This window comes from Nitrospinota bacterium (assembly GCA_027619975.1).
Taxonomy (GTDB): Bacteria; Nitrospinota; Nitrospinia; order Nitrospinales; family VA-1; genus JADFGI01.
The window spans coordinates 1-115,343 of the sequence record JAQCGX010000001.1; the positions used below are offsets into that span (position 1 = coordinate 1).

110 protein-coding genes, 3 tRNA genes and 2 pseudogenes (1 of these 115 running past the window's edge) are annotated in these 115,343 nt (G+C 46.6%); 69 read left to right on the forward strand and 46 right to left on the reverse strand.

Translation table 11 applies throughout. The features are described from left to right. Positions 1-551: 551 nt before the first annotated feature. Positions 552-1,613, forward strand: a complete 1,062-nt coding sequence (locus O3C58_00005; protein MDA0690248.1) for an SGNH/GDSL hydrolase family protein — start codon at positions 552-554, stop codon at positions 1,611-1,613. Between the two features lie 162 nt (positions 1,614-1,775). Beyond that, a complete protein-coding gene (locus O3C58_00010; protein ID MDA0690249.1) occupies positions 1,776-2,966 on the forward strand; it encodes an O-antigen ligase family protein in 1,191 nt (396 codons plus the stop codon). On the opposite strand, the gene O3C58_00015 is transcribed toward O3C58_00010, so the two are convergent. Then, entirely contained in the window at positions 2,963-3,196 is a 234-nt protein-coding gene (locus tag O3C58_00015; protein ID MDA0690250.1) for a hypothetical protein, read from the reverse strand. The genes O3C58_00010 and O3C58_00015 overlap by 4 nt on opposite strands. Before the next feature lie 277 nt (positions 3,197-3,473). Between O3C58_00015 and rfbC the strand changes: the two genes are divergently transcribed. Together rfbC and O3C58_00025 are read left to right on the forward strand one after the other, a co-directional pair. Further along, positions 3,474-4,001 carry a dTDP-4-dehydrorhamnose 3,5-epimerase gene (rfbC, locus tag O3C58_00020; GenBank protein MDA0690251.1) on the forward strand — a complete coding sequence of 176 codons (528 nt, stop codon included), beginning with the start codon at positions 3,474-3,476 and terminating at the stop codon, positions 3,999-4,001. Positions 4,002-4,223: 222 nt separating this feature from the next. Then, entirely contained in the window at positions 4,224-4,985 is a 762-nt protein-coding gene (locus O3C58_00025; GenBank protein MDA0690252.1) for a hypothetical protein, read from the forward strand. Positions 4,986-5,033: 48 nt separating this feature from the next. Here the strand turns inward: O3C58_00025 and O3C58_00030 are convergent, their stop codons facing one another. The 3 genes from O3C58_00030 to O3C58_00040 are packed head-to-tail and all read right to left on the reverse strand — an operon-like array spanning position 5,034 to position 7,381. After that, positions 5,034-5,792 (reverse strand): SDR family NAD(P)-dependent oxidoreductase, encoded by a 759-nt coding sequence (locus tag O3C58_00030; GenBank protein ID MDA0690253.1) that lies wholly within the window; start codon positions 5,790-5,792, stop codon positions 5,034-5,036. Positions 5,793-5,811: 19 nt separating this feature from the next. Continuing rightward, positions 5,812-6,693, reverse strand: coding sequence for a transglutaminase-like domain-containing protein (locus tag O3C58_00035; GenBank protein MDA0690254.1), 882 nt, complete (start codon positions 6,691-6,693; stop codon positions 5,812-5,814). Positions 6,694-6,745: 52 nt separating this feature from the next. Further along, positions 6,746-7,381, reverse strand: coding sequence for a peroxiredoxin (locus O3C58_00040; GenBank protein ID MDA0690255.1), 636 nt, complete (start codon positions 7,379-7,381; stop codon positions 6,746-6,748). Positions 7,382-7,785: 404 nt separating this feature from the next. Between O3C58_00040 and O3C58_00045 the strand changes: the two genes are divergently transcribed. From O3C58_00045 to O3C58_00095, 11 genes are all read left to right on the forward strand, one after another. Continuing rightward, complete coding sequence (locus O3C58_00045) at positions 7,786-8,118, forward strand: hypothetical protein (protein ID MDA0690256.1); 333 nt, start codon at positions 7,786-7,788, stop codon at positions 8,116-8,118. A gap of 111 nt (positions 8,119-8,229) precedes the next feature. Further along, positions 8,230-8,305: transfer RNA gene (locus tag O3C58_00050), tRNA-Lys, on the forward strand. A gap of 167 nt (positions 8,306-8,472) precedes the next feature. Next, a complete protein-coding gene (locus O3C58_00055; GenBank protein MDA0690257.1) occupies positions 8,473-8,928 on the forward strand; it encodes a hypothetical protein in 456 nt (151 codons plus the stop codon). A 266-nt stretch (positions 8,929-9,194) separates the two neighbouring features. Further along, on the forward strand, positions 9,195-11,330 hold the full coding sequence (locus O3C58_00060; GenBank protein ID MDA0690258.1) for a TonB-dependent receptor: 2,136 nt from the start codon (positions 9,195-9,197) through the stop codon (positions 11,328-11,330). Between the two features lie 27 nt (positions 11,331-11,357). Further along, positions 11,358-12,647, forward strand: coding sequence for a sialidase family protein (locus O3C58_00065; GenBank protein MDA0690259.1), 1,290 nt, complete (start codon positions 11,358-11,360; stop codon positions 12,645-12,647). A gap of 196 nt (positions 12,648-12,843) precedes the next feature. After that, the gene (locus tag O3C58_00070) at positions 12,844-13,521 is read left to right on the forward strand and encodes a MotA/TolQ/ExbB proton channel family protein (GenBank protein ID MDA0690260.1); all 678 of its coding nucleotides are present in this window, start codon (positions 12,844-12,846) and stop codon (positions 13,519-13,521) included. Between the two features lie 46 nt (positions 13,522-13,567). Continuing rightward, positions 13,568-13,945 (forward strand): biopolymer transporter ExbD, encoded by a 378-nt coding sequence (locus O3C58_00075; protein ID MDA0690261.1) that lies wholly within the window; start codon positions 13,568-13,570, stop codon positions 13,943-13,945. A 6-nt stretch (positions 13,946-13,951) separates the two neighbouring features. Beyond that, positions 13,952-14,362: a biopolymer transporter ExbD gene (locus O3C58_00080; GenBank protein MDA0690262.1), complete on the forward strand. Its 411-nt coding sequence runs from the start codon at positions 13,952-13,954 to the stop codon at positions 14,360-14,362. An 18-nt stretch (positions 14,363-14,380) separates the two neighbouring features. Continuing rightward, positions 14,381-15,640: an energy transducer TonB gene (locus tag O3C58_00085; protein MDA0690263.1), complete on the forward strand. Its 1,260-nt coding sequence runs from the start codon at positions 14,381-14,383 to the stop codon at positions 15,638-15,640. A 45-nt stretch (positions 15,641-15,685) separates the two neighbouring features. Continuing rightward, positions 15,686-16,441 carry a hypothetical protein gene (locus O3C58_00090; GenBank protein ID MDA0690264.1) on the forward strand — a complete coding sequence of 252 codons (756 nt, stop codon included), beginning with the start codon at positions 15,686-15,688 and terminating at the stop codon, positions 16,439-16,441. 87 nt (positions 16,442-16,528) lie between these two features. Next, on the forward strand, positions 16,529-16,696 hold the full coding sequence (locus tag O3C58_00095; protein ID MDA0690265.1) for a hypothetical protein: 168 nt from the start codon (positions 16,529-16,531) through the stop codon (positions 16,694-16,696). 15 nt (positions 16,697-16,711) lie between these two features. On the opposite strand, the gene O3C58_00100 is transcribed toward O3C58_00095, so the two are convergent. Beyond that, positions 16,712-16,990, reverse strand: coding sequence for a hypothetical protein (locus tag O3C58_00100; GenBank protein ID MDA0690266.1), 279 nt, complete (start codon positions 16,988-16,990; stop codon positions 16,712-16,714). Between the two features lie 289 nt (positions 16,991-17,279). Here O3C58_00100 and O3C58_00105 point away from each other — a divergent pair, with 289 nt between their 5' ends. After that, complete coding sequence (locus O3C58_00105; GenBank protein MDA0690267.1) at positions 17,280-18,395, forward strand: hypothetical protein; 1,116 nt, start codon at positions 17,280-17,282, stop codon at positions 18,393-18,395. A gap of 123 nt (positions 18,396-18,518) precedes the next feature. Here O3C58_00105 and O3C58_00110 read toward each other — a convergent pair whose 3' ends face one another. Beyond that, positions 18,519-18,806, reverse strand: coding sequence for a hypothetical protein (locus O3C58_00110; protein MDA0690268.1), 288 nt, complete (start codon positions 18,804-18,806; stop codon positions 18,519-18,521). Positions 18,807-19,625: 819 nt separating this feature from the next. Here O3C58_00110 and O3C58_00115 point away from each other — a divergent pair. The 9 genes from O3C58_00115 (at position 19,626) to tenA (ending at position 28,349) form a co-directional block, all read left to right on the forward strand. Next, the gene (locus tag O3C58_00115; GenBank protein MDA0690269.1) at positions 19,626-22,835 is read left to right on the forward strand and encodes a PAS domain S-box protein; all 3,210 of its coding nucleotides are present in this window, start codon (positions 19,626-19,628) and stop codon (positions 22,833-22,835) included. A 3-nt stretch (positions 22,836-22,838) separates the two neighbouring features. Next, a complete protein-coding gene (locus tag O3C58_00120; protein MDA0690270.1) occupies positions 22,839-23,165 on the forward strand; it encodes a hypothetical protein in 327 nt (108 codons plus the stop codon). Beyond that, positions 23,149-24,309: a hybrid sensor histidine kinase/response regulator gene (locus tag O3C58_00125; GenBank protein ID MDA0690271.1), complete on the forward strand. Its 1,161-nt coding sequence runs from the start codon at positions 23,149-23,151 to the stop codon at positions 24,307-24,309. The genes O3C58_00120 and O3C58_00125 overlap by 17 nt, the downstream gene beginning before the upstream one ends. Positions 24,310-24,311: 2 nt before the next feature. Continuing rightward, on the forward strand, positions 24,312-24,704 hold the full coding sequence (locus O3C58_00130) for a response regulator transcription factor (GenBank protein ID MDA0690272.1): 393 nt from the start codon (positions 24,312-24,314) through the stop codon (positions 24,702-24,704). Positions 24,705-24,708: 4 nt separating this feature from the next. Then, entirely contained in the window at positions 24,709-24,849 is a 141-nt protein-coding gene (locus O3C58_00135) for a hypothetical protein (GenBank protein ID MDA0690273.1), read from the forward strand. After that, on the forward strand, positions 24,850-26,169 hold the full coding sequence (locus O3C58_00140; GenBank protein MDA0690274.1) for a GspE/PulE family protein: 1,320 nt from the start codon (positions 24,850-24,852) through the stop codon (positions 26,167-26,169). 21 nt (positions 26,170-26,190) lie between these two features. After that, positions 26,191-26,589, forward strand: a complete 399-nt coding sequence (locus O3C58_00145; protein ID MDA0690275.1) for a hypothetical protein — start codon at positions 26,191-26,193, stop codon at positions 26,587-26,589. Positions 26,590-26,862: 273 nt separating this feature from the next. Next, a complete protein-coding gene (gene thiD / locus O3C58_00150; protein ID MDA0690276.1) occupies positions 26,863-27,687 on the forward strand; it encodes a bifunctional hydroxymethylpyrimidine kinase/phosphomethylpyrimidine kinase in 825 nt (274 codons plus the stop codon). Between the two features lie 11 nt (positions 27,688-27,698). Further along, positions 27,699-28,349, forward strand: coding sequence for a thiaminase II (gene tenA / locus O3C58_00155; GenBank protein MDA0690277.1), 651 nt, complete (start codon positions 27,699-27,701; stop codon positions 28,347-28,349). Positions 28,350-28,548: 199 nt separating this feature from the next. Here the strand turns inward: tenA and O3C58_00160 are convergent, their stop codons facing one another. Both O3C58_00160 and O3C58_00165 read right to left on the reverse strand, forming a co-directional pair. Further along, a complete protein-coding gene (locus O3C58_00160) occupies positions 28,549-28,722 on the reverse strand; it encodes a hypothetical protein (GenBank protein MDA0690278.1) in 174 nt (57 codons plus the stop codon). A 167-nt stretch (positions 28,723-28,889) separates the two neighbouring features. Beyond that, positions 28,890-30,506, reverse strand: a complete 1,617-nt coding sequence (locus O3C58_00165) for a SagB/ThcOx family dehydrogenase (GenBank protein MDA0690279.1) — start codon at positions 30,504-30,506, stop codon at positions 28,890-28,892. Between the two features lie 210 nt (positions 30,507-30,716). Here O3C58_00165 and O3C58_00170 point away from each other — a divergent pair, with 210 nt between their 5' ends. The 3 genes from O3C58_00170 (at position 30,717) to O3C58_00180 (ending at position 35,032) form a co-directional block, all read left to right on the forward strand. Further along, complete coding sequence (locus tag O3C58_00170) at positions 30,717-31,160, forward strand: YaiI/YqxD family protein (GenBank protein ID MDA0690280.1); 444 nt, start codon at positions 30,717-30,719, stop codon at positions 31,158-31,160. Positions 31,161-31,219: 59 nt separating this feature from the next. Further along, positions 31,220-32,182, forward strand: coding sequence for a DUF523 and DUF1722 domain-containing protein (locus O3C58_00175; protein ID MDA0690281.1), 963 nt, complete (start codon positions 31,220-31,222; stop codon positions 32,180-32,182). 360 nt (positions 32,183-32,542) lie between these two features. After that, positions 32,543-35,032 (forward strand): glycogen/starch/alpha-glucan phosphorylase, encoded by a 2,490-nt coding sequence (locus O3C58_00180; protein ID MDA0690282.1) that lies wholly within the window; start codon positions 32,543-32,545, stop codon positions 35,030-35,032. 33 nt (positions 35,033-35,065) lie between these two features. On the opposite strand, the pseudogene O3C58_00185 reads toward O3C58_00180, so the two are convergent. After that, positions 35,066-37,693, reverse strand: a pseudogene (locus O3C58_00185) (glucosidase). 292 nt (positions 37,694-37,985) lie between these two features. On the opposite strand from O3C58_00185, the gene O3C58_00190 reads away from it, so the two are divergent. The 3 genes from O3C58_00190 to O3C58_00200 all read left to right on the forward strand — a co-directional run bounded on the left by O3C58_00190 (position 37,986) and on the right by O3C58_00200 (position 39,738). After that, the gene (locus tag O3C58_00190) at positions 37,986-38,498 is read left to right on the forward strand and encodes a YchJ family metal-binding protein (GenBank protein ID MDA0690283.1); all 513 of its coding nucleotides are present in this window, start codon (positions 37,986-37,988) and stop codon (positions 38,496-38,498) included. Positions 38,499-38,528: 30 nt separating this feature from the next. After that, the gene (locus O3C58_00195; protein MDA0690284.1) at positions 38,529-38,684 is read left to right on the forward strand and encodes a hypothetical protein; all 156 of its coding nucleotides are present in this window, start codon (positions 38,529-38,531) and stop codon (positions 38,682-38,684) included. Between the two features lie 115 nt (positions 38,685-38,799). Further along, positions 38,800-39,738 (forward strand): hypothetical protein, encoded by a 939-nt coding sequence (locus O3C58_00200; protein MDA0690285.1) that lies wholly within the window; start codon positions 38,800-38,802, stop codon positions 39,736-39,738. 77 nt (positions 39,739-39,815) lie between these two features. On the opposite strand, the gene O3C58_00205 is transcribed toward O3C58_00200, so the two are convergent. Continuing rightward, positions 39,816-40,061 (reverse strand): helix-turn-helix transcriptional regulator, encoded by a 246-nt coding sequence (locus O3C58_00205; GenBank protein ID MDA0690286.1) that lies wholly within the window; start codon positions 40,059-40,061, stop codon positions 39,816-39,818. Between the two features lie 665 nt (positions 40,062-40,726). Between O3C58_00205 and O3C58_00210 the strand changes: the two genes are divergently transcribed. The 10 genes and pseudogenes from O3C58_00210 (at position 40,727) to O3C58_00255 (ending at position 50,248) form a co-directional block, all read left to right on the forward strand. Next, positions 40,727-41,884: a helix-turn-helix transcriptional regulator gene (locus O3C58_00210; GenBank protein ID MDA0690287.1), complete on the forward strand. Its 1,158-nt coding sequence runs from the start codon at positions 40,727-40,729 to the stop codon at positions 41,882-41,884. 86 nt (positions 41,885-41,970) lie between these two features. Continuing rightward, positions 41,971-44,817, forward strand: coding sequence for a tetratricopeptide repeat protein (locus O3C58_00215; GenBank protein ID MDA0690288.1), 2,847 nt, complete (start codon positions 41,971-41,973; stop codon positions 44,815-44,817). Between the two features lie 378 nt (positions 44,818-45,195). Then, entirely contained in the window at positions 45,196-45,678 is a 483-nt protein-coding gene (locus tag O3C58_00220; GenBank protein MDA0690289.1) for a tetratricopeptide repeat protein, read from the forward strand. Between the two features lie 46 nt (positions 45,679-45,724). Continuing rightward, positions 45,725-46,012, forward strand: a complete 288-nt coding sequence (locus O3C58_00225) for a hypothetical protein (GenBank protein ID MDA0690290.1) — start codon at positions 45,725-45,727, stop codon at positions 46,010-46,012. Positions 46,013-46,279: 267 nt separating this feature from the next. After that, positions 46,280-46,813, forward strand: coding sequence for an inorganic diphosphatase (locus O3C58_00230; GenBank protein MDA0690291.1), 534 nt, complete (start codon positions 46,280-46,282; stop codon positions 46,811-46,813). A gap of 202 nt (positions 46,814-47,015) precedes the next feature. Continuing rightward, positions 47,016-47,219 (forward strand): DUF3565 domain-containing protein, encoded by a 204-nt coding sequence (locus O3C58_00235; GenBank protein MDA0690292.1) that lies wholly within the window; start codon positions 47,016-47,018, stop codon positions 47,217-47,219. 53 nt (positions 47,220-47,272) lie between these two features. Beyond that, positions 47,273-47,536, forward strand: coding sequence for a hypothetical protein (locus tag O3C58_00240; GenBank protein ID MDA0690293.1), 264 nt, complete (start codon positions 47,273-47,275; stop codon positions 47,534-47,536). 347 nt (positions 47,537-47,883) lie between these two features. Beyond that, on the forward strand, positions 47,884-49,110 hold the full coding sequence (locus O3C58_00245) for a tetratricopeptide repeat protein (protein MDA0690294.1): 1,227 nt from the start codon (positions 47,884-47,886) through the stop codon (positions 49,108-49,110). Between the two features lie 593 nt (positions 49,111-49,703). Then, entirely contained in the window at positions 49,704-50,015 is a 312-nt protein-coding gene (locus O3C58_00250; protein ID MDA0690295.1) for a hypothetical protein, read from the forward strand. 26 nt (positions 50,016-50,041) lie between these two features. Beyond that, positions 50,042-50,248: pseudogene (locus O3C58_00255) on the forward strand (helix-turn-helix transcriptional regulator). A 306-nt stretch (positions 50,249-50,554) separates the two neighbouring features. On the opposite strand, the gene O3C58_00260 reads toward O3C58_00255, so the two are convergent. After that, positions 50,555-50,980, reverse strand: a complete 426-nt coding sequence (locus O3C58_00260) for a CBS domain-containing protein (GenBank protein ID MDA0690296.1) — start codon at positions 50,978-50,980, stop codon at positions 50,555-50,557. Positions 50,981-51,196: 216 nt separating this feature from the next. Here O3C58_00260 and O3C58_00265 point away from each other — a divergent pair, with 216 nt between their 5' ends. The 3 genes from O3C58_00265 to O3C58_00275 all read left to right on the forward strand — a co-directional run bounded on the left by O3C58_00265 (position 51,197) and on the right by O3C58_00275 (position 53,291). Then, on the forward strand, positions 51,197-51,655 hold the full coding sequence (locus O3C58_00265; protein MDA0690297.1) for a LemA family protein: 459 nt from the start codon (positions 51,197-51,199) through the stop codon (positions 51,653-51,655). 27 nt (positions 51,656-51,682) lie between these two features. Further along, positions 51,683-52,024, forward strand: coding sequence for a hypothetical protein (locus tag O3C58_00270; GenBank protein ID MDA0690298.1), 342 nt, complete (start codon positions 51,683-51,685; stop codon positions 52,022-52,024). A 418-nt stretch (positions 52,025-52,442) separates the two neighbouring features. Further along, entirely contained in the window at positions 52,443-53,291 is an 849-nt protein-coding gene (locus O3C58_00275) for an HDOD domain-containing protein (GenBank protein MDA0690299.1), read from the forward strand. Positions 53,292-53,296: 5 nt separating this feature from the next. On the opposite strand, the gene O3C58_00280 is transcribed toward O3C58_00275, so the two are convergent. The 3 genes from O3C58_00280 to O3C58_00290 form a co-directional block, all read right to left on the reverse strand. Next, a complete protein-coding gene (locus O3C58_00280) occupies positions 53,297-53,515 on the reverse strand; it encodes a hypothetical protein (protein ID MDA0690300.1) in 219 nt (72 codons plus the stop codon). A gap of 428 nt (positions 53,516-53,943) precedes the next feature. After that, positions 53,944-54,306 carry a hypothetical protein gene (locus O3C58_00285; GenBank protein MDA0690301.1) on the reverse strand — a complete coding sequence of 121 codons (363 nt, stop codon included), beginning with the start codon at positions 54,304-54,306 and terminating at the stop codon, positions 53,944-53,946. A gap of 173 nt (positions 54,307-54,479) precedes the next feature. Further along, on the reverse strand, positions 54,480-56,012 hold the full coding sequence (locus O3C58_00290) for a pentapeptide repeat-containing protein (protein ID MDA0690302.1): 1,533 nt from the start codon (positions 56,010-56,012) through the stop codon (positions 54,480-54,482). A 496-nt stretch (positions 56,013-56,508) separates the two neighbouring features. Here O3C58_00290 and O3C58_00295 point away from each other — a divergent pair, with 496 nt between their 5' ends. Beyond that, positions 56,509-56,877 carry a DCC1-like thiol-disulfide oxidoreductase family protein gene (locus O3C58_00295; GenBank protein MDA0690303.1) on the forward strand — a complete coding sequence of 123 codons (369 nt, stop codon included), beginning with the start codon at positions 56,509-56,511 and terminating at the stop codon, positions 56,875-56,877. Between the two features lie 172 nt (positions 56,878-57,049). Here the strand turns inward: O3C58_00295 and O3C58_00300 are convergent, their stop codons facing one another. Next, complete coding sequence (locus tag O3C58_00300; GenBank protein ID MDA0690304.1) at positions 57,050-57,340, reverse strand: hypothetical protein; 291 nt, start codon at positions 57,338-57,340, stop codon at positions 57,050-57,052. Positions 57,341-57,715: 375 nt separating this feature from the next. Here O3C58_00300 and O3C58_00305 point away from each other — a divergent pair, with 375 nt between their 5' ends. From O3C58_00305 to O3C58_00335, 7 genes are all read left to right on the forward strand, one after another. Then, positions 57,716-59,299, forward strand: a complete 1,584-nt coding sequence (locus tag O3C58_00305; protein MDA0690305.1) for a ferredoxin--nitrite reductase — start codon at positions 57,716-57,718, stop codon at positions 59,297-59,299. 30 nt (positions 59,300-59,329) lie between these two features. Beyond that, positions 59,330-60,157, forward strand: a complete 828-nt coding sequence (locus tag O3C58_00310; protein MDA0690306.1) for a formate/nitrite transporter family protein — start codon at positions 59,330-59,332, stop codon at positions 60,155-60,157. 67 nt (positions 60,158-60,224) lie between these two features. Further along, complete coding sequence (locus tag O3C58_00315) at positions 60,225-61,064, forward strand: MBL fold metallo-hydrolase (protein MDA0690307.1); 840 nt, start codon at positions 60,225-60,227, stop codon at positions 61,062-61,064. A gap of 26 nt (positions 61,065-61,090) precedes the next feature. Further along, complete coding sequence (locus O3C58_00320; GenBank protein MDA0690308.1) at positions 61,091-62,692, forward strand: SDR family oxidoreductase; 1,602 nt, start codon at positions 61,091-61,093, stop codon at positions 62,690-62,692. Between the two features lie 214 nt (positions 62,693-62,906). After that, positions 62,907-64,076: a VCBS repeat-containing protein gene (locus O3C58_00325; GenBank protein ID MDA0690309.1), complete on the forward strand. Its 1,170-nt coding sequence runs from the start codon at positions 62,907-62,909 to the stop codon at positions 64,074-64,076. Between the two features lie 164 nt (positions 64,077-64,240). Beyond that, complete coding sequence (locus O3C58_00330; GenBank protein ID MDA0690310.1) at positions 64,241-64,657, forward strand: DNA-binding protein; 417 nt, start codon at positions 64,241-64,243, stop codon at positions 64,655-64,657. After that, positions 64,651-65,040 (forward strand): hypothetical protein, encoded by a 390-nt coding sequence (locus tag O3C58_00335; GenBank protein ID MDA0690311.1) that lies wholly within the window; start codon positions 64,651-64,653, stop codon positions 65,038-65,040. The genes O3C58_00330 and O3C58_00335 overlap by 7 nt, the downstream gene beginning before the upstream one ends. 32 nt (positions 65,041-65,072) lie before the next feature. Here O3C58_00335 and O3C58_00340 read toward each other — a convergent pair whose 3' ends face one another. From O3C58_00340 to O3C58_00350, 3 genes are all read right to left on the reverse strand, one after another. Then, the gene (locus tag O3C58_00340) at positions 65,073-66,863 is read right to left on the reverse strand and encodes a radical SAM protein (protein MDA0690312.1); all 1,791 of its coding nucleotides are present in this window, start codon (positions 66,861-66,863) and stop codon (positions 65,073-65,075) included. 7 nt (positions 66,864-66,870) lie between these two features. Further along, positions 66,871-67,494, reverse strand: coding sequence for a hypothetical protein (locus tag O3C58_00345; protein MDA0690313.1), 624 nt, complete (start codon positions 67,492-67,494; stop codon positions 66,871-66,873). Between the two features lie 184 nt (positions 67,495-67,678). Then, on the reverse strand, positions 67,679-69,463 hold the full coding sequence (locus O3C58_00350) for a radical SAM protein (GenBank protein ID MDA0690314.1): 1,785 nt from the start codon (positions 69,461-69,463) through the stop codon (positions 67,679-67,681). A gap of 360 nt (positions 69,464-69,823) precedes the next feature. On the opposite strand from O3C58_00350, the gene ftsY reads away from it, so the two are divergent. Then, entirely contained in the window at positions 69,824-70,783 is a 960-nt protein-coding gene (ftsY, locus tag O3C58_00355) for a signal recognition particle-docking protein FtsY (protein MDA0690315.1), read from the forward strand. A 21-nt stretch (positions 70,784-70,804) separates the two neighbouring features. On the opposite strand, the gene O3C58_00360 is transcribed toward ftsY, so the two are convergent. From O3C58_00360 to bamD, 8 genes are all read right to left on the reverse strand, one after another. Next, entirely contained in the window at positions 70,805-71,305 is a 501-nt protein-coding gene (locus O3C58_00360) for a PilZ domain-containing protein (protein MDA0690316.1), read from the reverse strand. A 300-nt stretch (positions 71,306-71,605) separates the two neighbouring features. Then, entirely contained in the window at positions 71,606-71,767 is a 162-nt protein-coding gene (locus O3C58_00365; GenBank protein ID MDA0690317.1) for a hypothetical protein, read from the reverse strand. Beyond that, positions 71,768-71,974, reverse strand: a complete 207-nt coding sequence (locus O3C58_00370; GenBank protein MDA0690318.1) for a response regulator — start codon at positions 71,972-71,974, stop codon at positions 71,768-71,770. 243 nt (positions 71,975-72,217) lie between these two features. Then, positions 72,218-72,288, reverse strand: a tRNA-Cys gene (locus tag O3C58_00375). A 25-nt stretch (positions 72,289-72,313) separates the two neighbouring features. After that, positions 72,314-72,388, reverse strand: a tRNA-Gly gene (locus tag O3C58_00380). A 66-nt stretch (positions 72,389-72,454) separates the two neighbouring features. Further along, on the reverse strand, positions 72,455-73,039 hold the full coding sequence (gene plsY, locus O3C58_00385; GenBank protein ID MDA0690319.1) for a glycerol-3-phosphate 1-O-acyltransferase PlsY: 585 nt from the start codon (positions 73,037-73,039) through the stop codon (positions 72,455-72,457). A gap of 38 nt (positions 73,040-73,077) precedes the next feature. After that, positions 73,078-73,971: an RNA polymerase sigma factor RpoD/SigA gene (locus O3C58_00390; protein ID MDA0690320.1), complete on the reverse strand. Its 894-nt coding sequence runs from the start codon at positions 73,969-73,971 to the stop codon at positions 73,078-73,080. A 10-nt stretch (positions 73,972-73,981) separates the two neighbouring features. Beyond that, positions 73,982-74,746, reverse strand: a complete 765-nt coding sequence (gene bamD, locus O3C58_00395; protein MDA0690321.1) for an outer membrane protein assembly factor BamD — start codon at positions 74,744-74,746, stop codon at positions 73,982-73,984. Positions 74,747-75,094: 348 nt separating this feature from the next. On the opposite strand from bamD, the gene O3C58_00400 reads away from it, so the two are divergent. Both O3C58_00400 and O3C58_00405 read left to right on the forward strand, forming a co-directional pair. Then, positions 75,095-75,871, forward strand: coding sequence for a MotA/TolQ/ExbB proton channel family protein (locus tag O3C58_00400; GenBank protein ID MDA0690322.1), 777 nt, complete (start codon positions 75,095-75,097; stop codon positions 75,869-75,871). A gap of 82 nt (positions 75,872-75,953) precedes the next feature. Then, positions 75,954-76,361 (forward strand): biopolymer transporter ExbD, encoded by a 408-nt coding sequence (locus O3C58_00405; GenBank protein MDA0690323.1) that lies wholly within the window; start codon positions 75,954-75,956, stop codon positions 76,359-76,361. A gap of 45 nt (positions 76,362-76,406) precedes the next feature. Here the strand turns inward: O3C58_00405 and O3C58_00410 are convergent, their stop codons facing one another. From O3C58_00410 to O3C58_00460, 11 genes are all read right to left on the reverse strand, one after another. Further along, a complete protein-coding gene (locus O3C58_00410; GenBank protein ID MDA0690324.1) occupies positions 76,407-76,700 on the reverse strand; it encodes a hypothetical protein in 294 nt (97 codons plus the stop codon). A gap of 194 nt (positions 76,701-76,894) precedes the next feature. Then, positions 76,895-77,173, reverse strand: a complete 279-nt coding sequence (locus tag O3C58_00415; GenBank protein ID MDA0690325.1) for a NifU N-terminal domain-containing protein — start codon at positions 77,171-77,173, stop codon at positions 76,895-76,897. Between the two features lie 184 nt (positions 77,174-77,357). Beyond that, the gene (locus O3C58_00420) at positions 77,358-77,933 is read right to left on the reverse strand and encodes a tetratricopeptide repeat protein (protein MDA0690326.1); all 576 of its coding nucleotides are present in this window, start codon (positions 77,931-77,933) and stop codon (positions 77,358-77,360) included. A 184-nt stretch (positions 77,934-78,117) separates the two neighbouring features. Then, the gene (locus tag O3C58_00425) at positions 78,118-78,924 is read right to left on the reverse strand and encodes an ATP-binding cassette domain-containing protein (protein ID MDA0690327.1); all 807 of its coding nucleotides are present in this window, start codon (positions 78,922-78,924) and stop codon (positions 78,118-78,120) included. A gap of 16 nt (positions 78,925-78,940) precedes the next feature. Then, positions 78,941-79,600 (reverse strand): alpha-ribazole phosphatase, encoded by a 660-nt coding sequence (gene cobC / locus O3C58_00430; protein MDA0690328.1) that lies wholly within the window; start codon positions 79,598-79,600, stop codon positions 78,941-78,943. A gap of 127 nt (positions 79,601-79,727) precedes the next feature. Beyond that, positions 79,728-79,913 (reverse strand): hypothetical protein, encoded by a 186-nt coding sequence (locus O3C58_00435; protein MDA0690329.1) that lies wholly within the window; start codon positions 79,911-79,913, stop codon positions 79,728-79,730. A gap of 530 nt (positions 79,914-80,443) precedes the next feature. Next, positions 80,444-81,154 carry a DUF420 domain-containing protein gene (locus O3C58_00440; GenBank protein ID MDA0690330.1) on the reverse strand — a complete coding sequence of 237 codons (711 nt, stop codon included), beginning with the start codon at positions 81,152-81,154 and terminating at the stop codon, positions 80,444-80,446. A gap of 78 nt (positions 81,155-81,232) precedes the next feature. Further along, positions 81,233-81,412 (reverse strand): hypothetical protein, encoded by a 180-nt coding sequence (locus O3C58_00445; GenBank protein ID MDA0690331.1) that lies wholly within the window; start codon positions 81,410-81,412, stop codon positions 81,233-81,235. A 6-nt stretch (positions 81,413-81,418) separates the two neighbouring features. Then, a complete protein-coding gene (locus O3C58_00450) occupies positions 81,419-82,003 on the reverse strand; it encodes a hypothetical protein (protein MDA0690332.1) in 585 nt (194 codons plus the stop codon). A gap of 378 nt (positions 82,004-82,381) precedes the next feature. Next, a complete protein-coding gene (locus tag O3C58_00455; GenBank protein ID MDA0690333.1) occupies positions 82,382-83,167 on the reverse strand; it encodes an HmuY family protein in 786 nt (261 codons plus the stop codon). Between the two features lie 34 nt (positions 83,168-83,201). Beyond that, a complete protein-coding gene (locus tag O3C58_00460) occupies positions 83,202-84,116 on the reverse strand; it encodes a hypothetical protein (protein ID MDA0690334.1) in 915 nt (304 codons plus the stop codon). Between the two features lie 516 nt (positions 84,117-84,632). On the opposite strand from O3C58_00460, the gene O3C58_00465 reads away from it, so the two are divergent. From O3C58_00465 to O3C58_00495, 7 genes are all read left to right on the forward strand, one after another. Beyond that, on the forward strand, positions 84,633-86,636 hold the full coding sequence (locus O3C58_00465) for a (Fe-S)-binding protein (GenBank protein ID MDA0690335.1): 2,004 nt from the start codon (positions 84,633-84,635) through the stop codon (positions 86,634-86,636). 95 nt (positions 86,637-86,731) lie between these two features. Further along, on the forward strand, positions 86,732-87,037 hold the full coding sequence (locus O3C58_00470; protein ID MDA0690336.1) for a (2Fe-2S)-binding protein: 306 nt from the start codon (positions 86,732-86,734) through the stop codon (positions 87,035-87,037). Between the two features lie 128 nt (positions 87,038-87,165). Beyond that, the gene (locus tag O3C58_00475) at positions 87,166-87,714 is read left to right on the forward strand and encodes a hypothetical protein (protein ID MDA0690337.1); all 549 of its coding nucleotides are present in this window, start codon (positions 87,166-87,168) and stop codon (positions 87,712-87,714) included. A gap of 1 nt (position 87,715) precedes the next feature. Then, a complete protein-coding gene (larC, locus tag O3C58_00480; GenBank protein ID MDA0690338.1) occupies positions 87,716-88,915 on the forward strand; it encodes a nickel pincer cofactor biosynthesis protein LarC in 1,200 nt (399 codons plus the stop codon). Between the two features lie 375 nt (positions 88,916-89,290). After that, on the forward strand, positions 89,291-90,928 hold the full coding sequence (locus O3C58_00485; protein ID MDA0690339.1) for a glycosyltransferase: 1,638 nt from the start codon (positions 89,291-89,293) through the stop codon (positions 90,926-90,928). Between the two features lie 3 nt (positions 90,929-90,931). Next, positions 90,932-92,920: a polysaccharide deacetylase family protein gene (locus O3C58_00490; GenBank protein ID MDA0690340.1), complete on the forward strand. Its 1,989-nt coding sequence runs from the start codon at positions 90,932-90,934 to the stop codon at positions 92,918-92,920. After that, complete coding sequence (locus O3C58_00495; protein MDA0690341.1) at positions 92,917-97,110, forward strand: tetratricopeptide repeat protein; 4,194 nt, start codon at positions 92,917-92,919, stop codon at positions 97,108-97,110. The genes O3C58_00490 and O3C58_00495 overlap by 4 nt, the downstream gene beginning before the upstream one ends. On the opposite strand, the gene O3C58_00500 is transcribed toward O3C58_00495, so the two are convergent. After that, positions 97,091-98,170 (reverse strand): glycosyl hydrolase family 18 protein, encoded by a 1,080-nt coding sequence (locus tag O3C58_00500; GenBank protein ID MDA0690342.1) that lies wholly within the window; start codon positions 98,168-98,170, stop codon positions 97,091-97,093. The two genes, O3C58_00495 and O3C58_00500, sit on opposite strands and share 20 nt — an antisense overlap. Positions 98,171-98,305: 135 nt before the next feature. Between O3C58_00500 and O3C58_00505 the strand changes: the two genes are divergently transcribed. Both O3C58_00505 and O3C58_00510 read left to right on the forward strand, forming a co-directional pair. Then, positions 98,306-99,073, forward strand: coding sequence for an exodeoxyribonuclease III (locus O3C58_00505; protein ID MDA0690343.1), 768 nt, complete (start codon positions 98,306-98,308; stop codon positions 99,071-99,073). Between the two features lie 158 nt (positions 99,074-99,231). Next, positions 99,232-102,159, forward strand: coding sequence for an insulinase family protein (locus O3C58_00510; protein MDA0690344.1), 2,928 nt, complete (start codon positions 99,232-99,234; stop codon positions 102,157-102,159). 143 nt (positions 102,160-102,302) lie between these two features. Here the strand turns inward: O3C58_00510 and tpx are convergent, their stop codons facing one another. From tpx to O3C58_00525, 3 genes are all read right to left on the reverse strand, one after another. Further along, positions 102,303-102,881 carry a thiol peroxidase gene (gene tpx / locus O3C58_00515; GenBank protein MDA0690345.1) on the reverse strand — a complete coding sequence of 193 codons (579 nt, stop codon included), beginning with the start codon at positions 102,879-102,881 and terminating at the stop codon, positions 102,303-102,305. A 207-nt stretch (positions 102,882-103,088) separates the two neighbouring features. Continuing rightward, complete coding sequence (locus tag O3C58_00520; GenBank protein ID MDA0690346.1) at positions 103,089-105,470, reverse strand: endonuclease MutS2; 2,382 nt, start codon at positions 105,468-105,470, stop codon at positions 103,089-103,091. An 11-nt stretch (positions 105,471-105,481) separates the two neighbouring features. Continuing rightward, positions 105,482-106,762: a hypothetical protein gene (locus O3C58_00525; protein ID MDA0690347.1), complete on the reverse strand. Its 1,281-nt coding sequence runs from the start codon at positions 106,760-106,762 to the stop codon at positions 105,482-105,484. A 456-nt stretch (positions 106,763-107,218) separates the two neighbouring features. Here O3C58_00525 and O3C58_00530 point away from each other — a divergent pair, with 456 nt between their 5' ends. Further along, the gene (locus O3C58_00530) at positions 107,219-107,926 is read left to right on the forward strand and encodes a hypothetical protein (GenBank protein MDA0690348.1); all 708 of its coding nucleotides are present in this window, start codon (positions 107,219-107,221) and stop codon (positions 107,924-107,926) included. On the opposite strand, the gene O3C58_00535 is transcribed toward O3C58_00530, so the two are convergent. After that, positions 107,851-108,759 carry a PAS domain S-box protein gene (locus tag O3C58_00535; protein MDA0690349.1) on the reverse strand — a complete coding sequence of 303 codons (909 nt, stop codon included), beginning with the start codon at positions 108,757-108,759 and terminating at the stop codon, positions 107,851-107,853. The genes O3C58_00530 and O3C58_00535 overlap by 76 nt on opposite strands. Before the next feature lie 28 nt (positions 108,760-108,787). Next, positions 108,788-111,205, reverse strand: coding sequence for an ATP-binding protein (locus tag O3C58_00540; GenBank protein ID MDA0690350.1), 2,418 nt, complete (start codon positions 111,203-111,205; stop codon positions 108,788-108,790). 345 nt (positions 111,206-111,550) lie between these two features. Between O3C58_00540 and O3C58_00545 the strand changes: the two genes are divergently transcribed. The 4 genes from O3C58_00545 to proC all read left to right on the forward strand — a co-directional run bounded on the left by O3C58_00545 (position 111,551) and on the right by proC (position 114,101). Continuing rightward, entirely contained in the window at positions 111,551-111,946 is a 396-nt protein-coding gene (locus O3C58_00545) for a response regulator (protein MDA0690351.1), read from the forward strand. 126 nt (positions 111,947-112,072) lie between these two features. Next, complete coding sequence (locus tag O3C58_00550) at positions 112,073-112,411, forward strand: P-II family nitrogen regulator (protein MDA0690352.1); 339 nt, start codon at positions 112,073-112,075, stop codon at positions 112,409-112,411. Between the two features lie 81 nt (positions 112,412-112,492). Further along, positions 112,493-113,191, forward strand: a complete 699-nt coding sequence (locus O3C58_00555) for a YggS family pyridoxal phosphate-dependent enzyme (protein ID MDA0690353.1) — start codon at positions 112,493-112,495, stop codon at positions 113,189-113,191. Between the two features lie 46 nt (positions 113,192-113,237). Further along, positions 113,238-114,101 (forward strand): pyrroline-5-carboxylate reductase, encoded by an 864-nt coding sequence (gene proC / locus O3C58_00560; protein ID MDA0690354.1) that lies wholly within the window; start codon positions 113,238-113,240, stop codon positions 114,099-114,101. A gap of 30 nt (positions 114,102-114,131) precedes the next feature. Here the strand turns inward: proC and O3C58_00565 are convergent, their stop codons facing one another. From O3C58_00565 to moaA, 3 genes are all read right to left on the reverse strand, one after another. Continuing rightward, positions 114,132-114,365 carry a hypothetical protein gene (locus O3C58_00565; protein ID MDA0690355.1) on the reverse strand — a complete coding sequence of 78 codons (234 nt, stop codon included), beginning with the start codon at positions 114,363-114,365 and terminating at the stop codon, positions 114,132-114,134. Next, complete coding sequence (gene larE, locus O3C58_00570; GenBank protein ID MDA0690356.1) at positions 114,347-115,198, reverse strand: ATP-dependent sacrificial sulfur transferase LarE; 852 nt, start codon at positions 115,196-115,198, stop codon at positions 114,347-114,349. The genes O3C58_00565 and larE overlap by 19 nt, the downstream gene beginning before the upstream one ends. 124 nt (positions 115,199-115,322) lie before the next feature. Then, positions 115,323-115,343, reverse strand: partial view of a GTP 3',8-cyclase MoaA gene (gene moaA / locus O3C58_00575; protein ID MDA0690357.1) — the end only. The gene runs 993 nt beyond the window's last position; the window shows 21 of its 1,014 coding nt (coding positions 994-1,014); its start codon lies off the right edge, out of view — the gene reads right to left on this strand; the stop codon is at positions 115,323-115,325.

Here is a 115,343-nt window from a genome sequence, read left to right on the forward strand (position 1 = left end):
TTTTCTTTATCAAGTTATTTAAAATGGAGATGTATCTACATTTCTTCTTGTATCGCATGAATCTCCAAGGCTATCCGTGTGGCTTGCCGGAGAGGATGTAGAGGAGAAAAAAGCTGATATAAAGGGAGGGATTTTACCAGATTGCGTCGGGGATTTCATAAATAAGAGAATCTTTATATTTTATTAGTTAAATCAAAGACTGGATTGAATTTTTCGAGGCAACGTAATTTCTTTAGGTTTTGTCTACAAATAGGCTCTAATAATATGTGTTATTGTTATTAAGAAGGACAATTTGTACTGCAATAACTTGATGCTTTTCCACTAAGAGTATTAGTGCTAGCATCTAATTGATCCAATTGGATTTATCTCTTATTGAATCTTCGTCCAAGAAGCCAGGAAAAGTCTTGGCGAAATTGAATCGCATAATTTTCTCACCTTAATTGTTTGGACAAGTTAAGTAAAAAAAGAGGAACTTTAACTGCAAGATGGAAAATCTCGTTTGAAACCAAAAAAAGATCGGTTGGCACATGAATTTTTTGAAGAATATCCTTTTGGCTATTGTCACTTTCGTTCTATTTTTAATTTTTCTCGAATATGTCGCTTTAAAATACTTTATACCAACCACGGATGTCGCCCGAGTCGAGCATGATGACGGTATCACTCATTATAAGGCTCTTCAGAAAGGCACAATAAGGCTGGCGAATGAATATTCCGCACTTTTCTCAATCAATGAAGATGGATGGAATTCGCATCACGACAAATACTTCCAAGAAAGAAACAATAAAACCAGAATCGCAGTCATCGGTGATTCCTATATTGCGGCCCTGGAACCGGGTTATCTAAAAGCGATACCTAATCTTCTGGAACAACGGTTAGGGCCGGACCATTTCGAAGTGTATGGATTCGGCATCGGAGCGGCGCATCTTGCTCAATATCTGCATATATTTAGAAACGAAGTCTTGAAATATGATCCAGACATTGCTGTTTTCTTAATCATTCATAACGATTTTGCTCCCTCGTATAGAAAAGATCTCATGGCTTCCGGCAGGTATGGAGGGACATTTCTTACCCTTTCCCTTTCGGGTAACAGAATTAAAGAAATTCCTCCGAAACCCTATGATCCCTCCTGGGACAGCCTCCTAGACATACGTTTACTCCGGTTCATGTTTTATCAATACAAACTTAGAACCAAAATAAATTATATAAAAAGCTTGGTCCTCAACGAACAGTATCAAATGAATATGAGCGTCAAGGATTTGGAAGGGAGTTTCGACAACGATCTTCTGATTGCTGACTATGTTGTGAAAAATATCGCATCCTTTGCAAAAGAAAAAAATATAAAGCTCATCTTTGCTATGAATGGGGATACTTGGTCGATATACAATCAAGACACCAGCAATAAGCCTAACAATACATTAAAGTTTAATGTAGCTATGAGACAAATCGTGGAAAAACATGGTGGAAGATTCATTGATTTGCATAAAAACTTTCTCAGGGATTATCAAGAGAATCATGAAAGATTCGAGTTTAAAACCGATGGGCACTGGAACCCCTATGGGCATCAGGTGGCGACAAAACCTATTTACAAGGCGATACAAGAATTAATTCAATAATGATTTTTAATTAGTCTAAGGGTTTACTATAAATAGGGAAGCCCGTATAATTCTTCCCGGTTTGTTTCACCAAACCATTTTCTCCTTTTTCTTTGATGAAAACCTCCGTTTAATGACAAATATTTCCTTCTCACAGCCCAATGGTTATTTTCAACTGCCAGTATGTCTGCAATAGATACCACTCACCGTTGGCTTCCAGTACTGGACAAGATTTTGACTGCCAGTTTGATTCTGTTCGTGATGTTTTCGATGTTTTCCATCAGCATCACGCAAATCGCCTTTGCCGTGGGAACGGTGGCCTGGTTGACGAAAGTTTCCCTGACCAAATCCTGGAGCCGGGTCCGGTTTCCTTTGGGGATTCCTTTTTTACTTTTTATTCTCGCCAGTATTCTGGCGGTGGCTCTGGCGGTCGATCCCGGCTATAGTTATAAATCGCTAAAAAAGCTCCTGCAAATCCTCATCTTTTTCTGGGCGGTCAATAGTGTCAGGGATGAGAAGCAAAGGGATTTCCTGGTCCTGGTTTTGGTCGCGGCGGGCTGTATTTCGGCCCTGGTTGGAATTTCCCAGGGGTTGTTGACCCCGGTCACCACAGAAACCCGTGTAGAAGGAACCATGAGCGTCTATATGACGTTTGCGGGGATTCTGATGCTGGTGGGGCTGGTGGCTCTGGGACGTTTATTATTCCGTCAGCCCAGAGAAAACTGGCTGGGTGGTGCGGTATTTTTAATCGTCATTTGCCTGCTTCTCACCTTGACACGGCAAGCCTGGCTGGGATTCATGACAGGATTTGTATTTCTGGTGTTGGTCTGGAGGATACGGTTGCTTTGGGGCGTTCCGGTTTTGCTGGTTCTGGTTTTGCTGTTTTCCCCTGTGGGTGTGAAGGACCGGCTTCATTCAATGGTTAACTTGCAGGACTGGACCTTTCAGTCCCGTCTGGCGCTCTGGCAGGGTGGCTGGGAGGTGTTCAAGGATTATCCTGTGACGGGGTGTGGCTTTCGGTGTATGGATTTAGTACATACCAACTACCCGGACCCGACGGGATACATTAAAAAATACCGGGGGATGCATAACAATTTTGTCCAGCTGGCGGTGGACACGGGTATTCTGGGTTTGAGCGCGTGGATTTCTATATGGGTAGGGTTTTTTCTGTATTTTTTCAGGAAATCCCGCGATTCAGCAGAGAGGACTTACACTCGATGGGTCCTGCCGGGTTGTGCCGCCGCAGTTCTCGGTTTTTTGGCCGGGGGATTGTTTGAAGTAAATTTTTACGATTCGGAAGTTGCCATGCTGTTATATTTCATCATGGCATTGCCTTTTATGAATCAGAACTCAGAACCGGGAGAGAAGGTCTAATTCTTTTTGAATGTGGGCCGACGGATGGCTCCCAATTGCTCGAATAAACGAGGGCTGTCTTTGAGGCTGGCCTTGACGCGCATGACTTCTTTGCGGATGGTTTCGGCATCGTTTCCAAAAATGGTCAGAAATTCAGGCTTTTTCGATGAGAAGTCTTTTGATGTGAGAGGCTTCCTTCGAAGTGGCGTTGTTTTAACAAATTCCGGTTTTTTATCAGGTTTTGCCTTCATAGTGGATGACTTTTTGGGAGTGGTTTTAATACCTGGATTTCTCAGTCCAGAAAGAAAAAAATAACAGAAAATGATTCACTCTTATCGAAGAGTTTGAGAAAAACCTTTATCCTTTTTTCAAGAGGGCTTATATTTTTTTAAGTTTTAAACCTGATTGTTAAGTTAACCAATGAAATTACAAGGTGAAAGACTTGAACTTTTGATGCAGGCATAATGTGAAAATGTTTTCACAAATTCCTAATTTATTTCCAATCAATCATTTTTATTTAAAAAAACCATGAAGGTAACAAAGACAGAATTAGAAGGCGTTTTAATCATCGAACCTGAGGTCCATTCCGATTCACGAGGTTCTTTTTACGAGAGTTATGTCCAAAAAAAATATCAAGCGCATGGTATCAATTGTGAATTTATTCAAGACAATCATTCACTGTCAAAAAAAGGAGTGCTGAGAGGTCTGCATTTTCAGGAGAACCCAGGCCAGGCCAAACTGGTACGGGTCACTCGGGGAGAAGTGTTTGATGTGGCTGTGGATATCCGAAAAAATTCTCCAACGTTCGGTAAATGGAGCGGGGTGTGTCTTTCCGCAGAAAATCATCGGCAACTTTACATCCCTATCGGGTTTGCGCATGGGTTTTGCGTATTGAGTGAAACCGCGGAATTTCTTTATAAATGTTCGGAATATTACGCTCCCTCCGGCGAGCGGGGTATCCTCTGGAACGACCCTGATATTGGAATCGCCTGGCCCATTACAGACCCCATCCTGTCTGAAAAGGACACAAGGCTTCCCCGCCTGCGTGATATTTGATTCTTCCTAAATTTAAAAAGTTTTAACCTTCCTGGTGGATTCCGTACCCCAGAAACATGCCTGCTTGAGCAAATTTTACTAAGTTCTGAAAATATCCGAAAATGCCGATTAAAAATTTTTTAAACAAATAGGTCATTTTTTGCTAATTAAATTATTAGTTTTAGCCGTTAGAGGACATAGATAGGAAGCAATTCTTGGAATTGTTAAAATTGGTCCAATCTAATGGCAATCTCAGAAATTTTTGCACAAACACCCATATTTGATAGCCGCAGTTACTCGGCCTCAGTCCAGGCCGCTTTCACTGGGGGACTCAGCCTCAAAACGCGAGAGGGGGACCGGGTCGACCTTTCTTTCGCAAACGAGCAATCCCTCGCAGGGTCGGAATCCCAAACCAAAACTAGTGATGATGGAACCGTTAGTGAAATTTCATCCTCTGCCGTAGCGGCTTCCCAATATTCTCTGGCCGTCCAGGGAGATTTGAACGAAGAGGAGTTGAACGCCATTCAACGGCTGGTCGATCAGGTCGGGCCGATTGCCCGCAGTTTCTTTGCTCGGGCCGAAATCGATTTGGAGGGCATCACCGGGGTTCTCGCCGGTTCACTTGGCGTGATCACGGAGATTGAACTGGAACTTGAGCGGGTGATAACCACCACCTTTTCTTTTCAGGAAATTTCTTCCAATAGACCCATTGAGATTTCTGACCCTGGCAGTGTAGGAAGTGGCGGGTTTTCACAGGAGTCGATCAATACGGATGCAATCAGAAATCTTCCTGAATTGGTATTTGCCGCTGTCGAGGCCGAATTAAAGACACAGGCCGACCAGTTGCCAAAAGGGAAAACTATTTTACGGTCATTGAATGATCTGATGGCTTTACTGCAGGAACAGTTGGGCCAATTTCTGAGTCCGTTGAAGTATAGCGCAGAACCCCGCTTGAAACCTCTCCCTCAGGGAATTGAGACCGCTTCCCCCGTTGTTCAAGTTTAATTCTCTCCTGAACATTTTTGGGCGTGTAGCATAAACTTAACGTGGCCGTCATGGCATCAATGCGCCATTGTTGATGTCGAAAGTTTGCCCGGTGAATGATGTCTGCGCGTCTGAAATTAAAAATGAGATAAATTGGGCGATCTCGTTCGGTTCGGACATTTTGCCGAGCGGAACCTGGGCCATCGCCTGTTCATACGCTTCTTCCCTGGAGATGTTGAGCGCGTTGGCGAACCCATCAAGTCCCTCATGCGCCATGGCGGTGTTGACCCAGCCAGGACATATGGCGTTGACCAGGATTTTGTCGGCAGTCAATTCCGAAGCCAGAGAGCGCATCAATCCCAGCAGGCCGGCTTTCGAAGCGCAATAGGCAGAGTAGCCCGGAACCCCCAGCCGAGCCAGGATGGAAGAAACGATCACGATTTTTTTGTAAGGGTCCGGGTTTTTTTTCAGGAACGGAAGGCATTCCTGAATGGTGAAATAACTGCCGGTTAGATTGGTGTCGATGATCTCCTGCCAGGGATCTTTCTCGGAATAATGATTTTCCCCGCCTATTCCTGCATTGGCCACTACGGCATAAAGAGATTGGATTCCACTTTGCGTCAGGGCTTTACCAATTTCGTACGGTTGCCTGATGTCGCAGGAAAAACTTTGATGGGCTTCGGGATTTTTTAATGATTCCCGAGTGCTCTCCAGGGAGTTCAGGTTTCGACCCAGGAGAAGCAGGGAATAGTCCTGCCCGGCCAGAAGCGTTGCTATAGCCTTTCCAATTCCCTGACCGGCGCCCGTTACCACAATCGATTTTTTCATAATTCTATATCCCGAAAAATTAAGGTGAGTTGGCGGGAAAACTACGGGGCGAACCTAACAATATATTAATATATTCTTTCAGATGCCGGGATTTTTCCAGTTCGTTGGTCTGATCGTAAGCCGCCACCAGATTGTTCATCATTCTTACCAGCGTTTCCCGATGAGTTGCCTGGGAAAGGTGGTGCTCCTCAAACTGGTGGCCAACGCTTTCCACCAAACGAATGCAGTCTTTCCTCTGGAGGATGCGCCCTTGATGAAACGGGTCAAAGTAAATGGGGTCGGTGGCGGAAGCATATTTTACAATATAATGTCCGGGCAGGCCCACGCCAACGATGGGCAGATGCAGCCGCCTGGCGATCAACAGGCACAGGGCGGATAAGGTGATAGGAATTCCGGTTTTGCGCTCCAGGACTTTATTGAAGTAACTGTTGTCCGGGTCGGTATAACTTGAATCGTTGCCGGCAAACCCTTCCTCGATAAAAAGCAATCGGGTCATTTGTTGGACGACCTGCTGAGGCGAATCGTCAGGATTCAAGCGGCTTCCAAGTTTTTCAGCGATCTTGTCCAGAAGGGCTGGTATTTTTTCCGGCCCGGTTCCAGGGTAACGAAACTGCATGAGAAAGATAACACCCTGTTCCAGATCAATATCCCCGCCTCGTGCCGAAAGCACCAACTGCCGGAATTTTTCTCCCAGTTGCCCAGGAAGAATGGCTTGGATGATTTCACTGGCAAGGGCCCGGAGGTTGAGGTTTTCAGTTCGGGTGGCAATCTGCAGAAAGGGGAGGGCATCCTCTCCGATATGAATCAATTGTTCGCGGACTTTGGTGCGGACAAACTCGTCCCTGTCATCAATAAGGCGGATGAGATGGGAAACCTGATTATTATCATTTGGAACGGTCATAAAAAAAGCCCGGACGGTTGTTGTCCGCCCGGGCGTTTTGAAAAATTAAAAGTTAAAGGTCGGGTTGCGGCGTCATTCTGAGATAAGGTTTGATTTCTGTAAACCCTTTAGGAAACTTCGCCGGAATGTCTTCCGTTTTGATGGCCGGGACCACAACACAATCGTCCCCATGCTTCCAGTCTACGGGTGTTGCCACCTGGTAATTTGCAGTTAACTGCAATGAATCGATGACACGCAGAATCTCATCAAAATTTCTTCCGGTGGAGGCCGGATAGGTCAGGGATAATTTAACGGTTTTATCCGGGCCGATGATGAATACCGTTCGCACGGTCAGGTTGTTAAGGGCGTTGGGGTGAATCATATCGTACAAAGTGGCGACATTTTTATCCGGGTCGGCGATGATAGGATAATTCACCGTGCAATGCTGGGTCTCGTTGATGTCGCTGATCCAGCCTTTGTGGGAATCGATCGAGTCCACACTGACTGCAATCACTTTGACATTTCTTTTGTCAAACTCGCCCTTTAAATTAGCCACCCGTCCCAGTTCCGTAGTGCAAACCGGAGTGTAATCTTTAGGGTGCGAAAACAGGACTCCCCAACTGTCTCCCAGCCATTTGTGAAACTCGACTTTGCCTTCGCTGGTCTCGGCGGTAAAATCTGGCGCCGTATCTCCTAATCTGATAGACATTTTATTTTCCCTTTTTGAAATAATGTTTTAGTAAAATTTCCAAATACAATTTAAAAACTTAAAAAATAAGGTTCAGCAGGATTCGAAAAATCTTCACCTTCGGCAAGAGAATCCGTACCAAACTGATCTCAATTCACTATGCCTCCGTGTAAAAGAAGGCGTGGATTGTTCGCAAAAAAATCTCTAAAATTAAATCAATGCCTGCCGTTCCTTTGGAATGGAGTGATTATATCATAAGATTATTGTTGGAACTGCGAAAAAACTTACCCGAAAATGACCCTATCCTATTGTATTTTAATAGCTAATATATGCTCATAAATTGTGGAAGATAAGCCCTGAAGAGGTATCATGGGGGAAAAGATTCCCATTAAAATGATACTTTTGTTTAACGGAGTGATTACGTCGTGACCCAGGAAAAACTTGCAGATACCCTGATTCTTCTTAAAAGAGTCTGGGCCTTGTTTTTAATCGCCGTCTATTTCATTGGTTTCATGAGTGAATACCACTTTCCAGGGATACGAGAGGAGCCTCTGGCGGGAGAATCCGTTTTATGGAATGCCCAGAGAGTTCTGTTTTTTGGCCTGATGTTTGTCGGGTTTCTGATCGATGCCGTACAAATGCGGGAAGATCGCCAAAAGGCGTTCTTATTTTTGTTTTTATCCCTGGTATTAGGAGGTCTTTCCAGTTGGATCCCTGCGATTCAATTTCAAGTCATATCGTATTTATCCGGCTTGTAATTAACTTGATCCGATAATTTTTTACGCTGGGTCCTGGGGACTATTCGGTCTTGTTGACTCGTCGCATCGAAAGTGCTAGTTTACCACTCCACTATTCAGTAAATGAAACGTGGGCCGTTAGCTCAATTGGCAGAGCAACTGACTCTTAATCAGTAGGTCCTCGGTTCGATCCCGAGACGGCCCACCAAATATATCAATGGGTTATGTCTTTAAGGCGTAACCCATTTTTATTTGTGTAGGCACTATGTAGGCAAATTATTTAGAACAAGAAATAAGAAAATCAAAGAATGTAGTAATTGGTCTGGGCTATGATGTTCACTTATGGCCCAGGCTGTGTGAAAACGAAGATTATAGATGTTATTAAAAATGGTTTTTGACAATCAGTACCTTTTAAATACAATCCGATTTATGCTGAATCGATCCATAGCCTGTATTTTTTTATTTTTTGGGGTTCTTGTTTGGACTTCAGGAGCAAGTGCGTCTCCTTTTCACCATCATGAAAAGAAAGCCCACGTATTGGAAAGCGCTACGGTGCAACATGCTTGCCCGCTGAAACATCATGAAAAAGTGCTTCCCTGTCCGCACGTTAAAAGTAAAAAGGACAATAATGAACGCCAAATTGCACCTGATTGTGGAGGATCTTCCACAGCCTCCATTCCTGCATCGGTGAATTTTTCAAAAAACCTTTTATTCGTTTCTGATTCTTCCCTCATCGTGGCTGAAGATCAGACTGATAGCTTTAGCCTTAAATCCCCGCGTCACAAATTTTTCCTTCCATTCCAATTGGACCATCCTCCGAAGTCGCTCTAACTTTTCTTTATTGTTTTAGTTCCCAAAAAAATATTCATTAGGTTTGTTCGCTCCTGAAAAGCCGTGCCTGCTTTTCCTGTTTGCGCGAACATTTGCAACTGGATGCGCTGTTTTTCCCTTGAAATGGTGAGCTCCGCCAGCAACAAGGCCCTCTGGATTTTTGGGAGATTCTCATATTGCCTCGCAAATTAACGAGGTGACATGAGGAAGTTTTTCAAAAATGATAATTATTGCGCTCTGCAGTAATGGAAAGTTAGGAGAGTTTCATGTTTTGCCTGAAAAAAGTATCTACCTGGTTGGTCTCGACTATTGTTTTGTTAAATTTTGTAATTGTTCAGCCTGTTTTGGCGGCTGAAAAAGATAACCAACAAGTATTGCCTGAAGTCGTCATAGAGGCCCCAAAGGCAAAATACAAAGAAACCACTGGAACATCCATTGGGACATTCGAGTCCACTGTTGGAACCTTGACAGTTCCAAGCAATTTGGAAGCCGCCAAAATTATCCAGCGCACCCCAGGCGGGGCGGCGGTGGTTGATAGTAAAGCCTTTGAAAATGACTTCAGTCAAAACTTTGAGGACACTCTTTCCTTTGTGCCCGGAGTCTACGCGACTAAACGCTTCGCAGAAGAGGTGCGTATTTCTATCCGAGGTTCTGGTCTTCAACGCAATTTTCATCAGAAGGGGCTGGCGGCATTGCAGGATGGTGTCCCTTTTAACTCGGCGGATAGTAGCGGCGATTTTCAGGAAATCGACAACCTCACTCTGCAACGCATAGAAGTCTATAAAGGCGGTAATGGTCTGCAATATGGCGGCACGACGATTGGCGGCGTTGTCAACATGATCTCCAAAACCGGCCAAAGTAACCCTGGCCATCAACTTCGTCTTGAAGCGGGGTCGTTTGATACGTATCGCGGTAACATTCAATCCGGGTTTAAGTTTGATAATTCGAATTTATTTCTTAGTATCACCGGACTCAAGAGTAACGGCTTCCGGGTGCATTCGGACCAGGAAAGTTACAAAATTAATTCAAACTATGGAATGAAGTTGTCAGAAAACGTTGAAACGCGTTTCTATTTTACTGCAAACGCTATCGAACTTGAGTTGCCAGGAACGGTGACCCGGTCGGTTGCCTTAAACAATCCTGAAAATAGTACTGCTACTGTGAGCACCAGCAACCAACACCGCGATATCGTATCCTACCGGTTTTCCAATAAAACCACCTTCGATCTCGGTGATGGAAATAAATTGGATGTCGGCGCTTTCATCACGGACAAATCGTTGTTTCATCCGATCACTCCTTTTGTCGGGATTATCGATCAGGACAGCAACAGCTTTGGCGTGTTTGCGCAAGGTTCTGGAAAGTATGAGATCGGAAAATTTAAAAATACCTTTCGGACGGGTGTTACCACCCATGTGGGTATGACGGATGCGAAAGTCTTTTCCAATTTTGGTATTGGTGCACGAAGAGGAGCTTTAACTTCTGACACCGATCAAACGGCCTATAACGTGGTGGTGTTTGGAGAGAACCAGTTTTTTGTGACTCCTCAGTTGGCATTGATCGCCGGGGGCCAGGTTGTCTGGGCGCACCGAGATGTGTTCAATCATCTGACACCCAGTGAAACGGACAGCGATACCTACGAATCCTTCAATCCTCGCTTTGGTGTCCTGTATGACCATTCCAAAACTGTACAGTTTTTCACTAATGTCACTAAAAGTTTTGAGCCGCCCGATTTCAGCGATTTAACGCAGGGAGGCACGGCGGGTTTTATCGATCTGAATGCGCAAAAAGCCTGGACCGTTGAAGCAGGAACCCGCGGACAGCAGGGTATCTTCGATTGGGACTTAACCCTTTATCGCGCCTGGCTGAAGGATGAGATTTTAAGTTTCACCACAGGAGGCACGATTCCAGCCACTGGATTCAATGCGGAAGATACAATTCATCAGGGTATCGAAGCAGGCTTAGGAGTAGTGCTGGCTGAAAACCTGGTGTCGAGCGGGGATCGCCTGAAATTGAACAACGTCTATACCTACAGCGATTTTCGTTTTGTTGGGGATGCACAATTTGGCGACAACACCATTGCCGGTGTCCCGCCGCATGTCTTTCGGTCAGAGCTTCGGTATGACCACCGGGATGACTGGTTTTTAGCCTTGAATATGGATTATGTGAGTGAAGCGGATGTTACTTTTGACAACACGTTTTCAGCTCCCAGTTATACGTTGATGGGCTTTGGTGCCGGTTACGAGGTGACTAAAAACATCAGCACCTACGTTACCGGGCGCAACCTGTTTGACACCGAGTATATTTCCAACTTTTCAACGGCAGTCACTGCGTCGGAGTCATCGGCCCTTTTCTATGCCGGCGACGGAAGAAGTTTTTATGGTGGTGTCACTATAAGGTTCTAATCTGAATGATTTTTGAGGAATAAGGTCGTGATTATTAATAAAAATATTAATTTATGCTTTGCCCTTTCACTGCTGGTTATCAATATTTCCTGCACAGGAAGTATTAAGAACTCACCCGATCAGGGGGCTTCCGGGACGCTGTCCCAAAGTCCTCTGGAAACAAGTGAGCGCCTGGTGGGTTGGGAGTCCCAACCTCAGGTGGTGGGTCATGGCAACGGACTTCAGCTCATGTTGAAAACCTCCGAAAGCATGAACTTTATTTATGCCGGGCATAAGGGCAGTGGTCAGGATCTCTTCTATTTGAGTTCTCACAATGTAGGGGACACGTTTTCGAAACCCTACACAATAAATACAGTTCCGGGAGAAGTCAGCGCCCATGGTGAGAACGGTCCTCTGCTAAGAAAGGGATCGGGGATTGAAATGTATGCGTTTTGGCAGGGAGGGCAAGATTTAAAGTTTGCTCGGTCGATGAACTTTGGCCGCAGTTTCACACCTGCGATCAAAGTGAATGACGATGATGCCAAAGGCTACCATTCATTTCAAACCATGGAAGTCGCACCGGATGGAACCATCTATGTCGCTTGGCTGGATGGCCGCGATAAGGAAACCAACCCTCCAGGGACCGGTTCCATTTATATTGCCAAATCAATCGATCAGGGGAAATCTTTCGGAAAGAATGTGAAAGTCTCTGGAGCGATTTGCCCCTGCTGCCGCCCGGCCATTGCTTTCGATGAATCGGGTAAAGTTTTTATTGCATGGCGACATGTTTATGAGGGAGATAACCGGATCATCGTGGTGTCCACTTCCGAAGATAAAGGCGATACCTGGTCGGAGAAGGTCCGTGTGACAAAAGAGGGTTGGAAGATCAATGGTTGCGCGCATTCTGGACCAGCAATGAAAGCCGTCAATGGAAAGTTATTCGTCGTTTGGTATAGCGGTGCGAATAACCAATCCAGTTTGCGCGGCGCCCTGTCATCAGATGGAGGAAAAAGTTTTGAGTATCTTGGAGAAATCCAGGGAAATGTACTCGATGCCAATCATCCAGATATTCAGATCATTGAGGATGAGGCCTGGGTTATTTTTCAAGGGCGAGAACCCAGTATTGACAATGGCTGGGGCAGTATCCGTCCCTGGCTCATGAAAATTTCTGCAACCGGGACGCCGTCTCAACCTGAAAAGCTCCCTTCACTTGGTGACAGTGTCTCCTACCCGTTGCTATTTGCTGGTAGTGGTGGACGGGTGTATGCGACCTGGACGGAACTTGCCGAGGATGGGCAGAAAGCTGTTCTTTGCCGGGGCAGGTTGACCAAAAGTTAATCAAAAGAATTCCTCGTAGCTCTGCTACGGGGTTTCCTTTCACATTCCCCTCCTTTGCAAGGAGGGGTTAGGGGAGGTTATAAAAAAACTACCTTTAAATACCCCGCCCCTTGGGGCGGGGATCATTTATTTGATTTAGTCAGGCACGGAAATCATACATGTGTAGCTAAAAATATTTTTAATCAGGGAGTCCAAAATGCTCGATTTTATTCAATCTACATTTGGTTTGGTAGGCAAGGGGGGATTCATCATGATTCCCATCCTCGTATGCTCTGTCATTGCGCTGGCCATTGTTATCGAAAGATTATATTTCATTCGAACCACGCAGAAAGACCCTAAAGAAACTCTCAATCGCTTAAAAGAATCATTAAAAGGTAATAGGTTTTCTGAAGAATGGATGGATGAGAAAGACTCAGGAGATTCTATGAAGCGAATGATCGGCGAAGGATTGCGTCTGAAGGATCTGCCTAAGTGGCAGATGGAAGAGACGTTGTCGGAAGTCGGGCAGGAGGAAATCAACAAGCAAAATAGATACATCCGTGGCTTGGAAGTGATCGCCAGTATCACACCACTCCTTGGTCTATTGGGCACTGTAATCGGGATGGTCCAGGCGTTTAGCAAGGTAGCAGAGCACAAAGGGATTGTTGACCCCAGTCTTCTGGCGGGTGGAATTTGGGAGGCGCTTCTCACCACCGCCGCAGGATTGTCTGTGGCTATTCCTACCATGATCATGCTTCATTATTTCACCCGCCGGACGGAAAACGTTGCCTTCAATCTGGAGAAATGCGGCCGCATCATGATTCACCACTTCTCTGATGAAAAGCCGGAGCAAAATTCAAAAAACGATTGGAGAGATGAATTGGTTGAAGCATGACTGCTTGTAAAATACTTAATTTATTTGGCCGCTCAAAATGCAATTGATGAAGAAAACAAAAAAACGATTTCGATTAGACATCACCCCATTGATAGATGTGGTGTTTCTACTTTTAATTTTTTTCATGCTGACCTTTTCTGTCCAGGGGCAAGGCATTGATATAAATTTGCCGGGTGAAAACTCTGAGGTCGGGATTTTGGAAACCCCATTGACTTTAAGAGTTAATGAGGAAGGTTTAGTCCGTATCAATGATGAAAAAATTGATTTCGACTTCCTGGTACCCGAACTGGAAGGAAAATTTAATTCCAGAAAAGATAAAAGCCTGGTTGTGGATATTCATAAAAAAGTTAAATACGACACGTTTGTTCGCGTTCTGGATTTAGCTAAAAAAGCGGGTGCGGAAAATTTTTCCATTATTCGGTAAGAAAACATGATTAAGTTGCGAAAAGATACAAAGGACAAGGAATTTTTCACGCTCGATCTGGCTCCCATGATCAATATTGTTTTTCTTTTATTGATTTTCTTTCTGTTGACCTCGACCGCCATCAAACAGGGCGACGCCATCGATTTGCCTGATGCGGAAACTTCTAAAAAAAACGAGACGGAAAATATTGTTGTCAGCGTCAGCTACGATCACAAACTGCAATTGGATCGACAGGAAATCCAAAAGGAAAATTTAAAGAATTTATTGAGTGAAAAATTGACGGGGCATGAAAACAAGGTGGTGGTCATTGAAGGTGATAAGAAAATTGAGTTCGCATTGTTTGGCGAGATCATTGACATTGCAAGGCAGGCAGGTGCGACGGACTTCATCCTCGCCACCGAACCGACCAATTTGTAAATTTGACAGGAAAATAAAATGAAAATGTTTTTTTCTTTTAAAACTCCCATAGGGTATGCAATAGCAGGATCATTTTTTCTGCATATTATTTTGGTCTCGATATACGGAACCCTCCTAGCCTCAGGAAACGTGCCACCTCCACCACCCCTTAAAAAATTTAAAATTGAAATGGTGTCAAAGAAGCCTGATCCGATTCAAAAGGTTGCGGTCAAGGAAAAGAAAATAAATGATTCGAAACAGATCACTCCCATAAAAATAACGCAGCCTCACCCTGCATACTCGGCGCAAAAAATCAGAAAAAAGGAGATTGCACTGCAGCCTGTGTCCCGCATGGTTCCAGCGAAACCAAAAATGGTTGAGGAAATCAAAGCTAATCTCTCACAAAAATCGTTCCAAATGGCCAAGGCCGATATTTCTGCAAATACGGTGGTCCCAAGACCGCGTACGATTGAAAAATTATTTGCTGGAGAAAGTATCGCCTCAAAGGTTCAACGATCAGCGACAGGAATAGCAAAGTCGGCAGATATTTCACCGTTGCCAAGACCGGTGAAAAACGTTCGCATTTTTTCTAAAGTTTCCGGGAAAGAAACAAGTTTTCATGCGAGCGCTGCCGGCTTTGATCCTTCTGGGCTACAATCCAGATCTATTTCGGTAGCCAGTTTTTCCTCCGAGAGAGCGGATCAAAATAGGGCTGTGGAATTTAAAAGAGGTTTCTCATCCCGCTCCATCTCCTCTACACAAGCGGTGATACGTCCTTCTGCTCCCGAATTCGAATCGGTGACAACACCTGATAGGGCCACTACATTTTATGAGGCAAAAACCCGTACCGTATCAACGCTTCCTTCGGCGAAGGTCTTAAGCGTCGCTCCGTCATCAAGCAGTACCATTGGAAGCAACAGGAGGGCGGAATTCGTTCAAAAGGGAGAATTAGTCGCGGCGGTAACTTTTTCCAGCCCACGTCCTGTGCCAGAGATTGTCGACCCGAGGGTTTTAGATGGTTATCTGGGGACATTGCAAGCTTTGATAGCATCCGCCAAGAAATATCCAGAATCCGCACGCAAATCGGGGCAAGAGGGTAAAGTGACCGTGCAATTTACGGTGATGCAAAATGGGAACGTGAAAAATATCCAATTGGTATCTAAAACCAACTACCGCGTCTTGAATGAAGAAGCTATCGAAGCGGTGAAGCGGGCGGCTCCGTTTTCGGGTTTTCCAGATGAAATAGACAAGCCTTTTCTAGATATTATTTTGCCATTCAGATTCAAATTGAATGAATGATTAGAGCTTTGATAAAATTTCAACACCCAACTTCAGGATTTCAAAATGTCAAAAGATAAAAGAGTAAGTTCAAAATTAAAAAAACTCATTTCTGGTTTAGTTGTTTGCAATTTCCTGGTGGTTGCTTCCCCAGGCTGGGCCGAAGTCAACGAAATCGATTCCGATTTTGACGGAAAAATTGATCAATGGCAGCATGTTTCAGAGAATGGAATTGTTGAAAAAATTGAGCACGATTCCAACGCAGATGGCAAAGTAGATCAAGTCGATTTTTATGGGAAAAATAAGAAGGTGATTCGGGTGGAGTTTGACCGAAACAGCGACGGGAAAATGGATCATCACCAGATTTATTCTGATCAAGGAAAATTGATTCGAGTAGAGAAATCCAGCAAGTTTAACGATTTGTTCGACTGGACGGAAATTTATGGAACCAATGAGAAGCTGGTCAAAGTGGAAATCGATCAGGATCAGAATAATAAATTGGATACCTGGCAGTTTTACGACGAACAGGAAAAATTAATTAAGGTGGAAAGGGACACCACAGATAATGGCAAGGTGGATCAGTGGAGTGTATTTTCCTCCGGGGATATTCTGGAGCATTCGGCGTTTGATACCACAGGCGACGGAAAACCCGACCAGTGGCAATATTTAGATCCATCCAAAAACCTGACCAGGGTCGAGTACGACACCAATCAAGATGGCAAGGCCGACCGTTGGGAGCATTTTAATTCTTCCGGGAAGTTGGCCAGGGTGGAACTCGATAGAAACTTCGACGGCAAAGTGGACATGACACAAAAGAAATAATTTTTTCAATTTGTGCATGGCTACTTTTAAAAGTATGAATACGGCTTCAATAATCATTATTAATAATGAAGCGGACAATCAGACCTCATGAAAAAAAATAAAAAACAATTAAAAACCAAAGCTGAACTGGAGGCAGAAGTAGCTGCGCAACAAATCCAATCCAAAAGGTATCACGAGAAAGTTAAGGACTCTGTCAAAGTTTACAAAAGGCAGGGTATCAAAAGGAAAGCTGAGGAAGAGATAGAGTCAGACTGATTGCCTTCCCTCCGGCTAACAACCGGGTTCAAGTTTTGTTTCCCGCCAGTCATCGTATATTTCTATACAGTCCGGGATTTGGGGGAAGGAAGGGTCCTGGTCAAGGATCAATTCACCATATTTGTCCCGGAAGGTGATCAGTTCATCCAGCAAATTTATGTTGATAACCCAAACCTCACAAGCTTTTAGCGAACTCTCGATGGTCATCTCCTGTGTTATCTTTAAAACCGCTTCGTCGCAAGGCTTTTTGGGAGATCCGCGTAAGCTTGTTCTCTCAACTCGAAACTCTGGCATAAGTCCTGTTCAACGGAAATTTTCCGAAAAGATTCTATTAGATATCAATTTGAATTTATATGGATTTTGTCATTTTAGACTCACTCTGTCAACCGAGTCTTCTAGGTCAACCGGTTCAGGTAGCGCCCAGGGTCTTGGCTATCGAAAGAAATAAGGTCGCTTAACTTGAACTTGAAAAGTATTTATGGAAGGACTATAACCCAAACGTATAGCTTGCTATATTCCAACTTTGCTCCAAATACATTTGACGACTTAAAAAATACAAAAGTGACTCGCTCCAACTGCGCTTATGATTGAAAAATCCGTGACCCTTAGTCTTCCAGCCGATCCCGAAGCGCTTGAACAGCTTCGTTTTTACCTCCCGTATTTATGCGATCAGGTTCTGAACCTGGAAATCGTTTCCGACTCCAGATCTGAAATCCGTTATACCTGCAGGGAAGAAAACAGCTCCGCCCGCATCGAGGCGATTGCCCGAACTTTGCTAGGCCAACAGGAAACATCGGATGTGGAATTCTTGAATCATCTTCAGACACGCACCGTCTTTGACAATCGCGCCGCCCCCTGTTCCTGTAACCACGACATCCTTCCCGAACTGTTGAACGCCGGACACTTGATCTCCTTTGGCCCTGGGCAATACGGCATGGGAAACCTGTTCCTCAAAACCTTCAAATATTTTGAACGGGAATGTTACCGGATGACCCTGAAGCAGAAACCGCAGGAATTTGTTTATCCTAACCTGATTCCGCGGAATTTAATGGAATACCCGGATTACACGAACCGTCAAGGCTCCGGTTTTACATGGTTCACTTCGTCGCCTCCCGGCGTTCAGTCGGAATCGTCAGAGCACCTGGGCAAACCTGCGGTCTGTCTGCACTGCTACCCGCATTTCAGAAACAGTACCATCCCCAAAGACCGTCCGGTCACCATCACCACTCAGGGTCGGTGCTACCGCTATGAAGGGACGGAGCAATTTTCTCCGGATCGGTTGTGGGAGTTCATCATGCGGGAATCCGTGTATATGGGAACCCCGGTATTCGTGCGGGATTCGCTGAGAGAAATTGAAACTCTGGCCACTGGATGGATGAAAAGCATTGGGTTGCGCGCGTGGGTGGAGCCTGCGGATGATCCCTTGTCTGCTTCCGGTTCTGAGTTTGCGTCATCGAAAAATATACCCGTGAAATGGGAGTTAAGAATTGCGCTCCCCGCCTCAGGAACTTCCCTGGCCGCCGCATCGTTTAATTACCATGCCAACCACTACAGCAAACCCTTTGAGATTTCAGAGGGCGGGAATTCTGCCGCCACCGGATGCGCCGGATTCGGCATTGAACGGCTGACCTGGGGATTTCTCGCGCAAAACGGGCTGGAAACGGAAAAATGGCCCGAAGCGGTCCGGCAAGAACTTTGACACCTAATGAATCGTCCCCTTACTATCTTAAGTTAATGGGGATTGAGCCCCATCCCACCTGAGAGCCCAAAAATAGAGCGTCTGAGTCAGAATGCAATTAGGTCATTCTGAAAACGGGTTCCATCAATCCGGTGGAGAGCCGGGTTCGCGTTTTGTTTCCCGCCAGTCATCGTATATTTCTATACAGTCCGGGATTTGGGGGAAGGAAGGGTCCTGGTCAAGGATCAATTCACCATATTTGTCCCGGAAGGTGATCAGTTCATCCATCAAATCTACATGAATCACCCAAACTTCACGGAGCTTTAAAGAGCCTTCGTCGGTCATTTCCAGGGTTTCTTTCAAAACCGCTTCGTCGCAGGGTTTTTCCGGAGAGCCACGTAAGCTGGTTTTCTCAACTCGAAACTCTGGCATGGGTCGCGTCCATTTGAACTCTTCAGAGTTTGTCTTTAAGCAAATCACCTATGAACTAAAGGGTATCTCTAAAAATTGACTAAATGCTCCTAATCGTCAACTTAAGGAGATGGCTTTGTTTTAGTGGAACAGGCGACCTGCCCTTAAATTTAAGGATAGGTCGCCACCAATATAAGAAATCCTTGTACAGTGTTCGATTTCCTGTAATAAACTAATTTTTAGAGATGCCCTAAAATGATTGCTCCGATTGAAGCGAGATTTTGCCATTTCGGAATCACGCTGTCAATCACAGCACGAATATGTCCTTCCATTAAGGGTTCATAGCTATTTGTCTTTCATGGCTCCCTGGAATTCGCTATACCATAAAATTTCTGAAAAGATTATCTTCCTACCGTCAGAGCTCATTGGGTTATAAAATAGTATGTCAGACTCAATCTAAAGCTGCACAATATGTGAGTGTTCGGATAACTATCTGAAAAAATTATGTTTATATGATTTTAGCGCACGACCCCATTTTTGAATGGATTTGCAGTTCTCGCCAGTTTCATCCTCATTGAAATAATATCTGATATACGAATTATATATCCGTAAACAATTGCATTTCTGTGGTATCTGCTTTAACATTTAATGTAATCGTAAAAAAAATAGGCAAAGTTTCATCCTTGTTTTTTAGGATATTGGGTGTCAGCGGGTGGCCAGCTTTCCCCCTTTTTTTCTCAATTTCGTTCTTAGTGAGGAACTGTCTGAGTGAACGCAAATACAAAACCCCCCAGCCTTAAAAAAAGCCGATTTGGTTTTAAATGCCAAATCATTTTTTCTTTGGTTTTTTTACTGTCCTTGCTGACTGTGGATTGGTTCACCCATAAAGCTTTCGTAGAGCAGATGAAAACCAATTTATCGGTAAGGCTTAGGGATGTGCTCACTGCAAATACCGAGGCGCTGATGATCTGGATGGATGATAAAAAAAGGACAGTAAAAACTCAGGCACAAAATTCAGAGATCCGCCGCAACATCTTATCGCTGGCTCAAAAAGCCTCGGTAAAAGGATGGACTCCGGATTCGTTGCGAGAATCCGAAGAGCTTGCATTCCTGAGGCAGTCCCTTGGATTGTTGACCAGGGCATTTGGTTTTACGGGGTTCGTCGTTCTGAATAAGGACGGACTCCAGATCGGTGCGTTGCTGGACGAACCCACCGGTCAGAAGGAGCTCATAGAGAGATCGGATTTCATCCAGCGATCCCTCAGGGGAGAGACGGTTTTCTCGCTTCCGTTCACGGGTGAGATGGATCTGCCAGACGCTAACGGAGTATGGCATTCGAATTGGCCCACCATGTTAGTGTCCAGCCCAGTGTGGAACAAAGAGGGAAAAGTCGAGGCGGTGCTCGCCTTTCGCCTGCGTCCTGAGAATGAATTTTCGAACATGCTCGCCACCAGTCGAAATGGGGTCAGTGGCGAAACTTATGCTTTCAATAAAAATGGACTCATGGTTTCCGACAGTCGCTTTATTGAGGATTTGAAGAAAATTGAACTCCTTCCGTTAAATACGCAATCCGGCGCCATTCTCCAGGTAGAGATTCGTGATCCGGGAGGAGATATGACCTTGGGGTATCGCCCGAAAGTTGCCCGTGGCAAACAACCGCTGACTGAAATGGCCGCCAGTGCTGTCCGTGGGGAATCGGGGGGGAATGTAGAAGGGTACAACGATTACCGGGGAGTGACGGTGGTGGGAGCCTGGACCTGGCTGCCGGTTTTGAACATGGGCATCGCCACCGAAATAGATCGGGAAGAAGCTTATCTGCCCATTATAAGCCAGCAACGGGGATTTTTAATACAATTTTCAATTTTGATTATGGCAGCAGTGTTGGCATTGATTTGGCGTTGGAGGCAATTTATTTTTGAGCAGGAACGCGACCAGGTTTTGCAAGATCAGGCATCTGTAAATAATTTGTTAAACACGTTAAGCCATGTGCAATCGCAATTTATTGCCGAGGCCAATCCGGCCCTCCTGTTTGACGGATTGCTGAAAAATATCCTCGAGTTGACGGAAAGTGACTATGGGTTCATCGGGGAGGTTTTGCAAAGTGCAAGTGGAGAACCTTATCTCAAAACACACGCGATCACCAATATCGCCTGGAATGAAAAATGGCAGGATTTTTATGAAGTCAACGCTACGATGGGGCTGGAGTTTCACAACCTCAATACGCTTTTTGGAGTGGCACTCACGACCGGCAAGACCGTTATTTCCAACAAACCCTCCAAAGACTCTCGTGCCGGAGGGCTTCCTGAAGGTCACCCCGATTTAAAGGCTTTTCTAGGTTGCCCGATCTATCTCAAAGGCAAAATGATAGGCATGGTGGGAATTGCCAATCGACCGGGGGGATACGATGAACAAGTTGTGCAATACCTGGATCCGATTCTGAATACCAGCGCCAGTCTCATTCATGCGATTCATAACCAGAAAAGACAAGAACTGGCGGAAAGAGCCCTTCGCGAAAGCCAGGCGAAAAACAAAGCGGTGGTGGATCATATCGTGGATGGAATCATCACGATTGATGAGAAGGGAACTATTGAATCCTTCAACCCCGCAGCGGAGCGTTTGTTCGGTTATAAGCCGGAAGAGGTGACCGGTCAGAACGTGAAGATGCTGATGCCGGAACCCTATTGTTCCGAGCACGACCAGTATTTGCAGAACTATCGGGAAACGGGAGTTTCCAAAATCATCGGCATTGGCCGGGAAGTGGTGGGTCTGCGCAAGGACGGGTCGACGTTCCCCCTGGATCTTGGGATCAGTGAAATGTATGTGGGCGAGACGCGGTTGTTTTCCGGCATTGTTCGGGACATCACCGAGCGTAAAGAGCAAGAGCGGGAAATTATCCTGGCGGTCGGGGAGTCTGATCGAGCTAAAGAAGAGGCAACCAAGGCCAAGGAAGCGGCGGAATCCGCCAACCGGGCAAAAAGCGCTTTCCTTGCCAATATGAGCCACGAGATTCGCACACCCATGAACGCGATTCTGGGGTATGCCCAGATCATGAGGCGCGATTCCACTCTCGCGGAGAACCAGCAGGAAGCGGTTGCAACGATCGAAAAAAGCGGCAACCATCTTTTGAGCCTGATCAACGATATTCTGGATATCTCCAAAATCGAGGCGGGACACATGGGGTTGCACCTCGGCGACTTTGACCTGAACGAATTGGTTCAGGGGCTCGGGGTCATGTTCCGTTACCGGTGCGAACAGAAGGGCCTGAATTTTCACTTGGAGGGATTGAACGGGAATCCTTTTAGTTTACACGGCGATGAGGGAAAACTGAGACAAATATTGATCAACCTTTTGGGGAATGCGGTCAAATTTACGGATGGGGGCGAAGTCGTATTAGAGGTTAAATTCGAGGCGAAAGATCGTTATCAATTCTCGGTGACCGATACAGGGAAGGGGATTCCCAGGGAAGCTCAAGGTAAAATCTTCGAGCCGTTCCAGCAGGCTGAGGAGGGTGTGGAAAAAGGAGGCACCGGCCTGGGACTGGCGATCGCCAGGAAACAAATAGAAATGATGGGCGGAAAGCTAAAAATTGAATCTGAGGAGGGCCGAGGTTCGCGTTTCTTCTTTACTTTAGACTTGCCTCCGGCAACAACGGAGGTTCAAGCGCGGTCCAAACGCGGTGAACGCAAGATTACTGGCCTGGCACCGGGATTCAGCGTCAAGGCGATGGTCGTGGACGACAAAAAAATCAACCGGGATGTTCTGTCCCTGCTCCTGAAGGATATCGGTGTACAAGTAATGGAGGCGGAGAATGGAAAAGAAACGCTGGATAAATTGGATTCTTTCGATCCCGACATCCTCTTCATGGACATGCGCATGCCGGTGATGGGCGGCAAAGAGGCGGTCGGGGAAATCATCAAAAGGTATGGGAAGGACAGGTTCAAGATGGTGAGCATCACCGCATCTGCCTTTGAGCATCAACGGAAAGAATATTTAGATATCGGTTGTCATGATTTCATCGCCAAGCCCTTTAGAGTCGAACAGATTTTTTAGTGTTTGTCGCAACTATTGGGAGCGGAGTTTGAGTATGAAGTTTCGAGCGAAGGTGAGAAGGAAAGTGAAAATCACGCGCCTCGCCAGTCGATTGATTTTTCAAAGATCCGTATTCCCGGAAAATTGGTTATGAATTTTAAAGATGCGGTTGAAGAAGGCAATGTCACTCAATTGGAGGAGGAGCTACGCAATTTATGCCAATTGGGTGAGGATGGGGAACTTCTGGCAAGCCATTTATCCGGGTTGGTCCAATCGTATGATTTCGACGGCGTGCTCAATACTTTGGATGAAATAATTATCGATGGAGCGTTAAATGACTCAACAGACTGAATTAAAAACAAGCCTATTAAGGAATAAAGTTCTCATTGTGGATGACACGCCCGCAAATATTGATGTGTTACGAAAAACGCTGGCGCCGGAAGGTTATGAACTCTCGGTCGCGACCAGTGGAGAAGCCGCAGTCAAAATTGCCGCCCGGTTAAAACCGGATCTGATTTTGCTGGATATCATGATGCCGGGAATCGACGGTTACGAAACGTGCCGCAGGATCAAGAGTGATGTCAATAACAGGGACACGGCGATCATCTTCATATCCGCAAAAAATGAAACTGCAGATGTGGTTAAAGGATTTTCAATGGGAGCTGTGGACTATATCAACAAGCCCTTTCAGCACGAAGAGGTGTGTTCCAGGGTTCGGACGCAAGTCAATTTAAGAGCCTTGACGGAAATGCGGGAAAGTTTGCTTTCCAGGTTGAAAGATAGCGTGAATAAGCTCACTGAGATGGACGAGATGAAAAACAGGTTTTTAGGCATGGCGGCACATGATCTGCGTAATCCTTTAGTCTCCATCCGTGGCCTCTCCGAGTTATTGCTGGATGAAAATAATACTTTCTCCGATGGCGATGTGAAGGAATTTATTGCGACCATGCATGACGCCAGTCAGTACATGCTCAGTCTGGTGAATGATCTTCTCGACACCTCGGTCATCGCAAGTGGGAATTTGACGATAAACCTTAAAAAATGTTCGCTCAAGGAATTGGTCGAGAAGGTGGTTCGGGCCAATGAGCGCCTGGCGGAAAATAAGCAAATGAAAATTCAGCTTTCGCTGGAAGATGTTCCTGAATTCAATATAGACCCCAACCGGATCACGCAAGTTGTGGAAAATCTGCTCACCAATGCGATTAAATATTCCTCTCCGGGGTCCAATATTTATGTGTCATTAGAAAGTGTGGACGATAGCGCGAAGGTGGGCGTTCGCGATGAAGGACCGGGAATTTCTCTGGAAGACCAGAAAAAACTTTTTGGAGGATTTCAGAAATTAACTGCCCAACCAACGGGAGGCGAGTCGAGTACCGGGTTGGGTCTGGCCATCGTTAAAAAAATGGTCGAAGCTCACCAGGGAACTCTTGATATTGAAAGCCAAATGGAAGTTGGCACTACCTTTTCATTTAAAATTTCTAAAAATCTGAGGTAATCATGAAAAAAAATAAACATAAATTGCTGCTTGTCGATGATGAAATTCATATCAGGGCCTTGATGAAAAATGTCATTAAATCTTTAGGGTTTGAAGAGATTATCGAAGCCAAAAACGGTCAGGAAGCTGTTGAAATGTTTCAGGCGGAATCTCCGGATATCGTTCTCATGGATATCAACATGCCGATGAAAACTGGAATTGAAGCCCTTAGGGAAATTAAACAAATAAAGCCCGATGCCTTTGTGATCATGTTGACGTCTCTTACCGATGTCGGGAGCATTGAACAATGCCTCGAACTCGGAGCCAGTAGTTATATTCGCAAGGACAACCCCATTGCTGAAATTAAAGAGCTGGTCGAGGATGTATGGCAGGAATTTGAAGCCGCCGGACGGTAAGCTGATGAACAAAAAAATTGATCTCAATAAAATGTTGGCAGAAATAGAAAAAGAAAATGGCCTCGGTACGCTTAAATCGCAGAAATTATCTCAAAAAGAGATCCTGGAGATGATGCGACGCAAAAAAGAAGAACGGAAGAAATAATTGTTAGCTACTAAAAACGAAAAATTCTTTGAATTATTGCTTGAAAAAGATCTGCTGACTAAAGAGGACGTTTTTAAGCTTTCTAAAATTTACAAAGGAGATTCCTTTGCAATTTTTAAGCGTCTTTGCCAGGGGTTTCGTGGAGGAGCGGCGAATAAATTTGAGCTTGGAATAATTTGGGGAGATTCCATAGGATTTTCTTTTGTAGAGCTTGGAAAAACCCTTTTTCAATCCGAAGTGGTTCATCAACTCCCGGAAAAATTTGCCAGGAAAAATAAAATCATCCCCATTTATCAATTTGGGGATATTGTTACCCTGGCCACGGCGAACCCGAGAGACGCAAGCGTCTTGGCCAACGCTGAATCTATAATTAATAAAAAAGTCAGCCCCGTATTTGCTTTGCCGGAGGAAATCGAAGATGCGATAGAAATTCACTATCAATCTGCCGGGGTTCTGGAAAATCTCACCAAAGGACTTGTTGATGGCGATGGCATTACTGACTTTGTGGAATATGGTCGGGAAATTTCCAACGAGCAATTAAAAGAAATTGCTGGAACCGAAGCAATCGTGCAACTTGTTCGCAGTTTACTACTTTTTGCGATCAAGGAACGTGCCAGTGATATTCATTTAGAACCCTTTGAAACTCATGTTCAGGTTCGATTCCGCATTGATGGATTTCTTGAGCTTAAATTAAACCTGGGAAAAGCAATCCACATCCCTTTGATATCCAGGCTTAAAATTCTTGCGAAACTGGATATTACAGAAAGGCGAAAACCGCAGGATGGAAGAATCTCCCTCGCCCTGGCCAATCGTTCTATTGAATTCAGGTTTTCCACCATTCCCACGATTCACGGGGAAAAGATAGTCCTTAGGATAATGGGGCATGTCGTAGAGCAGCCCATTCCAAATATTGAGGAACTGGGCTTTTCACATGAAAATCTCCAGAAGGTCAAAGAATTGATGCAAACTCCCAATGGAGTTATTTTCGTTACCGGTCCTACAGGTTCCGGGAAGACCACAACCCTCTTTTCGATGCTAAAACATATCAATAAACCCGGCATTAATATTCTTACCATTGAAGATCCTGTGGAATACAAGATGGAGGGGATCAATCAAGTGCAAGTGAATCCTCATATCGGGTTGGATTTTGCCACTGCCCTGCGATCATTTTTACGCCAGGACCCGGATGTGATTTTACTAGGAGAAGTCCGAGATGTTGAAACGGCTAAAATTGCTTCTCAGGCCGCACTGACAGGACATCTGGTTCTGACCACGATGCACACGAATAATTCCTTTCAGGAAGTGACCCGTCTCGTCTAAATTGGTGTGGAACCTTTTTTGGTGGCGCCCTCCGTTATCGGGGTCATGGCGCAAAGACTGGTCCGGAAACTATGTGGTCACTGTAAAGAAAAATATGCGTTGACTCCCGAAGAAATTGAACATCACTTTATCTGGGATGGAAAACAAGAAGTCCATTTTTATCGAGCCAGAGGGTGCCGGGAATGCAATCAAACAGGGTATAAAGGTCGAATTGCTCTTCATGAGCTGTTTATTCTGGATGAGAAAATGCGAGAGTTGATCGCCAAGAATTCTTCCATTCTGGAGATTCAAAAATTGGCCATGGATAGGGGGTTTAAAAACGTCCGCTATGATGGCATCAAAAAAATTCTTCAAGGATTAACAACGATTGATGAAGTGGATATGGTTACGGAAAAGCGGAGTGTGCTTCTAGAGTATTAGTTTGGACAGAAACAACAAGCCTGTGCAAGATATGGCCCAGGGAGTCGATGACAGAGGGTTTATGGATTCAACCCGAGTCGCTAAAACTTTCTGCCGAGGCAGGCATTTCATATTTTTGCGAATGACTCCCCTCTGATTTAAAGAATTACCAAACCCCGCCTTAGAGTTATCCCCACCTTCTATTTCAAGATATTTATAAAGTCAATTTCTCTGGTATGATTCGTATTATCTATTTATTCATGGGATCTTTAGAAATTGATGGTTGTGACCTTAATGAAGCCAATTAAAAAACCAGAGTATTTTCGGACCTTAACCATTGCCGGGTCGGACAATAGCGGCGGGGCGGGAATTCAGGCGGACCTGAAAACTTTTTCCGCTCTGGGTTGCTACGGAATGTCCGTGATCACCGCACTGACCGCCCAGAATACTCTAGGGGTCCGTGGCATTCAAGAAATTCCTCCTGAGTTTGTTGTTCAGCAAATCCAAACCGTCATGGAAGATGTGGGCGTGGATGCCGTCAAAATCGGGATGCTGTTCAATTCCCCCATTATTAGGAAAGTGGCGGAGTTCCTGCGAGAGAATCCCGTTCCACTCCTGGTGGTCGACCCTGTCATGTTTGCTAAAAGCGGTGACCGTCTGCTTCTTAAAGACGCCATCGACTTGTTCTCAAGGGAGCTACTTCCAATGGCAACGGTGCTCACGCCGAATATTGCAGAGGCGACAGCTATTTTGGGTCGTCCCGTAGACAACCGCGAGGATATGGAGCAAGCGGCGAAGGACTTGTGTCTAATGGGGGCTCGAGCTGTGGTGGTGAAGGGAGGCAATCTTTTACAAGATTCCAGCGACGACTGTTTATTTGTCCGGGGTGGAAAGATTCACTGGCTGAATCAAAAACGGGTGCAGACAAACAACGTTCATGGAACCGGCTGCACGTTCTCCGCCGCGATCACCGCTTTTCTTACGCGTTCTTACTCTATTGAAGACGCGGTTCGGGAAGCCAAGAATTACCTCACCGGCGCGCTTGAAGCCGGGGCCGGCTACAAGTTGGGAAAGGGGAAAGGCCCCGTCATGCATTTTTATCAGACCTGGAACAAATAATCGGAGGCAGTATGTCTTTTTCAAAAACCGCATGGACGGCCATCATGCCTATTTATAAATCAATTATAGAACATCCTTTCAATCAAAAACTGGCCGAGGGAACCCTGGCAAAAGAGAAGTTTCAGTTTTATATGAAACAGGATTCTCTTTATCTGGTGGATTTTGCTCGTGCGCTGGCCCTGGCGGCATCCAACGCTCAAAACCCAGACGACCTGGTCCTCTTGCTCGATTTTTCCAAAGGCGCCATTGTTGCCGAACGCAGTCTGCATGAATTTTATTTCGATTTCTACGGGATTCAACTGGATGTCAGCCAGGCGCCGGGATGTTTCTCTTACACGCATTTTCTGATTGCTACCGCCACCCATGCAAGTTATGAAGAAACTCTTGGGGCTTTGCTTCCCTGCTTTTGGATTTACCGGGAAGTGGGAATGCACATCCATAAGAACGCGGCGCAGGACAACCCTTACCAAAAATGGATCGATACGTATTCAGGGGATGAGTTTCAGGAGATCGTTCAAAACGCCATCGACCTGACCGATCGAGTGGCCAAACGGGCCAATATGCAACAAACTGAAAAAATGCACGCAGCCTTCGTCATGTCCACTCGTCTGGAATGGATGTTCTGGGACAGTGCGTACCGGATGGAGCAGTGGAAACCTTGAAACAGGTTTACTATTAAAATCAATCCGGAGAATGATTTTTTTCAGTTTGAAAGCAAGAAGGGTCAGGTCGTCAGGCAATTCTGAATTTTTTGGAATCAACGGTGAACCAATACCGCTTCATCTCCGCAGATTTTCTCCCAAAAATTTTTCTACAGGGGTACTTCTGTTTTGCTCTCACGCTGAGCAAAAAAAGTTGCTCTTACAGAGAGAGTTTCTTTTCCTGGATTTCGGCTCTTCTGGTTTTAGTTAGTTTTCCAAGTTCACCCAACGCTTTTCTAGCCCTGGCCGCTGCTGCTTTTACATTTTTAGTTTCAAAGTTTTCATTTTCAGCGAGGTAGGTTTCATACGCAGCAACAATTTGATCATGGGTCATGTTTGATTCCTTTTTAATATTTTTTTTAATACGTCTTAGATACAAGAGGACACATTATAAACCGAGACGGAGAAAGGTGGGAATTTTTTTTTCTTTGAATGGTTACCTAAAAAAATTACATTGGAAACGAACGCGTCGCGGTCCCGGTGATCTCAGCTATTATTTTTTCAATAAGGTGGAAGCGTTGTCAAGCGGGTGTCCTCGACAGGTCCGCCCACGGTGAAATGGTAAAGGCTTTGGTAGCTCATGTCCTGAATCCCAAAAATCTGATGGACGGGATCGTCAAAAAAACATCCTATCCCGGTACTACGAACTCCACTGACTTCCGCCTGCAGGTATAAAACCTGTCCTATAGCCCCGCACTCCCAGTAAAGACGGGGATAAAACCACGAGCCATATTTTTTGAGCGGTTCTTCAAAAGCGCTGATCATTCCCAAACTGAAACAGCCATTAGCCGCGATTTCCTGCCCGCAGGAAACGGATGCCGCAGTCCTCATCGTGTCTCTCTGATCCAGCAAAAATAAATCCAATTCCGCGGGACACCCTTCGGGTTTTTCCCATAAAAAATTGGGTTTAAATTTTGCCTTCAAGTCCTGCAAATGATTTTTGTTGCGCACAAGAAAATACAATCCTTTAGGAAGATCATCGACCCGATGTACGAATAATCCCAAATGCACATTGGGTTCCCAGGGAAGCATCTGGAAGGGCAGGGGACAGGCCTCGGGAATTGTTTTTATTAAAAATTGGTAAAAAGTTTCCCGGTTGATTGTGGTGCGTCCGTCCATGGCAACAGCGCTTCTGCGTTGATGAATGGCTTTCCTTAATGGAAACAAATCTTCATCAAGCCGTTTTGATAAAGATCCAGTGTCAAAATTAAAATTTGGCTGGCCCCCGGTAAATGGTTTTTTCGTATTTTGAGAAACTTCGTCTATCCCTGACCAGGCAACATGAGATTTACTGAGAATATTGGGGGTTCCGCACCAGTTTACATTTGTAAAACTATCCAGCACCTGTTGTTTATCAAAATTCCAGTCACTTGAAATTTCATTCGGGGAAATAGCCATCAGACATTCCGGAACTTCCACCTCATCCTCGTTCTTTTCTGTTAATCCGAGAATGATTTCTAAATCATCACATCCCAATTGATCCAGTAAAACGGCTCGCCAACCCAAACCGGCGCAAGCGATGTTGATTGCCGCCAACGCATGTCCCAGATCATGATGGCAGTACCGAAAAGCCCGCAGACCGTACTTCCAGGCTTCCCGCCAGTAGATGGAACTCAAGCCGATAAAGATCGTGTCACCGGGCAATCCAGCCAGCATTTTTGTCCATATTTCGATGGGGAAGGTGGCTCGAACTTCTAAACCATGCAACCTAGGGGAGTAATGAAAGATGGCGGGAGTTTGAGATAAACCCTGCAAAGGGCCGGAGATCAGATATCCTTCGGTCGGGTGCAGGTTGCCGCTCGATGGATTGACCCGGAGCGCCCATTTGGAACCCTGGAAGCTCTTCCAGGCTGATAGTGCGAGACTGTCAAAAAATAACTGCGAGACGGACTCAAAGCTCAAAGGAGAAGCTGCGACCGCGGACGGTTGGAGTGCTTCCGCAAAGAAAGGTTTTTCCGTCGGAGGTATTTTTTTTAAGGGGATGACCTCTGCGCCTTCGTATCTCCTGAAGGGATCGGGCTGGGAATCCCAATCCAAGTATCCAGGGCCTGGGGCAAAGGAATGAGTTCCGTGTTTGGAGGACTGGTGATATCGGGAGACTTTATCAAAGGCAGACATGGTTCTCTTTTCATTTAAAAGTTATTAAGGGCTCTACGGCCCAGGCAAAATAATTGATTGATAGAGAATATCAGAGAAATTGACATATTCGGGAGGCTCAATTAAAGTAACTGCATCCATCTGCCTCGGAGGTGGCCCATGATTACTGGGAATATGCGGCAGATTTCTCTGAGCCCACACATTCTAACCAGCAACCTGTCAGGACAAAAAATGAAAATATGGGTCGATGCAGACGCTTGCCCCAGGGCGGTCAAAGACATTTTATTCCGCGTGGCGGACCGGACAGAAATATCGGTGATATTTGTTGCCAATCAGTGGTTGCGTCTGCCGAACTCCATGTTTATTCATTTGGTTCAAGTGGGGCAAGGGGCGGATATCGCCGATGATGAGATTGCCAATAAATGCGAAGCCGGGGATTTAATCATCACAGCCGACATCCCGCTCGCCGCCCGCATCGTAGAAAAGGGTGCGCTGGCTCTCGACCCGCGCGGCAGGCTGTACGATAAAAATAATATTGGGCAAATATTGGATATGCGCAATTTCATGGATACCTTGCGCGGTAGCGGCGTCGAAACCGGCGGCCCGAGCAGTTTTGGCCAGCGGGAACGGTTCAAGTTCGCCAATGAACTGGATAAGTTTATTGCCTGTCAGTGAGGAGAAATGCGTGCCCGCAAATGAGCCGCCTACCTTCATTAAGGGAAAGATATTGAGGTATGGAAAACGATGGTGAAAAAATCCGGCTCGGTATCAGCAGTTGTTTGTTAGGTGAAAAAGTTCGATGGAATGGAGAGCATAAGGAAAACCGGGTTGCCAAGGAGATACTGGGAAAATACTTTGAATATGTCTCCGTATGCCCGGAAGTGGAAGTCGGAATGGGGGTTCCGAGAGAAACAGTTCATTTGTGGGGAACGAAAGATTCGCAACATCTGGTTGGAACAAAATCAGGAAAAGATTGGACAGAAAAAATGCTCCGGTTCAGTGAGGAGAAAAATCGAGAATTAGCTTCGCATCGCTTGAGTGGTTTTATTTTCAAAAAAGGGTCGCCTTCCTGTGGCGTCAGTCGCATCCCGGTTTATTCAGAATCCGGCTACAAGCTAAATATCCAGGCTCAGGGATTATTTGCCGGGGCCTTTATAGCTGAGTTTCCTTCGATTCCCGTTGAAGAAGAAGGCCGGTTAGATGATATCAAAATCCGTGAAAATTTTATCGTTCGCGTGTTCAGTTTTTACCGACTGCAAAATTTGTTTCAAGGAGGTTTTTCCACGGGAGCGTTGGTAAACTTTCATTGTCGGCAAAAAATGTTACTGCTGTCTCACAGCAGAAAGCATTATGACGCTTTGGGTCGCCTGGTGGCCGACGCCAAAGTGTATCCTCCAAAAGAATTGAAAAACCGCTACTTCCAGCTGTTCATGGAAGGGCTGACTTATAAATCCACACCGAAGAAAAATACCGATGCGCTTTTACATATGTTGGGATTTTTAAAAAAGCATCTGACGAAGGAAGAAAAGCAGGATATTTTGTCAACTTTGGAAAATTACCGAAAAAAACTCGTGCCTCTCATTGTGCCTATCACCCTGATAAAGCAACATGTGGAAAAACGCAACATCACTTATCTGCTCGATCAGGTGTATCTGAATCCGCATCCCAAAGAGCTGATGCTACGAAACCATGTGTGAGAGGTTCCTTACCAATCACCGCCCTCAGCTTGTAGCAATTTGGCGCTGGAGGTCATGGCTCGCATTTATTCAGATCGCCGCAATCTTTTGAAATCTCGCGACTTGAGACCAAACGTTTCCATATATTCGACTTGAATGGCTTTTTTTGCTGAATTTTTTTCGTATTTCCATTAACTTAAGATAGTGAGGGAACGCGACTATGAATATAAAAAACAATCTGATAGCTGAAGCAGATTGTATTTCTGGCGCAAGATTCCCACCACCAGGGATAAAATGCAGAGGCTAAGAAATCCGATACGTCCTGCGGTGATCTGAATATCGGAGTCATTCATTAACCACCATCCAGTAATTGCGAGGCCCATGAACAAACCGGAATTGATTACAGTTGATACTCTGAGCAATGGAAAGAGTGTTGAAGCTCTGAAAAGTTCTTTTAATGCGCATCGTAAATACACCCTGGCTAAAACCCAGTCCGGGGCAACCCAGATGGATCTTTATAAAAGTCTGGCTCTGGTGGTGCGCGATCGCCTGGTGGAAAAGTGGCTTGAGACGAAGAAATCGCAATACGATGCAGACGTCAAACGGGTGAATTACCTGTCCATGGAATATCTGGTAGGCCGAGTTTTGACCCAGAACATGACCAACCTCGGTTTAGAGGAAAAAATTGCAAGTGCCGTTCGGGAACTGGGCTACGATCTCGAGGAGTTAGAGGAGACGGAAATCGAGGCGGGATTGGGTAACGGCGGCTTGGGCCGGTTGGCGTCCTGTTTTCTCGAATCCATGGCGACCCTGGATCTTCCGGCGAACGGTTACGGGATGCGTTACGAGTTCGGAATTTTCCATCAGCACTTTCACGATGGCTACCAGGTGGAGGACGCCGATAACTGGCTGAGGCAGGGCAATCCCTGGGAGATTTCCAGGCCGGAACATCTTCATCCCATCAAATTTTATGGCCGCGTCAGGCACACCGCGCACCCCGATGGCACCGAGACCTATGACTGGGTAGATACGCACGATAACGTCATGGCCATGGGTTACGACATTCTCATTCCGGGGTACCAGTGTCAAACAGTGAACAGTCTGCGACTGTGGAGCGCACGGTCCACCGAAGAGTTCGACTTTCAGCATTTCAATGAAGGAGATTATATTCAGGCCGTCGGTGAAAAGCAGAGAAATGAAACCATCTCGAAAGTGCTTTACCCCAACGACAAATCGATCCAGGGCAGGGAACTACGGCTGAAGCAGGAATATTTCTTCGTTTCCGCTTCGTTGCAGGATATTATCGCACGCTACAAATACGGTCACTCCAGCTTCGATCAGCTTCCCGATAAAATTGCGATTCAATTGAATGACACGCACCCCTCCCTGGCGGTTCCGGAGCTGATGCGAATTCTTATCGATGTCGAAGGAATGGCCTGGGAGAAGGCCTGGGACATCACCGTTCCTACCATGGGATACACCAACCACACGGTTTTGCCTGAGGCCTTGGAAAAATGGTCCGTGGAACTTTTGGCGCATGTGTTGCCTAGGCATCTACAGATTATTTTTGAAATCAACCGTCGGTTTCTGATTCAGGTAGAGGAGCGATTCCCGGAAGACCCCGATCGTCTGGAGCGTATGTCCATCATTGAGGAGGGGCCGGTAAAGTTTGTGCGAATGCACAATTTAGCTCTGGTCGGCAGTCATGCGGTGAACGGTGTGGCGGCCTTGCACACGGAAATTCTCAAAAAAAGTTTGTTCAAGGATTTCCATGAAATGTTTCCTGAGAGGATTCAAAATAAAACCAACGGCATCACCCAGCGGATCTGGTTGAAAGAATGCAATCCCAAACTATCCGAGTTGATCAATGAAAAAATCGGTCCCGCCTGGATCAAGGATCTCCCGCAATTAAAAAAGTTGTTGCCTTTGGCAGAGGATCCAGATTTTCGCCGACGTTGGGCTGAAATTAAACAGATCAATAAAAATTATCTGGCCGATCATATTCAGCGGACAATGGCTATTCAGGTCGACCCTGAATCGCTTTTTGATGTGCAGATCAAGCGTGTTCATGAATACAAAAGACAGTTGTTGAACATCCTGCACGTCATCGTTCTTTACACACGGATCATTAAAAGTCCGGAAGGCAATCACTTGCCGCGCACGGTCCTGTTTTCTGGAAAAGCCGCGCCCGGCTACGCTATGGCCAAAACAATCATCAAGCTGATCAACAGCGTGGCAAAAACCATCAACTCAGACGATCAAATTGGCGACAGACTACGGGTGGTTTATCTACCAAACTATTCCGTGTCCCTGGCGGAGAAAATTATCCCCGCCGCCAACCTGTCCCAGCAAACCTCCACCGCCGGGATGGAAGCCTCGGGAACCGGCAATATGAAACTCGCTTTGAATGGGGCGCTGACTTTAGGAACCCTCGATGGAGCGAATATCGAGATTCTGGAAGAAGTGGGGAAAGAGAATATTTACATTTTCGGTCTCACCGCTGAAGAAGTCGAAAATACCAAGCAAAACGATTATCGGCCCAAGGAGATTTATCTGGCGAATAAGGAATTGAAGCTGGCGATCGATATGATTCAGGAAGGGTTTTTCTGCCCCGAAAACCCCGGCATATTTCATCCCATTGTGGATTCTCTGCTCAATCAGGGAGACCGGTTTATGGTGCTTGCAGACTTTGAATCTTATTGCCAGGCGCAACAAAAGATTGAGGAGGAGTTTAGAAACACTGACCTTTGGACGAAAAAGTCAATCATCAACTCAGCCTGTATGGGCAAGTTTTCCAGCGATCGGACCATTTCTGAATACGCCAGGGATATCTGGGACGTCAAGCCGCACCGGGTCAGTCCCACAGAGTAACCCTGTCCTCTATTTTTACAGCCGACCCGGGGTTTAGGTTATTCTGGGTTGCATTAATTTCGCTATCAAAGCCGTCCAGCCCGTTTGATGGGAAGCCCCCAGACCGCGTCCCGTATCGCCGTCAAAGTACTCGTAAAACAGGATGTGATCCTTGAAGTGGGGGTCGGTCTGCATCTTTTCCTGGCCATGGTAAACCGCCCTCTGTCCCTTTTCATCGCGCAAAAAAATTCGCGTCAATCGGCGGGATAATTCATTAGCGGCATCGTTGATGGTGATGAATTTGTTTGAACCTGTGGGATATTCGATTTTGAAGTCGTTGCCGTAGTAGTGATGAAACTTTTGCAGGGATTCAATGATGAGAAAGTTTAGTGGAAGCCAGATGGGTCCCCGCCAGTTGGAATTACCCCCGAACATATACGAGTCCGACTCTCCGGAACTGTAGGAAACAGTTGTATCGTGTCCATCGTGTTTGAAAATATAAGGGTGGTCTTTGTGGATCTTTGAGAGTGATCGTACCCCATAGTCGGATAGAAACTCAGTTTCGTCCAGCACCCGTTTGATCAAACATTTCACGCGACGGCCGCGCAGAAGCGAAAGAAGACGACGTTTACCAAGCCCCGGTTCGGTCCAGTGCGAAATCAACTGGCACAGGTCGGGGCGGTTATTAAGAAACCATTTGAGACGCCGGTTAAAATTTGGAACTTTACTCAACAAAGCGGGCTCAAGAGTTTCCACCGCAAACAGGGGAATCAAACCCACCAGGGATCGAACCTTGAGCGGCATTGTTTTGTTGTCCGAAAAGTTCAGGACATCGTAAAAAAACTGATCCTCTTCGTCCCAGAGCTTGAAACCCTTGTCGCCGATATTATTCATTGCCTCCGCAATGTGCAGAAAATGTTCGAAAAACTTGCTGGCGATATCTTCATAGACCGGGTTCCGCAAAGCCAGCTCAAGAGCGATGCGCATCATATTGAGGCAATACATGGCCATCCAGCTGGTTCCGTCGGCCTGATTCAGGTGACCTCCAATGGGCAGGGGTTTGCTGCGGTCGAAAACCCCGATATTATCCAACCCGAGAAACCCGCCTTGAAAAATGTTCAATCCATGGGCATCCTTGCGATTGACCCACCAGGTGAAATTGAGAAGGAGTTTGTGAAACACCCTTTCGAGAAAGAAAAAATCTCCCGGACCTCCATGCCGCCTTCGGTCAATTTGATATACCCGCCAGGTTGCCCAGGCGTGGACGGGGGGATTCACGTCGCCGAAGTTCCATTCATAGGCGGGAAGCTGGCCGTTGGGATGCATGTACCACTCGCGGGTCAGTAAAAGGAGCTGAGACTTGGCGAACTCGGGGTCGATGACGGCCATGGGGATGCAGTGAAATGCCAGGTCCCACGCGGCGTACCAGGGGTATTCCCACTTGTCGGGCATGGAGATGATGTCCGCGTTGTTCAAATGTTTCCAGTCCGAGTTGCGCCCGTGGCGGCGCTCTTCAGGAGGCGGAGGGTTGGCGGGGTCTCCCTTTAACCATAGAGGCACATCGTAAAGATAAAACTGTTTCGTCTAGATCAAACCGGCGAACGCCTGGCGTTGAACGTTGCGGGTATCCGGATCGGAAATTTTTTCCTGCAAAGTGGCATAAAACGCATCCGCTTCATCCCGGCGCTGTTTGAATATATCGTCAAAATCCCGGAACGGTTCCGGATTTGGATGTTTGGTCAATCGGAGAATCACCGCTTCCGATCCGCCTTCAGGGACTGCAATTTTATAAATGGCGGCGGCCTTGGTTCCTGTCATTTTTGGGTTTATGGCATGGGTATCTCCATTTACCAGAAAATCGTGAAAAGCATCTTTAAAATAACCTTTAGCCTCATTTTGCCCATTCAGGCGATTAATGTTTGTTTCGTTGTCGCAGAAAACCAGTTCGGGGTTGTCCTTGAAATAACAGAAATGAGTTCCAAGGTCAGATGAATCGATGACCAGGTTTTCTTTTTTTTTGGTGTAAATCAGGGGTTTCTTTTTCTTTTCACTCCACGACCAGGTGTTGCGGAACCATATTTGTGGCAATACATGAACAGCGGCCTCTTCCGGACCACGGTTGTGGATCGTGATGCGCATGAGAATATCATCGGGAGACGCCTTGGCGTATTCCACTAAAATATCGAAATAACGGTCCTCATCAAAAATTCCTGTATCGATTAATTCAAATTCAAGAAGGTTTTTATCCCGCCGCTTGTTTTCTTCTATAAGACGTTCATAGGGAAATTCACTTTGCGGGTACTTATAAAGCATTTTCAGGTAGGAATGGGTGGGAGTGGCGTCCAGGTAATAATAAATTTCCTTCACATCCTCCCCGTGATTGCCTTCGGCGTTGGTCAGGCCAAAAAAACGTTCCTTCAAAGTCGAATCTTTCCCGTTCCATAAAGCCAGAGCCAGGCAAAGCCTTTGCTGATCATCGGAGATGCCCGCGATTCCATCTTCCCCCCACCGATAGGCCCGGCTGCGGGCGGCGTCATGAGAAAAATATTCCCAGGAGTCTCCTTTTTGACTATAATCTTCCCGCACGGTTCCCCACTGGCGTTCGGCAAGGTAAGGCCCCCATTGTTTCCAATTGGCCTTGTTGATATCATCCCCCTCAAGGCGCTTGTGTTCCGGGGTCATGGATGGCGACCCCTTTTCCTTTTCGGATTCTTTAGGGTTTTCGTTCTTCATGTGGTTTCCGACAATTCATTATTACAAGAAGGAATAAGAAAGTGATCAAGGTCTCTGTTTATCCGTGAAGGTTTTGTCATCGTAATGTATGTGGGTTCATTTAGGGTTGAGAATTCAGAGCTCCGGAAAAGATTTATTGGGCGAGTCAAAATCGCCGGGATTCATAATATGACCCAAATTCACGAGATTAGAAGAATTTTTTTTTAAAAAGTAATGAAATAATTTTGAATGGGAGTGTGCAATGAAGGAATGCCCTTGCGGGTCGGTGTTTCCCTACACCGATTGCTGTGGATTGTTGATAAGAGGATCGACGGTTGCCGATACAGCGGAAGACCTGATGCGGTCACGATACACGGCGTATACGCTTAAGGACTGGGACTACATCACCCGGACGACGCTACCCGATGAAAGAAAAAATTTACCGGACTTAGCAGAGGTCAACCAGGGCGTTCATTGGAAAAAACTGGAGGTATTTGGTGCGAAAAAGGGAGGAGCGACGGATCAGGAAGGGGAGGTGTCCTTCGTGGCAACTTTCACCAAAGATGGCGAGGAGGAGGTTCTTCAAGAGACATCGATATTTTTAAAAGAAGAAGGACGATGGTATTATAGCGGAAAACGGTCCAATCCCAGGACTTCTGCCCAGAAGCCAAGTCGACCGACCAAGCCTTTTGTTCGTAGCGAGGCCAAAGTAGGGCGGAACGATCCGTGTTCTTGCGGAAGTGGGAAAAAATATAAAAAGTGCTGCGGGAAATAATTCGTTGCCTGTAGGGAGGCGTTGACAACCGTGGATAAAAAGGACATGGATAAGGAAAAAAACGATTTGTCTGACGAAAAAAAACAGACGGTTGCGCCCGACCCAAAAGCGGAGAAAGAAATCACTCTGGCCAAGCGGTCCGGTCAGCGCCCGGCTTTGCCCTTTAGAAGAAAACCCCCGGCTTGAATTTTCCAGGCAACCAGGAGCCTTCCCTTCCCTTTAGAATCCCTCGTCAACGGGCATCCTGTTTTCGTGCCCAGATTCCCCTTATTCCGGGGATGAAGACAAACCTTGAAAAATTATGAAGGAAAATATTAAAACTGCTTATTTGGCGCCAATGGGTCTTCAAGACCAACTGGTGCAAGAGCTGGATGGCGTCCTGGCCTGTCACGACCGATTGGTTTTAACAGATCAACCGCCGGTAAAAAATTCGTTCTGGGCTCAGAATATCTGGTTCAACCCGGTCGTGATTCCCATCAAGTCTATTTCGGATGCGGCGACCAAACTCAAAGCCCTGCAAAGAAACTGGTGCTTGTATTCCTTTGATTTACATCGCCGGGCTCAGTTGATTCAGAAAGAGCTTCCTCACATTTCCGCCAAGCCTCTGAAATTTCCATCGCCCTTGCCCCGGTCGCCGCTTGGGTCGTGGACGCTATTGGATCGGGACACTTTACTTGCGGCCACCGAATGCTCGAGTTTATTTCCGAACGGGGAAATGGTTTTTGAAGAGGATAAAAAGGGGCCACCCAACCGGGCCTATCTCAAACTTTGGGAAGCTCTGACTGCCGTTCAGGAATACCCCTGTTCCGGTCAGTTCTGTATCGATGTCGGGTCCAGTCCGGGGGGGTGGACCTGGGTCCTGCAAAAGCTGGGCGCCGAGATTTTGAGTATCGACCGGGCAGAGCTGGACTCGAGCGTGCTTAATCTGCCGGGAGTCGATTTTCAAAAAGGGGATGCATTTTCACTGAAGCCCGAAGGTTTGCCGGAGACTCGCAAAAAAGTCGACTGGCTTTGCAGCGACGTTGTGTGTTATCCCGAAAAACTTTTCGACTGGGTGATGCTATGGGTGGAATCTGGAGCGTGTGATAATTTTATTTGCACCATTAAATTTCAAGGTGTCGGCGATTACCACATGGCGCAAAAGTTTGCCGAAATACCGCATAGCCGCGTGTTCCACCTTTTTCACAACAAACATGAGCTGACCTGGGTGCGTTTGAAGTCCTGGGAAAAACCCGTTTAAGAAAGGCAAATTCCCCCCAGCTCTTTTCAGGGAAGAGGGGCAATTCAACCCTTCAAACCCATCTTTCTGGTTTGCCCTCAATCTTCATCGACGAATAGTCTTTTCCGGTCCGCCAATTTAAAGCCAAGGGCAAAAAGGATTTTTCGTTTGGTGTCCAGACGGCAGTCGTATCCTTTTTCAATTCTGTCTATGGTTTGCACCGTGACCCCGGACTGTCGTGCGAGTTCGGCTTTACTCATCATTTTTTCTTCCCTGATTTGCCGGACGCTGTTCATCTTGTTTGTCGGTGTCAATCCAATTTTGCTTTTTGAAAGCGTGATCATATATCCACTCCGCGAGCAGGTTTGCTGATTTTTAAGAGAATCTCTAATAATTCGATAATTTTCTTTAAGGCAACTCACTGGCCCTTATTTCATAGGGGCCGCTCATGCCCAAATGCAGTTTTTAGAGGCGCTCTTAATTTATTTGGGACTGTCTCCATTGGAACGTTTTATCTCCCATAAATCAATACCCCATTAGGTGTAATTTGATGGAATTTAAACGGAGTCATCTAAAAATGGATGGCAACTAGCAGTCTGTTATAGGGTTGCAAAAAACCTTATAAAAACGGCGCTTACCTGTCAGCCTTCTTAAAAAAATCCGAATTAGGGGCTTTTGCCATGATTTGTCGATTTATCTTTCTTTGTGAGCAAATTTTTCAACAAAAGTATCAATTATTATAATTTTTATATAAGTATTCAATGCTTTAGGGGGGAAATTTGAGGTGAGAGGATCTCTAAAATTATTGAATTATCGCTAGTTAAAAAAAATGAGTGTTTTGTGTGGATTTTGGCACTCATTCTGCTTGTAACCTTTGAATAACCAGTAGCTTTTGTGGATGATTCGGGAGGAGGGGAGACGCCAACCGGAAGGTGTTCTTGAATCCGAATTTTAATGGACGGGTGCTCACAATTTTTAATAATCAGCAGAAAATGAGGGTGGAAAAGCCGTGGAAAATTTTCAAGCATTGAATTCCCTTTCCGAAAAAGATTCTCTGGCGATCCAGGAAGTCATCAATCACCTGCTTCTTGAGTGCAAGACGCGCCCCGCGTTAAAAGCGCTTTTTGAATCCCGCATATTACCGCTTTTGAATGCGGATTCCGCGCTTTATGCCTGGACGGATCCTGATTTGTTAAGTCCCAGGCTCATTGATTCCATAAATATCCCGGAAGAGGAGCTGGCTTTAATTGAGCAGTTTGTCACTAAAGACCCTGAAGCAGGAGCCTTATTGACGCATAGTCATCCTGTCATTGCCAGGGATATCGATATTCCTAAAGACACTGAGGGCATAAGGCAGGACCCTTTTCGAGAGGAGCCCTTACGGGAGGACCCCTTTTCAAAAAGAGAGCCTTCGGCCAACGATGGTTATAGTTATTTCGGCACTTCGAAAACCGGGGTGATCACCCTGGCGCTTCGAGACCCCAATCTGGGAGCCGGGATTCACCGGCGTTTGCCTTGTGACAAGCCCTGGTCGGTGAGAGACGTTTGCGTGCTGGAGCATATTCGCACTCCGCTTTTAATGGCAATCAAAACCATTGTGTTGGCTGAGGAATTGGCCAAGCATAAATCCATGCTGAACATTCTGGCGGATTCGCCCACAGCGATTGCTGTTGTTGACAGCGAAATGCGTGTCAGTTACAGCAACTCGGCCTGGAATGAGTTGATGACCGTGGGGGCGGATCGACAGCTGGACCCTGAATTGAAATCGATATTGCAAAAAGAAAAATTGAAGTGCGATCCCCCGTTTGCCACCAATACGTTTACTGGCAAGGACCCCGTTTATAAACTGTTGGACAGGGAATACCAGCTAGATTTTGCGCTATTGCGTGGGGACGATATGGGGGATAAGGACCCCTGGTTATTACAGGTGAAGCCCTTGACGGGATTACATCCGTGGTCGGATGGGCAGTTGCGGGAAGCGGGATTGACAAAAAGGGAAGTGCAAGCCTGCGAACTGCTGCGCCAGGGCATCGATCCGCATTTGATTGCGGAGCGGTTATTTATCAGTCCTCATACGGTTAAAACACACCTGAAAAGAATTCACCAGAAACTGGGGGTTCACACGCGGGCACAACTGGTTGCGACTCTGAATAGAAATACGGCTTAGCGAAGAGAAAATTTTCTTTGCGATGCAATCCAGGAAATGACAGCTAATTGATTCAAAACTTATTTTGTGAATAGAGAGAGCAGAAAATGTTTACCCCTATCATCAGCAATAAATTAAGTCTGAGCATTTTGGAAAAGACGTTTGGACCGAACCACCCGAAAGTGGCCGAATCCCTCAATCAATTAGTCAAATCCTACAAAAACAACAGTGATTACGACAAAATGGAGCCCTTACTGCTTCGGTCGATTGAGATTGGGGAAAAAACTCATGGCCGGGAACACCCGGAAGTGGCTCAATCTTTGAATGACCTGGCCGAGTTGTATCGAAACAAGGGGAATTTTGCCAAGGCTGAGCCCTTACTGCTTCGATCCCGTAAAATCCGTGAAAAAATATTGGGACCGGATCATCCGGATGTTGCCACCACCCTCAATAACATGGCGATCCTTTATGAGGACATGGGGTTTTACTCCAAGGCTTATCCCTTACTCCTGCAATCCCTGAAGATTCGTGAAAAATCTTTGCGTCCCGATCACCCGGATGTCGCGGAGTCTCTGAACAACCTGGCGGAATTGTATTACTACGACCGAGGCGATTTTGCCCAGGCCGAGCCTTTGCTGAAGCGGGCTCTGAAACTACGGGAAATGTCTTTAGGCGCGAATCATCCGGATGTTGCATCCACCTTGAATAACCTCGCCGTTTTGTATCGGGCGATGAAAAAATATTCCGAGGCGGAGCCCCTGGTTCATCAATCTCTGGGGATCATAAAGAAAGCAATGGGTGCAGATCATCCAGAGGTTGCTGAAGGCTTGAATTTCCTGGGCGAACTCTATTTGGAGATGGGGAAAAATGCCAAAGCGGAACCCAATTTTCAGCAGGCGCTGAAAATAAAGGAAAAGGCTTTTGGTCCCAATCATGAGGAGGTCGCCCCAATCCTGGCCCATCTGGCGGAGGTCCATTCAAAGTTGGGGGATGTTGCCAAGATAGAACCTCTTTTGACCCGTTGTCTGAAAATACAAGAGTCTACACTGGGTGCGGATCACCTCGATGTTGCCGGGACACTTGCGGGCCTGGGCGATTTCTATCGGAATGAACACAAATTTAACGATGCAGAACCTCTGTATGAGAGGTCCTTGAAAATCCGGGAAAATTCTCTTGAAGCGGATCACCCGGACATCGCCTCAACGGTCAATAGCCTGGCGGCACTTTACGATGCCATGGGCAATTACGCCAAAGCCGAACGGTTATTTTCCCGCGCATTGCAGATTCGTGAGAAAGCCCTGGGTCCTGAACACCCTGATGTCGCCCAATCCCTGGCCCATCTGGCCAAGATGTATGACGCGATGAAGGATTATTCTAAAACTGAGCCCTTGATGAAGCGGGCTTTGAAAATTTATGAAGCATCCATGGGGCCGGACCATCCTTTTGTTGTCGAATCACTCAATAATCTGGCTGGGTTTTACCGCAAGACCGGAGATTTTGGGAAGGTGGAGCCTTTACTCCTCCGATCTTTGGAAATCAGTGAAAAGCAATTGGGGATGGATCACCCGGAGGTCGCTCCCGCTCTCATTAACCTCGCCATGCTCTATGATAAAAAAGGCGAGTACGCCAAGGCCGAGCCACTCTATAAACGATCCCTGAAACTATTTGAAGAGCATTTTGGCAAGGATCATGCGGAAGTCGCCGCCTGCCTGAACCATCTGGCGGACCTTTACAACGCCATGGGGGATTACGGTAAAGTAGAGCCGTTATTACTGCAATCTCTGGAGATCAGTGAAAAAGGTCACGGTAGCGAACATCCCTGGGTCGCAAACTGCCTCAAACAACTGGCCGATTTGTATCGTAACAAGGGAGACTATGAGCGTGCGGAACCCTTACTTCTCCGGTCCCTGCAAATCATGGAAAAGGCCTTGCATGCGGATCATCCTGAGGTGGCGGAGATTGTGAGTCGTCTGGCTTATTTGTACAGCTCTCAGAGCCAGTCGAGTATGGCGGAGCCTCTCTATCTGCGTGCGTTAAAAATCAGGGAAAAATCGCTGGGGCCGGATCACCTTGATGTGGCCTCAACACTCAGGGACCTGGCTGGTTTGTATAAAGCCAATAAGAATTATGAAAAGGCCAAACCTTTGCTCCAGCGTTCTTTGGTCATTTTTGAAAAAAACCAGGGATCGGACCATCCGAATATGGTCCAACTCCTGAATAATCTTGCCGAGGTATTGAGCGCTTTAGGCGATAAATCCAATACGGAACCTTTGTACATCCGGATATTGCAGGTCGTGGAGAAAATGCACGGGCCGGACCATCCTGAAGTGGCTGAGGCTCTTAATAAACTGGCGGGGTTTTATGCCGATACCCGGGACTTTGCCAAGGCTTATCCATTGTTGATTCGTGCGCTGAAAGTCAAGGAATTGGCCCTTGGCCCCAATCATCTGGAAGTGGCGGGTATCCTCACCAAACTGGCGCTCATGTACAGGGGAATGAACGATTACAATAAAGCCGAGCCTTTGCTTCTTCGCGGATTGAAAATTTATGAGCAGATTTTGGGCGAGGAGCACCCAGACTTGGAAGAACCCCTCAACAGTCTTGCGGAGGTTTATTATGAAATGGGGGAATACACCAAGTCCGACCCCCTCTACCAGCGGGCATTGAAAGTCAAGGATCTGTCTCTTCGTGTCGCGCCGCCCTCTGAAGCTCCAAAAACCGCCTCGAAAAAGGATCGTAAGAAAAATGTTCGGCTGGAGTTTTCGGCCACCAAGGATCAACTATTAACGATTCTACCTGCCATCGCCGAATTGGCGGAAAAATCTGATGATAAGAAAATCACCATCCTCATCGAAGGGTCCGCCAAGGAAGGCTATGACGCCTCCTGGTTAAATGATTCCCTTAAGAAGTCCCTCCTCGAAGCTGAAATTGAAAAAGCTTTGGAAAATAATTAAAAGGCATCTCTAAAAATTAGTTTATTACAGGAAATCGAACATTGTACAAGGATTTCTTGTGTCAGTGGCATGGGCTTTCTAGCCCGTGCGGACAGGCTGGAAAGCCTGTCCCACTAAAACAAAACCATCTCCTTAAATTGACGATTAGGAGCATTTAGTCAATTTTTAGAGGTGCCCTAAAGAAATTATTTAAGACCCTCTCTTAACTATTGTATAAATAGCAGAATTTCTCGCTTCACCCTTCTTGAGAACTCTTCTCTTTTAACACAACCGTAACATCTCCTTGACGTCGTAGTCACACGATCCTTCTATACTCAGTTCCTGGACTGAGATTCCAGATATTTGAATTTTCCGGGTTCAATTTGGAAGGGAAGGATCATGAAAGTAGCATTTCCTGCGTTCGTTTTTTTGGCCTCTTTTTTTTGGGGAATGATGGATGCTTCCGCCGTCGCGAATAAGGTGGGTTTTGAAGGCGAGCAACGAGTTTTAGCCGAAATCAGGGAACTGGAACAAAAACAGGTTCAATATCCTTTCAATGCAGATTTACATTTTATTCTCGGAACCAATTACTGGACTTTGAATGATTACAATAAATCCATTGAGCATTATCAACGGGTACTGCTCCTGGAGCCCGATTATGATTTGGCGCATTGGAATTTAAGTTCAATTTATAACCAGCAAGGCGATGGGACCAATGCCATCATCCATATGAAGAAAGCTGAAGAAATCTTCTCGAAAAAAAAAGATTTAAGATCCCTGGCCAGTGCCAGGAAGAGGCTTCGGGATTATTTCGTGAAATATAAGTACAAACCCGAAGACTTTGAATCACGTAAGGGATTGCTTTGGCGAATCTTCAAATAACCTGAAAAGAAGATCGTTCATTTAGATTACAAGGAGGGAGAAACTCATGAAATGGAAAGTTATTTTACTTTGCATGGCATTGGTGGGGACGATAAGCGGCGGGGTTTTCATGAATGCCGGTTTTGCTGAAAATCATAATGTCCTCCAAAATCCTCCGGAACCCTGTGTTTGCTCGGCTCCTTCGGACTTGGCAATACGGGGCAATCGCAATGACAGGTATGAATCCAGCCTCAAATCTCATCTGGAGCCAAGTTTTCAAATGAGCCTTTGGAACTGCAAGTGCGGTGCTTTGAGTTGTGTTGTCAGCGCACAAGCCGTGTCCTGTAGAAAATAGAATCGGACCGATGGTTGTAAGGTCTGTTTGATTCGCAAGTTTCTCAAAGCTCAGGTCGGTCGCATCTCAAATACCCGCTGATCTGGGGCTTTTCATGGCAACCCGGTTGCAAATTTAATGAACGGGTCGAATGATATTGTCATTTCTGAGATGGCATTTCGTGTTACAATAGAAGATCAGAAGCTAGAAAATCCCCGCTTTTATTCCGACTGTTACTCCGAATAAATTACCTTTAATTTGAAACCCTTATTGAGACGAGCTTAATATATGAATCCCTGGCACGACGTGGACCTTGGCGAGAAGGTTCCTGATCTTTTTCCCGCTATTATCGAGGTCCCCAAAGGATCAAAAACTAAATATGAATTGGACAAGCCCACAGGATTGATCCGCGTGGATAGGATTTTATACAGTTCCGTTCAGTATCCGGCTAATTACGGGTTCATCCCACGAACTTATTGCGACGACAACGATCCTTTAGATGTCTTGGTGCTGGGGCAGGAACCGGTGTATCCTTTATCCATCGTCATGGCCCGGCCCATTGGCGTGATGGAAATGGTGGATCAGGGGGAGACGGATGATAAAATCATCGCCGTCCATGCTCATGACCCCGAATACGCCCATTACAACTTCATTGAGGAGCTTCCTCCCCATCGCATGATAGAAATAAAACGGTTCTTTGAGGATTATAAGGCGTTGGAGAAGAAGCTGGTGGTGGTGGAAAATTTTCTTGGGCGCGATGAAGCGATAATAATAATTCAGAACGCGATAGCTCTTTATCAAGAAAAATTTGGAAAGAAGTGAAGCGGTTTTGGATAAAAGAAGTGCTAGCAGGTTGCTGAAAAAGAGAAAAATCCGTCAGCGAGTTAAGTTTTACAGGTTTTTGCTTTTAAGTGGCACAGGCTAGAAAGCCTGTGCTACGGGTTTTCTTAAATTAACAGTAAACTTGAAATTAACATTTTAAGGTTCCAGAAATAGTTTTTCAGCAACCTGCTAGAGAAACTTTATGAAGCGTCGCATCGTCAGTTTTCACCAGGATGAAGCTTTGGATTGGGTCGCTGATCTGGACTGCGGCCACAAACAACATGTTCGGCACAATCCTCCCTGGATGAACCGGCCTTGGGTAGTGACTATTGAAGGAAGAAAAAAATATATAAGCTCGATTCTGAACTGCAAACTCTGCCAGGATATGAAATCAGATAAAGAGTAGATTCGCCTGGGGAGGGCAGACCGGGGTTGCCGATAGCCTGAAAGGATATTGAAATGGAAGAATCTGGATCAGAAATCTCTAAGGATAATAATGACGAGCGTTTTATTATAAAATTCAAAGCCGCCACAGGTTTTATTGTGGTGCTGGAGTTTAGCGGTTTGAAAAAGTTGGAAGAAAACAAAAGTAAAATTGAAACGGCCGGACTGCAATGCGAACGCCTGGCGGATTTCAATTTCAACTTTGATCAGGCGGATTTGTTTATGGATATGCGTAGTCCGGAATGTATCGCTCAGTTTGACCTGGAAGATTGGATATAAAACCCGCCATAAGTTTAAAAAATACCCCGGAAGTGTGAAAATAAAGTTCGTCATGCCTGTTTTTGTGGTTAGCGTCCGTTAACCTGCAGTCCTCCTGCGCTTAGTAAATTTGTTTAAATTTATACTTGTTTATATTAAATTATTGACAATTTGATGGATAATAGTTAATTTAGATGCACCTATGGTTTCTTCTGATAGGTAATTTTTGTTGAAATGAACAGCCTCGCCCTTGGAATTCCGATATTTAATACTGGAAATACGAAGTAGAGACAAGCTGATTTTATGAATTTGCAAAATGGGCACATTCCCTTTTCCTCTAGGAAAAAAGAGCTTTTAGGAGGAGTTGATTGATCAACCAAATTTCTTGCCGAAAAAATTTATGGGGCGTTGGGTTGGGGGTTTTGTTGACTCCCTTTATGGCCTTTTTAGCCTCTGCGAATAGCGATTCTTTTACGATAGAGGAGTTAGGTCAGCAGGCCACGGCCTACATTGACGCCGGGCAATATTTAAAAGCGCTTCCTGATGTCCGGGATTTTGAACCCCGTGTGACCGTTCCAGGTGAGGATAGCCTCGATTTAGCCGCTTCCTTTAACGAACTTGGCGAGATCCAAAGAAACTTGGGAAATTATGATACCGCCCAACCTTTTTTTGAAAAATCTTTGGATATCAAGAAAAAGCTTCTTGGTCCTGACGATCTTCAACTGGCGGCTTCTTTCAATAGCCTGGCTTTGGTTCATTACCATAAAGGTGAATATGGATTGGGGAAGAAGTATTTTTACAAGACCCTGAATATTCTGAAGAAATCGTTGGGTCCCCTGCACCCTCATGTGGCGGCGGTGATTAATAACCTGGCGCGTTTATACGAAGCGACAGGTGCATTCCCGCAGGCAAAAAGCTTGTATGAACAATCCTTGGAAATTCTTCAATCTGCACTGGGTCCTGATCATCCCAGTGTAGCGGCCTCCTTGAATAATCAAGGTTTGCTTTATCACCAGTTTGGTGACTATGTAAAAGTAGAACCCCTTTATAAAAAAGCTCTCGCTATCTACGAAAAGGCTTCTTATACAAATCATCCTAACTTCGCCGACACGCTCAACAATCTGGCGGATTACTACCTGGGTATGGGGGACTATGAAAAGGCGAAACCCCTCCGTACCCGCTCCCTGGAAATAAGAGAAGATATCCTGGGACCCGGTCACCCTGACCTGGCCCGTTCCCTGGATGGATTGGCGAAATTTTACACAGCGATTGGGCAGTACGTCAGGGCTGAAACCCTGGTCCTCCGTTCTCTGAAAATCAGGGAAGAAGCGCTTGGGGCCAATCACCCCGAGGTCGCAAACTCTCTGGAAACGATGGCTTCTCTGTATAAAGAAATAGGAAATTATGAAAAAGTTGACCTTTTACTACACCGTTCTCTGGAAATCAGACAAAAATTTTTAGGCGGCACTCATCCCGATGTTGTGAAATCTTTACATAAACTGGCAGAATTTTATGAGGATGCCGGGGATCAACAACGTGCGAAGACCATGCATTACAGTGCTGTGAAAATAATGGAAAAAAACTCCAACCCCTGATTTCTCACTCAGACTTCTCTCCCGCAGTCTATTAAACCCCACAAGTGGGTTTTATTCCCCGTGTCACCTGGCCGTAAGAGCAATTCTCAAAAAGCTCGTTTCGTCGAGATAACATTTGCTGGCCACGCCTTGCAAGTGAAAATGCTTGTCGGAGTCCTCGTCCGCTTGGGGCGGAGTTGTTCATTAAAATCAAACGGTGATCCCTCCCTACATGTAGAAAGCTCCCTCCCAGGCCTATTTCAGTCCCTGTATTGCCCCATCTCAATTTTATTTTTCCCCTGCGAATCTTTTCTGGCGAGCAGACGAGTCTTTATTTTTAACAACTAAAATAACATTTACATTCATATATGTAATATTGTCAAATTTCCCTACAATTGCAAGATAATTGACGGTTGATATTCGTATAAATCCTTTTAAAACAATAAGTTAAAAATGGCATGAAGATTGCTCTTTAACTTTCAATAGTTTATGTATGATTGAATTTTGACCCCCATTAATTCAATAGTTTATAGGGGGTTCTGGTTTGTTGGCTGCCTCTAAAAGATGGAAACCAAGAGGCCTGATATTGCGGACTACGATTAGGAATTTCAAACATGAAGAAATTAAAAACCAGCCAAATTAAGCGGGAAGTTACAGACCCGGAAAAAATCAGGTTGTACAAACGTAAATTGATTGCCAGGGAGAGAGCCATGATTAAGTCTGTCACACAATACGTCATCGTATGCGACAACGCTTTCTGCGATTCCATCATGCGTGCGGGAGTGGATTTTCACTCTTATGATCGTAGGGAGCAGTTCAAACAAAAGGTTAGAAACCGTGGCTGGGAGGGCATCGTGGGAGAAAACGACGATACCCGTCACATTTGCCCAAGTTGCCGTGACTTTGATTTGGGAGTTTATAAATAATGATACCAAAAAAGGATGATTCCAAAATGTATTCTTCTGCCAAACATAACGAGGTTAAACACGCAAGAGAAAGTAAAATGATGAGCAAGGCTGAGCTCGCCCGAAAAGCAGGTGTGACGGTTCAAACCATTGACCGGATTGAAAGAGGGTACGAATGTCGCCTTGCCACCAAACGGAAAATCATATTGGCTTTGGGGTATCAATTGGCGGAACGCACCAAAGTTTTTAAAGATGACGAGGAATCTCAAAATGAAAATCAAGCAACGGAGAGTCTCGGGGGAAATACACCGGCGGGGAGCGATCCCGAATTCCTCAAGCAGGAAGACCGTATGCGGGTTCTGCGCAAAAAAGAACCTTTTACACCATGAGTGGATTTTTTATATCCACTATTCTGAAGGTGTGAGCCGAATATAAATCGGGTTGAATCCAGCGAACAAGGAAAGGAAAAGGTTAGTTAGCGAACTCAAAATATTTATACTTTTCCTGACCTTGGTTTCGTTTGGATTCCTCTTCACATCCAAGCCTCATGGTGTGACGGTCTATGAGTCAGAATGCGCATCCAGTTGCTCGTTTCCGTTTCCATTGCTGAATTTATAATTGTAGTAGTTGGCGAAATCTTTAATGGAAAGGATTCCCACTAATTTTTTATTTTCAGAAATAACAAGGTGGCGGATGTTATTTAGCCGCATGGTTTTAAAGGCATCCAGCATCGATTTTTCGCAATCCAGAGTGATCAAAGGATGACTCATGACATCCGCAACAAGAGTTGTTTTGGGATCCAGGTCCTTTGCGATCACTTTATAAGAAAAATCCAAATCGGTCACAATTCCCAGGTATTTCTCTTTATCACTCACCAATAAAGCCCCCACACGCTTTTCAGCCATACGCTTTGCCGCCTCGGTCACTGTAGCACCGGGATTGACTTTTAAAATCGATTCTTCCATGTAAAACTTGATTTGATCCATAGCGCATTTCCCTTCTATCTTTTAATAAATTGGTTTCAATTTTCAACCCGGGTGTTTATGTAACTCATTGAAAAATTTATAGTAATATCTAGCATCTATGGTAACCTATTAGGGTGGTTTTAGCAACTTTGGGCTAGAAATTATTGAGAGTCAGGGTTGTTTGGGCGACCCCCGCTTTACCTGGTTACAAGGGATGCCTTAAATCGAGGAGGGGAAATGGAGCCATCAGGTATCATCATTTTTGGAGTTTTTTTATTCGCAACAGCGGCCCTCATTGGGTATTTTTTTATCATTTATAACGGTTTGATATCGCTGAAAGAAAATATTCAAAAGTCGTGGGCGAACATCGACGTCATTTTAAAGCAAAGATACGACGAATTACCCAAGTTGATCTCGGTTTGCGAAAGTTCCGCTGAGTTTGAAAAAGGAATCCTCGACCGTCTGCTGCGGCGGGGAAGGGTGGAAGAGTTTCAAACTCGATCCGACACTTTTTTATCCCTGCCGGAGCGGCTGATTTCGGTGTTGCAGCAGAACGAAGAAAAATTGAAGGTATTTAAATTGAAAAATTCTTCCGGGTTATTTTCTCAAAAATATCGGTTTGTAGAATGGTGCTTTCAACCGGGGGAATCGGTTTATATTCTCGGGTACGCTGAATCGGGCATCAAGCCTGTGTAGAGAAATAAATTAAAATTTGCACAATTTTTGCGAGCCAAAAAAAGTATAGAGAAAGATCTACAGCTACAAACCCGTTTCGACCGAAATCAAGATGGGTTTTTGGATGCCGGAGAGTTGGAAAGGGGAGCCCAAATTGTTGGCATCGGACTGCAAGCTGAGCCGGTTCGAATTCAAGAAAAAGAGCATGCGCAACCCGTTAAAATGATTTTTAAGAAACGCAAAGGTTTTACATTTTTAATCAGTAATATAAAGGAAAAAGACCTGGTAAAAAAGCTCTCCATGAATGCCATGCTTAAGGTTTTTGGAGGACCTGCGGTGGCAATAGGAAGTTCTGCCTACCTCATTTATATACTCAGTATAAAGATTTAACCACCTCGCAACTCTGCATCAAACCGCTCCCCTTTTTTTTAACTTTCAAGCATTCTATTGCTGTCATTTTCGTATCGAGAGAACTTTGTTTGGAGATGGCATTAGATTGTTTAAACAAGTCAATATAGGCTATCTTCTGTTCATTTTTAAAATCGAGTATCCTCAAAAGGAACTATCCCTTGTCAGAAAGAATTTATGGCTGTATGGGATAACTTTATAACGCCTTCTTGCAACGATAAAACTTGACTCTGGTTTGATCTGGCTTTATCTTTTAGGGGCTTTTTAAGCTCCGGTTTTATAAAAGATTTCAAAGTGGCTCCAATCTGTTTCCTGTTTTAAAAAGGCGAAAGGGTTTTGGGAAAATTCAGGTCGATATTTTACTAATAAAGTTATATTGCTGATTTAAAGAAAGAATGGAATGAATATTTCCGAACTGATTCAAGGGGATGATCAGCTCGCAACGATGCCGTATATTTTTTATAAGTTGAACGCCGCAATAGAAGATCCTGACTGTACCTTCGATGACATCGGTGAAATCATCAGTATTGACCCGGGGTTGACCACAAGGCTCCTCAGAATTGTTAACAGCGCGTTTTACGGCTTTTCCACTGAGGTGGAAACAGTTACCCATGCTTTGACCATCATCGGGACGGATCAATTGGCACAATTGGTTCTTGCGACATCCGTGATGGGCCAGTTCAAGGGAATTCCCAGCGGTCTGATCAATATGGAATCCTTTTGGCGTCACAGCATTGCCACCGGGCTTGCGGCTAGATCCATTGCGGCTTTGAGCGGCGAGTATAATGTTGAAAGGTTTTTTGTGGCCGGTCTGTTGCATGATATTGGCCGGCTGGTTTTTTGCACCAAAGTCCCAGATGAAACTGCGGAAACTTTTAAGCAGGCGGGAGCATCTGGCGAGCTTCTATGCAGTGAAGAACAAAAAACTTTTGGATTTGATCATGCGGAGCTTGGAGGCGAGTTGTTAAAGGCATGGAACCTTCCCAACAGGCTGGTTGAATCCGTCACCTTCCACCATTCTCCAGAAAAAAGTAAAAATTACGCTCAGGAAACAGCGGTGGTCAATCTGGCAGATGCCATTGCTTATTCCATGAAGTTTGGAAGTAGCGGAGAAGCCGTAATTCCTCCTTTAGACCCCAAATCGTGGAAAATTATAGGTCTTCCAGAGAGCTTGTATTTGCCGATGATTAAGGACAAGATAGAACTTCAATATGAAGATGTGGTCGGCGTTTTTCTCCAAAACGCTTGACCTTTTCAGGGTAGAAATTCCTCCACATCCTCCTTTTCGATGATAGAACCCTGGATACCCTTCTCAATGATCGCATCCGCCAGATCCCCGTACCCGCCGGCTTCATAATCATCGACGTTTTGTTCGTCAAAATCATCGAAATAAACAGAATATTCGCGAGTCATCCATTCCCGGGTGGTTTCACAAAACCGCAAAACCTTTTGGACTGCTTCCAGTTTTTCCATTGCCGTTTTTCGTTGGGTGAATTCAAAAAAGAAACATCAATTCGTACATAAAATCGTTGATCCCTTGCGGTTGAAATTGGGTAGAACAATTTGTACTGGATATCCAGGGATATTCCCCCTGGGACTCTCCAGACCATCCCTAAGGCGCAGAACTTCCTTGAGGGTCAGGGGCCGTGCCTTGTCCCTGGATAAAAAAGCAACTGTGGCGGTATCGTTTTTATGCATATTTTTCAACGTCCATGCAGGAAGAAAATGTCCGGTCGGTATTTAGATACAAAAAACCACGAAAAAGCTTTAAAAAATTTTATTCAGAGGGAACTGTTGCGTGATTCATAACCCCTTGAGGGAGGGGGCGGGATGAATTCAAGGAAGAGGTTTTTTCATATTATTCCAACCGGAGGAGTCCTTTGAAGAACTATTTATCAACCTTAAAAGTTGCAGGAAGTTTCCTGGACCATGCCTCTGCTGGCGGTGGTTTTGCAAAGGTAAGGGCGAGTTCCTATGATCCATTTCTTCTGGGTGTGTCGGACCGCCCAGATATCAACGGTTCTACCTGTGGCTTGGGTGGCCTTGAGGGCGGCTTCTGTATTGATCAGGTTGAATTGGGAAGGCAGGCCTTTCCATCCAACAATGACACTGTTTTTATTTACTTTAACCCACTTTACTTCAGGTATTTCTTCCAGGTATTTAATACTTTCCTTTAATTCCTTCTCCAATGCTCCGGCATGGGATTGGGAGGTCCAAAAAAGGGGGAGAACCAGTAACATGCAAACCAGAAGAACCCGGATCATGAATTTTGCCTTTCGAGTAGCGGTAAAAATAGCTTCAACTGTGAAAAACTCACATTCTTGAAATAAAGGGTATATATATTATTTTCAACTAGTTTGAGAAATTTTCAATGATTATTTTTCGGAATGCGGAATTCTTTTTAGTTGCGGAAAGCGAGGAGTTGAAAAACCGGGATTTAGGTTTTGGGCTGGTATCCCGTCGCGTCGGAGAAATCTGTATCCGTCACATCGGCATGGGTTAAATCGGCTTGGGTCAGATTGGCCGCAGTGAAATTTGCGTCTGCAAGTTTGCTTCCGGTCAGTTTGGCATGACTGAAATCAGCATGGGACAGATTGGCATGTTCCAGATCAGCCCTGCGGAGGTCCGCACCCTTTAGATTGGCCCTGGTGAGGTCTGATTTTAACAGTTTCGTTCCCGCCATATCGGCTCCTTCCAGATTGGCTCCGGTAAGGTTGGCATTTTGAATGACGGCTCCGGTGAGGAAGGCGTTCTTCAAGTCGGCTCCCTCCATAATGGCCTCGGTGAGATCCGCCCGGCTCAAGTCGGCCCCCTCCAGTTTTGCGTTGGTTAAATCCACGCCTACAAGGTGGGCTCCGCTCAAGTCTGCCTGCACGAGTTCCACATCGTTCAGTTTGGCCTTTTTCAGGTTGGCTTTACTGAGGCTTGCGCCATTGAGTTTGGCTCCTTTGAGTTTGATACGGCCCAGGTCCGCGCCGCTCAAATTGACGTTTACCAGGTTTGCCCCGGTGAGATCGGCAATATTGAGGTTCGCCTCCATGAGGTTGGAGTTTTCAAGGTGCGTTCTTCTTAGAATGCAGCCATTGAGATTGGCGCGGGTTAGATCCGCATTGTGTATTTTCGCCTCTGTCAGGTCCGCATTGGTGAAATCTGCCCTGGGCATGGATGCTTCGGTGAAATCGACTCCGACCAGCTTAGCGCCTTTGATCTTTGCCCGGTTCAAAATGGCCTTCGTAAAATTGGCCTCAAAAAACACCCCCATACTGAGGCGGGAATCTGTGAAATCCACCTCCTGCAAGTTGGCACCGTTAAATTTTGCCCGGCTGAGGTCGGATTCTACGATTTTTGCTCCCCTAAGAGTGGCTCTGGAGAATTCGGCGTATTCAAAAGAGGCTTCGTTTAATTGACTGCCGGTCAGGTTGGCTTCGATGAACTTGGATCTACGCAAGTTGGCTCGATCCAGGGTGGCTTCACTCAAATCGGCATAGGAAAGCACCGCTCTCTCAAGATTGGCGTCCTCAAGTCGCGCCTGAACCAGATCCGCATAGGGCATTATGGCGTCTGTCAGATTAGCGTCTGTCAGGTCAGCACCTTTCAAGATGGCTCTTTCCATCGTAACTCCTGAAAGGTCGGTTCCTGAGAGATTGGCTCCGGTGAGGTTGGTTTCACTCATATTTGTCCGGTAAAAATTGAGGTCCGACAAATCCAGTCCAGACAGATCACATCCCTTCAAAGGGAAATTCTCTGGCTCCTCCTCAATTTCTTCTTCTTCAGCCGTCACCACTTCTTCCGACGACCCTTCAGTATCCGTATCCGTTGGGGGTTCCTCTCCATCTTCTGCATCGGTTTCCTCAACCTCTTCGATGACCTCGATTTCTTCTACGAACTCTTCTTCGGCTTCCTCAGCCTCCAAGGCCGCAGCAATTTCCGCCAATTTAATTTCAACTTCCTCGCGGGTAAAATCAGCCATTTGTAATCTTCCTGAAGTAAGTTAATAAACCCATGAATGTCCGTTAATGCCCACGGTTTCAAATTGTAAGTACCGGGCAGTCACAATGATGCAGGGACGAACCTAGAAAAATACCCTACGGATCAAGGGAACGCAACCCAGAAGATGCGATCGGAAAGAATATCTATCTACCGATAGACCCTGATTTCCTTAAACGGAAAGCATCGTGTTGCCTGTAAATGTGCTTTCTGCCTGGTATAATTGGGAAGACAGTGGTTTTAACATTATAATTTTCGTAAACTAAATCGATCATGTTTCCTGCAATGGCGGCAATAATCAATACCCGTGGGGGTGGCAGGCGAAAAACAGAGGAATCAGGAAACCGTGTTGTCTGGAGCATGAAGAAGTTTTCCAGATGTCATTATTTTATGTGGGCAACCTCAATCAAAGCCAACCGACACACTGGCGGTTAAGAGGGGGGGTAGGGTGATTTCCCCATATTCTTGTAGAGGCCAGAATGAAATCAAAAAACAGGCCAGTTCTCATTTATGACGGCGATTGCGATTTATGCCGCCGTTGGATGGGCAGATACAACCATCTGAGTGGGGATCGGGTCGATACCATTTCATCTCAGGAAGCGGCTCACCTGTTTCCTGAAATTTCTCCACAACAATTTCAATCTTCCGTTCAGCTGGTTCAACCGGACGGAGCTGTTTATGAAGGGGCGGAGGCTGTGTGCCTCGCTCTGGCATTTAATTCCACCCACCGTTGGCCTCTCTGGTTGTATCGAAATATTTTTGGAGTGGCTTCGGCGACGGAATTTACCTATCGATTCATCGCCCGGCATCGAGAGTTTTTTAGCCGTTTCACGCGATGGCGCGGGTGATTTTTCAATCGCTGATCAGGGTCATGGGAATTAAAGGGCTTGTTTGTGCTGGATATTTTATTGTCTAATCGGGCGTTAAGTATTCTGAGGAGAGTTCAGGAAACGGATGCGCTAAATGGAATCAGGAGGAGGGGGTATTAAACAGAGGTGTGAAAATTAGTCTGAAAAAAAATCACTCGGTTTTTTTCAAAAATCCCACAAATCCTATCAGAGCCATGACAAAACCAATAGCGCCATATATGTAAACCCCGCCGGCCGTTTTCTCTAAATTTTTCATAAAAAACCCCTGGTTCAATATGAATACCCAGTAGAATAAAAATCCATAGGCCATTAAAGTTCCAATTTTATGTTTGCCGACAATCAGGCAAAGCGCACTCAACGCACAAAATATGGCGATCTGACTCAAAGGAATCGTTAGGTTGAGATTTGATAGAAAACCAAATGATTGGTCGACGGTATCCATAATTCTTCCTGTGTGAAGTTCGTATCAATTTATAACGGCAGATGACTTCTTGGAGCTATCTACCTCCTTATTTTACAATATATTAACAGTTTAATCTCGAAAAAATAATTTTCCGCTTTGATTATTTTATAAGGTCCGGTTTTTTTGATCCCTCCCCCCTCTATGGAAAATTGGTTTTGCCTGATGTATTTTAGGGCAGAATGAAAAATCCCTGATTCATTCTTAGGCACAAAACTCCTTTTCATTTCATCGCCTGTCCCCGGTCGGCTAAGAATAAAGGCCTTACAGGGGTGGCTCCTACATGGCACGAAAATTGTAATTCTTCCAGTCTTGGAGTTAAAAAATCCGTTTTGAGAATTTAAAGAGGAATTTGAGTTGAATAAGATTGAGCGCATAAAGTTGGAAAAGGACGGTTTGGACATTAAACATGACCTTCGTCGCTTTGCTGAAGAGGGGTGGGAAGCCATCAGTGAAGACGATGTCCAACGCTTGAAATGGTATGGGCTGTTTCTAAGGAACCCGACTCCGGGCTTTTTCATGCTGCGGGTGCGGATTCCAAACGGACATACGTTTTCCTATCAGATAAAAGTTCTGGCTCAGATTGCTCAGGGTTTTGGTAACGGAGTCATCGATATCACCACCCGCCAGCAGTTGCAGATACGTCATTTAAAAATAGAAAACATTCCTGAAGTGTTTGAACTGCTGGAAATGATCGGCCTTACTTCTGCCCAGACGGGCCTGGACAATGTGCGTAATATCATGGGATGCCCTGTGGCTGGCATTCACCCTAAAGAATTGTTGGACGCGTCACCAGAGGTTATGGCTTTGACGGAGCATATTATTGAAAACCGGGAATTCACCAACCTGCCCAGAAAGTTCAATGTCGCGATCACCGGTTGCCCCGACAATTGCCTGCATGCGGAAACTCAGGACTTGGCTCTGGTTCCCGCAAGCAAGGAAGAGAACGGAAAGCCGGTTTTGGGATTTAACGTTCTGGCTGGCGGAACACTGGGTTCAGGGGGATACCGGGTGGCTTCCTGTCTGAATATTTTTGTGATGCCTGATGAAGTGGTGGAAGTTTGCGCCGCAGTGATACTGCTATTCAGGGATCATGGCAGTCGCGAGAACCGGGCCCAGAACCGCTTGGCCTTCCTGCTCGATGAGTGGGGAGTCGATCGATTTCGCGCTGAATTGGAGAAAAGAATTAAGCGGCATCTTCAGTATGCCGAAAAGGAAATGAGGAATGCGCAAATCTCGGAGCATATTGGGATTTACCGGCAAAAACAACCGTCGATGAATTATGTCGGATTAAAAATTCCCGTGGGCCGCATCCAGGGCAAAAAGCTGGAACAGGTGGCGGTATTGGCGGAGCGTTATGGCAACGGCGAGATCCGCATATCCCCTGCGCAGGCTCTGATCCTTCCGAACGTATCGGATAAAAACCTGGGTGACCTTCTCGAGGAACCTCTCCTTAAGGAACTGGATTACCATCCTTCCAGCATCATGCGGGGCCTGGTGAGTTGCGTGGGCAGTGACTATTGCCATCTGGCGGCCATTGAGACCAAGGGGCGGGCACTGGAAGTCGCAACAAAACTGGAGAAATCTTTAAGCGACACGTCCCCCATCACCATGCACTGGTCCGGTTGCCCGGCAGGGTGCGGCAACCATTTGGTCGCCGATATTGGCTTGCTCGGCAAAAGGATTAAATTCAAAGGTCAGGTAGTGGACGGGGTGGATATTTTTGTGGGCGGGCGGGCCGGGCCCGATCCCAAGCTGGCGGTGAAGATCATGGAAAATATTCCCTGCGATCTTTTGCCCGGAGTTTTGGAACAAATCATTCCCTACCACACTCGTGAAAAGATGCATCGGGTCAAGGGGCAAAGGAAAAGAAAAATTGTGGGAAAAAAAACGGAGGAATCGGTTCGCTCTGAAATTCCCATTCCCCAAAAATCTTTATAAACGCTTCATACAAAACAGGAGGGTTTTTCTGTGTTTGCAGAAGAGATAAATAAAATCACAGAGGTTGCGGAAAATAAAATCCAATACATGCAACGGTCTCCCTTGGGTTACGTGCTGTTATCTGCCTTGGCAGGCATTTATCTGGGATTTGGGATTGTCTTGATTTTTTCGGTGGGGGGGCCTATTGCCGCAGGCGGTGGGGAGGCTTACCTGAAACTTATCATGGGCGCGTGTTTTGGAATCGCCTTGAGCTTGGTGATTTTTGCCGGATCTGAATTATTTACCGGAAACAACATGGTTTTTGCGGTGGGCCAACTGAGCAAAAAGGTGGGGGTCCGTTCGATCCTGATTTTATTTGCCCTGTGTTTTCTGGGCAATTTGCTGGGTTCGGTGTTTCTTGGCTGGCTGGTGGTTAGCGGTGGCAGTCTGACGGGGGACGCCCAGGCGCTGATCCTGAAAGCATCCGCTATGAAAATGAATCTGGGGGCGACAGAAGCTTTTTTACGGGGGATTCTTTGCAACTGGCTGGTTTGTCTTGCGGTCTGGGTATCCCTCAGAACCCAGAGCGATACGGCCAAGCTGATCATGATTTTCTGGTGCCTGTTTGCCTTCATTGCTAGCGGATTTGAACACAGCATCGCCAATCAAAGTTTATTGAGCATGGCGATGTTTCTTCCGCATGGGCCGGAAATTTCGCTGGCGGGGTTTTTTCATAATCAATTGTTTGTGACCGCCGGCAACATGGTGGGCGGGGGCATTATGGTGGGCAAGGTTTATTGGTTCACAGTGACGGATTTTAAAGGCAAGGAAACGCCTGAAACTGCAGTTGCTCTTCATCCTGCGGAAAATCAGGAATAGTTTCCGCATCCGATTTTCTGTATCTTTGGGAGATTAGGGATAATTTTTCATTGAAAGGGAACATCGGATGGCGCAACTGGAAGACGAGTTCGGGGATATTTTGCAAAAAGCGCGGGACGGTAAATCCTGGTCGCAAAATGATTTGGCACGGTCGGTAGGCATTTCCCCGGATGCCATTCGCCGGATGGAGAGCTATGAGTACATCCCCGATGACACCGTCCTCCTGAAAATAGCCGATGCCCTGGATCTGCATGGGCCTTCTCTCGTTGTGATTGCTAAAGAGGCCTGGGTTCCTAATGCAATTTCTCCAGATCCGGGTCCCTTTGAACTGATTTGTCTTAACGTGTTCATGGGAATGTATCCGGTGACGTGTTATCTGCTGATTTGCCGGGATACCCGGGAAACCGCGATTATCGATACCGGGGCCAACCCTGATGTGGTCATCAAAAAAGCCGTAGAACTGAACGTCCGTCCTTCAAAAATTCTGCTCACGCATTCGCATCCCGATCATGCCGCGGGGCTCAGTGTTTTGGACCGGGAATATGATTGCCCGACGTGGATCGATAAAAAAGAACCGCGTCCTTCCGGTAGTCGCGATCTTCGCACTGTCGCCGATGGCGAAATCCTCCCGTTGGGAAACCTGGAAATTAAAATTTTAGCCACTCCGGGCCATACTCAGGGAGGGGTTTCGTACCAGGTCGGAGAATCCATTTTTTCCGGGGATTGCATATTTGCGGGGTCGATGGGCCGGGCCAACGCTTCCTGGCCGGGGCTGTTTCAATCAATCACCACCCGCCTGCTCACGTTTCCGGACCACTACCGCCTGTTTCCAGGGCACGGCCCCGCCACCACAGTGGGGGAGGAAAAGCGGCACAACCCTTTCTTTTATGGCAAGGTTTCAGAATAAAAGATTTATCTTCTTAGGGTTGCGGATTGTCTGCCAAAGCCTATACTTTGCGTATGGACCCGGAAAATGTCAATTACCATTATTGCGATGATCTCCCCACCAAGCCATTGCCGGCAAACACCCGGGTTCTGGTAACAGGGGCCAACGGCTACGTCGGCCACCGCTTGATTCCGGAACTGATTTTCCGAGGTTATATCGTCCGCTGCATGTTCCGCCGTAAAACCATGCCTGCCATTTTGGTTCACCCGAGAATTGAAGTTGCCTACGCCGATTGCCATGACAAGGATGAATTGCGGGCGGCGTTGAAGGACGTTGATTATGCCTATTACCTGATTCACAGCATGCGCGGTAAAAATAAGCTGTTTAGAGAAAGGGATAAACAGGCCGCCAAAAATTTTCTTGAAGCGGCGGAGGAAAATGGGATCAAAAGGATCATTTACCTGGGCGGATTGGGTGAGACGAACGAGCGATTGTCTTCGCATCTTAAAAGCAGGATGGAAGTCGGAAGCATATTGTCCAGCGGCACCATTCCGGTGATTCGCCTTAGGGCGGCTATCATTCTCGGAACCGGGAGCGCTTCCTACGAATTGTTAAAATCTCTGGTATCCCACAACCGCTGGATTCCATTCCTGACTGAATTTGACTCCAAATGCCAGCCGATTGCGGTGCGGGATGTGATCAAATATCTGGTCGGCGTCCTGGAAACCGACAACCTGACTACCAAGGCGTACCATATAGGCGGAAAGGACATCTTGTCCTATACCGAACTTGTCAAGCGTTTCGCCAAAATTCTCAACAAAAACGTCCGACTGTTTGAAGTTTCCTGGGTTCCCCTGCCAGTGGGCTTGATGTGCCGTCTGTATGCCTACTGGCTTCATCTTTTTAATTCCGTTCCGGTTAATATTTCTTATCTCTTGCTGCATAGTTTGAGAACCGATGTCCTCTGCACGGAAAATGACATTTACAAGATACTGCCCTTTGAACCCCTGGATTTTAATACAGCAGTGGAATGGGCGCTTAAAAAGGAAGAGCAATCCCGCGTGTTTTCTCATTGGAGCGATGTTTCCCCCGAGCGAATGAAGGATCTGATGCCCCTTTGCGAGTACGAATCCGCTAATTTTATGATCGATGAACATTCGATAAACATCTCCGCGCCGCCGGATACGGTGTTCCCTCTCATCTGCCGTGTAGGCGGAAAGCATGGCTGGATCGCCGCCAATTTATTGTGGAAAATCCGTGGGGCCGTAGACAGGATGTTGGGCGGTCCCGGTTTGAACCGGGGGCGAAGGGACGATAACCAATTACGCGAGGGGGATTCTGTAGATTTCTGGAGAGTGGAAAAACTGGAAGTGAATAAGGAATTGCTTCTACGGGCAGAGATGTTATCCCCCGGCCTGTCCTGGTTGCAATTTTCGCTCATTCCGCAGGGGACCGATAAAACGAAACTGACCCTCAGGGCGCATTTCATTCCTCAACCGCTTTGGGGAAATCTCTACTGGTTTTTAATGGCGAAATTTCACGATTATATTTTTAAGGGGATGCTGTCTTATTTTAGGAATGAGGCGGTCAATGCTCGCAGGGGATCACTGGTCCCCAAACCTTCCCATGATGCATCAACTCATCCCTGACCTTACATTTTATAAAACAGTGCACGACACCAGGAAAAGAGACGTTTGTTTGAACAAGCTCTGGATTGGCGCCGGAACGGTGGCGGGGAATAATTTTGTTGCCCTGCATACCGTTATGATATGCTTTGTGTTTGCTTGAAAAAGTTTTGTAAGAACTAATAAAAGTTTGTCTATTTTGATATTTTTGAGCCGCTATAAGCGACCAACCATCCGTATGAAAAAACTTCTCCCTTATGGTTTATTGATTCTGGCTTTTCTACTTGCCGGGTGCCCCGAACCGAAAGTTCAGGAAAAAATGCCTCCCCTTTTTGTGCTTTCCTTTGCCACGGAAGCGGGAGCCGAGCCTTCGTTTTTGATCACCGACGATTTTAACCGCGACGGAATACTGGATCTGGTGGTGACCAACAGCGGCGATCATACCTTTTCATTTTTCAAGGGAAATGGAGACGGTACGTTTAAAGACCAGACCGTGTTTGCCACCGACAGGGACCCCATTTGCATCGTTGCCGCCGATTTTAATCTCGATGGCTACCTGGACCTGGCAGTGTTGAATTACGAAGATCAGAACATTCAGATTTTCATGAACACCCGCCTGGGAAGTTTTCAAGATAGCGGTGTCAAAATGAATGTGGGGAAGATCCCGATCAATTTAACGGCGGGAGATTTCAATGAAGATGGGTTTCCCGACCTTGCCGTCACCTTGCGTTTTCACAAGGTGGTGACCCTGATGGGCAAGGGCGATGGAAAATTTGACGACCCGAAAAGCATGCCGGTGAGAGGTCAGCCCACGGCGCTGGTTCTGGGGGATTACAATCACGACAAGCATGTGGATATCGCCGTTGCTCTTGCGGGGTCCGGGAATAGAGGGGTGCAGATTCTTTGGGGCAAAGGCGACGGGGCGTTCAAGCCTTCCAAACTTTTTAAAGGCGGCGGTCAACCCCTGACCATTGTCAATCTCGATGTTAATGGCGACGGCTATGGCGATCTGGTAACGTCCAGCAATGTCCTGCATGCGATGACGGCGGTCATCAATAATGGCGACGAGACGTTCCGAACGCTCCGGGATTTTGCATCGGGCAGTTTCCCCAAGTTTGTGGTGGCGGCGGATTTCACCGGAGACGGGCTCATGGATATTGCGGTTTCCAACTCGACGGATGACACCATCTCCGTTTCCCTGGGCAAGGGAGATGGAACCTTCACCTACCCGCCCATTTACCATCGGGTCGATGAATACCCGCAGGGGATTGTCACCGGAGATTTTGACGGCGATGGCTTGATAGACATCGCGATCGCCTGCCGCGATAAAGGCAAGATCGATATTCTGCTCAAGAAGAACATGGTGAACCCCAATCCCAACCCGCCGGAAACGCCCAAAACGACTTGATGTTTTTATGCTTAACTCCTGCCCGACAATCAGCTATCGGACGATCGTACTTTTCGGAGGTGCAACAGAATATGCTGTAAAGGAGGTTTTATGGGGTGTGATATAATTCTCAAGCTATCAATAGTAACCAAAATAATAATTGTTAGACGATACTTGAGGTCTAAGTGAACCGACTACAATTTCAAGAACTAACCAAGCTTCGTCAAAGAGAAGCCTATGCTCTCTTGTCTAATCGTTTGTATTCTGGTGCCTATTACCTAATGGGGTACGCTATCGAATGCTCATTAAAGGCTTGTATCGCAAAACAAACGAAACGCCACGATTTTCCAGATAAAAATGAAACAATCCAATCCTACACACACAATTTACAACAACTCATAGGGCTCTCTAGTTTGTCTGTTGCTCTCAAAAAAGCTACGGAATCAAATCGTGAGCTCCAAAACAATTGGTTAGTAGTCAAGGATTGGAAAGAAGATTCACGATATAGACTAACGATTACTGCTTTAGAGGCTAAAGATCTTTATAAAGCATGCACTAGTAGAAAAAATGGCATCTTGCCTTGGATAAAAAAACAATGGTAACAAAAGATATAAGTAAAGAATCTATAGACTCTGGAAAACAACTGCTTAGAGAACTAGATAAAGCAAATATTAAGGTAGATGCTGCATTCTGGTTTTTCTTTTCAGATGACTCTGACTGGAAACTTGTTTTCTCCTTACCACAGGAAATCAAAAATGGCCCAAAGAAGGCATACTTAGTAATTCAAAAAGTATATGCGAGAATAGGAGGAAATCTACCGGGTTTAGATATTAACGATGTATTGTTAATGATGGAAGATAATCCTCTTGTTAATATTCTGAAAATAATGATTCGCACTGGCCCAGAAATTAGTGAAATAAGACTTACACAAAACGTAATAAATGGCACCTTGATTGAAGATGCTGTTATATATCGGCTTCTATAACATCTTACATGTAGCTGAAAAAGTCCAAAATTTTACGGAGCTGTAATAAAAAGGCTTTTTTCTTTTTGGGAGGAGGAATTCAACTCTTGAAACGTTCCTTCGGGAAATACAGCAAGTAGTTTTTTTGGTTGGATCAAATGGGCCACCTCTAGCACGTTTTGATAGCCGTCCAGATGATTGTTGGCCATCGGCACCAGTATGAAGTCGTAATGGTTGGCGATGAGTTGATCGGCCAAAGGGGAGGGGAAGGTGTCGGCGGAAAAGAACCCTTGGCCGTAGGAGTATAACTGGTTCACGCGCGGGTTGCCCTGCAAGTCATCCATCACCACATCCTGACCGAGCAGGTCCACCGTGGAATTTTTCAGGGGATCGAGGGATTGCAGAATCAGGTGGATCATCCACGGGCGCACGCTTCTCAGGATGAGGACGCGGGAGTGATCGGGAATTATTTTTGATGATGTTTTTGCGGCGGTCAAAAACTGGGACGCGTTGGCGTCGCTTTTTCCACGGTCAAAGGCTTCCAGCGCCTTTTTGAACATTTTCTGGATTTCCTCCGCCGGATAATGCGGGTAATCCACCACCACATGGCCGTTGCCATCGAAATCCTGCCACTCGATGCCGGTTTTCAGATACGAATTTTCCACACAGCTTTTATAAAAATCCGTTCCCGGTTGCGGCGTGTTGATGGAAACCTGCACTTCGTCGAGAAGCCCCTGGCGGGTCAATTCGTAAATCAGGTCGACGGTTTTCTGGTCTTCTTCCCGGCTGGAGCCGAGCCCGCCAACACTGAAGGTTGCGTAAAACACAAAACCAATACTCTTACCAAATTTCAGGATCGACAGCAGTTTATCGGGATGGTGTTTTTTCCCGAGCGTCATTTTTTCTGCAACGACATCGCTGGCGGTTTCGATACCGAAACGAATTTTGTAGTATCCGGCTTTGCGCATTTCTTTAAGCGCTTCTTCATCGAGGGAAACGTATTCGCAAAGCGCTTCGTATTTCAGGTGATCGAGATTCGCCGCGCGAATGGCTTTGGCCAGGGCGATATTGAAGCTTCGCTTGATGTTGTGAACCTCTTCGTCAAAAAATACGCCTTCCATTTCCGGATATTTTTCTTTCAGCTGACGGATTTCCCCGACCACATCGGCGACGTTTCTTGGGCGCCAGTTCAATTCATCGTAATAGAGCGTCGCCGCCGCGCAAAAGTTGCACCGGCGCGGGCAGCCTCTGGAAGCGTACATCTGGATTTGCCGGTAGCGGCAGTTGGGTTCGTGATAGTCCAGACGGCTGATGTCATCATCTTCAGGGTAGGGTAACGAGTCGATGGCCAGAAGTTCTCGGTTGCCGTTCGGGTAAACTCCTGAAATATGCTGAGGGTCTTTTCCTTGAATCAAATCGAGAACGGCGTATTCGAATTCTCCCTGGCAAACGAAATCGGCGACCTTTAAAACGTCCTCTGGTTCCGCCATCGGGTGCTGTCCGGTAAAGATCAACCGCGTGCCAAACGCCTGCTTCGCCGCCTTAGCCAGGCGCAGGTCTTCGTCGATGGTGCGCGAAGAACTTTCCATAATAAGCCAGTCCGGGCGCTCCTCCGTGAGTTTCGCGAAGTAGGTTTCAAAGTCCCAACCCTTGAGCACGCCGTCAAGAAACTTGACCGCATGATCGGTTTCCCTCTTCAGCAAGGCAGACGTGTAGGCCAACTGCCAGGGGTAATAGCCGCAATTGGTGAAGTTTTTGACTCCTAATGACCAACGGGAAGGAACATGCACCATATGGTAGCCATTGGCATCGACTCCTACGGAATTGGCGACGACGATTTTCATGAGGCGTTCAGACCAGGGTCAATACTTTGGAGGTTTTCTCAGGAGCGGCAATGGGGGGCTCATGCCGCTTTCGGGGGCTGGCGTTTTTTTTACGGGTATTTTTTTTAGGGGAAGAAAGTTTACGGAAACACCATTCGCCGATCAGCCCCAGGCTGATGCAAAAAAATAATAGTGCGGTCGCGATATAATTGAGGCCCACCCAGAAGAGGGTGGTTTTTTCCAGGAACCATTTTTTCAGAATATTTCTGCCGCTCAAGTCCACATAGGTCCCGCGCGAGTTGTAGCCGCGAATGGTTTTTGCTTTGGATGCCCAGGCGAGAAGATCGATATTGGAGTAGCCCAGCCCGTGGTCCACATTGTAGAGAGCAACGGCGAGATCGAATTTTTGCTTCCGCAGTTTTTCAAGAGGAGCGCGGCCATAGTTGAGAACACCCATTCGGCGATGGTTGCCGATGGTCAGTACGACATCGACCAAGGGGTCCTGAGCGACGACGGCCTCCACGCCTTGAGGCGCGAGGACGGTGATTTTGGCATCGGGAAACTCCTGTTTGAGGCTATTCAGGGTTTGGTTCAGGATCCGGGTGGCGGACCGGATGACGAGAATTTTTTTTATGTTTTGAGACGGCTTCATAAAACTTAAAAATAGGGAAAAGGTATTAATCCCCTCATCCCAGCCTTCTCCCCAAAGAGGAGAAGGGGTTTCTTCCTCTCCTTCATTGGAGGAGTGCCCACAGGGCAACGGATTGAGGTGAGGAGGGATTTAATTTTTTCTTTAATGCCTAAAATATTTTTAACTCTTTATATGGACAGGTCTCCTAAATATGCGATCTTCCATGATCGCCGGGATTGTCCAGATCGAAAACCTTGCCTTCAATATTCACCGCCACCAGTCGTTTGATTCCTATCCGGTTGGCGATGGCTTTAACGTCCGCATAACCGTTGCCGGAGATATTGTTGTAGGGGATCACGCCCATGGCAAAAGCTCTTTTTTGTAAACGGTCCATCAAACTTGCAGGAAAGGAGTTGTTTTTGAAGTGGCCGTTTTCATAGAGCAACACTTCATTGATCTTGGGGTTTTGCCGCAACTCATTTTCCACACCCGGTTGTGCCAGGGTGGTGATTCTATTCCTGGAAAACTGACTGGCAAGGGACCCGACCACATCGTTCATCTGTTTCATCCGGGAACTTCGGAAAACCAGGATGTCATCGGTGGAATCGATGGAAAGGGATTTAAAATTATCCTTTGCCGTTTTCGAATAGCGCTTGTTGAATCCTTCTTCATACAGCGTTTCGGCTTCACGAAAGTTTTTCATGACCTGCTCTGCCGGGTATTCGGGACGATCCACCACGCAATGGTTGCCGCCATCGAAGTGTTTCCAGTCGAGATCGCGCAGATAACCCTGGGCTTTCATGCGATTGAAAAAGGGAGTTCCCGGTTGCGGTGTGCTGATGGAAAGCTGGAACCGCCACAACAGCTCCCGGTCGATCATTTCGCGGATCAAGTCGAGGGTTTTTTTATCGCAATCGTCGGTCGAACCTTCACCGCCGAAAGTAAATGTCCCATAAAATTTCAGCCCGATGCTGGTGCCGTGCTTCATCAATTGCTTGAGGCGTGGAACGTTGAATTTTTTCATCAACTCCATGCCACGGGCGGCGTGTTCGCCGGCGGTTTCAATGCCCAAGCGCACCATATAATAGCCGGCGCTTTTCATGGCGTCCAGAACCTCTTCATCCATCGGCCACTGGCCGCACATGACATCGTATTTTAAATCGTCCAAACCGTTTTCACGGATGGCCTTGGTCAATTCGAGAATGTATTTTTTACTGCCGTTATGAACTTTATCGTCGAAGAAGATGCCTTCCAGCTGCGGGTATTTGGCGCGCAGGGTTTGTAACTCCAGCACGACATTTTGCGGATTTCTCGGTCGCCAGTTGGGGTGGGCGTAGGAAATGTTACCGCAGACACAAAATGTGCAGGACAATGGGCATCCGCGCAAGGCGTAGGCTTGGATTTCAAGATATTCGCTGGAGGGTTCGCCGGGCATGCCGTAATCCAGTCGGGACACATCGTCATCTTCCGGAAACGGCAGATCATTGACATCCAGGGGAGGACGCAGGTTGGTGTTGGGGTATAACCCCAGAATATCGTTACGGTCTTTTCCCTGGAGGATATCCTTTACCGCCAGTTCGTATTCTCTTAGAATCACGTAGTCTGCGTATTCGCTCACTTCTTCAGGGAAGGTCGTGGGATGCGGTCCGCAGAAGATCAATTTGGTGCCGAACAGGCGTTTCACTTCCCTGGCGAAGCGGCTGTCCGCTTCTATGGTGCGCGTGGCGCAGTCCATGATGAGATAATCCGGTCCGAATTCGGAAACTTTATCCACGAAAGCCTGGTGGTCAAGTTTGTCCAGACAGCCGTCGAAAAACCGGACTTCATGATCGGTGTCCCTTTTCAGCATGGAAGAACAATAGGCTAACTGCCAGGGATAATAGGTGAAAATATTCAAATCTTTCGTGCTGTTGGTCCATCGGCTGGGCGAGTGGATCATGGCATAGCCATCAGCATCGATGCCAACGGAATTACATACGGCAACTTTCATGGAAATCCTCGAAAGATGGGGGGGTGCGTAAGGCACAACTCGACTATAAGACCACTGATTACCCTAGCGGATATTTTTTCTTAAAACTTTAACTGACTCCCCGAATCTTTAGCCTGAAGGGGAATGGTTAGAAAATTATTGTGTAATTGCCATTATTCATTTGGTTTCCGGAATTTTTGTGAGAAGCATTGATTTTTTGGAAGATCGACTTCCACAATCCGTAGGGAGATGTTCGGGTTTCATCTTGACATCGTTCGTTCAACTTGTAAAGATGCTTGGTTCATTGGCAGTTATATTATAAGAGCTTTGGGTCTCGGAGTTGTTCGAGGAATGAGCTGTAGTTTTATTGGAGCGACGGGAATGAGTGATCAGGGAAAGACAGAGGAAGTGGTCGAGAAAAAGAAATCGGGGTTTTTTTCCCGTTTGAAATCCGGATTGACCAAAACCAGGGACGCTCTCGCCGGCGGCATTGAAAATATTGTTCTCGGAGAGGCGAGGGTAGGGCCGGAATTCATGCAGGAATTGGAGGAGGTGCTGATCACCGCCGATGTTGGAGTTGATACCACCCACTACATCCTCAATGAATTGAAAAAGGACGTGGAGGATGGCCGTATCCGCAACCAGGATGGGGTGAAGGAAGCCTTGAAGCAGGTGCTGGTCCGGATTCTCGAAGAGCATCAGGGCGAGGGCCGTAAATTTGTCGAGCCCACGCATGTGGTGCTGGTCATCGGCGTGAATGGCTCCGGGAAAACCACGACCATCGGCAAATTGACGCAAAAATGGAAAGATGACGGTAAAAAAGTGCTGTTGGGTGCTGGAGATACCTTTCGCGCCGCCGCTGTCGAGCAAATGTTGGTCTGGGCCGATAGGGTGGGGGTTCCCTGTATTCATCAGAAAGCTGGAGCGGACCCTTCAGGAGTTTCCTACGAAGCTGTGCAGGCGGCGGTGACACGCAAAATGGACGTGGCGATCATCGATACCGCAGGACGGTTGCAGACCAATACCAATTTGATGGAGGAGTTGAAAAAGGTCAAGCGCGTGATCGGTAAGGTGTTGCCCGGCGCACCCCACGAAACACTTCTGGTTCTGGACGCCACAATAGGCCAAAACAGCGTTTCCCAGGCCAAGCTGTTTCACGAGGCGATGGCTATCGATGGTCTGGTGATGACCAAACTGGACGGCACCGGCAAGGGCGGTGTTTTATTCAATATCACCCGCGAATTAAAACTGCCGGTGCGCTTTATAGGCGTTGGAGAAAAAGTGGAAGATTTGCAGGAGTTCGATCCCAAGAGCTTCGTCGATGCCTTGTTTGCCTCCTGATCTCTTAGTTATAGACCCGCCTCACGACATTCCCCAGCCCTTCAGTTGCCTGATCATTTCAAGTTGTTTTGTGACGATGAACCCGTGAATCAGGTCCCTTTGCCTGGAATCCAAAGTTTTGGAAAATTCTATACGGAGAACCGTCGAGTCGGGGTTCTGTGTATTGACCAGGATCAGGTTGGCTTCCGTTTTAATAAGCGTTAGATCTTCCAGGGGCAGGACAAACACCAGAGTCAAGACCTGACCCTTATATAGAGGTTCAGGGGCTGAAACCGTCCCGGATAAGCCGCCGGCGCTCAGGTCTAAAATGTGGATGTCGATGATGGCTCCGCTTTGGGATACCAGCGTAGCGTCCAGAGGAGGAAGGTTTGTTGTGTCCAGCCGATAGCACTCCCTGTTATCCAGAGTGGTTGTTGCAGAAATTTCTCGATCTGTTTTCCAGGGAAATATTTTCTTGACCCAACGATCGACGGGGACGTCCTCTGACAATATTGGGAATGCCGCCTGCAGTCTGCTGAACATAATGTTCCTCATGTAAGGTAGAAGTGTCCATCCTAACGGAACGGAGAAAAAAATACTTTAGCCCGATCCGATGTGGGAAATTTGACGATTGAATGGTTTATTGGAAGAGGAGCAAAAAGGATGCCAGCGGAACTGCAAGGCATAGAATTTTAAAAACCGCTGATAAAGGGGGGATAATTTCCTGTGATTTTTAAGGGACGCTGGCTTTTTCTGAAATGAGCGGAACGAATTTTCCGGTTGGGAAAATTTTTCCTAGAAGAGTAGTATTTATTTTTGCAAAGGGAGGGGGAAATCCAGGCTTCAGGCCATCGCCTGATCGACTTTGTCTAATAGTTCCGAAAAATCCGGCGGTTTGCTGAAATAATCATAGGCTCCGAGTTCCCGGGCCTCGTCCGCAACGGTGGAAAGTGCCTCAAAGGAGGAAAGCATGATGACCAGAGTTTGCGGATGGTTCTTTCGCACTCACCGCAAAAAATCCACGCCGCTGACCTCCGGCAAAGCGATATCGACCAGAGCCAGGTGAGGTTTGAGTTGCGCCGTCACCGCCATGGCCTCATGACCGGTTCCCGCCGTGCAGACATCATAGCCTCGGGTTTTTAACAACCGGGCGAGAATGCTTTGCGAGGCCGGGTCGTCTTCGACAACGAGAATGTTTTTGTTGGTTGGCATGCAAAATCCTTGTGGCGCATTACCGGAAAACAGGACGAAACTCCCAGTAATTCCAGCACATCGCTAAAAATTGAAAGTGCGTTTAAGCCTTTATTTTTAATAGTTTAGCGCATTATTCCGCGTCAAGCAATGGCATTAATTATATAGGCGGAATAATTGTTTGGACGTTGCTGATTAGGGACGAAAATTCAAGGAGTAAAAGGAGGATGTGTAAAAAGGGAGTGATTTACTAGCAAAAATTGAAGGCACCGGGCGGATTCGAACCGCCGATAGAGATTTTGCAGACCTCTGCCTTACCACTTGGCGACGGTGCCCCGCAAACTGCCGGTCAATGAAAAATGGAGCGGGAGAAGGGGTTCGAACCCTCGACTTCAACCTTGGCAAGGTTGCACTCTACCACTGAGTTACTCCCGCCCACTGTTTCTCACTGAGATGATTCTGTTGGAGACATTATATTTTCTGGGAAGGTTTTGTCAAACCCTATTTTTTCAAGAACCTGCTTTCGGTGCCATTTAAAACCCGTTCCAGGTTGCCAACGTGTTTGTGAACCACAATGAGAGCCACGATGACGGCAACGGCGATGAATTCCGGCAGGGATTGAAAGTAGATCCCGAAGAGAGGGATGCTCAACGCCGCCAGAATGGAACTGATCGAGACATAACCTGAGAGCCACAAGGTGACGCCAAACACCGCTATTGAGGATAGGGTGGCCAGAGGCATCAGGAAAATCATTATTCCAAGGCCGGTGGCCACGCCTTTGCCGCCTTTGAATTTCAAAAATACGGAATACACGTGGCCTGTGAAGGCCATCAGGCCGGCAATGGCGATCTCATAAGGGTGCTCCAAAAACCGCGAGGCGATGGCGACCGCCGCCAACCCTTTGGAGACATCTCCTGCCAGGGTCAAAAGCCCGGCTTTCTTGCCCAGAACCCGCCCGACATTGGTGGCTCCAATGTTGCCGCTTCCATGATTGCGGATGTCAATATTGCTTTTTCGGGCAAACAAGAGGCCGAATGAGATGCACCCCAGTAAATAACAAAATATCCAGAGGAGAATGGTTTCCACTTATTGTAACGCCTGTTTGTGAAGGGAAAGGTGCCCGGTCAGCCCAGATGGTCACCCAGGGAAATATTATTGGATTTAATTTTTAATTTCGCTTTGGCCCTTTTTTCAATCTGCCGCACCCGTTCCCTGGACAAGCCGATTTCTTTGCCGATTTCCTCGAGAGTTTTGGCTTCGCCGTGAAATCCAAACCGCATCCGCAAAACTTTCTCTTCTCGGGGACCGAGGTCTTTGAGCAGTAAATCCACCTTGTTTTTCAGGCTTTCCTGCATGATCATTTCATCGTAGGGAATGGTATTGGAGTTTTCCAGCAGGTCGATGTAGTGGGTGGATTCGTCGGCCCTGAGCGGCGCGTCGAGCGATAAATGAGTGCGATAGGCCTGCATGATACAATGAACGTCGTCTTCCTTAAAGCCCATGCCGTCCGCCAGTTCCCTTTCGCTCGGTTCCCGGCTCAACGTATGTGTCATTTCCTGGCGTTTTCTCCCCATTCGATACACCTTGCCGACCTGTTTGATGGGGAGCTTCACCGTACCCGATTGTTCGGCCAGGGAGTGCATGATCGCCTGCCGGATCCACCAGACGGCATAGGTGATGAATTTGATATGACGGGAGGCGTCGTATTTTTTTGCCGCCTGAATGAGCCCAATATTTCCTTCCTCGATCAGGTCTTGCAGGGAAAGGCCACAGCCTTTGTATTTGTTGGCGACACTGACCACGAATTTCAGGTTTCGTCGCACCAGTTCTTGTAAAGCGGTGAGATCGCCTTCGGCAATTTTTCGCCCCAATTCCTCTTCTTCTTCGCGGGGCAGGGGGGTGATTTTACTTATCTCTTTTAGATATTGGCCCAGAGGCTCGGAGTGTTCGCGATTTTCCTGCGGCTTTCCGGGTTTGGTTGCGGGTTTTATTTTTTTTGCTGCCCCTTTGGTCGCCATAACAGAAAATTTACCGTAGCCTTTGCAAGCGGATTTTCGCGTCTGTGGAATATCGGCTTTTAGGATGTTTATTAATCAGCTCTTTATATGTTTCTACTGCTTTGCCAAAATTCTCTTCTTCATAATAAGACTCGGCGATCAGGAAAGTAGCCTCATCGACAAACTTCTGATTGGGATAAGTTTCCCGCACATTTTCCAGTCTTGCGATAGCGGATTGATAGGCACCGGTCCGGTAATAAAATTTTCCGATCTCGAACACGCTTTGTGCCAGTACCTGAAGCGTCTCCTCCCTTTTTTGGACGGCCTTGGGGTAAAAAGGGCTTTTGGGAAATTTTTTTATAAAGTCATCAAATCCTTCGAGCGCCGCATGGGTATTGGTTTGATCCCGCGTGGCGATTTCCATGAGCCGGAAATCGCACATGGCTTTATAAAAATGGGCCCGGTCCACATAGCTCTTGACAGGATACAGCTCGATAAATTTTTTATAGTGAAACTTGGCTTCTTCGTATTCCCGGTCAAGATACGTGGCATTAGCCAGGAGCATGAGGGCCTGTACGCGCTCTTTACTGTCCGGGAAGTCCTCCAGAACCTGTTTGAACGATTCCTTTGCCTTAATATAATCCTGCTTTTTGGAAAACTGTTTCCCCAAGGCAATGAGCTGATCCGGGGGGATGTTTTCTTTCTTGTTAACGGTTGTGCACCCTGCGAGCAGAAAAATAGAAATTAGAAGAAGGATGGGGAACTTTAGACTGGATTGCAAACGGAGCCGATGCATGGTCTTATTAAAAAAAGGTGGATAGGTTTTTCCCGCTATACGGGGATACCTTCGTACGCAAAACAGGAAATACCAAGATTTGGTATACAAACATGCCAGGAGAAAATTGCATTTTGTCCCGCTGGTTTTTACGATCATTGTTAAAAGTGTAAACCTTTGAGGTTACCTTAATATATAATAAAATATTTGATTTTAAAAGCGCTTAAAAACAGGCTCCGGCATTGCGGCTTGCCAGGATTGTTTTTTTCATGCTATAAAAGTTAAGTCCTTTTTAAGAACTTTAATTGGCTGTAACGTTAATGGCCTCCTCAAATCTCAGAATTCCTTAATTAATAGATGCCTTCTTTCATGAGAAAATTCTACCTTCTTGTCCCCGGAGTTATTTTTTTTACTTTTCCCGCTATAGCTCAGGCGGCGGAGCGCCCAGGTTCCAACCAATTGGAAATCCTATCCCTGATTGAAAAGGGCGGCATCATGATGTACCCCATTCTTTTTTGTTCCATCCTGATCGTTGGGATCGGCATTGAAAGGGCCTACAATCTTCGGAAAAAGAACATCATTAATACCGATTTTTTGAAAAGCGTGAGAAATCACTGGAACTGGAAGGATGTCCACTTGGGGTTGCAATTGTGTAACTCTCACGATACCGCCCTGGCCCGAATTCTGAAAGCGGGGATATTGCGAGTCGGGGGGAAACTGGATGAAATTGAACGGGCGATTGAGGGTTCCGGGCAACATGAAGCCTCGTTGATGAATTCCAACCTTCGAGTTCTTGGTGCCGTTGCCAATATCACCCCGATGATGGGATTGTTGGGGACAGTATTTGGGATGATCAAAGCATTCAACGTCATTTCGCAAAGCGGGACGGGAAACCCAGGGTTGGTGGCCAGTGGCATTTCCGAGGCTTTGGTAACCACTGCCGCCGGGATGGTGGTGGGGATTCCCGCTCTGGTTCTTTATCATTACTTCCGTGGAAAAATAGACCATTATGTTTTTGAAATGGAAGAAATCTCTTTTCAACTGGTAGAAGAGCTTTCCTATGAGGCGATGCTAGAGAATCAGGCCCTGGAAACGGGCGCCGAAGTTTCGAAAAAATCCGCAAAGGAAGTTCGAACCACCAGTTAGTGAAATAAGTTTTCCGAACAGGATAATTTTTTCAATACGGGGCATTTCTTTGGCCCGTCGATACACAACCTTTTAAAACATTATGCGCTTTAGAAAAGACGAGGAAGAAAATTTCAGCTTTGACATGACGCCCATGATCGATGTGGTGTTTTTACTGCTGATTTTTTTCATGGTCTCCACCGTGTTCGTCGATTTTAATCGCCAAATGGATCTCACCCTGCCTTCCTCAAAGTCCGCCAATCTGGATGAGAATACCAAGACCCTTGAAATTGAAATGACTGCGGATAAACAAATTTTCTTCAATGGCAAAAAAGTGACTTTAGATAATCTTGAAAAAGCGCTTGGAGAAGCCAAGGGGAAACCTTCAGAAGATAAAAAAAAGACCGCCATCATTCGGGCCGATAAAAATCTGCCCTACGGGAACGTCATCAAGGTGATGGGAATATTGCAGAGCGCCGGATTTCCCGACATCAGTGTCGCAGTCAAATAAGTAGCTTCAGGTCTTTAATGCGGCAAGGGAAGGTTTTCTTTTGCTCTATCTGAGGATGGAAGGCTTGTTGTGGCGGTTGATGATCCATTCATTCAGCATCCTGACTTCATCAGGAGTTAGAATCTCCAGCAGTGACTTTGGTTCCGGGTGATCCTCATCATTGACGACCACACAATAGTTTCTTTCCAGATAGGCCGCCACATGGGCCTTGAATTGGGGAAACCAGAAAAGCTCGGAAAAAATATCTGCATGGTATTCTTTGCTTGAGCTTTTGGAATTGAACTTCGAAAGTTTCGAGTTCAGTTTGGTTTTAAAGTCTGCCTTCAGTACGATTCCCATGGTCGTATTCCGGTTTAATTTAGCGACTCTAATATTTTAAACGATGATTCTTCTCTCCAGGAATAAAAATTTTGGTGAATTCAGCGGCATCGGATTCTCTAAGAGGATTGCAAAGTTAAATCTTTAAATATTAGGTAGTTCCCCGATTTCCAGTGGTATCTATCCAGCAAAATCTGCCGAGAGGAAGAACACCTCTAACTGGAATTGGCAACGTGCCGAATCGTTTCAATGACTCGGGATTGAATACGCGTCCAGCGGATTTTTTCGTCCTTGGTCACGTGAATGCTGTCTCCAAGAACCCAGAGGGACTCGACTCCGGGGATTTTAAAAAGGGCTTTTGCCAGGGGGTCCGATTCGGCGGATTCGGCATCCGGGTAAGTACGGCCTGTCCCAGGTGGGATGATGTCGTGATCGAGGGAAAAGGTTACGTAATTGGGATTGCGGGTTGCGGTTATTTTAATTTCTTCGGTCATGATCTCTTCTCTAAAGATTAACAATGAAATTTTAATCCCACAAGTGGGTTTTATTCCCTGTGGCTAGCTGCGTCTTTTAAACAAAATCCTTGTCGGAGTTTCCGTCCGCTTGCGGCGGGGGCATTGATTGGAGTCTGTAAACGTGGCTCCTGGCCTTAGTACAATTTTCGGGATGTTTTTATCGTTACCGGTTGTATCCAAATTTGACGATGGCTTCGTTCAGAACCTTTTGCGTGGCCTCGGCGGCTTCTGGCATGTCTTGAGCTTCAAACAGGCTCACGGCTTTCTCCAGGTTGATGATGACCAGGCGCTTGAAGGGCGGCCCTTTTTTGTAATTGTAATACGCCCACCCCAGGTTGCCATGGGCCTCGGCGTTGTTTCTTTCCCGGTGGACGACAATATTAAGCTGACCAATCGCGTCCTCCCATCGACTCAGCCGATTATACACGTTTCCTAGGCTGATGCGGGCGTCCATGTGAGTGGGTTCCAGTTCCACGGTTTTTTTGAAGGCGATAACCGCCTTTTCATATTGCTGTAATTTTTTGTAGGCGATGCCAAGGTTGTAATGGGCCACCGGAGATAAATCATTCAGTGCCGTGGATTTCTTGTAGGCCTCAATAGCCTCTTCAAGGCTTCCCTGTTGGCTCAACTCATTGCCTTTTGCAAACCACCCCTCGGCATCGAGAGCGTGGGCGGTTTGGGAGTGACTTGCAAGCGCCAGAAGGGTGAATATTAAAATGCTGCCAATATGGAGCCGCATGGATCGGTTTCTCAAGTGTATAAATTTCAGACGAAGATCAAAAATAAACTGGGGCTCGAAAACTGAGCTTATGATGCTAAAGATGGGAATTTTACCCCATTTATCCGGAAAATGACAGGCAAAGAGAATGGAGAAGGGGCTTGATAAGGCGGTCGGTTCAGTAGCGATTGGGCAACCGGTTGCATTACGAAGGCTGGTCCGGTGCGGAGGGGCGGCTTCCGGTAATCCAATACCGGCCCTCATTTTTTTTCAGGGTGATCGGGCAGTCCAGGGCTCCAGACAAAACCGCATCGGTGAGCATGTCTTCCTTAGCGCCCTGGTTGTAAATGGTCCCGTTTTTCAAATAGAGCAGGTGGGTGATGAAGGGCATGATTTCGTCAATATGGTGGGTGACATAAACCAGCCGCGTTTGGGTTGCCGATAATTTCTCCAGCGTCCTGAGAAAAACCTCTTTGGTGGGAATGTCCAGCCCGGTGCAGGGCTCGTCCAGTATCAGGAGGGAAGGGTGGTTGACCAAAGCCCTTGCCAAAAGAGTTCGTCGCGCTTCTCCGTAGGACATTTTTTTAAACCCGGTTTGCGCCAGGCGTTCCATTCCGAGAAAATCCATCCATTCCAGAGCGGTTTGTTTTTGCTTTGAGGAGATCTTTTCATAGATGCCGATCGAGGAAAATAACCCGGAGGCCACCACTTCCCAGCCCTGCAGGTTGTAGCGATAATTCTCCTGGTATTCTGCGGAAACGAAGCCGATTTTTTCCCGGATTTGATCCAGCGGTGTGAGTTCCGGATTGTCGAACCAGCGCACTTCGCCTCCGTGGACGGGAATGAGATCGCCGAAGACCAGTTTCATGAAAGTGGTTTTGCCGGCACCGTTGTTCCCGACCACAGCCCAGTTTTCGTCAGCGAGCATGGTCCAGTTGATGGAAGACAGAACTTTATAGCCATTCACGTGAACGACGGCGTTTCTGATTTTGATAAGAGGTTGTATCGCCATGATGGTTCCCGGCCGGTTATTGGATGGCTATTTTTTTGTGCTTGCCGGGGTGGGAGGGAATGTGATGATGGGTACCGCCAACCAGCTCCACCACGGCATTGTCTGCATAAAACTGGATGACGTTGATGGCTCCGTATTCCTGCTGGAGGCGGAAAACATTGGCCATTGGAATTCCCAGGAGATGGCTCAGAATGATACGGTTGACGCCGCCATGCGCCAGGATCACGATGGTTTCGTCAGAGTGTCCGGCCACGATTTCTTCAAATTTCGGAATCACCCGTTGCTGGAGCTGAAGAAAGGTTTCTCCTCCTTTAACAGAAAACGTTTCGATGTTTTTGAATTGGCTATCGAGTTGACCGGGATATTTCTGGTTGACCTCCTGAACGCTCAATCCTTCCCACTCCCCGAATGAAAGCTCCCGGAGTTCCGGAAAGGTGATGGGTTTGAGGCCATGCGGCTCGGATACGATTTCGGCGCAGATGCGGGTGCGTTTCAGGTCACTGCTGTAGACCGAGTGTATGGAGAGATCTTTCAGGGATTCAGAAATTGAGCGAAACTGTTCCTTCCCCGTAGAGGAGACATCCACATCAAAATGGCCATTGAAACAGACCTGTCCCGCATTGGCGGTTTCACCGTGGCGAATGAGATAGACTCTGCAGGAAGGTTCACCATTCATGATTTTTAAGGTCCGGGTTGAACAAGGGAAAGGTAGGGGGCGAAAGCGTTGCCTGTAAGATTTGTACAAAAAAAATGACAGGCTGAAAGCAGCCTGTCATTAATTTGTACTATGTGTTTAAGACGCCTTAGTGTCCGGCACCACCACCACCGCCACCTGAACTCCAAAGGTAAAAGAAGTCCAGACCCTGAACTTTCATCAAACCAATGTTGATCAGCAAATAATAAAAGAACATCGCGACCAGTGCGATGATAAACCAGATTATCGACTTAGGGGTGATAAACTTTTTCTGCTCCTCTTGGATTTCGCTCATTTTCCTATTTTTCTCCTCATAGGTTTAACTGGTTGTGTGTTGAGTGTTTAACATTAACGCCAAACGGAGGCGAACCAGTAGAAGAACCATAAGCTAAAAATAATTGTGGCCACATAAATAAGTGGTCCTGCTTTTTCTTTGATTTTATCAATGTCCATCAATAACCCTCCGTATTATGGAAACTATTTACCAAGTTTATTCTTGACAGTTTTGAATTTCGGATGTTACATTTTCCAGATATTAATTTTCAACCGCTCTAAAATATTGAGGAATATGTATGGCCAGCAAAAACGGAAAAATCTTTGACACCATCGTTTACATTGGCCTAGGGGTCAATGGATTGACCGCTACTTATTTACTACTGATGTACTTCGAAATTATATGATTCTTCGGGAAACTTAACACAGGCATTTCAAACGTGTCAAGAGGAAAAACTCCCCATGTTTCAATAAATTCTAATTTCCCCAAAATTTTAACTTTTATCCCCCTATGCCGAAAAGTAAAAATAATTTTAAGGGTTTATTTTGAGACTATTTTACCGGGTAAATCACGTAAAGCATTAAGTAGGTGGCGGTGCTCGTGGACAGGATCAATCCGTAAATAATCATGGTGCCGCGTCCCAGAATCCGGTGGCGTCGGGCGCCGTCTGGAAGCATTTTTTCGATGAGCTTTTCGAGGCTGACCACCAGGGCCACGGTGCCAAATATCAAAGCCCAGGCAATACTGGCTCCCATCGATGCGTGACGAACCGCTGTCAGAAACAGCTGGTTAACTCCCCATAGGCCGAGAATCGAGAGCATGACGATTTTAAAGGTTTTGGCGTGGACGGTTAACTTTCCCGCCTTCAGCACGAAATCACCGTTGACTTTTTCGCTGGCCCGAAATCCTTCCACCAGCATGTAAAAAGACAGGATCAGGCCCAAGGTCACTAAAATCAGGTGGGTGGTCAGGACGGGAATAAAAACGTTGTCGTAAACTTCCCGCGGGCCGCCGAAGCCTTCTTCCCCTTCAAAAGACAACACCCCCAACTGGCGGGCATAATAGTAGGCGCAGAAATAAACCACCATCGAAACCATGGAAACCAGGATCAGGTTATGGTGTCTGGTGCCCTGGGCTCTTTTGGCAAATCCCCATGCAATTAGAAAGAGCACGGTAAAAACCAAAGCCAGCAGATAGCTGACATCTGCTCCCAGGGTTCCTGAAGACGCCAGGAAGCCGGGTTTTTCGAGTAGTTCTTTCATAATGATGATGGCTGTCTTTTTAAGGTTGTTCTTTCGGGAATGCGCAAGATCTTAATATGAGAAAATCCGGAAGAAATCTTACTTTTCAGCTTTGCTTAATAGAAACGTCCCCAGGTAAAATTCTACAATGCCCAAAATAGACATGTAAAGAAGCGGCTCCATGCCCTTGTCGGTGAAGAAAAGAAAAACCACGTATGTGATTGTGCACAAACCCAGGAGCTGGAGGGCTTTCCCTAAAAAGTAAAGAGTCTGTGCCATTGGAGATTAATTACCGATACTTGCCCGAACACTGTCATTGGCTCCAATCAGCTGTTCTATGTGTTCTCGCCCCCGCGATTGGATGTTTTGGCGAACACTTTGTAACACCAACTTGCCCTGCGTGGTGAAGGCGCTGGGAGCCTTGGGGAGGTTTTCAAAGTTTTCGCCGGACGGTTTTCCCTCATAGGTTTTCATGACTTCCTGCGTGTCAAACAACTCGTCCAGAGGGTATTTGTATACCAGCTTCACATAGTCTCTTTCCTTTTCGGTTTCCTTTTTGGAGTCCCACACGATGTTTTCCATTTCAACGGATTCCGGTTTGACTCCAGCCTTGGCAAGACTTTTTTTAATTTGATCAAAATAGACTTGCATCTTATTGGAATCCTTGACTTCGTCTTCAGGTATTTTGGAGCTGATCTCGAACTCGATTTGGTTATCTTTTAAGGTAGGGCGGCTGATTTCATAAGTGATCTTATTGTGGTTAAACCGGCGGCCTTTCTTGGGCTGATATTTCGATTGCATTTCTTCAATCAAATCATTCAACCCATCGTTGGCAAATTGACTAAAAAGTAAACCTTTTAAACTTGACATGGTTCTCCTTCCAAAATTCTAAGGTTGTACTGATGAGATTTCATTTAACGGTTATTTTTCAAAGTACCCTAAATGACACGAAAACTTATAAAATAGCACTCCCGGAAAATAATGCAATTTGAAAATCCGGTTTTCTTGAAAGGCCTTGGAGAGTTTTTCTATCGAGCCAATTTTTAACTCTTTGGCACTTCTAAAAATTGACAACGGCACCGAATCGCCAATTCTAAAGAAGCGTCTTTTGTTTTAGTAGGACAGGCGACCTACCCTTAAATTTAAGGATAGGTCGCCCGTGCCACTGATTTAAGAAACTTTTGCACACGGATTCTATTTTCTGTGAAAACTAATTTTTAGAGATGCCCTCTTAAAGCTTTCCTTCAATTACATACCTTGCGGCGCTGGATTTTGGGTCGCGGAAGAGGATGCAAGCCCGACGCTGTTATTCAGAAAACTATTGGAACCATTGTCCTGGTAGGAGTAACGCATTTTTATGCAACCGGTTTCCTTGTTTTCGCAGTAGAAGCTCATAAACTGGACTTTTGCAAATTTGCTGTCTGCAGTGCGTACCGCATAAACATTCTTTTTGGCGGTTAGCTTGTGGGTCAAATAATTATAAGAATACCATTTCATGAGTATCGGGTTTTCCGTCTCGGTTTTCGTGTTTATATCCTGGGTATAGTTTTCAAGAGGAGCGTTAGCCACGATGTCAAAGTCACCTTCTTTTAAGTCGAACAACCCTGCCTTGCCGAATTTATTGGTGGCTCCACCGTTAGAAATCACTTTCCCCCTTCTAAACGCCAGGTCCCATTCCAGGGAAGACGGATCATGAATTTCGACAACGGACCCTCTGGAAAAGTCGAAATAGGCCCAGTCTTTCTCTGAAGAGGCGTTTACCGTGATTATTTGCGAGGCAATCTGGTTTGCTATTGTCATCTGCGGAGCCGGGGCGGTGGATTTTGCCACTTTCCCTTCTTCCGGCAGATTGACGCTAGGAGAGTTTAGGAAATCGTCCATCTGCATTAATTTTGAAGGAAGCCAGAATATGCCGACCAGTATTACGCTGATGCATGCATTCAAAAGAAAAAGGTTTCTCCACAGTTTTTTCTTCTTTTCAATGGCGGCAAGGTCTTTTTCGGATAGGTTGGTTAAATTTTTATTATCGAACATGGTGTTTTTAAGAATGAATTAAAATTATCTACTGTTATTGGCTTTTTTTATCATGAAACGCTTTTAAAACCTTCTTCATAGCGGATCGGGAAAGTTCCTCCTTGCTAAGCCAATGGGTATTCCCTTCCAGGAATCCTCTGATATTGGGAGTTTGCGTCCCCACAAATCGGGCGCCCCAGATCACATCGCCCGTTTTTACATTGACCAAATAGGCTCCGAACTCGACCCCGCTGGAAATACTTTTCTTGATTTCTCCCTGACGGTTGACGTGAGAGTCCATATACCGGGTCACGGCGCCGATCAATACGGCATCGACCTTTTTATTTGAGTAAGGGAGAACATCGCTGGAGTGATCCCTTTCCCCCTGCCCTGTGGCTTTATAATTTTCCTGGTTAGCCGGAGGCGGAGTTGCTGTGATTTGCAAACGCACATCCTCACTTTCCCTGGGTGGAGGGATGACCCGGTACTTATTGTATGATTGTAATTCCTGGGATATTTGGTTGGCAACAACGTAGCCGGCATTTTCGTCCTTAAAGGGTTTTACCGTTTTATTTTCAAAACCTGCCACCCCAATGACGCGCGTGTTTTGAAAGGCGCTTATATTGAAAACTATGCTTTGGACCTGGTCCACCGGGGCGGTTTTCAATAGTTCCAGATAATATTTCGGAAACTGTTTTCCGTGGTTAAACTTTTTAATATAATCAGGATAAGGATGCGGTTCATTGATAAAAGGAGTCAAATTAGGATGCAGAGAAAGATCGGTCGGTGGGGTGACCGGGTTCATCGGATGATATCCGAGCTCCTGCTGATCGGCCCCTTGATGGTCGAGTTTCAAAAAGGGTTCCCCTTTCGGGATGCCGTAACCTGGAGTAGAAAAGGTAAGCACCAGGATTGCCGGGGCAATCGTAAACAGTGCGGTAACGCATAAGTTGCGCCTGGATAAAGCCACGATGAACATCCTTCCCATTGGGCGTAAAGTTAAGTATTTATTGTATATCACTACTGTCCGGTTAAATTCTTGAGATTGTTGCTATAGCATTTTCTGAAAAATAAATACTCTATTTTTCAATAGGTTAGATTTTTTATCCCATGCTGTCCGGGAAAACCTGTATCTCAATCCCCGAAAAGCTTTTCTGCAATAGCAGGATAACCCGTTTTCGTTGTGGAAATGGGCGTATAAAGCCATTTAAGAGACTCTTTGGTGCTGTCCGGTTAAAAAAAGAGCCAAATTAAGCCTCAATTTTTCAATGAAAATTTTATTTTCCCCGGACACTACTGATTGTATATCCTTTGTTACTTATCAAATATAGCATACGGAGGTTGGAATTCAACTGCGATTCCCCTGCCATTGATGAAGAAGGATAGCAAACAGGGTTTTCTGGTACTATCAACTTTTTTAAAGAAGAATTTCCTTTAAACGGATGCATCGTGGGTTTTATTCCTTGAGTCGCTTTAGGACATTTTCATGAATTCTGCTTCTTATCGGGCTTTGGACTGGGTGTCAGCTCAATATTTACCGGCGCTGTTGGGCCTTTTCAGCCTCATCGCCCTGGGATTTTTTTTCGCCGGCCTTTGGCCCAAGCTCCGGGTTTTACGGCAAGCGGGTTCCGAAAACCGGTTTGATCGCCCGGTCCAACGCATCTGGAACACGGTTCGCATCGCCATTCTGCAAACCAAGCTGCTTAAAAACCGGAATGCGGGGTGGATGCATGCGCTGATTTTCTGGGGATTTGGGGTGCTTCTTTTGCGTGCCGGACATTTTTTCGTGATCGGATTTTTCCAAGATCTGCCGATTCCCCTGCCCGGTTTTGAACTTGTCCATTATTTATACAGTTTGATCAAAGATGTTTTTGTGGCGCTGGTGACGCTGGCTGTCCTCTATGCCCTTTACCGCAGGGTAGTCGTCAAGCCGCCACGTCTCAATCTTTCAGGCGAGGGGATTCTTATCCTCATTCTGATTTTGGCGATCATGGTCAGCGATGTGGTTTTCGAGGGCGCATATTTTACAACCAACCCGTCTGCTGGAACTTTATGGGAGCCTTTGGGGCTGGTGTTTTCCTATTCTTTGGCTTCTATGGAGCCTGCGGTAGTCACCTTCCTGCACAATCTGGCCTATTGGACGCACATATTGAGCATCCTGTTCTTTTTAACGCTGTTGCCCAGAAGCAAGCATTTCCACATCATCACCTCCATTCCCAATGTTTATTTTTCCAATGTCACAGGACGTGGCAACCAACTCTCCCGTATCAACTTTGAAGATGAAAGCAAAGAATCTTTTGGCGTGACACGAATCGGAGACTTTTCCTGGAAAGCTTTGCTGGATCTTCACACCTGTACGGAATGCGGCCGGTGCGACATGTTCTGCCCGGCGCTCAAAAGCGGAAAACCCCTATCGCCAAAGGAACTCACGATTGACCTGAGAAATCACTTAAACTCTTTGCAGGGTGAAATTCAGGCTCAATCGTCTGGTGTTCCCGCCCTGCTCGGCGGGGTCATTCAGGATGAAACCCTGTGGTCCTGCACTACCTGCGGGGCCTGCGAGGAGGAGTGCCCGGTCATGATCGAATATGTGAACAAGGTGATTGATTTGCGGCGGGGTCTGGTTTTGACCGAGGACCGCTACCCGCAGGAGTTGACGCGGGCCTTCAAATCTCTGGAAACCAACAGCAACCCCTGGGGGTTCGGACGCGATGCGAGAGCCGATTGGGCGGCGGATTTGGGGCTCAAGCTGTGGGACAAGGAGAATCCCACCGAGTACCTATATTTTGTCGGGTGCAACGGCAGTTTCGACAACCGGGGGAAGAAAATCGCATCCGCAGTGGTGGCTTCCCTGCAAGCGGCGGGGGTGGATTTCTCCATTCTTGGAAAAGAGGAAGGATGCACTGGCGACCCGGCCCGTCGAGCCGGAAATGAGTATCTGTTCGACATGCTGGCCACGCAGAATGCCGGGACGTTTGCGGAAAACGGGGTGCGGAAAATCATCACCCATTGCCCGCACTGCTTCAATTCGCTGAAAAATGAATACCCGGAATTTGGCGTGCACCTTGAGGTGATTCATCATTCGGAATTATTGAACCAGCTCATTAAAGATGGAAAAATCGCTCCCGGTGAAAAAACCGATGAAAAGGTGGTGGTCCACGATTCCTGCTATATGGGTCGGCACAACCAGGTGTATGAAGCGCCACGGGAAGTGCTGGCGGCAAAAGTGCAAGGGGAGAGCATTCTGGAGGTGGAAACCAGCCGCGAACGGGGAAGCTGCTGCGGGGCAGGGGGAGGGCGGTTTCTCCTGGAAGAAAAGGTGGGTAGCAAGATGAGCCACAACCGGATCGACGAATTGATGCAGGCCCAGCCGGACACCATCGCCGTCTCCTGCCCGTATTGCGTCCTCATGCTGGAGGATGCCCTCAAAGCCAAGGGATTGCAGGGTAAAGTGAAGGTCAAGGACATCTCTGAGATGCTTGCTACATAATAGCAATGGACAAAGTGGCGTGTTTTTATTACAATAATGAGACTAGTTATCAATATTAGTTGTTGTTTTTTTCAATGCCCTTATTTTACTGATCCATGGAACCCACTGCCGTCGAAAATGATGAAATCATTTGCAAGTGTTATCAGGTCAGTGAATCGACGATTCGTTACTGCATTGAATCAGGAAATCTTACCACCATTGAGCAGGTGACTAAGGCCTGTGAAGCGGGCGGGGGATGTCATTCCTGTCATATTCTGATCGATCTGTTTATTGATGAGCATCAGGGGAAAACCACTCCAATGGAAACCCTGGTCGCCACCCATGCTAAAAAAGTAAAGAAGCGCGGAATTCTGGGTCGTTTCTTTAACAAGATAAAATCGGGCGCACCCGCACCCAAATAACCGCCCGCTATTCCTGCCGTATTCTCTTGCAACTCCCCAGGTTTTTAACTAAGTTGGATTGAAATTATTTTTGCATTTATTAAAAACTTCTTAACCCTTTTATTAAGAAACCAAAGGAGCCATTTGCAATGAAAAGCCAGGATTGCATTTTATTCAGTGGTGGCGTCAATGGGGCGGAAGCTGAGTTTGGAAGCCAGGCGGAAGCCGCTGGCATCGAAGAAGTGAATTTTACCTTCGATGGGCATAAGCTCAACAGAAAACGCGGCGTTCGGTTTTTGACATCCGAAGAACTGCTAAGTGGGGATGTCAGCCTTTCCTACGTATCCAAATTAATGAACCGGACGTACAGTTCGGGGCCTCTGTTCCGCAAGGTTCTGCAAAGCATCTGGCATCAGATCAACCATGCGGAAGAGGTGTTTGTGGTGGGGAAAATACTGGAAGACAACACCATCAAGGGGGGAACAGGCTGGGGCGCGGAATTTGCAAAAATATGCAACAAACCCCTGCATGTGTTTGACCAGGAAACGAGCCAGTGGTTTACCTGGAAAACCGATCATTGGAAAGAAAAAAAATCCGTCAAAATCAGGCGCAAACATTTTGCCGGAACGGGCACTCGCTTTTTGAATGACAACGGCAAGAAAGCCATCCAGACGCTGTTTTCGGACTCCTTCAAGTAACATGGCATCTACCGGAAAACCTAAGCGGGCCGCCTATTTCGATTGCTACTCCGGTATCAGCGGCGACATGATCCTGGGCGCTCTGGTGGATCTGGGCGTGGATTTGAAAATGATCCGCGAGGGCTTGAAGTCACTCGGTTTGTCTAAAGGATACGAAATCAAGTCCCGGATCGTCCAGCGGGGCCTCATCAGCGGCACCAAGGTTGATGTGGTGTTAAAACCCATCAAACGCCCGCACGGAAGACATTTTTCAACCATCAAAGAGCTCATTCAGAAATCGGAATTGCCCGCAAAGGTCAAATCCGACGCTATCGAAATATTCAGGCGCATCGCCAAGTCCGAAGCCAAGGTTCATCATACGAGCATGGAAAAGGTCCACTTTCATGAAGTGGGGGCGGAGGATTCCATCGTCGATATCGTCGGTGGCGTATTGGGCATGGAACTTTTGAACGTAGAGCGGGTATTTTCCTCGCCGTTGAATGTGGGTGAAGGCGTTGTCGAATGTGCACACGGAACCCTGCCGGTTCCGGCGCCTGCGACCCTCAACCTGCTGGAAGGCATCCCCTGTTTTTCTACCGGAATCCAAAAAGAACTGACCACGCCTACAGGCGCGGCAATGATCGGGTTCTTCGCGGAAAAATTTCAACCGCTCCCAAAAATGACAATCTTGAAAACCGGCTACGGCGCCGGGGATCACGTCATCGAAAACTCGCCCAATATGCTGAGGATCATTCTGGGTGAGATAGAGGAAGCAGGTGAGACCGAGTCCATGATGATGGTGGAAACCAATATCGACGACATGAACCCGGAATTTTATGACCACGTCATGGACATGCTGTTCAAAGCCGGAGCGGTGGATGTTACCTTCACCCCTGTCAGCATGAAAAAGAATCGCCCGGCTACGAAACTCTCGGTCCTGGTTGCGCCGGAGAAAAGAGAACAAATATCTAAAATCATCCTGTCGGAAACGTCTACCTTTGGCGTGCGTTATTTTGAAGTGAACCGCACAACCCTGGACCGGGAAATTGAAATGGTGCAGACTCCTTATGGCCCGGTCAAGGTGAAAGTAGGTTCATTGGATGGTGTCCTCCTGAAAATTTCTCCTGAGTACGAAGATTGTAAAAAAATTGCCCGCAAGGAAAAACTCCCCATCAAAAAAGTTTATGAAGAGGTTCTAAGGTTGGCGCACAGTCGATTGTAATAAATATTCGACTGGCTTTGTCGAAATATATTTTAAGTCTTGTCATAAAAACACAATTCAAAGCGTCAAAATTTTCACGATCTCTTGGTAGTTTGACATGTCCGCCCTCCGCCTTTTAGCAATTCCTTAAAAAATTTAGCGATTTTATTCCGAATTCTTAAAATAAAACCATTCCTCCAAAAAGCAGCCATTGAGTGCCCCCCCCCAGTCTTAAGCGGTTATCGCCCTGCCTTAAATTGAACCTAATTTAAAAGTGGATAATTTTTGTGTGGAAAACCACACAAATAAGAACGCATATTGCTAGTAGGTTACCTGTAGGCAAAGAACATCAAAAAATTCTACCTGTTGCTTGATCTATCTGCTCGCGAGGATTTGATGTTTCAAAAAAAAGAAAATACCAGGTCTTCCCCAAGTTTTAAAGGGGAAGAGAGAAGCTTTCGCCGCAAGTCGGTGAAGGCCGGTTTATTGTTTTCTGATTTGAAACCCTTCTGCAAAGAGAAAAAACTTCGGGCCGATCTGATTGATATCGGTTACGGAGGCGCCCGAATATCTACGCCCACGCCACTGAAAAAAGGAACGTGGATCCACCCCCTCACCTATGACGATTCCGCCAAAGACAATCGTTCGGGCTCTCTTCTTAAATCAGCCTGGAATGACAAGGCTAAAGTGGTTTGGGAGAAGGTCCATGCATCGAATAAGGAATCCACAAAGACAAATTATACCTACGGATTGGAATTTGCCAACGATAGGAAGGAAATTATAAAATACAGGTTTTTCAAGTTCCTTCCCAAACTGGTAACCCTTTTTCTTGTTTTAGGCACCCTCAATGTTTTGTATTTGAAATGGTTCAATGTTTTTTATTTTTGGTATCAACCGGTTTTAAATGTTTACAGCATAATCATCTCCGTTTATATCCTTTCCCGATTTATATTTTCCGCATTCTACCGACCTCCTGAAGACAAAAACCACTTTCCGACGATCACTGTGGTGATTGCCTGTAAAAATGAAGAAGAATCCATTCGCCGCACCATTGACTGTGTGTATCGGTCGGATTACCCCAGTGACCGTCTTGAGGTGATCGCGGTGAATGATGGGTCTACCGACGATACCCTAAAGGAAATGAGTCAGTCGGCTCGGGAGCATCCTTCATTAAAAGTCGTCAACTTTAAAGCAAACCAGGGCAAGCGGCAGGGCATGGCCATCGGCGCCCGCATGGCGAAAGGCGAGATTCTGGTATACATCGATTCGGACAGTTTTGTCCGGCCGGATGGCCTGTATAAAATCGTGCAGGGATTTTATGACTCGGCAGTCGGAGCGGTTTGCGGGCACGCCAATGTGACCAACGCCAGAGTCAATGCGCTGACCAAGATGCAGGAAGTCCGTTACTTTGTCGCCTTCCACGTGATCAAGGCGGCGGAATCGCTTTTTTCAACCGTGTCCTGTTGTTCGGGATGCTTCGCGGCCTACCGGCGCAAATACGTGATGGACATCCTCGATCCGTGGTTGAATCAGAAATTCCTCGGCATTCCAGCCACTTTTGGAGATGACCGCAGTCTGACCAATTTTATGCTCAGGAAATACCGGGTGATTTATCATGCCGAGGCGGTGTGCACCACTCTCGTTCCGGAAAAATATGGAGTATTTTTTCGTCAACAACTACGCTGGAAAAAATCCTGGATTCGGGAAAGTTTTCTGGCCTGCCTTTTCATGTGGAAGAGGCATCCGGTAGCGGCTTTTTTCTTTTACTGCGGTGTGATGTTCCCGATCATCGCCCCTTTCATTGTGTTGAATGCCATTGTTCTCCCTCTTCTGGGATTTTGGCCGTTCTCCTATCTTTATATCTATGGGGCTATGTTAATGGCAGGTCTTTACAGTCTCGTTTACCTGGCTTTTTACCGCAACAGTTTGTGGGTTTACGGGATATCGTTTTCTGTTTTCTACATGCTGGTTCTGGTCTGGCAAACCTATTATGCCCTTTTTACCGTTCGGCAAAACCATTGGGGGACGCGGTGAATCATGAGTGATCACAAAGAGGCTTACGCGTCCCGAACTTTTAAAAGGGATAAATATGCATGGGCCTTTCTGATTTTATTTGTTCTGGTTTTTTTTCTGACAACCGGGGGATGGAGAGAAACCGATCGAATTATCTTCCGCTCATGGGAAGAGCCGGTATCGAACCAGGCCACTTTGACGGTTCTGGAATTTGACCGGGTGGTTTGGAAAGAAAACGAAGGGCATGTTCATCAGGACCAGTTGCGCAAACAGTTGAATGCTCTTGCTGAAGATGGTTTCGAAGCGGTTTCGATAAGGGATGTTTTTAACTTTTATTACAAAGGTGACAAGTTACCGGAAAAATCAATTCTTCTGATTTTTGCAAATGGTTATTTGGAAACCTATTCGGTGGTTGATCCAGTTTTGAAGCAAATGCATTGGCCTGCGGTGGTATCTCTGATCACGGACCCGATCGTTCGACGGGAAACATTTTTCCTGTACTGGGACCGATTGCGACAAATGGTGGATAGCGGTATTTGGGACATTATTGCAGGAGGACACTTCAGCCCCAAAGGGATGACGAATGCCAGTAAATTAATGGACGGGTTTTACACTCGCAAGGTTGGGATTACAAAGGATGAACGGGAGGCAATCGATCGCGAAAATTCCGCAAGTATTCTTCAGGATTATAAAGTCAGCCATGACTTGATTGAAGAAAATATTTCTGGATATAAAACTCTGGCTCATTCTCATAGGTATTTAAAAAATGCTAATTTGGGCTATTTAAGCAGTGCGCCTTTGAAACAATTATTTAAATTGGGATTTGTGGATAGTTTTGTCGGAGTCAACAGGGAAAAATCCGATCCGTATCGACTGCGACGGCTCAGAGTCCAACCCGGCTGGCAACCGGAAACCCTCCTTGCAGTGACGAATAAAGCCATTCACGCAACGGCTATATCAGAGCAGAGAGCAACTGAGGAAGATTCTGCCTGGTTTACCAGCGAGGGGGAGTTGGTGGAAACATCAGGCCACTCAAATATTTTATCTAGCAAAAAATTAAGTGTTGTCCGCAACCAGAGCGTAGATCCAGAAACCTATCTTCACGGGTTTCCCGGAACGTCGATCTTTCTTCCAGGGGGAAATAGTGCGGACAATTGGATTTTAGACGTCAATTTCCGCCTGAATCGCGGTGAGTTCTGGATTCGACAAAACTCTATTGAGCAAGGAGAGGAATGGCGATTGGGTGGCAATGAAAATAACCTCAATTTGCAATATCGAGTGGCTCACGGCAAATACGAAAATCTTGCCAGTTCCAGAGCAGGATTTCCTCTGGAAGTGTGGCAGCATGTGCGACTCATCAGACGAGGGCAAGGGGTTATTGTCAATTTGAATGGCGAGAGGTTGTGGAATTTGCCCGTTCATTTGCGGTCCGCTTTAAAGGGAGATATTGCGCTTCAGGTTTGGTCTGGGGACGGTGAAGGCGCCTTGAAATTGAAGAATGCCAAGGTCTCATTTTTCCCCCATGACATTCGCTGGTTGGAAGAGTACCCGCAAGAAATGGACGTTCAGCGCCTCATCCAAGACGCGGAGCGGGTTTCAGGAGTGACAACGGTCACGCATGTGATTCAAGGGGACCGATTGCAATCGGTTCCTTATGATAAAGACTTGTTCCAAATCATTGCTCACAGATATAGCTGGGATTTTATTCCGACTGTAAGCCTCCTGTCTGAGAAAAAAACATCGAAACATGAAGACGCGAGTTTCGGTTATTTGTGGATGTCTGAAATCCAGACTTTGGTGAAACAAAACCAATGGACTCACGTGCACCTGGATTTGAGTAAACAGACCACTGAAATGAAACCGGAGGGGTCTGTCCGTTTTTCGGAGTTAAAGGCGGAACTGGAAAACATGGATTGTCAGTTGCTGGTAACTGCCAGAGGCAGGTCGGATATCGGGCAATCAATTGAAGATTCAACTGAAACGTTGTCGAGCGATCGTCTGAGTACGTTGTGATTCTATTTAAAGAAGGTTCTGTGAATGTAAGGATGTTGTGCTGTGTGGCAACACTTTGCGTTTTTAAATTAGCTTTTATCCCTCAGATTGTTTTTGCCGGGAGTGAAGGGCAGGATGCCCTGGATCAGGGAACACAACTTTACAAGAGGGGCGAATATCAGGAAGCCATAGCCTCCTTTAAAAAAGCAACCGCTATTGATCCGGGGATCATCAAGGCCTGGGAGAATTTAGGTTGGGCTTATTACAAGTCGGGTGAGACAAATAAGGCTCTGCAGACTTGGGAAACCATCCTTAAAGTGCAACCGGACAATCAGGACATTCGTAGGGCCGTTGGAATTTTGTTAATGGAAACCAATCAATGGCGGCGTGCCATCCCTCATCTGACCGCAAGCCTGAAATCAGACCCGAATCAAAACCTCGTTCGCTTGCGTTTGGGAAAAGCCCATCAAGAAATTGGCCAAACGCGCCGCGCTGTGGGTCTTTTCAAACAGGCATTAAAAATACAGCCAGATAGTTTGGAGGCTCTTGCCCATCTAACTGATAGCTATGAAAAATCAGGTCAACGGGACTTGACGGTTTCATTATTTAAATTTTTTTTAGCGTCGTACTCCGGTTCCCTCAACGATGAAACAAGAGAATGGGTTGCCGTTAAATTGTCCAGCCTGTTTGCCCGTCAGGGAGACGAACTGTATAGAAGAAGCCGGTTCAAACAAGCTGAAGCGGCCTACAAACAAGCTTTGAACTGGAAACCGGGAAGTAAAACCATCCTGCAGAATCTGGGGTGGGCCATGGAAGAACAAGAAAAATACGATGAAGCGGTGAAAGCATGGCTCAAAATGGTGGACCTCGGTTATACAGGGTTTCAATTATTCCACCAGATTGCGAATGCCTATTACCATTCCGGAAAGATGGAGCAGGCGGAAATTTGGTATCAGAACACGGCGGGGATAGACCCCTCCAACCAGAATGTGCAGTTGCGGTTGTTTGAACTGGCATTGGGAAAAAATGAAATCCCGCCTGCGCTAACGGCATTGCATCAGGCGGTTGCTTTTCATCCGATGGATCAAAACTGGCTCCTTTCGGTCACCAATCATTTCATTCGAAATAGTAGCATTGACCAGGGCCTTGAGTTTTTTCATCATCAGCTTTCCATTTCCTCAAATTCTAAAACCACGAACCGGGTTTTAGGGCGAATGTATGCCAAAAAGGGCGCCCTCGAGCGAGAACTTGGAAATGGTGAAAGGGCAATGTGGAATTATGAACAAGCAATTTTGCTCGATGAGAAGAATGCCTCTGCCTATAGGGATTTAGGATGGCTCTATCAGAGTGCAGACCAAAGGGGTGAAAGCGAAAGGGTATGGCAACAGTATCATGAAAAAAATCCAGATAAAGCGGAACCCTATAATTTATTGGCGCGATTGTATTTGAATCAGGGAGAGTATGACAAGTCTCTGGTAGAGCTCCAAAAGAGTTTGCAGATTCACCCGGATCAGCGAGACCCGCAATTATTGCAGGCCAAGGCATTGTATTGGAGTAAGAAATATCCAGAAGCGATGGAAGTCGTGAATCGCATTGTTCAGGAATACCACAATCACCTCCCCATTCAGTATTTTTATGGAGAGGTATTGATGCGGCAAAAGGACTTCAAGAAGGGACAGGTTCAATGGAGGAAAGTGTTGGACATGGGATCAATCGCTCCCAGAGCTCATTTTTATTGGATAAAATCATTGTACGAAGTTGGGGAGTATGAGACAGCTGTCAAGGAAGCGCAAAAATTCCTCAATCACCACCAACCTTACAGGCCGGTGATTAAACTTTTAGTGGACGATGCCTTGTTCCGTCAGGACAAAGAGCAGGCGGTTTTCTGGTACGAAACATTATTGAAAAACTTTGGAAACCATCCGGGCGAATGGCTGGAACTGGCAAAACTGCTTATAGATCTGGATCGTTTCTCTCAGGCAAATGAAACTTTGAAGAAAGCTGAAAGAATATTTCCCGGTGATGTGGATATTCAACTTGGCATAGGGGATTTGCAGTCCAGGGAAGATGAGCACGAAGACGCACTGAAAATTTTTAGAATCATCAGCAAAAAATACCCTGATAACCGGAGAGCCTATCTCGGAACCTTTCGCGCTTTAAAAGCGCTTGGACACTTGGAGGAAGCGATTCAACATCTGCAATCCAACCAACATATTTTTCTAAAAGATTATGAAGTGAATCTGGAAACGGGAAACATGAGGGTTGCGAAGAAAGATTCAGACGGGGCAACAAACTATTATTCCCGTGTGGCAGACCCAATAAAACCTGGGAAATATATTCCAATTCTGCTTTATCACGGGTTGAGCGACCATCCCCGGAGCCGCAACTTATGGGTACAACGTTTCGACCAACAATTAAAAGCCTTGGCCGATGCAGGCTACACACCTCTCACGGTGGCTGAATTGGGAGAGATGGTGAATCAGAAACGTTCTTTTCCTGAAAAGCCGATTTTGATTACCTTTGATGACGCTCGACGGGATGCTTTTCAACTGGGGGACCCAGTTCTAAAAAAATATGGCATGAAAGCAACCATGTTTATCCCCACAGCCAAAATTAATGCTGAGGACCCTTTCTTTTCCGATTGGAACAAGAATCGTGAATACGCGGGGTCGGGTCGGTGGGATTTTCAGGCACACGGGCATCAGGCTCATGATCCTATTATGATCGATTTCACTGGAGCGAAGGGGAATTTTCTGACCCATTTACGTTGGTTGGATAAAAACAACAGGCAGGAAACTTCAGCTGAATTTTATGCCCGATTGGAGGGGGATTATCAGCAAAATGGTAAAATTCTAAACACTCAAATTCCTGGATTGAACGTGGTTGGTTACGCGTATCCTTTTTCAGAAGCGGGACAATCTCAGAACGGAAATGCAAAATCAGCCAGGGCGATCAATCAGGTTATTTTGGAAAAATATTTTCAATTCGGATTTATTCAGGACCAGACGGGGTACAACTGGATTGAGACGGGAAATGTCAAAACTTCTTTATTACGCCGTTTCTCGGTTCCGCGGGACTGGGATGGAAAGCGGTTGATCCAGCACCTTGTTGAAACCCACCCGTCGCATAGGGCCAAGGTCGCGCTGGCAAAATCCCAGTATTGGAATGGGCAATACTCCGATGCCGGAAAAACTTTCTCTAACCTCATTTCGCAGGAACCGGGGTTGAAAGATAAATTTCGATTCACCCTTGCCAATATTTCGTATCAAGGCGGAAACTATCAGGATTCAAAAGAGCTTCTGGAAGGCATTTCCGATCAGGAGTCTGTTCTTAATCCAAAAATAGACGCATTGGAAGAAGCCGTGGACTGGAAAACCCGGCCTCGCGTTTCAGGGGCCTTTGAATTTTTCCACGATTCCAATGACCGGGTCAATCATTCCGAGTCGGCAAAAATCTATTTTCCTCTACAGATTCCCCTGGAACTGACGCTGGAAGGCGGCATTCTTAATTTTAAGGAAAAGGATCGGACGGATATTGATGGTGGTCAGGTGAGCGCGGGGTTTCATTGGCGAGGCTGGAAATCATTGCACCTGGAAGGATCGGTTCGTCACCGTTCCCTGTCTCAAAGGCAGGACACGCAAAACTATTGGGGTTCTGCGCAATACCGGAAAAATAACCACACGATCCGCTTCAATGGGTCGAGAAGAGACATCGATACTGTCCGGGCCCTAGAGCAGGAAATTCAGGTGAAAACATACAGCCTGGGATATCAGACACGGTTTTCTTCGGCTCTTCTGGGTCGGCTGGGAGTTTCCTACCAGGATTATGACGACGGTAATACGGGGTTTGATATCAGAGCGGGTTTGAGCTATCAATTGCCCGTTTTAATAAATTGGAAAATTGGAGCCGATCTTTCCTTCAGGGATTCCGAGTTTGAAGCCAGGGAATATTATACTCCCGACCAGTTGTTGATCGGGGTCGTGAGGTTTCTTTATAAACGGCGGTTGAGCAAAGATGCCGAGGTCCGGGCTGAATTTGGGGTTGGCGGGGCGGATGATAAGGTGAACGGCGTTCGTTGGGTGAGTAACGGTGGATTCAATTTTGATTATTTTCTGACCCGAAAATTAAAGGCGGGTCTGGCGACACAGTTTTCCGTGGTTCCCGGTTATGACAGCGTCAATGTGCAAGCCGTCATGGGTTACCGTTTTTAAACTGGGCTTTTAATTCCCTGGTCAACTCCGGGTCCTGCCTGCCGAAACTCCAAAACATCACCTTGTTGAATCCCAACTCCCGAATCTGCTCGACTTTAATTTTCAGACTGTGAGCGTCTTCATAATAGACGATCCCGTTGTCATCTTTTGTTTTGTAAGAAAAAAATGGAACCTGACTGGTCGATTCCCGTTCGATTTGAGCGTCGTGTTTGGTTTTTAATTGCATGGCTTGGTCGTATTGAATCGCTTCATTTTTATTGGCGCCCCAGTGCATTCCGCTGACTTTGAGGACGGGCACGATGGTTTTTACTGCGCATTGACTTTTAGCATGATTAAGAACTTTGGAAATCCATTCAAGCGTTGCCACCGGACCCGGTTGGGTTTTTGGATTGTGTAAATTGTACAGCATGATCTGCAATCGGTCCGCGTGCTGGCAGATTTCAGACCAATCCATTGTCCCCTGGCCCAAGGTGGACCGATTCCAGGTTTTGGGTTGGACGGTGACGGATAAGGATAGATTGCGTTTTTTTAAATCGGCGGACAGCTCGGAAATGAAACGGGTGAATAGAAGCCGGTCGTCAGGCAATAAGTTCTCGTAATCGATATCGACTCCTGAGACACCATAGCTTTCAGCCAAGTCAACAATTTCCAGGCGGTGCTTGAGACGCGAAACGTCATCCGATAAAATTTTATGAACGAGGTTGGCGTCCTTGAGAATCGATTTCTTGCCATCGATTGCTTGAACATCATTGACAATCGTCATCCAGGGTTTGAAACCGGAAGCTTTTAAGTGCTTTACCGCATCCTGATAATCGATGACTGCTGAATTAACCACGATGGGGGTTCCCTCAGAATTCAGCTGGGTGGAAAACAGAAAAATATCCTGATAGACTCCACTTTCTTGATCGACAGTTTGCATTCCGCGTTTGAAATCCCAGTAAGTCACCCACCCGCCAAATTGGATGGAGGAACCAGCCTCCACTGCTCTGATGGACCAGGCAATGAGAAAAATGCTGAGAATAAAAACCGCTGTCCGCCGCCTGTAGAGATGTTTTCGCATTGCTATAATTAAAAAAATATTTATGCCATAATACCGCTTTCATTTAATTTGTCCTGGTAAAAATAACCTGATAAACCACATCTTTTGGCCTCTGTTTGGTATGCAGGCTTAAAAAATTTCTAGAAGGAGCGGGACATAAAAATCTATAGCTGGAATGTGAATGGCGTGCGTGCGGTTTTGAAGAAAGGGTTTTGGGATTGGTTTGAGACTGAGTCCCCTGATATTTTATGTCTTCAGGAAACCAAGGCGCAACCTGATGATCTGCACGATGGAATTCTTGAGCCGCCAGGCTATCATGCGGTGTGGAATTCGGCGGAGCGCAAGGGGTATAGCGGCGTGGTGACTTTCAGCAAGGAAAAACCGAAGTCGGTTGCGCTGGGTATTGGCGTCCCGAAGTTCGATATGGAGGGAAGGGTCATTCGCACGGAGCATGATGGATTTGACCTGCTGAATGTATATTTCCCGAATGGCACCAGCGGTCCTGAAAGATTGCAATACAAGATGGACTTTTACGATGCCTTTCTGGAGCATTGCGAATCTTTACGGTCTGAGGGGAAAAAACTGGTCATCGCCGGGGATGTCAACACGGCTCACAAGCCCATTGACTTGAAAAACGCCAAGGCCAATGAAAAAAATTCAGGGTTTCTTCCTGAAGAAAGAGCCTGGATCGATAAATTCGTCGCCCACGGATATGTGGACACTCTGCGTATCAATCATCCGGAGCCTGATCAGTACACCTGGTGGACCTACCGCGCCAATGCGCGGCAGAGAAATATCGGCTGGCGGATCGACTATTTTTTTGTCACCGAGGATTTAGTGACGAAAGTGGAGGATGCCTTCATTCAGCCGGAGGTGATGGGTTCGGATCACTGTCCCGTAGGGCTGGAAATTAGAGCCGGGTGACCTCTGCCAACTATTTAGCCTTTAAAACCCGATTTTCCCGGACCGGAACTGCATTTCCTGCATCATATCCCATATAATTATCTATTACCCAGAATTTTAGACCCGGCGGGTTGACATTTCTGCCGGGTTATTTAAAGGAATATATCTAAAGGATACTCATGAGCTTTGAAACGGATCAGACCTACTTTGGCTTTAAACTCCTCAAAAAAGAATATCTAAAGGAATTAAAAACTCCGGCGTTGTTTTTCAAGCATGAAGGCAATGGCGCGGAGGTGTTGGCCATGGAGAACGATGACGACAACAAAGTCTTCAGTATTTCCTTTCGCACTCCTCCCGAAAACGACCGGGGCGTGGCGCATATTCTGGAGCACAGTGTCCTTTGTGGGTCTAAAAAGTATCCCTTGAAAGAACCGTTCATTGAACTCATCAAGGGAAGCCTGCAAACTTTTTTGAACGCCATGACCTTTCCCGACAAAACCATGTACCCGCTGGCCAGCCGCAACCACAAGGATTTTAGAAACTTGATGAACGTGTATCTGGATGCGGTGTTTTACCCGCATATCACGGAAGAAACCTTCATGCAGGAGGGCTGGCACTATGAGCTGGAATCGTCAGAGCAAGAGATGATTTATAAGGGTGTTGTGCTCAATGAGATGAAGGGGGTTTTTTCCAGCCCGGAAAGTATCATCGACCGATACCTGTCCCATTCCCTTTTTCCCAAGACCACCTATGGGTATGAATCCGGTGGAGACCCTCTGGCGATTCCTGATTTGACCTACGAGGAGTTTAAGGAATTTCACAGGAAATATTATCATCCATCCAACAGCCGGATTTTCCTTTATGGCGATGGCAACACGCTGGAGCACCTGGAGTTTATTCAGGAAAATTATCTGAAAAAATTTGACCGTATGGAAGTGGATTCCTCGATAAAACTGCAGCGGAGATTCAGCAAGCCCAAGCGCAAAGTCATTCACTATCCGGTTTCCAAGGACGAGTCTCTGGATCAAAAAACTTTCGTTATTACCGGGCTCAAGCTGGGAAAAGCTACGGACCACGAACATTGCATGGCGTTCAATATATTGAGCCATCTATTGCTGGGGACCTCGGCTTCCCCGTTGCGCAAGGCTTTGATGGATTCTGAGCTGGGCAGTGAAGTGATTGGCGGCGGGTTTGACGATCAACGGGCCGAGACTTTATTTGCCGTGGGCCTGAAGGGAACGGAAGTGGACCGGGAAGAAAAAATATTGGATCTGGTCTTTTCCACTTTACGCGGACTGGTGGAGAATGGAATTGAAGAAGACATGATCGATTCGGCTGTGAATAGTGCCGAGTTCCGTCTGCGTGAGGCAAATTTCGGTGGCTTTGCAAAAGGCATTGTCTATAACATTCAGGCGCTCAGTTCCTGGTTGTATGATGCGGACCCCACCATGCACTTGAAATATGACGCCCTCATGAGAAAGATCAAAAGAAAATCCAAAGAAGGTTATTTCGAAAAATTGATCGCGCGGCATTTATTGAATAACAACCACCAAAGCACCCTGGTGGCGATTCCAAAACCCGGTCTGGCTAAACAGCAGGACGCCAAGGTTCGCAAAAAACTCAAAGCGATCAAGTCATCGCTTAAGCCTGAAGAAATCGATCAAGTTGTGGAACGAACTAAAAAGCTTCAGCAATTGCAAATGACTCCCGATAGCCCTGAAGCTCTTGCGACCTTGCCCAGCCTGGAATTGGAAGACATTCCCAGCCAGGGGGAGGAATACCCCATCGAAATAAAAAACGAATCGTCTCCCAAGATTCTTTTGCATGATTTGTTCACCAACAAAATTGCCTATATTCAGATTGGGTTCAACGCGCATACGGTACCGATGGAATTGATTCAATACCTGCCTTTATTTGGCCGGATAATTCTGGGCATGGGAACCAAAAAGCGCAGTTATACGGAAATGTCGAAACTGCTCGGCATCCATACCGGCGGGGTGCGGCCCTGGCATTTTTCATCCACCCCGATTGCGGACCGGCACCAGGTGATGTCTTATGTGTTTTTCAACGGCAAAGCCGTTATGGAAAAGCTCGACACGCTGTTCGATATTTTTGCCGAGTTTTTAGGGGAGTTTAGTTTTGACAATCACAAACGTCTGGTGGAAATTATCCGCAGCGCCAAGGCGGATATGGAAGACACCATTGTCCCGCATGGCAACCAGTACGTCCTGTCCCGCTTGCAGTCCTACCAATCCCGGTTGGGTCAGTTTGATGAACTCACCGATGGGATCGCCTATTTTAAATTTCTTGAGCAGTTGCTGGAGCGCGCAGAGAAAAATCCCGCTGAAGTGGCGGACAAATACCGTCAATTGGCGGACTTTATGTTCACCCGGGAAAACGCCTTGTTCAATATCACTCTGGAAGGCAAGGATTATCCAAAAATTCAGAAAAAAATAGATGGGTTGATGGAAGTGATCCCTGATAAATCCAGGGAATTGGCAGAGTGGAAACTTGATCCTGTTCCCAATGATGAGGGCTTTCTCACTGCAAGTACGGTTCAGTATGTGGGCAAGGGCGCCAATTTGTATGACCTGGGATTTGAGCACAGCGGTTCATTTAGCGCCCTGAAATCTCTTCTGAGCACAGGTTTCCTGTGGGAGAAAGTTCGCATGCAGGGCGGGGCTTACGGAAGCTCCAGCTCCTTCGATTTCTATACGGGAGATTTCGGCCTGGTTTCTTACCGGGACCCCAACTTGACGGAAACGCTGGATATATACGATCAGATTGCGGGCTATATTGCCAATCTGGACTTGCCGGATGAGGAGATGAAAAAACTAATCATCGGTTGTATTGGCAGGCTCGATCCGCCCCTCACGCCTGATAGAAAAGGGTCCTCATCTATGGTCGATCATTTGACGGGACGGACGCATGCCATGCGACAAAAATTCCGCGAGGAATTATTGGCCACCCGTCTGGAGGATTTAAAAGCCCACGCCGATCTGTTTCAGAAAATCAAGGAATCTGGAAGGGTGTGTGTGTTGGGCAACGAGGAAAAAATAAAAAAAGCCAAGCCGCTCTTTAAGGAGCTGGTGAATATATTTAATTGACTCCGTCTCTCCATTCCCTTCCTTGCCAAAGAGGGGAATGGAGATGTTCTGAAAAAATTTAAAAACAACCAAACTTTTCTATAAAGTTGATTTCGCAGTTGGTCGATAAAGAACTCTGAATCAGCGGATCGAATGATTGTTGATCATTCAGGCTGAAGGGATCTTGCGAAATCAAATGCTTTAGCCATATCCGGTAGCTGGGCCAGATCAGGGACGATCTCCAGATAGCGGATGGTTCCTTCCCGATCAAGCACCAGAATCGCGCGGGCCAGCAGACGGCTTTCTTCAATGAGGAGACCGGAAGCATGGCCGAAACCGGCGTCACGGTAATCCGAGAGAAACAGGATATTTTCGATTTTAGCTTTCTTTGCGAAACGTCTTTGCGCAAAGGGAAGATCCCGGCTTAAGGTTATCAGGCGGGCGGTTTGATCGAGGCCGTCGTTTTTTTCACTCAGTATGTGGGTTTGTTCCTCGCAGGTGGGAGTATCCAGGGACGGAACAACGCTCAGGATGGTAATTTTTTCTTTCAGGGATTTCAGGTCGACCATTTTTAAAGACCTGTCAGGAAGGCTTATTTCCGGGAGTGTTTGTCCCACCTGTAAAGGTTCACCCATTAAAGTCAGCGGTGCACCTCTCAATGTGATTTTATTATTGCCCGAATGTGCATTGAGTGGAATTGTCAGAAAAAATATTATCAGAAGAAAAAATCTCGCCTTGTTCATTGCGGTTCCTCTTTTTTTACATTATGGGTATCTCTAAAAATTGACTAAATGCTCCTAATCGTCAACTTAAGGAGATGGCTTTGTTTTAGTGGAACAGGCGACCTGCCCTTAAATTTAAGGATAGGTCGCCCGTGCCACCAATATAAGAAATCCTTGTACAGTGTTCGATTTCCTGTAATAAACTAATTTTTAGAGATGCCCTTATTTTTAAAGCTCAACGACGGTGATGCCGTCTCCCCCGTCTCCTCTCGAACCGGGTTGGAAACTCTTACACATTCCCGTGGTTTCGAGAAACTCTCGCGTCAGTTTTTTAATGGTTCCCATGCCATGACCGTGGATCAATTTTACCTGATGTACGTTATTCACGATCGCCTGGCTGAGAAACTGTTCCATCGCCTCCAGAGCTTCTTCCGAATTCATACCTCTTAAATCGCAGGATGATTTGGCCTGCTGAGTATTCTCGGAATGCACTTTGATGTTTATAGTATCGACTGAATTTTTAGCGGGTCGGCGGTTGCCTGGGTTGCCCTTCAGGTGCACGGTTTCTACTTGAGTGGTCAGGTTGCCAAGCTTGACGCGCACTTTTTTCTTGCCGTTGGGATTTTCAAGGAGAACGCCCACCGCGCCATAGGCTTCGACCAGCACTTGATCGCCTTCAACCAGTTTCTCGGGAGGTGTGACCCATCCTGAAAAATCCTTGCCGTTGGCGGATAGCGGCGTATGCCCCAGGGTCCGAATCTGTTTTTCCACCCGGCGGATTTTCGGTGCGTCCTGGCTTCCCTTGATCTCCTGAAGCAATTTACGAATTTCAAATTTTGCTTCCCGCACATAAGTCTGGAGCCGTTGCTTTTTATCTCTTTGGAACTCGTTTTCATCGGTCCGTAATTTCTGCGTGAGGAAGTTTTGCTCTTCCTTCAGGAGGGTGATTTCCTCAGTTTTTGCCTGGATGATCTTGGTGTTCTTTTCCAATTGCAGTTTTTGTTGCGTGAGGTCTTGCAGAAGGTTTTCGGCGCGGTTATCCTTGGCTTCATACATCTCCCGCGCCCTGGCGATGATGCCGGTGGCAAGGCCCAGTCTTTGGGCTGTATCCAGAGCGGCGCTGTGACCGGGAACGCCAAAAATCAACCGGTAGGTGGGGGTCATGGACTCAGGGTTGAACTCGGTACAGGCATTGAGAAAACCTTCATGAGTCTGCGCCAGCATTTTAAGGGACAGATAATGCGTGGAAACCAGCGTCACCACGTCACGGCGTTTTAACTCCAGAAGGATGGCCTCCGCCAGCGCCGCGCCTTCAAATGGGTCGGTCGCGATTCCCAGTTCGTCCAGAAGGATCAAGGCTCCCGGACTGGTATGGTGCAGGATGAGAATGATTTTTTGCAGATGCCCTGAAAAGGTGGATAAACTCAACTGGATGCTTTGGTCGTCGCCAATATCTGCGTACACTTCCGGGAAGAATCCTATTTCTGACCCTTCCCGTACAGGAAGAAACATGCCGGCCCGGACCATCATCGACATGAGCCCGATGGTTTTAAGGGTCACGGTCTTGCCTCCCGTGTTGGGACCGGAAATGATGATGGCACGGGTCGATGCTTCCCACGAAATGTCGTTGGGAACGACCGTATGCTTGTTTAATATTAATTCCGGGTTACGCGCCTCTATCAGATTCATGTTTCCATCACGATTCATGGGGCACTTTTTAGCTTGCATAGACTGCGCCAGCCGGGCTTTAGCATGAACCAGGTCCAATTCGGCAAGAGCCTCGAGATTGGCGCACAACGGTTCCTGATGCAATACCATTTGCGAAGCCAGCGCTTGCAGGATTTTGAATTTCTCCTGATCGACCCTGAGTTTGCAAATCTTCAATTGGTTATTCAAGGGAATGACTTGCGTCGGCTCGATAAAAAGTGTCTGTCCACTTCCCGAACTGTCGTGCACGATGCCATCCACCCGCGATCGGTATTCGGCGCGGATGGGAACCACCAGACGCTCTTCCCGCTCGGTAAAATAGCTGTCCTGCATAGCTTCCTTGAAAGCCGCTGTGGAGAATAGTTTGGCCATTCGATCTTCGAGTTTTTGCTTGGCTGTCGTCACCTCCCGGAGGGCTTGTTTCAGTTCCGGGGTGGCGTTTTCCTTTATTTCGCCATCATCGGAAATGCAGGTTTCAATTTCTTTTAAAAGTAGAGGCAGAGGATCGAGCTTTAAACTCAGAGATTGCAGGAGAGGTGTGTCGATTTTCTTTTCGAGGGTTCTTCTGAGAGCGCGACACAGACGTAAAAGTTTTAATATTTTCAGGAATTGATCCGAGGGTAAAAAACTAGTTTCCCTGGCTTCTTGAAGCAGAGGGCGGATGTCGTCAAAAGAGTTTAAGGGAAACGCCTCCCCGGATTGCAAAAAGAAAACCATTTCCGATGTTTCCTGTAGCGCCAGTTCAGCCGATGCAAAATCGGATTCCGGCAGCAGGTTATGGCATCGGTCTGCCGTCACCGGAGACAACGCGCGGGAAGCCAGGGCGTCCTGGATGAGCTTCCAGCCTATTTGTGTGAACGATTTGTGCAGAAGTTGAGTTTTACCGGACTCTGTCAGGTCCATGGAGGGAGTCATTATTGCGTGCGGCGGGCAAACGTCTTTTCGAGAGAAATGGTGATTTTCGCGTCGAAGAGCATGGCGGGATCACGGTTTTGCTTGAAATCGCGCAAAAGCACTTCAAGATCTTTCACCAGTTTGTTGTTAAAGCCTTCTTGTTTTTGATCGGTGACTATCTTCCCTGCCTCATCCCTCAGCTTTTGCGTGAAGACGCGGACCGGGGCGTCGAAAGCGACCATGTCTGTATTGAAGAACAACTCAAACTCAACCAGGTTTTTCCCCATCACCTCGAATTCGTTGTTGCCTTTCTGGCTGGCAAAAAGAGTGGCGATTTTTCCATCCTGAACGTTGACGGGTTCCTTTTCCGGTCCCGGCAGTTGCAGTGCGGCCATTTGCACGCCTTTACTCAAACGAGCCCAGTTGACGCGCCCCAGGTGATTGGCCTCGCGCGTCATCCGTAGCACTTTAGGCAGAGGATCGCGGTTTTGGTTCTTCATCCATTGGGCAAGCGGCGGGATTTCGGACTCGGGCAAAAAGTGGCCGCCATGAGCCGAGCCTTTTTCATCGTGTTCCCGGTAGACGACGGGATATTTCATGTCCTGCAAAATTTGATGAACCCGGCGCGTGAGCTGGATCGGAAACACCGGATCGTGCACTCCCTGGATGATATAGATGGGAGTGTTTTTTAAATTCACCAGGAAATGCATATAGCGCGGGGTGATGCCACTGGCGATGGGAACGATGCCCGCGAACCGATCGGGATAAAACATTCCGATCATGTAGGCGCCAATGGCTCCATTGGATAATCCCGCTAAAAAGATGCGGTTGGTATCCACGGGATATTCGGTTTGCACGTCTTGAATCAATTGCAGGACGAGGTCTTCCGCCGGTTGCGCCCACCAGGCCCCCGTAGGATAAGACGGGCAGAGAATGATAAAATCCTCCGCCAGCCGGTTGACCCAGGCCGGAATCGTGCTGGCTCCGCTTCCCCCCATGCCGTGTAAAATGACGATCAAGGGATAGGCCACTCCCGCCTTGGCCGCTTCGGGGACATACAGAGCGTAAGGGTAGTTCCTGCCGTTGAGATTTTTTCCCCGATCCACCTGCAATCCGGTTAGGGTGACAGCGGGCAAAGGGGTTTCTTTCAGGATCGATTTGATCAATTCATTGGAAACCTGCGATCCCTTCAACCGGGTGATAACCGCGCTTTCCACGGCAGGATCGGTTGTGGACAGGAAAAGGTCCACCTCCTCTTTGACCACAATTTTTTGCGAAGGCGGAAGTTCCAAAGGGGCCATCCCCCCTGACATGGGCATGCAGGATGAAATCCCAAGAATTAGAATCAGTAGAATTAGAGGTCTCATACATAAACCTTAAAGGAATTTGATTTTAAAGTAAAGTGAACCGGATCACATCAGGTTTCCATTGAAAGACTCAGAAAAATCTTTTAGAGGGCGATATGGACAATGAGAAACAGGTTCGGTAGTATCTTAATGATTTATTGGAATAGAATCACTCATTTGGCGCAAAGGATTGTAATGGATAAATTAGCTCAGGAACCACCGGCTACCCCGGTTCAAAAAAGAGCTTTGCAAAACCTGGATAAGAATCAAAATACCCCCTCACCTCAATCCTCTCCCCCTAAGGGGGAGAGGAAGAAACTCCTTCTCCCCAGCGGGGAGAAGGCTGGGATGAGGGGTGGTTCTTTTGCAAAGGTCTCTATTCAACAGGGGATATTATCTTTTGGCCAGGGCTTGGAAAAGTTAAGCCCGACGCGAATTCTCACCTTGATGTTTAAGTGCCGGAAAAAGAATTTTGATTATATGGGGCAGGTGAGGCTGGAGAAAGACAAGCCTGGACTTCAGGTGGAAATTTTTAATGACAATTATTTCTCTCATTTCGATGCGAAAAAAGGGGATGTTCTGAATTCTCTGGAAACCACCATTCTCCAACGCCTGGCAGGTCATGAAAATTTATCTTCGGATTATAAATCGTTGATCCAGTCGTTTCTTGAGGCAAGGGTCCGTCCTTCTTTTCCCGCAGTCCCGGAAGAGATGTTGGAAATAAATGCCAACGGTTGCGATCTGCAAGCAATTTTTGACCGGTTAAATGCGGAGTATTTTAAGGATGCCATCCAGGCCGGGATAGGTTGGGGACGGGACTCGCAAACACCCAACCGAAGCGCCATACGGTTTGGGTCTTATGATATTTTAAAAAAAGTGATCCGCATCCATCCCCGGCTCAATCAGGATTTTGTTCCGCATCCTGTGGTGGAGCTGACGGTTCACCATGAGATGTGTCATCAATGGGCGCCGCCCCGCAGGAAAAATGGCCAATGGCTCGCGCATCATGCGGATTTCAAGAAAAAGGAAAAAGAGTATCGTCTTTATGGGGAAGCGCGCTGTTGGGAAAAACAGAACTGGAAAAAGTTATTGAAGCCGGTTGGGAGGAGAATTTCCTGACTTCGCTCGTACCAGGGAGGATCTTCATCGGTATATAGAAATAAGATGCCGATCAGTTTTTCCCGGCTCTTTAAAGGGACGATGTAATGACCGTGGGCTGTCATGTCGGCAAATAACCGGGTGTGCCGGTCGTCGGAAAAACAGCTGTTGCTGACCAGCATTTCCCCGGACTCCGCCGCGCGTCCGCACAGGCAGTCTCCAAAAGGCACCACCTTGTCCTTTTCCATAAACTCATCTGAAAATTCCCCAATGGTGGTGAAAAGATTCAGCACCTTTTTGTCATTATCTGCCAGGAAGATGCCGGCCTTGTATTCCACCTTGAGTTCGTTAAACCGGGTGATCGCCTCCATGGCATGATTTAACATGCCCTTCAGGGAATCGATTTTGTGAAGCGCCTTGGCGACGGCGTGCAAAACCTTGTATTCCTCGGTTGCCAGCCGGGCTTGCTCCTCAAGTTCCAGTTCCCTGGTGATTTCGTGCTGAACCGCGACATAACTCAGAATCCTGCCGGTATCGTTCCATATGGGGGAGATGGTCAACTCGGCGTGGTAGAACGACCCGTCCTTGCGCTTGTTGATCACCGGACCCCGCCAGATTTTTCCTTGCAGGAGAATGTCCCATATTTCTTTATATCTCTCGGGAGGGTTTTGACCGCTTTTTAAAATACGCGGGTTTTTTCCCAAGGCTTCCTCTGGAGAATATCCGGTGATTTTTTCAAAGGCCGGGTTCACGTAGGTGATGGTTCCTCCGGGATCGGTAATGATCACGGCTTCCGCGAGGGCCTCCACCGCTCTGGAAAGTTTTTCGCTTTTAAACAGGTCAAATTCTTCCATGGTTGGTCTTTTTTAAAGTGAAAAAAAGTTAATTTACCGGAAAAGAGATCGTGAATTTGGTTCCCTTTCCAACCGTTGATTCTACGGAAATGCTCCCCCCGTATTTATCCACCAGCCGGTGCACGATATTCAATCCCAGTCCCGTCCCTTTTCCCTGATCCTTGGTGGTAAAGAAAGGATCGAATATCTTGGAAAGATATTCCTGAGGAATCCCAGGGCCGTTGTCCTTTATGGTTGTAACGATTTTGCCATTGTCCTGGAAGGAGGTTATGATTAGGTTCCCCTTGCCATCCATGGCCTGGACGGCATTGGTAATGATGTTTAAATATATTTGTTGGATTTCCTCAGGCTTGGCTTTTATAAGTGGTAGTTGGGATAATTTTTTTTCGATTTTGATATCGTTTGAGTAAGAAGCCATCATCGCCATTTCAATTGAGGCATCCAGCCGCTCGTTGATATTAACATCGCGCATTTGATCTGTTGCTCCAGATCGAGAATAACCTGACATATTCAGGATAACTGATGCCATGTGTCTGGATTTTTCCAACACCTTTTGGGCGTATGTTTTTATTTTCTCAGGATTTTTCTCTTCCAGAATGGCCTCGGTAAACCCCATGATGGAGAACAGGGGGTTATTCATTTCATGGGCAATCCCAGCCGTAAGTGTTCCCAGGCCAGACAATTTTTCAGCCATGGTCAATTGATCCTGCAATGATTTCTGTTCGGTGATTTCCTTCATAAGGAGTCCTATCTGTCGTTTCTTTTGCACGGTAATGGAGACATCGAAAAATTGATAGGCAAACACCCGGTTTCCTAAAGTCACTACATTTTTGGTTTCCCATGCCGGGCCGACTGATTTTGGCGCCAACGGGTCTCTTGGTCCCTGGTTTCCAAGAGAGACCTTGGTGGTCTTGGCGGATTTTTCATCACTGCCTTTGGCGTAGGCTTGCAATTCATCCATCACGGATTGCCATTGACCGCTGAATTCCAATCCCAAGGTGGTGAGAGTTTTGGCATGCGCTTTAGCGGTGGATATCCCGGTCAATGTTTCGAAGGCTTCATTGACGTATTCGGCTTTTAATTCATCGTTAAAAATGAGCAGAACATCGGGAACGCTCATCAAAATGCTTTCGGTATATTCCTGCAGGGAGCGTACCTCCTTTGTTTTTTCCTCTACTTTTTCCTCTAATCCGGAAAAAGCTTTTTTCAACAAAGAGTTCATTAAGTTGATTTCATTGGCAAGGGATTCGATTTCATCACCCGTGGAAATCTTTAAGGGTTCGACGGCTTCGCCGCGTCCAATACGGGCGGTTGCATTCTGTAATATGCGAATGGGGTTGACGATCCTGTTGGATGCCAAAGATCCCATGAGGGCGATCAATAGAATAGACGCAAAACCCGCCGCTGAAATCCATAGAAGCAATTTTCGGGTAGGAGCAAAAACTTCATGAGACGATTGCCAGGCAAATGTGAACCACTTCCTACCGGAAGATGCCACGGTCGCCTTGTTGGTTTGCAACAAGGGGGCATAGCCGATGATCGATAAGCCTTCGTTGGTGTGGCCATCGCTTTGAGTGATAGCCCATCCCGCCTGCGGCTTGGTGACATCGGCCACGAGTTGAAGGTCCTGAATTTTAAAACCGGTTGGGAGAACGGGACAATCGATCACCATCCCCTCGGAATCAATCAGCATCACATGACCGGTTTCCCCAAATATTATCTGCTCAATGGAAGCCGAAAAGAATTGTTTTGCCAGATACACCCGGTGCAGAACGCCAATGACTTTTCCGTTTTGATCGAGAATGGGGACTTCACAGTGAAAACCAAATTGATCCGTTCCGGACAGGGAGCGGATGGGGCCGATGTAAACAAATCCTTCTCCCCCTTTGACGGTTTTGGAAACGAAGGCATAATCCCCACTGAAAAATTCCGGATAGTCATTGATGCTTGAAACCAGCACGCCTTTTGAATCCGTCACGAAAAGAGCGTGCGTGGAGGTTTGCGAAGCCGGATATCTTTTTATAAAACTTTTCAGAATCCGGCTTCCGGAATTATTCAGTAGGTTTTCGGAACCAGGGCCTTTAGCTTTCCACTCCTTAGCCTGATTGCTGAATTGCTGGGCCAGTTCGGCATCGTCCATTTGTGAGGTTACGCGGAAACGTTCTCTTACGGTCAAAACCAGAGTGGGATGGCTGGCCAGACGGATATTTTTTTTAATTTCCTCCAGCATAATAAAATCGATCTTGGCCGCTGTTTCGGTGGCCAGCGCCTGGAAACTGGCCCCAATCACATTCTGCAGAGATTTTGTTCCCTGGATGTAAGAGATGACCATAGCCAGCAGGAGAGGGAGGGTTCCCACGCCCAGCATGATCAGGATTAGCTTGGACTTTAAATCCTTGAGAGGGGTTTTGACGACATCAGGAGTGGAGACCGGCGATTGGAGCATTTATTTTAAGTTCCAGTAATTTAAGTAAAAATAAAAACTGAAATTTTCAACAATAATACCATTCAAAATAATTTTTTGGTTTTGCTATTGACGGCTATGGTGCACGGCACTACCTTCCAAAAGAAGAGTGAATCATGTGTAACATATGTCACCGCTGGCAAACTCGCAAGGCTTTAGCGTAACAGAAGTGACTGGAGGTACATACATTTTACAACGGCTTTGCCTGATTTTCAGATTAAGTTGTCTGTCTATGACGATATAGGGATTTGGTTCTTTTTGGGGTTGGCAGTTTTATTCGACTTTTTAGGGAAGTACAGTTAAAAATTATTATGGGAGGGAAATACAATGCCAAAAGGTAAAATTTTAGTCATTGATGATGAGGAAGATGTTCGCGAAGTATTGAGACTCCATTTGGAAGGCGCTGGGTTTCATGTCATAGAAGCTGAAAATGGAGAAGAGGGTATTGCACTTCTTCGGTCGGAAGACAATATGATCAATGTGGGTCTGATTTTATGCGACATCCGAATGCCCAAAGTCAATGGTGTGGAGTGTGTCGATTTTCTCAAACGAGAGGCTCCAGGAATTCCCGTCGTTGTTGTTACGGGTTATCCGGATACGGAAATGGCCACGTCCTTTATGAAAAAAGGCGTGAAAGATTATCTGGTGAAGCCGGTTGAAAAGGAAAAACTTCTTAAAGTTGTGGATGATATAGTGGCCGCCGGAAAAGACATTGGTTTGTAATATTCATGACAGGTAAATTGAACTCGATCCGAGTTTTTCGGCGCAGTCGGTTTTGTTTTTTTAAGGCTTTGCAATCTCAAAAGGTTGCAAAGCCTTTTATTTTGGTCTAGATTGGTTATCAATATTATGAAAATGATCAAATGCTATATACGACACGAGAAACTGGACGCAGTTCGATTAAAACTGTTTGAATTGGGTGTGCCTGGTCTTTCGGTTATCGAGGTTAAAGGAATCGGCAAACCTTTAAGCCAGTTAAAGTCAGCCCCCGGTAGGGAGATGCCCCAATTCCATCCCAGGGTAGAAATATCCATCGTTTTGGAAAATGAGGCGGTGGATGAAGTGGTGGATGTGCTGGTGGCCACTGCCCAGACGGGTAGTTTTGGTGATGGAAAGATTTTTATCCTCCCTGTAGATGACGCCATCCGTATCAGAACGGATGAAAGAGGCGTGGACGCGCTTTATTAATGTCGCCTTTGGAAATTTTCGTCCGCCCCCCTTATTCTTCTGTTTTTGAAGTTCTTGAAATTGACGTCGGAATAACGTTTCTTGATATCAGATAACCTGGCAGGGGTGAAGACCCAAATAGCTCTGGCGGCACAAAAAGTCGGGCGAGATCCAGGAAGTATTCGTCTGATCGCCGTCAGTAAAACCGTTCCTGAAGAAAAAATAATTGCGGCGCAAAAAGCCGGCGCGGAACTATTTGGTGAAAACCGCGTCCAGGAAGCCCTGGAAAAAATCGACCATCTGGGGACGGAGGGTTTTGGCTGGCATTTCATCGGCCATCTGCAGAAGAACAAGGTCAAAGATGTCATTGGACGGTTTGATTTGATTCACTCCGTAGACAGCGTTGCACTGGCTCAGGTGATCGATGCAAAAAGTCAGTCCGAGGGGCAATTAACCCGTATTCTGATTCAGGTAAACGTCTCCGGCGAAGCCTCAAAATTTGGAGTTTCCCTTGACCTGTTGGAAACCACTTTACGGGCCATTGGCAAAATGAAAGCCATTCGCGTCGAGGGGTTGATGACGATTCCCCCTCATGATCCCGACCTCGAAAAGTCTCGACTTATTTTTTCACGATTGCGTGAACTCCGCGATCGTATGGCTGGGCTGGCGATAGAAGGCGTTTCATTACAAGAATTGTCCATGGGCATGTCCCACGATTTCACTGTGGCGATTGCAGAAGGAGCGACTCTGGTGCGGGTGGGGACGGCGATTTTTGGAGACCGGCCACCGGTAGAAGTATGAATGCTGAGCGCAAGAGGGTTATGACTATTTCAGGGAGACTGATATCGTGTTGAGAAGCAAAAAGCTGGGGTTCATTGGCGGGGGAAACATGGCCGAGGCGATGATCAAGGGTTTGATTTCAGCCGGATTTGTTGATGCCAAAAGTATATTTGTGTCCGATGTCGTTCCCAACCGCCTCGAATTCCTGCATTCGGAATACAAGGTAAAAACAACCTCCGATAACCGGGAACTGGTAGAAAAAAGTGACATCCTGATTCTGGCGGTGAAACCGCAAGTGGTACAAAAGGTCCTTGAAAATGTTCGCGACCTCATAGACGCAAAAAAGTTACTGGTGTCCATCGCCGCAGGCGTACCGATCACGACGATTCTCGCCGTATTAAAATCCGGGCTGGATAGAAAGTACAATGTTGTCCGAACCATGCCGAACACGCCGGCGCTGGTTCAGGAGGGGGTCACCGCGATCGCCGCCGGAGAAGATGTTTCCAAGGTGGATATTCAGATTGCCCACCGTCTGTTTGAAGCGGTTGGAAAAACCGTGGATGTCGATGAGGTCCATCTGGATGCGGTTACAGGATTGAGTGGCAGTGGTCCCGCCTATATTTTTATGATCATTGAGGCGCTGTCTGATGCGGGCGTCAAAATGGGCCTGTCCCGTGACGTTGCCAATATCCTGACCATTCAAACTGTTTTAGGGTCGGCTAAACTGGCGTGGGAAAGTAAAAAACATCCTGGCGAGTTGAAAGACATGGTCACGTCTCCCGGCGGCACCACCATCTCCGGGCTTCACACGCTGGAAGCGGGGGGCTTGCGAACCACACTGATGAATGCGGTGCAAGCGGCGACGAAACGGTCGATCGAACTGGGACGCAATGCCCAGAAACAGGGTAGGGCAGGGGAGAAAGATGATTAAGCAGAATAAAATTTACTGAAGAGGCTAAAATTATTTCCCTTTGTATTTGAGCCATTCTCCCCAGCCGGCAACAGCCAATCCTATCAACATCAGCCACGTGGGGTTCAACACGTCTTCCGGCTTGGTAAAATACAGCATCAGCATGATCGCCACGCCGCTCATGGCGAGCACCAACCCCGTGTATACCCAGCTCATACCTTTGACGAATTTATCCGGGTCCTTCAACTGTTTTCTGACTTCCGGTTTTAATTCGACTTGAAACATGGCTCCGCCCTTTCCTGATCGATTTCTTTGAGACCGTCGTTCAGCCTTCCCGACCTAAAACCTTCCAAATCCAAGGTCACATACTTGAACCCGATTTGTTTGAATCGCTGTTGAACGGTTTCGGCAATGGCATCCGCAAGAAATTCAGGCATCTCTTCTTTCAATAACTCAATGCGGGCGATTTCCCCATGATGGCGGACCCGCAATTGAGTGAAGCCGAGAGAGAGCAACAGATCCTCCGCCTGTTCGATCATGGCAAGTTTTTCAGGTGAAATGGGTTCTCCGTAAGGAACTCGGGAAGAAAGGCAAGGCATGGCCGGTTTTTCCGATGTGGTCAGACCCAACTGCCGGGAGAGTTCCCGGACATCATTTTTATTGAATCCTGCCTGGGAAAGGGGGCTCAACACTCCGAACTCCCTGGCCGCTATGATTCCCGGACGGTGATCTCCCAGATCGTCCTGATTGATACCGTTGACCATATGAGTGATGTTTCTTTTTTCTGCGATGGCTTGGAGCCTGGAATACAACTCGGATTTGCAGTGATAGCAACGGTTGATGGGGTTTGCCCGATATTCGGGGGAGTCCATCTCATGGGTCCTGAGGATCAAATGCTCGACTCCAAGTTCCGCGGCCACTTTTTGCGCCCCCAGCAATTCTCTTTCCGCAAGGCTTTCCGACTCAGCGGTTACGGCAAGAACATTTTCGTTGCCCAGCACTTTCTGAGACATAGCCAACACCAGAGCACTGTCCGCTCCTCCGGAAAAAGCCACGACAACACGCCCTAAATCCTTTAAGTGGCTCTCCAGGTTTTTTTGTTTTTGTGTGAGTGTCATAAATTATGATGAGCAGGATAGAAATATAGAACAGGATATCAAAGGCTGAGGGCCAAATCGCTAAGGAGGATTCGGTTTGCCATTAACTCATCGCACGTTAGCATTGGGTCCAGCGGTACGCTGGTCAGCCGCCAATGGCATGCAT

What these genes read in the sequence shown, in the direction of transcription:
- O3C58_00010 (MDA0690249.1), top strand. Translation starts at nt 1,776, where the DNA reads ATGTCTGCAATAGATACCACTCACCGTTGGCTTCCAGTACTGGACAAG.
- O3C58_00015 (MDA0690250.1), bottom strand. Translation starts at nt 3,196, where the DNA reads ATGAAGGCAAAACCTGATAAAAAACCGGAATTTGTTAAAACAACGCCA.
- rfbC (MDA0690251.1), top strand. Translation starts at nt 3,474, where the DNA reads ATGAAGGTAACAAAGACAGAATTAGAAGGCGTTTTAATCATCGAACCT.
- O3C58_00025 (MDA0690252.1), top strand. Translation starts at nt 4,224, where the DNA reads ATGGCAATCTCAGAAATTTTTGCACAAACACCCATATTTGATAGCCGC.
- O3C58_00030 (MDA0690253.1), bottom strand. Translation starts at nt 5,792, where the DNA reads ATGAAAAAATCGATTGTGGTAACGGGCGCCGGTCAGGGAATTGGAAAG.
- O3C58_00035 (MDA0690254.1), bottom strand. Translation starts at nt 6,693, where the DNA reads ATGACCGTTCCAAATGATAATAATCAGGTTTCCCATCTCATCCGCCTT.
- O3C58_00040 (MDA0690255.1), bottom strand. Translation starts at nt 7,381, where the DNA reads ATGTCTATCAGATTAGGAGATACGGCGCCAGATTTTACCGCCGAGACC.
- O3C58_00055 (MDA0690257.1), top strand. Translation starts at nt 8,473, where the DNA reads ATGTTATTAAAAATGGTTTTTGACAATCAGTACCTTTTAAATACAATC.
- O3C58_00060 (MDA0690258.1), top strand. Translation starts at nt 9,195, where the DNA reads ATGTTTTGCCTGAAAAAAGTATCTACCTGGTTGGTCTCGACTATTGTT.
- O3C58_00070 (MDA0690260.1), top strand. Translation starts at nt 12,844, where the DNA reads ATGCTCGATTTTATTCAATCTACATTTGGTTTGGTAGGCAAGGGGGGA.
- O3C58_00075 (MDA0690261.1), top strand. Translation starts at nt 13,568, where the DNA reads ATGAAGAAAACAAAAAAACGATTTCGATTAGACATCACCCCATTGATA.
- O3C58_00080 (MDA0690262.1), top strand. Translation starts at nt 13,952, where the DNA reads ATGATTAAGTTGCGAAAAGATACAAAGGACAAGGAATTTTTCACGCTC.
- O3C58_00085 (MDA0690263.1), top strand. Translation starts at nt 14,381, where the DNA reads ATGAAAATGTTTTTTTCTTTTAAAACTCCCATAGGGTATGCAATAGCA.
- O3C58_00090 (MDA0690264.1), top strand. Translation starts at nt 15,686, where the DNA reads ATGTCAAAAGATAAAAGAGTAAGTTCAAAATTAAAAAAACTCATTTCT.
- O3C58_00095 (MDA0690265.1), top strand. Translation starts at nt 16,529, where the DNA reads ATGAAAAAAAATAAAAAACAATTAAAAACCAAAGCTGAACTGGAGGCA.
- O3C58_00100 (MDA0690266.1), bottom strand. Translation starts at nt 16,990, where the DNA reads ATGCCAGAGTTTCGAGTTGAGAGAACAAGCTTACGCGGATCTCCCAAA.
- O3C58_00105 (MDA0690267.1), top strand. Translation starts at nt 17,280, where the DNA reads ATGATTGAAAAATCCGTGACCCTTAGTCTTCCAGCCGATCCCGAAGCG.
- O3C58_00110 (MDA0690268.1), bottom strand. Translation starts at nt 18,806, where the DNA reads ATGCCAGAGTTTCGAGTTGAGAAAACCAGCTTACGTGGCTCTCCGGAA.
- O3C58_00125 (MDA0690271.1), top strand. Translation starts at nt 23,149, where the DNA reads ATGACTCAACAGACTGAATTAAAAACAAGCCTATTAAGGAATAAAGTT.
- O3C58_00130 (MDA0690272.1), top strand. Translation starts at nt 24,312, where the DNA reads ATGAAAAAAAATAAACATAAATTGCTGCTTGTCGATGATGAAATTCAT.
- O3C58_00135 (MDA0690273.1), top strand. Translation starts at nt 24,709, where the DNA reads ATGAACAAAAAAATTGATCTCAATAAAATGTTGGCAGAAATAGAAAAA.
- thiD (MDA0690276.1), top strand. Translation starts at nt 26,863, where the DNA reads ATGAAGCCAATTAAAAAACCAGAGTATTTTCGGACCTTAACCATTGCC.
- tenA (MDA0690277.1), top strand. Translation starts at nt 27,699, where the DNA reads ATGTCTTTTTCAAAAACCGCATGGACGGCCATCATGCCTATTTATAAA.
- O3C58_00160 (MDA0690278.1), bottom strand. Translation starts at nt 28,722, where the DNA reads ATGACCCATGATCAAATTGTTGCTGCGTATGAAACCTACCTCGCTGAA.
- O3C58_00165 (MDA0690279.1), bottom strand. Translation starts at nt 30,506, where the DNA reads ATGTCTGCCTTTGATAAAGTCTCCCGATATCACCAGTCCTCCAAACAC.
- O3C58_00170 (MDA0690280.1), top strand. Translation starts at nt 30,717, where the DNA reads ATGAAAATATGGGTCGATGCAGACGCTTGCCCCAGGGCGGTCAAAGAC.
- O3C58_00175 (MDA0690281.1), top strand. Translation starts at nt 31,220, where the DNA reads ATGGAAAACGATGGTGAAAAAATCCGGCTCGGTATCAGCAGTTGTTTG.
- O3C58_00180 (MDA0690282.1), top strand. Translation starts at nt 32,543, where the DNA reads ATGAACAAACCGGAATTGATTACAGTTGATACTCTGAGCAATGGAAAG.
- O3C58_00190 (MDA0690283.1), top strand. Translation starts at nt 37,986, where the DNA reads ATGAAGGAATGCCCTTGCGGGTCGGTGTTTCCCTACACCGATTGCTGT.
- O3C58_00200 (MDA0690285.1), top strand. Translation starts at nt 38,800, where the DNA reads ATGAAGGAAAATATTAAAACTGCTTATTTGGCGCCAATGGGTCTTCAA.
- O3C58_00205 (MDA0690286.1), bottom strand. Translation starts at nt 40,061, where the DNA reads ATGATCACGCTTTCAAAAAGCAAAATTGGATTGACACCGACAAACAAG.
- O3C58_00215 (MDA0690288.1), top strand. Translation starts at nt 41,971, where the DNA reads ATGTTTACCCCTATCATCAGCAATAAATTAAGTCTGAGCATTTTGGAA.
- O3C58_00220 (MDA0690289.1), top strand. Translation starts at nt 45,196, where the DNA reads ATGAAAGTAGCATTTCCTGCGTTCGTTTTTTTGGCCTCTTTTTTTTGG.
- O3C58_00225 (MDA0690290.1), top strand. Translation starts at nt 45,725, where the DNA reads ATGAAATGGAAAGTTATTTTACTTTGCATGGCATTGGTGGGGACGATA.
- O3C58_00230 (MDA0690291.1), top strand. Translation starts at nt 46,280, where the DNA reads ATGAATCCCTGGCACGACGTGGACCTTGGCGAGAAGGTTCCTGATCTT.
- O3C58_00235 (MDA0690292.1), top strand. Translation starts at nt 47,016, where the DNA reads ATGAAGCGTCGCATCGTCAGTTTTCACCAGGATGAAGCTTTGGATTGG.
- O3C58_00240 (MDA0690293.1), top strand. Translation starts at nt 47,273, where the DNA reads ATGGAAGAATCTGGATCAGAAATCTCTAAGGATAATAATGACGAGCGT.
- O3C58_00250 (MDA0690295.1), top strand. Translation starts at nt 49,704, where the DNA reads ATGAAGAAATTAAAAACCAGCCAAATTAAGCGGGAAGTTACAGACCCG.
- O3C58_00260 (MDA0690296.1), bottom strand. Translation starts at nt 50,980, where the DNA reads ATGGATCAAATCAAGTTTTACATGGAAGAATCGATTTTAAAAGTCAAT.
- O3C58_00265 (MDA0690297.1), top strand. Translation starts at nt 51,197, where the DNA reads ATGGAGCCATCAGGTATCATCATTTTTGGAGTTTTTTTATTCGCAACA.
- O3C58_00275 (MDA0690299.1), top strand. Translation starts at nt 52,443, where the DNA reads ATGAATATTTCCGAACTGATTCAAGGGGATGATCAGCTCGCAACGATG.
- O3C58_00280 (MDA0690300.1), bottom strand. Translation starts at nt 53,515, where the DNA reads ATGGAAAAACTGGAAGCAGTCCAAAAGGTTTTGCGGTTTTGTGAAACC.
- O3C58_00285 (MDA0690301.1), bottom strand. Translation starts at nt 54,306, where the DNA reads ATGATCCGGGTTCTTCTGGTTTGCATGTTACTGGTTCTCCCCCTTTTT.
- O3C58_00290 (MDA0690302.1), bottom strand. Translation starts at nt 56,012, where the DNA reads ATGGCTGATTTTACCCGCGAGGAAGTTGAAATTAAATTGGCGGAAATT.
- O3C58_00295 (MDA0690303.1), top strand. Translation starts at nt 56,509, where the DNA reads ATGAAATCAAAAAACAGGCCAGTTCTCATTTATGACGGCGATTGCGAT.
- O3C58_00300 (MDA0690304.1), bottom strand. Translation starts at nt 57,340, where the DNA reads ATGGATACCGTCGACCAATCATTTGGTTTTCTATCAAATCTCAACCTA.
- O3C58_00315 (MDA0690307.1), top strand. Translation starts at nt 60,225, where the DNA reads ATGGCGCAACTGGAAGACGAGTTCGGGGATATTTTGCAAAAAGCGCGG.
- O3C58_00325 (MDA0690309.1), top strand. Translation starts at nt 62,907, where the DNA reads ATGAAAAAACTTCTCCCTTATGGTTTATTGATTCTGGCTTTTCTACTT.
- O3C58_00335 (MDA0690311.1), top strand. Translation starts at nt 64,651, where the DNA reads ATGGTAACAAAAGATATAAGTAAAGAATCTATAGACTCTGGAAAACAA.
- O3C58_00340 (MDA0690312.1), bottom strand. Translation starts at nt 66,863, where the DNA reads ATGAAAATCGTCGTCGCCAATTCCGTAGGAGTCGATGCCAATGGCTAC.
- O3C58_00345 (MDA0690313.1), bottom strand. Translation starts at nt 67,494, where the DNA reads ATGAAGCCGTCTCAAAACATAAAAAAAATTCTCGTCATCCGGTCCGCC.
- O3C58_00350 (MDA0690314.1), bottom strand. Translation starts at nt 69,463, where the DNA reads ATGAAAGTTGCCGTATGTAATTCCGTTGGCATCGATGCTGATGGCTAT.
- ftsY (MDA0690315.1), top strand. Translation starts at nt 69,824, where the DNA reads ATGAGTGATCAGGGAAAGACAGAGGAAGTGGTCGAGAAAAAGAAATCG.
- O3C58_00360 (MDA0690316.1), bottom strand. Translation starts at nt 71,305, where the DNA reads ATGTTCAGCAGACTGCAGGCGGCATTCCCAATATTGTCAGAGGACGTC.
- O3C58_00370 (MDA0690318.1), bottom strand. Translation starts at nt 71,974, where the DNA reads ATGCCAACCAACAAAAACATTCTCGTTGTCGAAGACGACCCGGCCTCG.
- O3C58_00390 (MDA0690320.1), bottom strand. Translation starts at nt 73,971, where the DNA reads ATGGCGACCAAAGGGGCAGCAAAAAAAATAAAACCCGCAACCAAACCC.
- bamD (MDA0690321.1), bottom strand. Translation starts at nt 74,746, where the DNA reads ATGCATCGGCTCCGTTTGCAATCCAGTCTAAAGTTCCCCATCCTTCTT.
- O3C58_00400 (MDA0690322.1), top strand. Translation starts at nt 75,095, where the DNA reads ATGAGAAAATTCTACCTTCTTGTCCCCGGAGTTATTTTTTTTACTTTT.
- O3C58_00405 (MDA0690323.1), top strand. Translation starts at nt 75,954, where the DNA reads ATGCGCTTTAGAAAAGACGAGGAAGAAAATTTCAGCTTTGACATGACG.
- O3C58_00410 (MDA0690324.1), bottom strand. Translation starts at nt 76,700, where the DNA reads ATGGGAATCGTACTGAAGGCAGACTTTAAAACCAAACTGAACTCGAAA.
- O3C58_00415 (MDA0690325.1), bottom strand. Translation starts at nt 77,173, where the DNA reads ATGACCGAAGAAATTAAAATAACCGCAACCCGCAATCCCAATTACGTA.
- O3C58_00420 (MDA0690326.1), bottom strand. Translation starts at nt 77,933, where the DNA reads ATGCGGCTCCATATTGGCAGCATTTTAATATTCACCCTTCTGGCGCTT.
- O3C58_00425 (MDA0690327.1), bottom strand. Translation starts at nt 78,924, where the DNA reads ATGGCGATACAACCTCTTATCAAAATCAGAAACGCCGTCGTTCACGTG.
- cobC (MDA0690328.1), bottom strand. Translation starts at nt 79,600, where the DNA reads ATGAATGGTGAACCTTCCTGCAGAGTCTATCTCATTCGCCACGGTGAA.
- O3C58_00435 (MDA0690329.1), bottom strand. Translation starts at nt 79,913, where the DNA reads ATGAGCGAAATCCAAGAGGAGCAGAAAAAGTTTATCACCCCTAAGTCG.
- O3C58_00440 (MDA0690330.1), bottom strand. Translation starts at nt 81,154, where the DNA reads ATGAAAGAACTACTCGAAAAACCCGGCTTCCTGGCGTCTTCAGGAACC.
- O3C58_00445 (MDA0690331.1), bottom strand. Translation starts at nt 81,412, where the DNA reads ATGGCACAGACTCTTTACTTTTTAGGGAAAGCCCTCCAGCTCCTGGGT.
- O3C58_00450 (MDA0690332.1), bottom strand. Translation starts at nt 82,003, where the DNA reads ATGTCAAGTTTAAAAGGTTTACTTTTTAGTCAATTTGCCAACGATGGG.
- O3C58_00455 (MDA0690333.1), bottom strand. Translation starts at nt 83,167, where the DNA reads ATGTTCGATAATAAAAATTTAACCAACCTATCCGAAAAAGACCTTGCC.
- O3C58_00465 (MDA0690335.1), top strand. Translation starts at nt 84,633, where the DNA reads ATGAATTCTGCTTCTTATCGGGCTTTGGACTGGGTGTCAGCTCAATAT.
- O3C58_00470 (MDA0690336.1), top strand. Translation starts at nt 86,732, where the DNA reads ATGGAACCCACTGCCGTCGAAAATGATGAAATCATTTGCAAGTGTTAT.
- O3C58_00475 (MDA0690337.1), top strand. Translation starts at nt 87,166, where the DNA reads ATGAAAAGCCAGGATTGCATTTTATTCAGTGGTGGCGTCAATGGGGCG.
- larC (MDA0690338.1), top strand. Translation starts at nt 87,716, where the DNA reads ATGGCATCTACCGGAAAACCTAAGCGGGCCGCCTATTTCGATTGCTAC.
- O3C58_00485 (MDA0690339.1), top strand. Translation starts at nt 89,291, where the DNA reads ATGTTTCAAAAAAAAGAAAATACCAGGTCTTCCCCAAGTTTTAAAGGG.
- O3C58_00490 (MDA0690340.1), top strand. Translation starts at nt 90,932, where the DNA reads ATGAGTGATCACAAAGAGGCTTACGCGTCCCGAACTTTTAAAAGGGAT.
- O3C58_00500 (MDA0690342.1), bottom strand. Translation starts at nt 98,170, where the DNA reads ATGCGAAAACATCTCTACAGGCGGCGGACAGCGGTTTTTATTCTCAGC.
- O3C58_00510 (MDA0690344.1), top strand. Translation starts at nt 99,232, where the DNA reads ATGAGCTTTGAAACGGATCAGACCTACTTTGGCTTTAAACTCCTCAAA.
- tpx (MDA0690345.1), bottom strand. Translation starts at nt 102,881, where the DNA reads ATGAACAAGGCGAGATTTTTTCTTCTGATAATATTTTTTCTGACAATT.
- O3C58_00520 (MDA0690346.1), bottom strand. Translation starts at nt 105,470, where the DNA reads ATGGACCTGACAGAGTCCGGTAAAACTCAACTTCTGCACAAATCGTTC.
- O3C58_00525 (MDA0690347.1), bottom strand. Translation starts at nt 106,762, where the DNA reads ATGGCCCCTTTGGAACTTCCGCCTTCGCAAAAAATTGTGGTCAAAGAG.
- O3C58_00535 (MDA0690349.1), bottom strand. Translation starts at nt 108,759, where the DNA reads ATGGAAGAATTTGACCTGTTTAAAAGCGAAAAACTTTCCAGAGCGGTG.
- O3C58_00540 (MDA0690350.1), bottom strand. Translation starts at nt 111,205, where the DNA reads ATGCTCCAATCGCCGGTCTCCACTCCTGATGTCGTCAAAACCCCTCTC.
- O3C58_00545 (MDA0690351.1), top strand. Translation starts at nt 111,551, where the DNA reads ATGCCAAAAGGTAAAATTTTAGTCATTGATGATGAGGAAGATGTTCGC.
- O3C58_00550 (MDA0690352.1), top strand. Translation starts at nt 112,073, where the DNA reads ATGAAAATGATCAAATGCTATATACGACACGAGAAACTGGACGCAGTT.
- O3C58_00565 (MDA0690355.1), bottom strand. Translation starts at nt 114,365, where the DNA reads ATGTTTCAAGTCGAATTAAAACCGGAAGTCAGAAAACAGTTGAAGGAC.
- larE (MDA0690356.1), bottom strand. Translation starts at nt 115,198, where the DNA reads ATGACACTCACACAAAAACAAAAAAACCTGGAGAGCCACTTAAAGGAT.